Origin of the sequence: Rhodanobacter sp. FW021-MT20, assembly GCF_041107475.1 — a bacterium.
In the GTDB taxonomy this organism is placed as follows: Bacteria; Pseudomonadota; Gammaproteobacteria; order Xanthomonadales; family Rhodanobacteraceae; genus Rhodanobacter_A; species Rhodanobacter_A glycinis.
In genome coordinates this window covers 364,845-452,942 of the sequence record NZ_JBGBPX010000002.1, presented here as the reverse complement: position 1 = coordinate 452,942, position 88,098 = coordinate 364,845, and the positions used below count along the sequence as shown (strand labels likewise).

Annotated in this window: 78 protein-coding genes and 1 pseudogene (1 of these 79 cut by a window edge); 45 read left to right on the top strand and 34 right to left on the bottom strand. The window is 64.6% G+C overall.

The genetic code is table 11. The features are described from left to right. Positions 1 to 370: 370 nt before the first annotated feature. Together AB7849_RS04880 and AB7849_RS04875 are read right to left on the bottom strand one after the other, a co-directional pair. Positions 371 to 664, bottom strand: a complete 294-nt coding sequence (locus AB7849_RS04880) for a helix-turn-helix domain-containing protein (protein ID WP_237711940.1) — start codon at positions 662 to 664, stop codon at positions 371 to 373. Positions 665 to 956: 292 nt separating this feature from the next. Then, positions 957 to 1,256, bottom strand: a complete 300-nt coding sequence (locus AB7849_RS04875; RefSeq protein WP_008216307.1) for a helix-turn-helix domain-containing protein — start codon at positions 1,254 to 1,256, stop codon at positions 957 to 959. 416 nt (positions 1,257 to 1,672) lie between these two features. Here AB7849_RS04875 and AB7849_RS04870 point away from each other — a divergent pair, with 416 nt between their 5' ends. Together AB7849_RS04870 and AB7849_RS04865 are read left to right on the top strand one after the other, a co-directional pair. Continuing rightward, positions 1,673 to 4,324, top strand: a complete 2,652-nt coding sequence (locus AB7849_RS04870; protein ID WP_008216306.1) for a TonB-dependent receptor — start codon at positions 1,673 to 1,675, stop codon at positions 4,322 to 4,324. Between the two features lie 11 nt (positions 4,325 to 4,335). Next, the gene (locus tag AB7849_RS04865; RefSeq protein ID WP_037102302.1) at positions 4,336 to 6,558 is read left to right on the top strand and encodes an Atxe2 family lasso peptide isopeptidase; all 2,223 of its coding nucleotides are present in this window, start codon (positions 4,336 to 4,338) and stop codon (positions 6,556 to 6,558) included. Here the strand turns inward: AB7849_RS04865 and AB7849_RS04860 are convergent. The 5 genes and pseudogenes from AB7849_RS04860 to AB7849_RS04840 all read right to left on the bottom strand — a co-directional run. Further along, positions 6,543 to 8,288 (bottom strand): asparagine synthase-related protein, encoded by a 1,746-nt coding sequence (locus tag AB7849_RS04860; RefSeq protein ID WP_037102299.1) that lies wholly within the window; start codon positions 8,286 to 8,288, stop codon positions 6,543 to 6,545. The two genes, AB7849_RS04865 and AB7849_RS04860, sit on opposite strands and share 16 nt — an antisense overlap. Beyond that, positions 8,288 to 8,974 (bottom strand): lasso peptide biosynthesis B2 protein, encoded by a 687-nt coding sequence (locus AB7849_RS04855; protein ID WP_008216298.1) that lies wholly within the window; start codon positions 8,972 to 8,974, stop codon positions 8,288 to 8,290. The genes AB7849_RS04860 and AB7849_RS04855 overlap by 1 nt, the downstream gene beginning before the upstream one ends. Before the next feature lie 50 nt (positions 8,975 to 9,024). Next, positions 9,025 to 9,171, bottom strand: a complete 147-nt coding sequence (locus AB7849_RS04850) for a benenodin family lasso peptide (protein ID WP_157618215.1) — start codon at positions 9,169 to 9,171, stop codon at positions 9,025 to 9,027. A gap of 169 nt (positions 9,172 to 9,340) precedes the next feature. After that, a complete protein-coding gene (locus AB7849_RS04845) occupies positions 9,341 to 9,967 on the bottom strand; it encodes a GntR family transcriptional regulator (protein ID WP_369500662.1) in 627 nt (208 codons plus the stop codon). 174 nt (positions 9,968 to 10,141) lie between these two features. Then, positions 10,142 to 10,426, bottom strand: a pseudogene (locus AB7849_RS04840) (DEAD/DEAH box helicase); the annotation flags it as partial. 254 nt (positions 10,427 to 10,680) lie between these two features. Between AB7849_RS04840 and AB7849_RS04835 the strand changes: the two are divergent. The 3 genes from AB7849_RS04835 to bla all read left to right on the top strand — a co-directional run bounded on the left by AB7849_RS04835 (position 10,681) and on the right by bla (position 15,299). Further along, complete coding sequence (locus tag AB7849_RS04835) at positions 10,681 to 12,912, top strand: NADP-dependent isocitrate dehydrogenase (protein WP_008216292.1); 2,232 nt, start codon at positions 10,681 to 10,683, stop codon at positions 12,910 to 12,912. A 311-nt stretch (positions 12,913 to 13,223) separates the two neighbouring features. Further along, positions 13,224 to 14,318: a TraB/GumN family protein gene (locus tag AB7849_RS04830; protein ID WP_157618214.1), complete on the top strand. Its 1,095-nt coding sequence runs from the start codon at positions 13,224 to 13,226 to the stop codon at positions 14,316 to 14,318. 114 nt (positions 14,319 to 14,432) lie between these two features. Continuing rightward, positions 14,433 to 15,299 carry a class A beta-lactamase gene (bla, locus tag AB7849_RS04825; protein WP_008216290.1) on the top strand — a complete coding sequence of 289 codons (867 nt, stop codon included), beginning with the start codon at positions 14,433 to 14,435 and terminating at the stop codon, positions 15,297 to 15,299. 447 nt (positions 15,300 to 15,746) lie between these two features. Here bla and AB7849_RS04820 read toward each other — a convergent pair whose 3' ends face one another. Both AB7849_RS04820 and AB7849_RS04815 read right to left on the bottom strand, forming a co-directional pair. Continuing rightward, a complete protein-coding gene (locus AB7849_RS04820; protein WP_008208329.1) occupies positions 15,747 to 16,697 on the bottom strand; it encodes an aldo/keto reductase in 951 nt (316 codons plus the stop codon). 133 nt (positions 16,698 to 16,830) lie between these two features. Continuing rightward, positions 16,831 to 17,010: a hypothetical protein gene (locus AB7849_RS04815; RefSeq protein WP_037098260.1), complete on the bottom strand. Its 180-nt coding sequence runs from the start codon at positions 17,008 to 17,010 to the stop codon at positions 16,831 to 16,833. Positions 17,011 to 17,117: 107 nt separating this feature from the next. On the opposite strand from AB7849_RS04815, the gene AB7849_RS04810 reads away from it, so the two are divergent. The 5 genes from AB7849_RS04810 (at position 17,118) to AB7849_RS04790 (ending at position 21,929) form a co-directional block, all read left to right on the top strand. Further along, complete coding sequence (locus tag AB7849_RS04810; RefSeq protein WP_008208327.1) at positions 17,118 to 18,038, top strand: LysR substrate-binding domain-containing protein; 921 nt, start codon at positions 17,118 to 17,120, stop codon at positions 18,036 to 18,038. Positions 18,039 to 18,424: 386 nt separating this feature from the next. Beyond that, positions 18,425 to 19,537: an S-(hydroxymethyl)glutathione dehydrogenase/class III alcohol dehydrogenase gene (locus tag AB7849_RS04805; protein ID WP_008208325.1), complete on the top strand. Its 1,113-nt coding sequence runs from the start codon at positions 18,425 to 18,427 to the stop codon at positions 19,535 to 19,537. A gap of 182 nt (positions 19,538 to 19,719) precedes the next feature. Then, positions 19,720 to 20,382: an NYN domain-containing protein gene (locus AB7849_RS04800; protein ID WP_037098266.1), complete on the top strand. Its 663-nt coding sequence runs from the start codon at positions 19,720 to 19,722 to the stop codon at positions 20,380 to 20,382. Between the two features lie 91 nt (positions 20,383 to 20,473). Next, on the top strand, positions 20,474 to 21,373 hold the full coding sequence (locus AB7849_RS04795) for a class I SAM-dependent methyltransferase (protein ID WP_008208321.1): 900 nt from the start codon (positions 20,474 to 20,476) through the stop codon (positions 21,371 to 21,373). A 19-nt stretch (positions 21,374 to 21,392) separates the two neighbouring features. Further along, a complete protein-coding gene (locus tag AB7849_RS04790; RefSeq protein WP_037098263.1) occupies positions 21,393 to 21,929 on the top strand; it encodes a pseudouridine synthase in 537 nt (178 codons plus the stop codon). Positions 21,930 to 22,162: 233 nt separating this feature from the next. On the opposite strand, the gene AB7849_RS04785 is transcribed toward AB7849_RS04790, so the two are convergent. Then, positions 22,163 to 22,951 carry a TatD family hydrolase gene (locus tag AB7849_RS04785; RefSeq protein WP_008212962.1) on the bottom strand — a complete coding sequence of 263 codons (789 nt, stop codon included), beginning with the start codon at positions 22,949 to 22,951 and terminating at the stop codon, positions 22,163 to 22,165. Between the two features lie 232 nt (positions 22,952 to 23,183). Between AB7849_RS04785 and gspE the strand changes: the two genes are divergently transcribed. The 12 genes from gspE to hrpB all read left to right on the top strand — a co-directional run bounded on the left by gspE (position 23,184) and on the right by hrpB (position 37,142). Next, complete coding sequence (gspE, locus tag AB7849_RS04780) at positions 23,184 to 24,917, top strand: type II secretion system ATPase GspE (protein ID WP_008212960.1); 1,734 nt, start codon at positions 23,184 to 23,186, stop codon at positions 24,915 to 24,917. A 156-nt stretch (positions 24,918 to 25,073) separates the two neighbouring features. Beyond that, positions 25,074 to 26,291 (top strand): type II secretion system inner membrane protein GspF, encoded by a 1,218-nt coding sequence (gene gspF, locus AB7849_RS04775; RefSeq protein WP_008212958.1) that lies wholly within the window; start codon positions 25,074 to 25,076, stop codon positions 26,289 to 26,291. 65 nt (positions 26,292 to 26,356) lie between these two features. Next, on the top strand, positions 26,357 to 26,788 hold the full coding sequence (gspG, locus tag AB7849_RS04770; protein ID WP_092701410.1) for a type II secretion system major pseudopilin GspG: 432 nt from the start codon (positions 26,357 to 26,359) through the stop codon (positions 26,786 to 26,788). A gap of 254 nt (positions 26,789 to 27,042) precedes the next feature. Next, positions 27,043 to 27,540: a type II secretion system protein gene (locus tag AB7849_RS04765; protein ID WP_439822706.1), complete on the top strand. Its 498-nt coding sequence runs from the start codon at positions 27,043 to 27,045 to the stop codon at positions 27,538 to 27,540. Beyond that, positions 27,537 to 28,004 (top strand): type IV pilus modification PilV family protein, encoded by a 468-nt coding sequence (locus AB7849_RS04760; RefSeq protein WP_369500658.1) that lies wholly within the window; start codon positions 27,537 to 27,539, stop codon positions 28,002 to 28,004. The genes AB7849_RS04765 and AB7849_RS04760 overlap by 4 nt, the downstream gene beginning before the upstream one ends. Beyond that, complete coding sequence (locus AB7849_RS04755; RefSeq protein ID WP_008212948.1) at positions 28,001 to 28,669, top strand: prepilin-type N-terminal cleavage/methylation domain-containing protein; 669 nt, start codon at positions 28,001 to 28,003, stop codon at positions 28,667 to 28,669. The genes AB7849_RS04760 and AB7849_RS04755 overlap by 4 nt, the downstream gene beginning before the upstream one ends. Further along, positions 28,666 to 29,535 (top strand): general secretion pathway protein GspK, encoded by an 870-nt coding sequence (locus AB7849_RS04750; RefSeq protein ID WP_369500656.1) that lies wholly within the window; start codon positions 28,666 to 28,668, stop codon positions 29,533 to 29,535. The genes AB7849_RS04755 and AB7849_RS04750 overlap by 4 nt, the downstream gene beginning before the upstream one ends. After that, positions 29,532 to 30,698 carry a PilN domain-containing protein gene (locus AB7849_RS04745; protein WP_008213039.1) on the top strand — a complete coding sequence of 389 codons (1,167 nt, stop codon included), beginning with the start codon at positions 29,532 to 29,534 and terminating at the stop codon, positions 30,696 to 30,698. Before AB7849_RS04750 ends, AB7849_RS04745 begins: the two co-directional genes overlap by 4 nt. Further along, positions 30,695 to 31,345, top strand: a complete 651-nt coding sequence (gspM, locus tag AB7849_RS04740; RefSeq protein WP_008213041.1) for a type II secretion system protein GspM — start codon at positions 30,695 to 30,697, stop codon at positions 31,343 to 31,345. The genes AB7849_RS04745 and gspM overlap by 4 nt, the downstream gene beginning before the upstream one ends. After that, positions 31,342 to 32,076, top strand: coding sequence for a hypothetical protein (locus AB7849_RS04735; RefSeq protein ID WP_369500654.1), 735 nt, complete (start codon positions 31,342 to 31,344; stop codon positions 32,074 to 32,076). Before gspM ends, AB7849_RS04735 begins: the two co-directional genes overlap by 4 nt. Before the next feature lie 3 nt (positions 32,077 to 32,079). Next, complete coding sequence (gspD, locus tag AB7849_RS04730) at positions 32,080 to 34,413, top strand: type II secretion system secretin GspD (protein ID WP_369500652.1); 2,334 nt, start codon at positions 32,080 to 32,082, stop codon at positions 34,411 to 34,413. Between the two features lie 116 nt (positions 34,414 to 34,529). Further along, the gene (gene hrpB / locus AB7849_RS04725) at positions 34,530 to 37,142 is read left to right on the top strand and encodes an ATP-dependent helicase HrpB (RefSeq protein ID WP_008214098.1); all 2,613 of its coding nucleotides are present in this window, start codon (positions 34,530 to 34,532) and stop codon (positions 37,140 to 37,142) included. A gap of 13 nt (positions 37,143 to 37,155) precedes the next feature. Here hrpB and AB7849_RS04720 read toward each other — a convergent pair whose 3' ends face one another. Continuing rightward, positions 37,156 to 37,794: a flavin reductase family protein gene (locus tag AB7849_RS04720; protein WP_008214097.1), complete on the bottom strand. Its 639-nt coding sequence runs from the start codon at positions 37,792 to 37,794 to the stop codon at positions 37,156 to 37,158. An 84-nt stretch (positions 37,795 to 37,878) separates the two neighbouring features. Between AB7849_RS04720 and AB7849_RS04715 the strand changes: the two genes are divergently transcribed. The 3 genes from AB7849_RS04715 to AB7849_RS04705 all read left to right on the top strand — a co-directional run bounded on the left by AB7849_RS04715 (position 37,879) and on the right by AB7849_RS04705 (position 43,496). Beyond that, positions 37,879 to 38,571 (top strand): ArsR/SmtB family transcription factor, encoded by a 693-nt coding sequence (locus AB7849_RS04715; protein WP_008214094.1) that lies wholly within the window; start codon positions 37,879 to 37,881, stop codon positions 38,569 to 38,571. A gap of 1,170 nt (positions 38,572 to 39,741) precedes the next feature. Beyond that, a complete protein-coding gene (locus AB7849_RS04710; RefSeq protein ID WP_008209720.1) occupies positions 39,742 to 42,012 on the top strand; it encodes a protease pro-enzyme activation domain-containing protein in 2,271 nt (756 codons plus the stop codon). A 245-nt stretch (positions 42,013 to 42,257) separates the two neighbouring features. Then, positions 42,258 to 43,496, top strand: a complete 1,239-nt coding sequence (locus AB7849_RS04705; RefSeq protein ID WP_369500651.1) for a TIGR03862 family flavoprotein — start codon at positions 42,258 to 42,260, stop codon at positions 43,494 to 43,496. 242 nt (positions 43,497 to 43,738) lie between these two features. Here the strand turns inward: AB7849_RS04705 and dbpA are convergent, their stop codons facing one another. The 3 genes from dbpA to AB7849_RS04690 form a co-directional block, all read right to left on the bottom strand. Beyond that, positions 43,739 to 45,118 carry an ATP-dependent RNA helicase DbpA gene (dbpA, locus tag AB7849_RS04700; protein ID WP_008216152.1) on the bottom strand — a complete coding sequence of 460 codons (1,380 nt, stop codon included), beginning with the start codon at positions 45,116 to 45,118 and terminating at the stop codon, positions 43,739 to 43,741. A gap of 148 nt (positions 45,119 to 45,266) precedes the next feature. After that, positions 45,267 to 46,043, bottom strand: coding sequence for an ABC transporter permease (locus AB7849_RS04695; RefSeq protein WP_008216154.1), 777 nt, complete (start codon positions 46,041 to 46,043; stop codon positions 45,267 to 45,269). After that, positions 46,040 to 47,002: an ABC transporter ATP-binding protein gene (locus AB7849_RS04690; protein ID WP_037102251.1), complete on the bottom strand. Its 963-nt coding sequence runs from the start codon at positions 47,000 to 47,002 to the stop codon at positions 46,040 to 46,042. Before AB7849_RS04690 ends, AB7849_RS04695 begins: the two co-directional genes overlap by 4 nt. A 108-nt stretch (positions 47,003 to 47,110) precedes the next feature. Between AB7849_RS04690 and AB7849_RS04685 the strand changes: the two genes are divergently transcribed. Continuing rightward, a complete protein-coding gene (locus AB7849_RS04685; RefSeq protein WP_008216158.1) occupies positions 47,111 to 47,857 on the top strand; it encodes a ferredoxin--NADP reductase in 747 nt (248 codons plus the stop codon). A 588-nt stretch (positions 47,858 to 48,445) separates the two neighbouring features. Further along, positions 48,446 to 48,811, top strand: coding sequence for a hypothetical protein (locus AB7849_RS04680; protein ID WP_157618212.1), 366 nt, complete (start codon positions 48,446 to 48,448; stop codon positions 48,809 to 48,811). A gap of 102 nt (positions 48,812 to 48,913) precedes the next feature. Here AB7849_RS04680 and AB7849_RS04675 read toward each other — a convergent pair whose 3' ends face one another. From AB7849_RS04675 to AB7849_RS04660, 4 genes are all read right to left on the bottom strand, one after another. Continuing rightward, a complete protein-coding gene (locus AB7849_RS04675; protein WP_369500650.1) occupies positions 48,914 to 49,996 on the bottom strand; it encodes a fimbrial protein in 1,083 nt (360 codons plus the stop codon). Further along, positions 49,993 to 52,785 (bottom strand): fimbria/pilus outer membrane usher protein, encoded by a 2,793-nt coding sequence (locus AB7849_RS04670; protein ID WP_369500648.1) that lies wholly within the window; start codon positions 52,783 to 52,785, stop codon positions 49,993 to 49,995. The genes AB7849_RS04675 and AB7849_RS04670 overlap by 4 nt, the downstream gene beginning before the upstream one ends. Then, positions 52,782 to 53,537 (bottom strand): fimbrial biogenesis chaperone, encoded by a 756-nt coding sequence (locus tag AB7849_RS04665; RefSeq protein WP_008215863.1) that lies wholly within the window; start codon positions 53,535 to 53,537, stop codon positions 52,782 to 52,784. The genes AB7849_RS04670 and AB7849_RS04665 overlap by 4 nt, the downstream gene beginning before the upstream one ends. 85 nt (positions 53,538 to 53,622) lie before the next feature. Next, positions 53,623 to 54,177 (bottom strand): fimbrial protein, encoded by a 555-nt coding sequence (locus tag AB7849_RS04660; RefSeq protein WP_008215864.1) that lies wholly within the window; start codon positions 54,175 to 54,177, stop codon positions 53,623 to 53,625. A gap of 629 nt (positions 54,178 to 54,806) precedes the next feature. On the opposite strand from AB7849_RS04660, the gene AB7849_RS04655 reads away from it, so the two are divergent. The 8 genes from AB7849_RS04655 to AB7849_RS04620 all read left to right on the top strand — a co-directional run bounded on the left by AB7849_RS04655 (position 54,807) and on the right by AB7849_RS04620 (position 60,814). Continuing rightward, positions 54,807 to 55,745 (top strand): alpha/beta fold hydrolase, encoded by a 939-nt coding sequence (locus AB7849_RS04655; RefSeq protein WP_369500647.1) that lies wholly within the window; start codon positions 54,807 to 54,809, stop codon positions 55,743 to 55,745. A 10-nt stretch (positions 55,746 to 55,755) separates the two neighbouring features. Beyond that, positions 55,756 to 56,358, top strand: coding sequence for a hypothetical protein (locus AB7849_RS04650; protein WP_008215868.1), 603 nt, complete (start codon positions 55,756 to 55,758; stop codon positions 56,356 to 56,358). A 72-nt stretch (positions 56,359 to 56,430) separates the two neighbouring features. Next, complete coding sequence (locus AB7849_RS04645) at positions 56,431 to 56,625, top strand: helix-turn-helix transcriptional regulator (RefSeq protein WP_008215869.1); 195 nt, start codon at positions 56,431 to 56,433, stop codon at positions 56,623 to 56,625. Positions 56,626 to 56,639: 14 nt separating this feature from the next. Then, complete coding sequence (locus AB7849_RS04640; RefSeq protein WP_008215871.1) at positions 56,640 to 57,035, top strand: hypothetical protein; 396 nt, start codon at positions 56,640 to 56,642, stop codon at positions 57,033 to 57,035. Positions 57,036 to 57,053: 18 nt separating this feature from the next. After that, complete coding sequence (locus tag AB7849_RS04635) at positions 57,054 to 57,317, top strand: hypothetical protein (RefSeq protein ID WP_139201670.1); 264 nt, start codon at positions 57,054 to 57,056, stop codon at positions 57,315 to 57,317. Between the two features lie 7 nt (positions 57,318 to 57,324). Further along, the gene (locus tag AB7849_RS04630) at positions 57,325 to 58,914 is read left to right on the top strand and encodes an alpha/beta fold hydrolase (RefSeq protein ID WP_369500646.1); all 1,590 of its coding nucleotides are present in this window, start codon (positions 57,325 to 57,327) and stop codon (positions 58,912 to 58,914) included. Beyond that, complete coding sequence (locus AB7849_RS04625) at positions 58,911 to 59,645, top strand: ABC transporter ATP-binding protein (RefSeq protein ID WP_008215873.1); 735 nt, start codon at positions 58,911 to 58,913, stop codon at positions 59,643 to 59,645. The genes AB7849_RS04630 and AB7849_RS04625 overlap by 4 nt, the downstream gene beginning before the upstream one ends. Continuing rightward, positions 59,642 to 60,814, top strand: coding sequence for an ABC transporter permease (locus AB7849_RS04620; protein WP_369500645.1), 1,173 nt, complete (start codon positions 59,642 to 59,644; stop codon positions 60,812 to 60,814). Before AB7849_RS04625 ends, AB7849_RS04620 begins: the two co-directional genes overlap by 4 nt. A 37-nt stretch (positions 60,815 to 60,851) precedes the next feature. Here the strand turns inward: AB7849_RS04620 and AB7849_RS04615 are convergent, their stop codons facing one another. Next, a complete protein-coding gene (locus AB7849_RS04615; protein WP_008215879.1) occupies positions 60,852 to 61,721 on the bottom strand; it encodes an alpha/beta fold hydrolase in 870 nt (289 codons plus the stop codon). Further along, the gene (gene hemH, locus AB7849_RS04610) at positions 61,718 to 62,851 is read right to left on the bottom strand and encodes a ferrochelatase (RefSeq protein WP_037102123.1); all 1,134 of its coding nucleotides are present in this window, start codon (positions 62,849 to 62,851) and stop codon (positions 61,718 to 61,720) included. The genes AB7849_RS04615 and hemH overlap by 4 nt, the downstream gene beginning before the upstream one ends. 135 nt (positions 62,852 to 62,986) lie before the next feature. On the opposite strand from hemH, the gene AB7849_RS04605 reads away from it, so the two are divergent. The 4 genes from AB7849_RS04605 (at position 62,987) to tatC (ending at position 65,283) form a co-directional block, all read left to right on the top strand. Next, entirely contained in the window at positions 62,987 to 63,676 is a 690-nt protein-coding gene (locus AB7849_RS04605; RefSeq protein ID WP_037102126.1) for a lipid-binding SYLF domain-containing protein, read from the top strand. 70 nt (positions 63,677 to 63,746) lie between these two features. Further along, the gene (gene tatA / locus AB7849_RS04600) at positions 63,747 to 64,004 is read left to right on the top strand and encodes a Sec-independent protein translocase subunit TatA (protein WP_008215886.1); all 258 of its coding nucleotides are present in this window, start codon (positions 63,747 to 63,749) and stop codon (positions 64,002 to 64,004) included. 48 nt (positions 64,005 to 64,052) lie between these two features. Then, entirely contained in the window at positions 64,053 to 64,526 is a 474-nt protein-coding gene (tatB, locus tag AB7849_RS04595; protein WP_008215888.1) for a Sec-independent protein translocase protein TatB, read from the top strand. Continuing rightward, positions 64,513 to 65,283: a twin-arginine translocase subunit TatC gene (gene tatC / locus AB7849_RS04590; protein ID WP_008215890.1), complete on the top strand. Its 771-nt coding sequence runs from the start codon at positions 64,513 to 64,515 to the stop codon at positions 65,281 to 65,283. The genes tatB and tatC overlap by 14 nt, the downstream gene beginning before the upstream one ends. A 472-nt stretch (positions 65,284 to 65,755) precedes the next feature. On the opposite strand, the gene AB7849_RS04585 is transcribed toward tatC, so the two are convergent. Together AB7849_RS04585 and AB7849_RS04580 are read right to left on the bottom strand one after the other, a co-directional pair. Beyond that, positions 65,756 to 67,093 carry a S41 family peptidase gene (locus tag AB7849_RS04585; protein ID WP_008215892.1) on the bottom strand — a complete coding sequence of 446 codons (1,338 nt, stop codon included), beginning with the start codon at positions 67,091 to 67,093 and terminating at the stop codon, positions 65,756 to 65,758. A gap of 128 nt (positions 67,094 to 67,221) precedes the next feature. Next, a complete protein-coding gene (locus AB7849_RS04580) occupies positions 67,222 to 68,415 on the bottom strand; it encodes a murein hydrolase activator EnvC family protein (RefSeq protein ID WP_008215893.1) in 1,194 nt (397 codons plus the stop codon). 542 nt (positions 68,416 to 68,957) lie between these two features. Here AB7849_RS04580 and AB7849_RS04575 point away from each other — a divergent pair. The 4 genes from AB7849_RS04575 (at position 68,958) to ligB (ending at position 75,779) form a co-directional block, all read left to right on the top strand. Then, positions 68,958 to 71,726, top strand: coding sequence for a TonB-dependent receptor (locus AB7849_RS04575; protein ID WP_369500644.1), 2,769 nt, complete (start codon positions 68,958 to 68,960; stop codon positions 71,724 to 71,726). Positions 71,727 to 71,938: 212 nt separating this feature from the next. Then, a complete protein-coding gene (locus tag AB7849_RS04570) occupies positions 71,939 to 72,811 on the top strand; it encodes a methylglyoxal synthase (protein ID WP_008215895.1) in 873 nt (290 codons plus the stop codon). Between the two features lie 136 nt (positions 72,812 to 72,947). Beyond that, the gene (locus AB7849_RS04565; protein WP_008215897.1) at positions 72,948 to 73,706 is read left to right on the top strand and encodes an NRDE family protein; all 759 of its coding nucleotides are present in this window, start codon (positions 72,948 to 72,950) and stop codon (positions 73,704 to 73,706) included. Between the two features lie 384 nt (positions 73,707 to 74,090). Continuing rightward, positions 74,091 to 75,779 carry an NAD-dependent DNA ligase LigB gene (gene ligB / locus AB7849_RS04560; RefSeq protein ID WP_037102469.1) on the top strand — a complete coding sequence of 563 codons (1,689 nt, stop codon included), beginning with the start codon at positions 74,091 to 74,093 and terminating at the stop codon, positions 75,777 to 75,779. A 42-nt stretch (positions 75,780 to 75,821) separates the two neighbouring features. On the opposite strand, the gene AB7849_RS04555 is transcribed toward ligB, so the two are convergent. Then, the gene (locus tag AB7849_RS04555) at positions 75,822 to 76,223 is read right to left on the bottom strand and encodes a YchJ family protein (protein ID WP_008216523.1); all 402 of its coding nucleotides are present in this window, start codon (positions 76,221 to 76,223) and stop codon (positions 75,822 to 75,824) included. Between the two features lie 67 nt (positions 76,224 to 76,290). After that, positions 76,291 to 76,488: a hypothetical protein gene (locus tag AB7849_RS04550; protein WP_008216524.1), complete on the bottom strand. Its 198-nt coding sequence runs from the start codon at positions 76,486 to 76,488 to the stop codon at positions 76,291 to 76,293. A gap of 209 nt (positions 76,489 to 76,697) precedes the next feature. Here AB7849_RS04550 and AB7849_RS04545 point away from each other — a divergent pair, with 209 nt between their 5' ends. Further along, positions 76,698 to 76,925, top strand: a complete 228-nt coding sequence (locus AB7849_RS04545) for an SHOCT domain-containing protein (RefSeq protein ID WP_037102472.1) — start codon at positions 76,698 to 76,700, stop codon at positions 76,923 to 76,925. A 20-nt stretch (positions 76,926 to 76,945) separates the two neighbouring features. Here AB7849_RS04545 and AB7849_RS04540 read toward each other — a convergent pair whose 3' ends face one another. The 10 genes from AB7849_RS04540 to AB7849_RS04495 all read right to left on the bottom strand — a co-directional run bounded on the left by AB7849_RS04540 (position 76,946) and on the right by AB7849_RS04495 (position 87,185). Next, positions 76,946 to 77,524, bottom strand: a complete 579-nt coding sequence (locus AB7849_RS04540) for an NnrU family protein (protein WP_092701319.1) — start codon at positions 77,522 to 77,524, stop codon at positions 76,946 to 76,948. 212 nt (positions 77,525 to 77,736) lie between these two features. Continuing rightward, positions 77,737 to 78,294: a HutD/Ves family protein gene (locus tag AB7849_RS04535; protein WP_008216529.1), complete on the bottom strand. Its 558-nt coding sequence runs from the start codon at positions 78,292 to 78,294 to the stop codon at positions 77,737 to 77,739. Between the two features lie 78 nt (positions 78,295 to 78,372). After that, on the bottom strand, positions 78,373 to 80,478 hold the full coding sequence (gene dinG / locus AB7849_RS04530) for an ATP-dependent DNA helicase DinG (protein WP_008216531.1): 2,106 nt from the start codon (positions 80,476 to 80,478) through the stop codon (positions 78,373 to 78,375). A 35-nt stretch (positions 80,479 to 80,513) separates the two neighbouring features. Next, positions 80,514 to 81,176 (bottom strand): DsbA family oxidoreductase, encoded by a 663-nt coding sequence (locus tag AB7849_RS04525; protein ID WP_008216533.1) that lies wholly within the window; start codon positions 81,174 to 81,176, stop codon positions 80,514 to 80,516. 129 nt (positions 81,177 to 81,305) lie between these two features. Beyond that, on the bottom strand, positions 81,306 to 82,613 hold the full coding sequence (locus tag AB7849_RS04520; RefSeq protein WP_008216534.1) for a type II toxin-antitoxin system HipA family toxin: 1,308 nt from the start codon (positions 82,611 to 82,613) through the stop codon (positions 81,306 to 81,308). Next, positions 82,610 to 82,861, bottom strand: a complete 252-nt coding sequence (locus tag AB7849_RS04515; RefSeq protein WP_237711950.1) for a helix-turn-helix transcriptional regulator — start codon at positions 82,859 to 82,861, stop codon at positions 82,610 to 82,612. The genes AB7849_RS04520 and AB7849_RS04515 overlap by 4 nt, the downstream gene beginning before the upstream one ends. 147 nt (positions 82,862 to 83,008) lie before the next feature. Beyond that, positions 83,009 to 84,673 (bottom strand): NAD(P)/FAD-dependent oxidoreductase, encoded by a 1,665-nt coding sequence (locus AB7849_RS04510; protein ID WP_008216536.1) that lies wholly within the window; start codon positions 84,671 to 84,673, stop codon positions 83,009 to 83,011. Positions 84,674 to 84,874: 201 nt separating this feature from the next. Next, positions 84,875 to 85,381, bottom strand: a complete 507-nt coding sequence (locus AB7849_RS04505) for a DUF1993 domain-containing protein (RefSeq protein ID WP_008216539.1) — start codon at positions 85,379 to 85,381, stop codon at positions 84,875 to 84,877. Next, entirely contained in the window at positions 85,378 to 86,724 is a 1,347-nt protein-coding gene (locus tag AB7849_RS04500; protein ID WP_092701298.1) for a TCR/Tet family MFS transporter, read from the bottom strand. The genes AB7849_RS04505 and AB7849_RS04500 overlap by 4 nt, the downstream gene beginning before the upstream one ends. A 104-nt stretch (positions 86,725 to 86,828) precedes the next feature. Continuing rightward, the gene (locus AB7849_RS04495; protein ID WP_008216543.1) at positions 86,829 to 87,185 is read right to left on the bottom strand and encodes an EF-hand domain-containing protein; all 357 of its coding nucleotides are present in this window, start codon (positions 87,183 to 87,185) and stop codon (positions 86,829 to 86,831) included. Between the two features lie 150 nt (positions 87,186 to 87,335). Here AB7849_RS04495 and cysK point away from each other — a divergent pair, with 150 nt between their 5' ends. Continuing rightward, positions 87,336 to 88,098: the 5' portion of a cysteine synthase A gene (gene cysK / locus AB7849_RS04490; protein WP_037102489.1), read on the top strand. Its footprint extends 194 nt past the window's final position; 763 of the gene's 957 nt are visible here — the first part of the coding sequence; its start codon is at positions 87,336 to 87,338; its stop codon lies off the right edge, out of view.

The following is an 88,098-nucleotide window of genomic DNA, read 5'->3' as shown; positions in this document are numbered from 1 at the left end:
TCCGCCAAGCGTGCACTCAGCACCGCATCCGAGGCAAGATCGCCGTCGTGTCAACCACACCAGACGCGAGAGAGCCCTCTTTTCCAGCTGACTGACATAGTTTCCTATCAAGTTCTTGCAGTAGATCCGCAATCATAGAGATTTCAGAGTCAGAGGAGCTCCATCATTGGTCATTAGGAGGCCACCTTCTGGCGAGTGACCGCTTCGGATCGACAAGCGGCCTTCGGTCGGACGGTCAACTGACTGACGATGGTAGTGCTGTATAGGGAGCTTGGTCAGGTGAGTTGGTGGAGATTGGTCAACAGGCTGGCAATCCGCGATAGGTGCCATGGCTGACGTTCTCAGCCAAAAATATGTACGTGCAGATAGCTCAGCGTTTTGTCTTGGCCTTCAACTCAGCAGCCATCCGCCGTTGCTCTGTTGGTGACATATCTGCTACCGCAAGAATGATGTCCGCGAGAGTGTCGTTATCGGCCAATAGGTAGGCCAGCGGGACGCCAAGCTCCTTGGCTAGCAGGCTTGCCGTCAGGAAGTCCGGCTCAGAAGTCCCGCGTTCGTACCTTGTAACTCTGCTGGACACGACGTCCTCCGAGAGTCCGATTCTTCTGCCAAGCTCGCGCTGGGAGATGTTCAAAGCCAAGCGACCCTTCTTCAGGCGCTTCATGAACATGCTGCGGGGATTGGGAGTTGGCATGAACCGAATAAAGCCGTTCCTGTACTTCCTTACAGAATGGCTCACTTGGTTCAAACCGTATGCTACATAAAATGTAGCTTCGTTTATGGAGATTTTTGCTGATCATGCTGACGTGCCTTCACAGGAGCGAGCGCTGGCGACGAAGCCATCGAGAGCCACCCAAGACCCAAGCTGCCGCGAGGGGCTGCGATCTTCCACATCACACGTAGTGGGATGCCGTAGACCGGCGGCTGTTCTTTCCCGGCCGGTGTGTGCAGGCAGCTCAGCGCTTTGTCTTCGCCTTCAGCTCAGCGGCCATCCGCCGCTGCTCTTCAGGCGACATGCTTGCTACTGCAAGAATGATGTCCGCCAGCGCGTCGTTATCTGCCAGTAAGTAGGCCAACGGGACGCCAAGCTCTTTGGCCAGCTTGCTTGCAGTTGCGAAGTCTGGCTCGGAAGTCCCGAGTTCGTACCTTGTAACCCTGCTGGACACGACGTCCTCCGAGAGTCCGATTCTCCTGCCAAGCTCACGCTGGGAGATGTTCAAAGCCAGGCGAGCCTTCTTCAGGCGCGTGGTGAACATGCTGCCGGGATTGGGAGGTGACATGAGCGGAAGAAAGCCATTCCTGTACTTGCCAACAGGATGGCTTGCTTAGCTCGAATCGTATGCTACATAATATGTAGCATATCCGTCTAACGGTCTTGGAGAAGGCAATGCTGAGGCGCTTCGTCCAGAACCGAAAGGCGTCACTTTGCCCGGAAAGCTACATTAAATGTAGCTTTGGATATTTCCCGCATCCCTACTCGGTGGAGATGGGGTGGTGGAGCGGGATAGCGGGGAAGGGACAACACAGACGGTGCGGAGGCGCGTGTACCACCGGTGGTGCGCCGGGACCTGCGCAAGCCGCACGCAAAACGATTTTGCCCAACGGCCTTGCCAGCTTCCGGATATGGCCGGGGCGGTAGGCGGAGAGGACTAACCAAGGGGAGGGACGCAGCATGAAGACAAGCACGCTACGCAACGCCATTTCCATCGCTTTGCTCGTCGTTGCCGCAGGCACGAGCGGGCTGGCACTGGCCGAGGAGGCCGCGACGGACACGACCGCGCCGGTCCGGACCTCGACGACCGGTCCGCAAGTAAAAACCGACTTCGATCTTCCCGCAGGCAAGCTTGCCACGGCTCTCGATGCGCTCGGTACGCAAAGCGGCCTGCAGGTGAACTATCCGCCCGCACTGGTCGCGGGCCGGCAGGGGAGGGCGGTCCACGGTCGCATGAGCTGGCGCGATGCGTTGACCCAGTTGCTCAACGGGTCGGGTCTGGACTACGCGGTGGTCGATAGCCGGACCGTGGCCATCCGGCGCGAAGCAGGGCAGGCGAGGGCGGCTGACTCCACGGCCGCTTCCCCCGCATCGGGTACGACGCACCCGACACCCCCAGTCACGAATCTGGAAAGCGTGCAGGTCACCGGCACGCGCATCCGCGGCGGCACCACGCCGTCGCCAGTCATCACCATCGGCAGTGAACAGATCCAGCAGGAAGGTTTCACGGATCTCGGCCAGGTGATTCGCAGCGTGCCGCAGAATTTCGGCGGAGGGCAGAACCCGGGAGTGATCGGTGCCGCCAGTGGCGTCGGCAACCAGAATCTTAGCGGTGGCTCCGCGTTGAACCTGCGTGGCTTGGGCGCTGACGCATCGTTGACGCTGCTTAATGGGCACCGTCTGGCCTATGACGGATTTTCCCAAGCCGTGGATATCAGTGCCATTCCGGTGGAGGCGATCGAACGCCTGGAAATCGTCCCGGATGGTGCATCGGCCATCTACGGCTCGGATGCGGTGGGCGGCGTGGCCAACGTGATCCTGAAGCCCGACTTCGACGGGGTGACCCTGGGGGCACGTTATGGCGGCGCGACTGAAGGCGGGCTGGCGACGCGGGAGTATACCGCGACCGCCGGCACCACCTGGGCGAGCGGAGGGCTGATCGCGACCCTGAAGGATACCGACGCCGATCCCATCTATGCACGTCAGCGAAATTACACCCGATACTTGTTTGAGCCGTACACGATCTACAGCGGCAGCGATTCGCGTAGCGGTCTTGTGAGTTTCCATCAGTCGATGGGCGATGTGGTTGAACTGAAGCTCGATGCGCTTAAGACCAGGCGTGATGTAACGAGCTATGCCGCCGTTCAGGCAGGGTCCTACTATCCTTCCGGATCGGAGGGTTCGATCACGCTGGTGTCGCCTAGTATCGCGTTCAGCCTTCACCATGATTGGACCCTCACTTTGAGTGGGGCATACGGCAAGGACGACGATATCTATGCGAGTCGTTTCGTGTCGTCGGCGGGGAACAATCTCCTGAGCCGGACTTGCTACTGCAACAAAAGCCGCTCCTGGGAGATTGGTGCCGAAGGCCCGCTGTTTTCGGTGGGAGGAGGGGATGCGCGCTTAGCCATTGGGGCTGGCACACGAAAGAATGAATTCCTGGCCGTGTCGTACATTTCCGGCAGCCGCTACGGTGGCGATGAGCGGGCGCGGTTTGCCTATGCCGAACTGAATGTTCCATTCGTTTCGCCTGCCTCGGGAATTCCAGGCGTCCATCGTCTGGAATTCAGCGCCGCGATGCGTGGCGAGGACTACGACAGCTTCGGTCGGGTGACCACGCCGAAATTAGGGGTGATCTACGATCCGTCCGCCGACTTCACGCTCAAGGCTTCTTGGGGGAAATCGTTTAAGGCACCGACGCTGCTGCAGCGCTACGAGAGCAAGACCGCCTACCTGTGGAGTGCACCGGCGGCGGGCGCGAATGGCGCGCCCCCCGATGCCACTGCATTGGAGTCTTATGGAGGTAACACCGACCTGCATCCAGAGCGGGCGCGTACTTGGTCGGCTTCGCTGGCCCTTCATCCGAAAACCCTACCGGGGCTGGACGCCGAGCTTACCTGGTTCAACATCGATTACTCAGACCGAGTGGTCCAACCGGTCGTTTACCAGCAGGCGTTAAGTAATCCGGCTTATGCGGACTTCGTAGATTGGTCGCCGACGCTCGAGAAGATTCAGGATCTTCTTGCTGTCTACAACAGCGTCTTCTACAACCAGTCCGGCGTTGCCTATGACCCAAGCAAGGTGGTGGCGCTCATCAGCAACCAGTATGTGAATGCGGAACGGCAACGGATCAAAGGCCTCGATCTGTCGGGTTCGTACCGCCTCGATCTTGGTGGCAATCAATTGATGGTGCGCGGATCGGCCAGCTGGCTCGACAGCGTGCAGACGACCAGTTCCGGGCAACCCGAACAGACACTCGCCGGTACCGTTTTCAATCCGGCGAGGCTCAAGGGCCGTGTCGGTGCAGTGTGGACATCGGGAGGCTTGAGCGCGTCGGGTTTCGTCAACTATATCGGCGGCGTATTAAACCGCTTCGCGCCGGTGACAGAGAAGACCGCATCGTTTACCACGCTGGATACCGCGATCAGCTACAACACCGGTGAGCATGCTGGCGTTTTCGCGGGGCTGACGATCGGATTGTCGGTGCAGAACCTGCTGAATCGCGCACCTCCACTCTATACCGCGGCAGTAGCCACCTACGTGCCATACGACGCCACCAATTACTCCGCGATCGGACGCTTCGTCAGTGTTTCGGTTTCCAAGCACTGGTAGGGGAGAGCAACATGAAACTTTTTCATCAATCGGCCCCGTGCGTGGCCGCGGTGGTACGCATGCGGCCATATGCCTCAACCAGAAAGCGCACCGCTTATTGGGTTTTGCTACTCGCACTTGTTGTGCAGGGGATGATTGCCGTTGGACCGCTACACGCGCAAACGATTTCGCCGCGGCGCTTGCTGGAGGTGACCGATCTGGGCAATCCGGTGATCTCGCCCGATGGGCGGTACGTGGCGTTTCGATCCGAGCGCGCATCGGTCGAACGCAACACGTACGACACCACGTGGTATGTACAAGCCCTGGATGGAAAATCTCTGCCGCTTCGTGTGGCGGACGGAGGTGTGCCGCTGCGCCAATATGTCAATGGACTCGTGTTGCCATCACCAGCCGTCTGGTCGCCGGATGGAAAGTGGATTTACTATCGCGCGCTCCTTAATGGCCGCGTCTCCGTCTGGCGCGCTGCGGCGGATGGTTCCGGGGCTCACGAGGTGACATCTGATCCGGCGGACGTACGGAATTTCGTGCTGAGCGACGATGGCCGAACGCTGAAGTACAGCGTCGGTGCGACACGGGAAGAGGTCAGCAACACGGAAGAAGCTGAGTACGATCACGGTATTCGTATCGACAATACAGTGGATATTGCTGCCGGGTTGTTCCGGTCGAGCAAGCTCAATGGGCGACCGACCACACAGCGGTTTCTGGGAGATTGGTTCACGACCGGCCCATTACTGGCGAAGATGCCGGACCGTTGGAAGGCCGTTGACCTGACGACGATGACGGCCAGGGACCTGCCGGTATCAGAGTCGCCGGCGCCCCCACTGACGCCGGCCGACCTTTCGCCTGATCTGCCGGCGTCACCGGTCAAGATCCTGGATGGCCTGCTGCCGCAGCGCTACCAGATAACCCGGAATCCAGGCGATGGACGTGTCGCGGTACTGCTACCTGGGCCCAAGGACAAAAAGCTGGCGGTGAGTCGATATGTCGAGCTGGCCATGCTGCCAAACAGGCATGCATCGCATCCGATCTACTGTATGGATGAGCTGTGTCGCTACAAACACATCACGGATATCCAGTGGCGACCCGGGAGCGATGAGGTCCTGTTCACGATCGACGATTATGACGAGGGGCATGCGCAGTCCATTTACGGATGGAATGTCGTAACGGGCAAGGTGCGGCCGATTGTGCTTTCCCACGGACTTGTCAGCGGAAGTCAACGCTATTGGGACATTCCCTGCGCCTTGTCGTCTGTCACACTGGTGTGCGTCGCAGCCGAGGCCGATCATCCACCGCGTCTTGAGGCGATCGATATAAAGACCAGCCATCGGCAAATCCTGTTTGCCCCGAACAAGGGGTTGGATGCAGATATTGCGGCTACGGTGCCGGCAAAACTGATCCGCTGGAAGGACGCGCAGGGGAGGGAATTCACCGGCCAGTTCTTCGAAGCGCGAGGCGCGCGTGTCGGCCATCCGCCGCCGTTGTTCGTGAATTTCTATAACTGTTATGGCTTTCTGCGCGGAGGGTTAGGCAACGAGTGGCCGTTTGCCACACTGGCCGAGGATGGCATCTCGGCGTTGTGCATCAACGCGATTCCGGAATATCGCCTTGATCCCACGGCGCGTTACGACCAAGGACGAGCGGCTGTCGACAGCGTCGTGAAGTTTCTGTCTGCCGAGGGACGCATCGATCGGACTCTTGTCGGTATGGGTGGGCTCAGCTATGGCAGCGAAGTGACATTGTGGACTCTGGCACATTCGAAGGTGGTGAGTGCTGCGTCCGTAAGTAGCCCTTCGGTGACACCAATCTATTACCTTTTCAATAGCTTGCGCGGCGCTTTCCGCTCCAGCTTTCGCAAGTCTTGGCAGCTTGGCGCACCAGACGAAACACCTAAACGTTGGAAGAAAGTGTCGCCTGCGTATCAGCTCGACAGGATCAAGGCGCCGATCCTATTCCAGATGAATGAGCAGGAATATCGGATGGCATTGGACTATGCGCTACCGCTGGAGCGCAGGCACCAGGCGGATATCTATGTGTTCCCGGATGAACCCCATATCAAGTTTCAGCCGCGACACAAGCTGGCTGTGTACGAACGCAACGTCGACTGGTTCCGCTTCTGGCTGCAGGGCTATGAAGACCCGAGTCCGGGCAAGGCCGATCAGTACCGCATATGGCGAAAAATGAGGGCGGAGACTACAAAGTCCCATTCTGGTGCTGTTGTTCATGGTGGATCATGACTTTGCTGGCGCACCCAGTTCTCGACTGCGCATAGGTCGAAAATGCGTAGAAACGAGATGTCGCGCGGCGCCAGTTTCCTTGCGAAGAAATCCGTTAGCGCGGATCGATCAATCAGGTCGTGGGCGCACAGCTGCCCATTCTCGAGGAACTGGCGCATCGCGAGCTTGTTGCGTGCGTAGACGGCGGCCAGGTAGCCAGTGTATGAACCCTTGCTGCGTCGATCGAGGATGCCGCGTGGCAGGAGGCTGGCAAAGGCATCGCGAGCGATGGCGCGATTCTGGCCGTTGTGTATCCACATCCAAGTGGGAACTTTCAGGCATGCTTCCATGACGGGTTGAGACAGCAGCGGAAAGTACATGAAACGATTTGTACGGTGAGCGCCTGCATCTCTGAATAGCTGGGTCCCGATAAGGTCGCGGATCTTTTCATGATCGCCAGGTAATGCATTAGTCGGGGCATCCAACCAGGGATGGTGTTCAGGCGTTGCTCTCAGACAGTCGGGATTGAGAAGGGTGGTGTTGGCCTTCCAGCTTATGGGTGATCTGTGTCGAAGTTTCCGGAAGACTAGTCTTCCCGCCTTCCATACTGTGCATCGATGAAGGGACGAAAGGTCTTGGATAGCGGCAATGCCGGTTTGCACACCACGTTCGATGAATGCATCCGCAGCAGGTGCTGCGGTCTTCAGGTAGCAGAAGATGCTGTCGCCGCCAGCTCCCGAAAAGAAGCTATTCACGCCATATCGATTGCTTACGTCTTCCCATGCCTCATTGATGACGTGTTGCAGAATTCCGGTCGCGGGTAAGACAGAGGAGGGCGGCACGGGAAATTCGAAACGAACATTTTCGAATCCGACTTCTACCGGGGAAAGTTTCTGATCTAGTTCGTCCGTCACCAGTTGCGCATATGGACGCTCATCCGTTCCGGGCACAGGCATGACCAGTGTGCAAAAAATGGCTCGTGATGACGTTCCGCGAAGGCACGCGGCGACGACAGATGAATCAAGTCCGCCGGATAACTCAACTACAAGTCCATCAGCCATAGCGGATAAGGCTTTGACCACGCCGGACACGGCAGCTTGGACATCTTGCGCGGCCGCATGAGGGTCTTGGTGCCGGACGCCTGATTCTACGAAGCGCCATGGCGACCATGCGGAACCGACGGAAACCTCTCTTGCTCGGCAGGCCAGCATGCTGCCAGGAAGTAATTCGTTGACATGCTTCAGTGCAGTGCGCGTCGTCTTTAGATATGGAAAATTGAGACCGTGTGCGATGAACGGCCAATTGATCTCCTTGCGATAGAGCCCAAGATCGACTGCAAGGCTGATGTCCGAAGTGATAAACCCTTCGCCATCGGCTAGCGAATAGACACATGGTACGGTGCCTGATGGGTCACGAAGCAATGTGATGGCATGGTTGTCGCCATTGGCAAGAACGGCAAGATAGTTGCCCCAGGTGTTTTGCAGCAGATGGTTGATGAGTTCGTGCGTCGGGCCATCGACATCCAGACGTTGTGGAATGGGCTGGCCGTCCTTGGTGAAAACTCGACCGATGAGCATGCCGTGCCGGGGTATGGCGAGAATAGGGACATCAGTGGAAACAAAGACCCTGAACGTGGCCGATTCAAGCTTGCAGACCATTCTCGCGACGCGTAGTAGCCTGTCCAGTCGGGGTTTGTAATCGGCATTCCGGTTCAATTTCTCGCCTAGCAAAATGATATAGCGGTGATTCATCAGACTATCCTGATGGGGACGTATGCATTCGCGTCGGTGAGTGTTTCATTCAAGGTCATCTCTCCGGCTTGTACCCAACAGTGCGCCGCGAATGGTTCCGGGGCTACACCGAAGACGATATTTGCCGGCAGTCCCCGCCGTGAAAGGAAGCGGAGCAGGGACAGGGAATCCAGAAGGCAGATCGGTTCGATGGGTACATAGCGGCGCGCACGAGCGAATTGTTCGTTTGCCCGCAGCAGATTGTCTTCAGGATCGGTAGATGCAGCGATCTCGTGTGTACCTGTTTTTCTGTCGCGGTAAGCGCCGGCTGTTTCGAGAATCGTTTTGAGTGCGCGAGTCTTCAGTTGATGGCGGACCCACCAGACGGTCGCCATGACTTCAACGACAATGGCCGCACTGAGCCGGCGATTCGAAGTTGCGGCGGGTTGCTCGATCGCGCTGCAGGTCGGGAGCTGGATGTTCGCTGTTGTGGCATGTGCTGCTGGGTCCGATGTTTCGACCAATATTTGCGCAGTTGCCAGGCTCCCCATTAGCGCAGGGGCGACATTTTCGTGTACCAGGAAGCGCCGCATGGCCTTCTCAAGCGCGCCGGTCAGTTTGAAGTACCGGTCTTGCGCGATGTCGAGAAAAATCAGGTGTCCGTCGACGTCACAGCATGAGATGTTCTCTCTGAGCCGATAGTGCATCGTCCGTTCCTCGGAATAGGGCGCGCACTGTGGTGCGCGCCCTAGAGTGATTACTCCTCGGAAATCCCGGGAATCACCGGGCCGCCGAAACCGACCGCTTCGTTGCTGCCAGGGCCGCCCTGGGTTTCGACGCTGGCGACGCCAAGCACGATGACGTCTTCCGAAGCGTTGTTGCGGATGTTCTCGTTCGTGTTCATCACAATCTCCTGCGTTTGCGTCATGGCTGTCCCATGACGCAGCCACCGTAGGAGTCGCAATTTTTGATCTTCAAATGATTATTGCGTTGTCACCCGGTGATTATTTCGGGAGTGTGATGGCTGTCACGTTGTGCCGGACTTTGCTGTAACGCTTTTTTGCCGGCGCGCGCTAGTGAAGGTGATCGCTGCGCTCGTTCAGCAGCGCCACGATGCACGGGACAAGTTGTTTGCGGCGTTCGTGGTAGTCGTGCAGTGCGGCTTTCAAGGCTGGCATGTCGCGCGCCTGCCAATGCCGGTTCAACTGCGCCAGCTCTTTGCCGCGGTGCTCGATCAATCCCAGTTTGGACCGGCGTATCGGCGCTAGCCGGTCGTTGGCCTGCTTCACGGCTTGCTGCAGGGACCGGTGGGCTGTGGCGCGGGCGATGGCGTCGAATAGTTGCCACGTCTGCTTGGGCAGGTCGTCGTCGGATGCAGGCTCCAGCGGCTCTGCCTTGCGGGCCGCTGGTGTTGCGCCGATGTCGCATGCCATCAGCAACAGGCGCTCCATCCAGTCGTAGAGGTCGCGCATGGCCACTTCAGTGAGCAGTGGGACGTGCAGTCCGCCGCGGGCTTGGTCGACGACCAGGGCTTCGCCGACCAAGCGGTAAAGGGCGAATCGAACCGGCGTGGGACTGGTGTTGAACTCGGCGGCGAGTGTGGCCGGATCGATTCGCTGCCCGGGTGCGTAATGTCCTGATCGCAGTGCGCGCCGGACCTGTCGATACACGAATGCACTCTTGGAGTGGGTCGCATCCATAGCTGATCCCCCTGTTTTGGATGGTGCCTCCTGAGCCGGATGGTACAAGCATGAGGTAGCTGGATCGGGCGCAATCTCTCAAAACAGAAAATATTTTGTCAGCTTTTTGTATTGCATCTCGAGTGCTGGAACGTAACGCGTCGACTGTTGGCCCGGTGCCTGACACGTTGCAGCCTATAGCGGTGTGAACAGTTCGCGCAGATCGCTCTCGTCGAGCCGCAGCCGTGTGCTTGCGCCACCGTTGTCGAGCACGGCCTGGGCCAGGTTGGCTTTGCGCGCTTGCAGGGCTTGGATCTTTTCTTCGACGGAGCCGGCGCAGATTAGGTGGTAGACGAAGACGAATTTGTCCTGGCCGCTGCGGTGGGCGCGGTCTGTGGCTAGGGTCACGACGGCTGGATTCCATCGTCGGTCGTAGTGGGTCACGGTGTCGGCGGCAGTGAGGTTCAGGCCTACGCTGCCGACTCAGGGAAGATCGGGGATGGTGGTATGTCGTCGCATCTGGATGCGCTTGACCCATGCGTTACCTCTGGTCGCAGAGTGGGTGGTTGCTTGTGAGCCTTGGTGCTTTGCTCCGGGCCACGAAACCGCGACAATGAATGGGATACGTGCGAACCGGTCACATGAGGCGGTCCACATATTTCTTGCGTCGCGTGGCCTTGTTTCCCGCCAGCGCAGCACCACTTCTCCCCGAATCTCCAAAGGGTCAACGCACCATGTCCAACACCCCCAAGATCATCTACACGTTGACTGACGAAGCGCCGTTCCTTGCCACGCAGTCGCTGTTGCCGGTTGTCGAGGCGTTCGTGCGCACCGCCGGCATCGCGATGGAGACGCGCGACATTTCCCTGTCCGGGCGCATCCTGTCGCAGTTCCCCGACTGCCTGAAGGACGGGCAGAAGGTGGCCGATGACCTGGCCGAGCTGGGCCAGTTGGCCACCACGCCGGAGGCCAACATCATCAAGCTGCCGAACATCAGCGCCTCGTTGCCGCAGATGAAGGCGGCGATCAAGGAACTGCAGGGCAAGGGCTTCGCGCTGCCGGAGTATCCGGACGAGCCGAAGGACGACAAGGAAAAGGACGTCAAGGCACGCTATGACCGCGTCAAGGGCAGCGCGGTGAATCCGGTGCTGCGCGAAGGCAATTCCGATCGTCGCGCGCCGCTGTCGGTGAAGCATTACGCGCGCAAGCATCCGCACAAGATGGGCGCGTGGAGCGCGGATTCGAAGACCCACGTGGCGCACATGGACGCCGGCGATTTCTACGGCACCGAGAAGTCGGCGCTGGTCGACAAGGCCGGCAACGTGCGCATCGAGTGGTTCGGCAAGGACGGCAGCCATGCCGTACTGAAGGAAAAGACCGCAGTCAGCGACGGCGAGATCATCGACGCGGCGGTGATGAGCCGCAAGGCGCTGGCCGCTTTCGTCGACGCGCAGATCGCCGACGCGAAGCAGCAGGGCGTGCTGTTCTCGCTGCACCTGAAGGCGACCATGATGAAGGTCTCCGACCCGATCATGTTCGGCGTCGCGGTGGGCGAGTTCTACAAGGATGCGCTGGGCAAGCACGCTGCTGCGCTGAAGCAGGCCGGCTTCAACCCGAACAATGGCATCGGCGACCTGTACGCGCGTATCGCCACGTTGCCGGAAGCGGAGCAGGCGGCGATCGAGGCCGACATCGCGGCGGAATATGCGAAGCGCCCGGCGCTGGCAATGGTGAATTCCGACAAGGGCATCACCAACCTGCACGTGCCGAGCGACGTCATCATCGACGCCTCGATGCCGGCGATGATCCGCGACTCCGGCAAGATGTGGAACGCCGAAGGCAAGCTGCAGGACGTCAAGGCGCTGATCCCGGATCGCAGCTATGCCGGCGTCTACCAGGCGGTGATCGAGGACTGCAAGGCGCACGGCGCGTTCGATCCGGCGACCATGGGCAGCGTGCCGAATGTCGGCCTGATGGCGCAGAAGGCCGAGGAATACGGCAGCCATGACAAGACCTTCCAGATCGCCGCCGACGGCGTGGTCAAGGTCACCGACGAGGCCGGCAAGGTGCTGTTGCAGCACGATGTGGAAGCCGGCGACATCTGGCGCATGTGCGAAACCAAGGATGCGCCAATCCAGGATTGGGTGAAGCTGGCGGTGAGCCGCGCGCGTCACACCCCGGCGGTGTTCTGGCTCGATCCGCAGCGTGCGCACGACGCCCAGATCATCAAGAAGGTCGAGCGCTATTTGAAGGATCACGACACCAGCGGCCTGGACATCCGCATCATGGATCCGGTGGCGGCCACCACGTTCTCGCTGGAGCGCATCCGCCAGGGCCTGGACACCATCTCGGTCACCGGCAACGTGCTGCGCGATTACCTCACCGACCTGTTCCCGATCATGGAGCTGGGCACCAGCGCGAAGATGCTTTCCATTGTGCCGTTGATGGCCGGTGGTGGCCTGTTCGAGACCGGTGCCGGCGGCAGCGCGCCCAAGCACGTGCAGCAGTTCCTGGAAGAGAACCACCTGCGCTGGGATTCGCTGGGCGAATTCCTGGCGCTGGCCGCCTCGTTGGAACACCTCGCCAGCCGCTACGACCACGCCGGTGCCAGCGTGCTGGCCAAAACCCTGGACCAGGCCAACGGCAAGTTCCTGGACAGCAACAAGTCGCCCTCGCGCAAGGCCGGTGAGCTGGACAACCGCGGCAGCCACTTCTACCTCACCCTGTACTGGGCGCAGGCGCTGGCCTCGCAGGACAGCCACGCCGAGATGAAGGCGACGTTCGCGCCGCTGGCCAAGGCGCTGACCGAGAACGAGGCAACCATCGTCGACGAACTCAACAAGGTGCAGGGCAAACCGGTGGATATCGACGGCTACTATCGCCCGGACATCGCCAAGGTGAGCGCGGCGATGCGCCCGAGCAAGATGTTCAACGATGCGCTGGCGGCGTTGAAAACGGGCGCCTGATCGGCGTATCGGGGCAAGCGACACAGGGCGTTGCGGCGCCCCGTGTCGCCTGTGGTGACCGGCGAGCGAAGTCCTGAGCAGCGACAAGGTTCGGCCGATACCTCACCGTTCGCCCTGGGCGCAGGTCCATAGGGCCGGAGTCGAAGGGTGATCGTCTGTGGACACTGCGCAAGCTACGCTCAGTGCGAACGGTCTTTTTTGCTGAGCTTCGTCGCTGATCGGGGGCGAGGTTCCGCGATGGCAGGCAGGCTGGCCATATCCGAGTCATCTGCCCGGCGGGAAAATGAGCCACTTCCCGAAGGAGTGCAATGATGCGCCTGCAAGCCGGAATCCTGCTGTTCGCACTGGGCGTGCTGTCGCCGGCGTTTGCCCAGTCGACGGCCGGCTCCGTACCACCACTGCCGCCACCACCAGCGAACGTGCCGCTGCTGGCACCGGTGGTGGTCAGTGGCGTGGTGCCGGGGCCGGGCTTGTGGAGGGTGAGCAAGGATGGCCACGTGCTGTGGGTACTGGGCACGCTGTCGCCGCTGCCGCGCGACATGCAGTGGGAATCGCACGATCTTGACCGGGTGATCGGCCAGTCGCAGCAGGTGCTGCTGCAGCCGAAGATCAAGCTGAAGGCGGACATCGGTTTTTTCGGAAAACTTTTCCTGCTGCCCTCGGCCTACGGCGCGCGCAAGAATCCCGACGGCAAGAAGCTGGACCAGGTGATGGACGCGTCGACCTACGCGCGCTGGCAGGTGCTCAAGCAGAAGTACATCGGCCGGGATCGCGGCATCGAGCGCTGGCGTCCGTTGTTCGCGGCGCAGGAGTTGTACAAGAAGGCGCTGAAGGCGAACGGCCTGAATACCAGCGGCGGCGTGCCGGGCACGGTGGAGGCGCTGGCAAAGCGCTACGGTGTGCAGGAAACCCCGGTCGACTATCACGTGGAGATCAAGCACCCGCGCGATGCGATCAAGGCATTCAAGGCCGCGGCACCCAGCGACCTGAAGTGCTTCAGCCGCACGCTGGACAGCGTCGAGCACGACCTGCCGGAAATGACCGAACGCGCCAATGCCTGGGCCATCGGTGACCTGGCCACATTGCGTGCGCTGCCCGACAGTCACCGCCGCGATGCCTGCGTCAGTGCAATCACGAATGCCGGCTTCGCCCATCAGCTCGGCCTCGATGACGTGTCCGAACAACTGGAGGCCAAGTGGCTGGCGACGGCGCGCGCTGCGCTGGCGAACGACCGCACCAGCTTCGCGATGCTGCCGATGGGCGAATTGCTGTCGCCCACGGGCTATCTCGCCAAACTGCAGGCGCAGGGCTACACCGTGGAATCGCCCGAGCAGCAAGACGCGGCGCCGGCCACCGCAGGCAGTGTGCCGACGCCGGCCGTGGCAGGCAGTACGGCGGCGCAGTGATCGGCTTGCGCCTGCTTGCCGCTGCCATGACTTTGCCCTTGTCGCGGCCGCAAAAGCCCAGCGTCATGTTGCAGGCTGCACTGATTCGAATCCTTTGCTCATGGAGTCCTGTGCATGCATCGTCGTGACTTGATCAAGGCCAGCCTGCTGGGTGCCGCGGCACTCGTTGTCCGCCCCCGCTTTGCGATGGCTGGCGAAACGGAAGCCATCGCCGGCGAGCTGGCCACGCTGGAACGCCAGCATGGCGGTCGGCTGGGCGTGGCCATGCTGGACATCGGCAGTGGTCGGCACGCGGGTCATCGCGCGGGCGAGCGCTTCCTGTTGTGCAGCACCGGCAAATTGCTGGTGGTGGGCGCGGTGCTGGCGCGGGTGGATCGTGGCGAGGAGCAACTGTCCCGCCGCATCGTGTTCGGCCCCGACGTCATCCTCGAATGGGCTCCGGTCACCCGCAAACACGTGGGCGCGCCGGGCATGACCGTGGCCGAGCTTTGCCACGCCGCGTTGACCATCAGTGACAACACCGCGATGAACCTGTTGCTGAAGGGCATGGGCGGCCCCGTAGCGGCGACGCGCTTCGTGCGCAGTCTGGGCGACGACATCACCCGGCTGGATCGCCACGAATCCGAACTCAACGTGCCTGACAAGGATCTCGACACCACCACGCCGGAGGCGATGCTGGCGAGCATGCGCAAGCTGTTGCTTGGGAATGTGCTGTCCGCGTCGTCGCGCGCGCAATTGATCGACTGGCTGCGCCACAACACCACCGGCGAAACACAACTGCGCGCCGGCATGCCGGCAAACTGGCAGGTGGGCGACAAGACCGGTAGCGGCCACACCCAGACCAACGACGTGGCGATCGCCTGGCCGCCGGGGCGGCAACCATTGCTGGTCACGGCGTATTACGAAGGCCCGGCGGACCAGGGCGACATGCGCAAAGCGGTACTGGCGCACGTCGGCAAGCTGGCAGCACGGATGGAATAAAAGCCTGCTCGAAATCGCGCTGTCGAACAGGAGCCTCGCATGCGTTCCCGCTCGTCATTCCTGCTTTCGCACACTGCTGTCCGGAATAATCCTGGGATGTCGTTCGAGAGTGAATACCCGCGCCGTTTGCGCGAGATGCAACAAGGGGGCGACTCCATTTCTGGCAGCGACCACCTCTCCGGCTCGTCATCCCGGCGCAGGCCGGGATCCAGTAGCGATCACGCCTGTCCAAGCCATACGGCTACTGGATTCCGGCCTGCGCCGGAATGACGAGCGAGGGTGCGGTATCGATACAAGTCATGTGGAACCACAGGGCTCAAAATTATTCCGGACAACAGTGTGCTTTCGCAGGAATGACGCTTCAGTAGGGAAGCTTGGAGGTTTTGAGCAGGCTCCAAGGCTCGGCCATCCTGCAGGCAGAAGCCTGGTGGCTCTCGTCGGCCGGGCTCACGCCGCGCTGGCACGATCCAGCGTGGCGATCTCCTCGGTACCGAGCTTGAGCTCGGCCGCGGCCAGCAGTTCGCGCAATTGCTCCACGCTGGTGGCGCTGGCAATCGGTGCGGTGAGACCTGGGCGCGCCATCATCCACGCCAGCGCCACCTGCGCCGGTGTGGCGTGGTGCGCGGTGGCGATCTGGTCCAGTGCGGCGAGCACGCCGAGACCCTTGGGGTTGAGGAATTTTTTGACCGCGCCACCACGGGCGGAGCTCTTGGCCAGATCGGCCTCGCTGCGGTACTTGCCGGTGAGGAAGCCGCTGGCCAGCGCGTAGTAAGGAATCACGCCGAGGTTCTCGCGACGTGCCAGCGGTTCCAACTCGGCTTCATAGCCGGCGCGGCTGACCAGGTTGTATTCCGGCTGCACGGTTTCGTAGCGCGGCAGGTGGTGCTGCTTCGACACGGCAAGCGCGTCGGCGAGCCGGTCGGCGCTGTAGTTGGACGCACCGATGACGCGCACCTTGCCTTCCTCGATCAACCGTCCGAACGCGCCCAGCGTGTCGGCCAGCGGCACGCTGGCGTCGTCTTCGTGCGCCTGGTAGAGGTCGATGTGGTCGGTCTGCAGGCGCTTCAGCGAACCTTCCACCGCCTGGCGGATGTTCATCGGCGACAGCCCGGGATGCTCGGCCCATTTGGCCACCTTGGTGGCGATCACCACCTTGTCGCGGCGACCGTCGCCCTGCGCCAGCCACTTGCCGATGATGGTTTCCGACTCGCCGCCGCGATTGCCCGGCACCCAGGCCGAATAGACGTCTGCGGTGTCGACCAGGTTGAAGCCGGCATCGACGAAAGTGTCGAGCAATTCGAACGAGCGCTTTTCGTCGGCGCTCCAGCCGAACACGTTGCCGCCGAAGGCAAGCGGGGCGACGGAAAGTGGCGAGTTGCCAAGGGGGCGAATGTGCACGGGATACCTCGGATGACGGGAGACGGGAGACGGGAGACGGGAAGTCTGCACGCGTCTGGGCAAACGGCACGTGACGTATCCGAAGTGGCTGCGTGTCGGCGGGATTCAAGCCCGCCAGGTTTCCATGCGGCGCTCAGCGCGGCCCCATGATGCGTGGCCACACGGTCGCGCAGCAGGCCGCTGCGGCCCGCCTGGCCTTGCGGCCGTGCTTGTCCGGTTGCTGTGCCGATGGCGCATCCGGGCGCCAATCCAGGTTTTCCTTGCGCAACATGTGACCGTGCAGGAACAGCAGATCTTTCCAGAGCGAGAACATGGGGGCCTCCTGAAGGAGTGCATGGACTTGGGGTGTGCTCAAGGTACGCGCGTCGGAAGCCGCCAAAAAGCGATATATTCGCAAGCCAGACTTGAGGGATATTCAAGATGGGCAAATTGCCGTTGGGGCTGTTGCAGCAGTTCGTGCTGGTGGCGCGCACGGGCAATCTGTCGCGTGCGGCGGAGCAGGCCAATCTCACCGTCAGTGCGTTGAGTCACCAGATCCGCCAACTTGAAGAACGGCTGGAGCGACGCCTGTTCGAGCGCGGTCCGCGCGGGGTGACGCTGACGGTGGAAGGCTGCAGCCTGCTCGATGCGGTCGGCGAACATTTCGACGGCATCGAGCATGCGTTGTCGCGCTACCGCAAGCGACGCCACGGCGCGCTCACGCTCAGCGCCAGCCCGGGCATCATGTCGAGCTGGCTGATGCCGCGCCTGCCGCGACTGGTGGCGGCGCATCCGGAGCTGGAGTTGAGTTTCCAGTCCACCTCCGCGCTGGTGCAGTTCGATCGCGAGCCGGTGGATTGCGCGTTGCGCTACGGCCGCGGTCAGTGGGAAGGATTGGCGTGCGAGCGCCTGTTCGGCGAATGGCTCGCACCGGTGGCCGCACCGGAGTTGGTGGCGCGGATGAGTGGCGCCAGCCAGGACGATCTCACCGGCTGGCCGTTGCTGGGTGATCCGAACCCGGCCAATCGCTGGCTGGACTGGTTCAAGCGTTTCGGCGGCACCCCACCCAAGCGTTATGTGGCCAGTTTCGACAGCGTGGATGCGGCCCGCCATGCCGCGATCGAGGGTCTTGGCGTGGGGCTGGGACGGATGGTGACTTCGAAGTCGCTGCTCGACGCCGGTCGCCTGCGCGTGTTGGGACGGCACTACATTCGCGTGCCCGAGGCGTACTGGCTGGTCTATCCGCCGCGCTCGCAGGATCACCCCGGCCTGCAACTGTTTCGCGCGTGGCTGCATGCCGAGGCGAACGATTATTGTCGCCAGTTGCCGGTGCTGCAGGAGGATGCGGCGTTGGAAGGTTGAGGCTCTTGGCGCGCTGGGTGCAATGCTCCGAACTCTGCAGAATCGTCATCCCAGCGAAAGCTGGGATCCAGTGATTCCAGCTCTGAAACGCACAAAGGCGCTGGATTCCAGCTTTCGCTGGAATGACGAGCTCTCGGGGTGTTGCCAAAGTTTGGAGCATTGCTGCGCGCAGGAGGAGGTTGGGAGGGGGTAGGCGGGCTTGCCGCGAGGTTGGCTGACCCCTCCCCAACCCTCCCCTGCGAACAGGGAAGGGAGAAAAGCCGGGTGTCCGATGCGGGGTGCTTTACCGGCCAGCGGCGCCGGGACTCCATGCTGTCAACGGTTTCGCAAATGACGACGACGCGCCATCATCACGGGCATTCATTCGTCGATGCGAGGAAACCACCATGAAATCACGTGCCGCCGTTGCCTGGGGAGCGGGCCAGCCGCTGTCGATCGAGGAGGTGGATGTCGAGGGGCCGAGGGCGGGCGAGGTGCTGGTTCGCATCGTCGCCACCGGCGTCTGCCACACCGATGCGTTCACGCTCTCGGGTGACGATCCGGAAGGCGCCTTCCCGGTGATTCTCGGCCACGAAGGCGGTGGCATCGTCGAGGAAGTGGGCGCTGGCGTCACCACGCTGAAGCCGGGTGACCACGTGATTCCGCTGTACACGCCCGAGTGCGGCCAGTGCGAATACTGCCGCTCCGGCAAGACCAACCTGTGCCAGGCGATCCGCAGCACCCAAGGCAAGGGCCTGATGCCGGATGGCACCTCGCGCTTTTCGTGTCGCGGCAAGCCGATCCTGCATTACATGGGCACCAGCACCTTCAGCGAATACACGGTGCTGCCGGAGATCGCGCTGGCGAAGATCAATCCCGCCGCGCCGCTGGAGAAGGTGTGCCTGCTCGGCTGCGGCATCACCACCGGCATTGGCGCGGTGCTGAACACGGCCAAGGTCGAGCCGGGCGCCAGCGTGGCGGTGTTCGGGTTGGGCGGCATCGGGCTGTCGGTGGTGCAGGGCGCGGTGATGGCCAAGGCCGGCCGCATCATCGTGATCGATACCAACCCGTCCAAGTTCGAGATGGCCAAGGCGCTGGGCGCCACCGATTGCGTCAACCCGAAGGATCATCCGGACACGCCGATCCAGGACGTGATCGTGGAGCTGACCGGCGGTGGCGTCGACTATTCGTTCGAATGCATCGGCAACGTCAACGTGATGCGCTCGGCACTGGAGTGCTGCCACAAGGGCTGGGGCGAGTCGGTCATCATCGGCGTGGCCGGCGCCGGGCAGGAAATCCACACGCGGCCGTTCCAACTGGTCACCGGACGGGTCTGGCGTGGTTCGGCCTTCGGCGGGGTGAAGGGGCGTTCGCAGTTGCCCGGTTACGTCGACCGCTACATGGCCGGTGACATCCACATCGACGAAATGATCAGCAAGGTGCTGCCGCTGGAACGCATCAACGAGGCGTTCGAGCTGATGCACGATGGCAAGGCGATCCGCTCGGTGATCCACTACTGATTCGCGGGCCGGGCCTCGGCGCATGCCCGGGGCCCGCTGGGAAATATCCCAAAAAGGGTTCCGGCGTGCCCCTCGCCGCCGCGCGACGGGCGTGCAATGGCGTAAAATGAACGAGGCCAGCCATGATGGCGCTGGCCATCCATACGTTCATTTATTCATTGCTGCACCATGCGGGACATCCTATGAGCAACACCGCCATCCTCGTCGACGGCGCGTTTTTCCTCGCGCGTTACCGCAAGGTATGGAGCGAGCGCGACGCCAATGACGCCCGCACCGTGGCCAAGACCGTGTTCGGCATGGCACTGGAGCATCTCAAGGCGCTCGACCGTCCGCGCGAATCCTTGTACCGCATTTTTTTCTACGATTGCCCGCCGCTGGAAAAGCGCTTCGTGCGACCGATCAGTGGCGAGAGCATCGATTTCGGCCGCACCCCCGCCGCGGACTTTCGCCGTGACCTGCACGACCAGCTGCGCCGCCAGCGCAAGATGGCGCTGCGCCTGGGCCGGCTGGCCGAGCGCGGCGAGTGGAAACTGAAATACCACGCCCTGCAGCAGTTGCGCGACGGCACGCTGGATTCGGACCAGCTCGGCGACGAGCATTTCGAACCGGACATGCGCCAGACCCAGGTCGACATGAAGATCGGCGTCGACATTGCCGCGCTGTCCTACAAGAAGCTGGTGGACCAGATCATCCTGGTCGCCGGCGATGCCGATTTCATTCCGGCGGCGATGCTGGCCCGCGACGAAGGTATCGATTTCATTCTCGATCCGATGTGGCAGGGTATCGCGCCGGATCTGCACGAACACATCGACGGCCTGCAATCGGTGTGTCCGCGGCCGTTCTGAAGCGCGCTTGCGGGTTTGCCGAAACGCTTGTCCACCATTTCTGCACGTTGGGGTCGCCACCTTAAGTGGCATCAGGTTCCAGGAGTCGTCCATGAAAAGCTTGTGGGTTGCCGCGGGATGTGCGGTGTGGCTGGCCGGCGCGCCGGCCTTGGTGCAAGCGCAGCAGGATCAGCCGGATGGCGAGCTGGTGCCGCCGACCAGTGCCAGCGATTTCACCGCCAGCCAGCTCGACACGGTGCTGGCCGGCACCTGGCGGCCAGCGGCCGATCGGGCGCGTGACGCCTATCGCCATCCCAAGGCCACGCTGCAGTTCTTCGGCATCCAGCCCGACCAGACCGTGGTGGAGATCAATCCTGCCGGCGGCTGGTACAGCGAGATCCTGGCGCCGTTGCTGCGCGACAACGGCGACTACGTGGCCGCCGAGCCCGCGCCATCCGGCGGCGCCGAGGCGAAGCGCAGCGACAGCACGCTGCGCGCGAAATTCGCGGCCAATCCGGCGGTGTACGGCAAGGCGCACATCGTCGAATACGATCCGAAGGCGCCGGTGTTCGGCCCGCCCGGTTCGGCCGATGCGGTGCTGACCTTCCGCAACGTGCACAACTGGGTGCAGGCCGGCACCGCGCCGGCGATGTTCAAGGCGTTCTTCGCCGTGCTGCAACCCGGCGGCGTGCTGGGCGTGGTCGACCACCGCGCGCCTGCCGGCGCCACGCTGGCCGCGGTCAAGGGCAGCGGCTACCTGCCCACCGCCTACGTGGTGAAGCTGGCCACGGCGGCCGGCTTCAAGCTGGATGCACGCAGCGAGATCAACGCCAATCCGAAGGACACCAAGGATTACCCCAAGGGCGTGTGGACCTTGCCGCCGACGCTGGCGCTGGGCAGCAAGGATCGGGCGAAGTACCTCGCCATCGGCGAATCCGATCGCATGACGCTGCGCTTCGTGAAGCCGGGGGCGCCGGCTGCGGCCGCTTCCACTGCCGTTTCCCCGCTCTGAGCATTCGCTCGGCATGCGCATGCTGATCGCGCTGAACAAGCCGTACGGCGTGTTGTGCCAGTTCACCAGCGACGAGGGTCGTCCGACTCTCGCCGACCATGTGCGGCAGAAAGGCGTTTACGCCGCTGGCCGACTCGACCACGACAGCGAAGGCCTGTTGCTGCTTACCGACGATGGCCGCCTCGCGCATCGTCTGACCGACCCGCGCCACAAGCAGCCCAAGACCTACCTAGTGCAGGTGGATGGTGCGGTCACCGATGAAGCCGTGGCGGCGTTGCGTCGCGGCGTGTTGCTGAAGGATGGCCCCACGCTTCCCGCCGGCGCCGAACACGCGGCCGAGCCGGACTGGTTGTGGCCGCGCGATCCGCCGGTGCGCTATCGCAAGAGCATTCCCACCAGCTGGCTGTCGATCACCCTGCGCGAAGGCCGCAACCGCCAGGTGCGGCGGATGACCGCTGCCGTGGGGTTTCCCACCTTGCGGCTGATCCGGGTGCGAATCGGGGCGTATGCGCTGGATGGCTTGGCGCCGGGGGAGACGCGGGTGCTGGCCGGGTGAGGGTTTGCCCGTGAAGCAGGTGTCTCACTGGATTCCGGCCTGCGCCGGGATGACGAGTCGGAGAGGTGGTCGCTGCCAGAAATGGAGTCGCCCCCTTGTTGCACCTCGCGCAAGCGGCGCGGGCATTCACTCTCGAAGGACATCCCAGGATTATTCCGGACAGCAGTGAGCCTGCGCCGGAATGACGGTGGAGAGAGGGCGTTGCGTAGCATCGAGGATCGCCGCAACCGCCGTCACGCCAGTCCGAAGAACGCCTCTGCCGTGACCGTGCTGTTCGCCGCGGTGACCTCGACAGCCTCACCCCGATCGCGGGCGATTTCCTCGCAGATGTGCTTCAGGTACATGGGTTCGTTGCGGCGGTGGCTGGGCTGCGGGCGTACTGTGCGCGGCAACAAATAAGGGGAGTCGGTCTCGATCATCAGCCGGTCGGCAGGAATCTCGCGCACGAATTCGCGCAGATGGGAGCCGCGGCGTTCGTCGCAGATCCAGCCGGTGATGCCGATGTGGCAGTCCAGCGCGAGGTAGTCGTGCAGGGCTTCGCGGGTGTCGGTGAAGCAATGCACCACCATCGCCGGCACGCGGTCGCGCCAGCGGCGCAGCAGGGCCAGGAAGTCCTCGTGGGCATCGCGCTGGTGCAGGAACAGCGGCTTGCCCAGTTCTGCGGCGATCGCGAGCTGCCGTTCGAACGCCGCCAGCTGCGCCTCGCGCGGCGAGAGATGGCGGAAATAATCCAGCCCGGCTTCGCCCACCGCGCGCACTTCCGGCTCGTGCGCCAGCTCGCGCAGGCGTGCGTCGACGGCGTCGTCGTACTCCGCCGCATGGTGCGGATGCACGCCGGCGGTGGCGTACAGCAGGCCGGGATGCGCGCGCGCCAGCAGCAGCGCTTCCTCGCTGCCTTCGCGCGAGGCGCCGGTGACGACCATGCGCGCCACCCCATGGTTCCGCGCACGCGCCAGCACATCGTCGAAATCGTGACGGAAGGATTCGTGCGTGAGATTGGCGCCGATGTCGATGAGCTGCATGGGGAACCCAATGAAAACAGGTATTGTCCCAGACCCATGGCTGTCGGCAAGCCTGGCGTCCAGGCTGAACGCCAGGCGGGTTGGGGGCAATTGCGTGTCACGGTTGCGATGTCGTGCTCGCCTGCCGCTTGGCCAATGTGTTACCTATGATGGTTCGCCGTGGCACGTCGGGGGGCGGGCACGGTCGGGGAAGTGTTTTACTGGCAGTCGCGATTCACAAGCGGGGTGGCATATGTCGGCAGTCGTGCAGCCGGCGCAGGATGGGGGACGGGCGGTCGTGGATGACCGCGAAACGGCAGTGTGCGCGCTGCTGGTTGCCCGTGGGCGCCTGAAGGACAACGATCTGGCGCGTGCGCGTCGATTGCACGAGGAATCGCCCGACGGCACGCTGACCGCGCTGCTGGCGCGCCTGGGGCTGGTCTCCGAGCGCGACCTGGCCGAGGCCTGGTCGGAATTGCTCGACGCACCGCTGCTGGTCGCCAAGGAAGCACCGGAGTTGCCGCCGGCCGAACTGGACCTTTCCGTGCGTTTCCTCAAGCAGCAGCACGTGGTGCCGCTGCGCGACGGCGACGACGGGCTGGCGCTGGCGGTGGCCGATCCGGCCGATCCGTATCCGCTGCAGGCGGTGTGCCTGGCCGCCGGCAAGCCGGTGGCGCTGCGCGTGGGCCTGCGTTCGGAGATCGATGACCTGATCGAGCGCTATTACGGCTCCGGCCGCTCGGCGATGGGCACCATCGTGGAGAACCTCGACGGCAGCGCCAGCGTGGAAGACGACGTCGAGCATCTGCGCGACCTCGCCTCCGAGGCGCCGGTGATCCGGCTGGTCAACCTGATCCTGCAGCGCGCGGTCGAACAGCGCGCGTCCGACGTGCACATCGAGCCGTTCGAGAACCGGCTGAAGGTGCGCTACCGCATCGACGGCGTGCTGCATGAGGTGGAAGCGCCGCCGTCCAGTTCCACCGCGGCGGTGATCTCGCGCGTGAAGATCATGGCCAAGCTCAACATCGCCGAGCGCCGCCTGCCGCAGGACGGGCGCATCCAGTTGCGCGTGCAGGGCAAGGAACTGGACCTGCGCGTGTCCACCGTGCCGACCAGCTTCGGCGAGTCGGTGGTGATGCGTATCCTCGATCGCGAATCGGTGGTGTTCGATTTCGCTTCGCTCGGCTTCACCGACAATTTCCAGCAGCGCTTCGTCGACGTGCTGGATCGGCCGCACGGCATCCTGCTGGTCACCGGCCCCACCGGCTCGGGCAAGACCACCACGCTGTACACCGCGCTGTCGCAGATCAATACGCCCGACGTGAAGATCATCACCGTCGAAGACCCGGTCGAATACCAGATCGAGGGCATCAACCAGATCCAGGTGAAGCCGCAGATCGGGCTGGATTTCGCCGGTGCGCTGCGCTCGATCGTGCGCCAGGATCCGGACGTGATCATGATCGGCGAAATGCGCGACCTGGAAACCTGTCGCATCGCGATCCAGTCCGCGCTGACCGGCCATCTGGTGTTGTCCACGCTGCACACCAACAGCGCGGCCGGCGGCATCACCCGCATGCTCGACATGGGCGTGGAGGATTACCTGCTCGGCTCCACTGTCAACGGCATCCTGGCGCAGCGACTGGTGCGCCGGCTCGATCCGGAAACGGCGATTCCGTACGAACCGTCGCCGGAAGTCATCAAGCAGTTCGAGCTGGAGAAATACACCGACGAACGCCCGATCCGCCTGTGGAAGCCCGGCAGCAGCGCGGCCAACCCCACCGGCTACCGTGGCCGCCGTGCGATCATGGAATTCCTGGTCATGAGCGATCCGCTGCGCCGGCTGGTGATGCAGAAGGCCGACGCCGGCGAGATCGAGAAGCAGTCGCGCGCCGAAGGCATGCGCACCATGTACGAAGACGGCATCGCCAAGGCCGTGGCCGGCGTCACCACCCTCGAGGAGGTGCTGCGTGTCACGCAGGAAGGCTGACGTGTTTTCTCCCTCTCCCCGCCGGGGAGAGGGCCGGGGTGAGGGGCGGGTGCTCGCGAGAGTGTCTGTTCGTGCGGCATCGCTCTTGGCGAGTTCATCGCGAGCACCCGCCCCTCACCTCAATCCTCTCCCCAAAGGGGAGAGGAGGTTAAAGGCGTGAGCCAGTTCCGCTACAAGGCCGTCAGTGCCGCCGGTGAAACACTGCAAGGCCAGATGGAAGCGGCCAGCGTCGAGGAAGTGATCGGCCACCTGCAGGACCAGGGCCACACCCCGCTGGAAGCACAGCCGGCGGATACGGCGGGTGGCGGTTCCGGCTTTGCCGCGCTGTTTGCGCGTGGCCCGTTCACGGGCGACCAGCTCGCCCAGTTCACCCACCAGTTGGCGACCCTGCTTGGCGCCGGCCAGCCGCTGGATCGCGCACTCGGCATCCTGCTCGACCTGCCCGAGGGCGAGCGCGCGAAGAAGCTGATCGAACGCGTGCGCGATCGCGTGCGCGGTGGCACGCCGTTGTCGCAGGCGCTGGAAGAGGAGCACGGCGTGTTCCCCAAGTTGTACATCTCGCTGGTGCGCGCGGGCGAGGCGGGTGGCTCGCTGGAAGAAACCCTGCGCCGGCTCGCCGATTACCTGGAACGTTCGCAGCAATTACGCGGCACCATCATCAATGCGCTGATCTATCCGGCCTTCCTGATGGTGGGCGTGCTCGGTTCGCTGGTGTTGCTGCTGGCTTACGTGGTGCCGCAGTTCGTGCCGATCTTCCAGGACATGCAGGTGCCGATCCCGTGGATCACTCGCGCCGTGCTGGCGTTGGGCAACTCGCTGCAGGCGTGGTGGTGGCTGATCCTGATCGTGCTGGTCGGTGGCGTGTTCGTGTGGCGTGCGCGCATGCGCGATCCGGCCTTGCGGCTGGCGTGGCATGCCCGCCTGTTGACCATGAAAGTGGTCGGTCCGCTGTTGCTGAAGGTGGAAACCGCGCGCATCGCGCGCACCCTGGGCACGCTGCTGAAGAACGGCGTGCCGTTGCTGTCGGCGTTGGGCATCGCCCGGCAGGTCACCTCCAATCGCGCACTGGACCAGGCGCTGGTGCAGGCCGCCGAGCAGGTGAAGGACGGCGGCGGCCTGAGCCTGGCGCTGGCGCAGGCGAAACACTTTCCGCGGCTGGCGATCCAGATGGTGCAGGTGGGCGAGGAAGCCGGCCAGCTCGACACCATGCTGCTGAAGGTGGCCGACACCTTCGAACTGGAATCACGCCGCAGCATCGATCGCCTGCTGGCCGCGCTGGTGCCGGCGCTGACCATCGTGATGACCGTGCTGGTGGCGATCATCATGGCGGCGATCCTGATGCCGCTGCTCAACCTCACCAACAATATCCAGTGAGCCCGACCACGGGACACACCACCCTTGCGCACCGAAAGGATGCGCACCGAACGGAGAAGCGATCCATGCAGTACCGACAACCGGGTTTCGGAAACAGGCGTCGCAGCCGCGGCTTCACCCTGCTGGAGATGCTGGCGGTGATCGTGCTGATCGGCATCATCGGCACCATCGTGGTGCGCCAGGTCGGCCACAGCGTGGACAAGGGCAAGTACGGCGCGGGCAAGGCCCAGCTCACCACGCTGGGCCAGGACATCGACAGCTATTCGCTGGACAACGGCAGCCCGCCGCAGAGCCTGGACGCACTGGTGACCAAGCCGGCCAATGCGCCGAACTGGCAGGGCCCGTATGCCAAGGAATCGCAGTTGAAGGATCCGTGGGGCCACGCATTCGGTTACCAGTATCCCGGCCAGCATGGCAATTACGACCTGATCTTCTACGGCCAGGACGGTCGCCCGGGTGGCACCGGTTACAACGCCGACGTGGGCAACTGGCAGTAAGCATGGCGTCGATGCCGCCCCGCGTATCCTTGTTTCTCCCTCTATCTACACGGGGGGATCGGGCGCGGTTGTGGCTTTGCGGCAAGACGGCCCCCCTCTCCAGTCCGATGTTCCGTCATCCCGGCGAACGCCGGGATCCAGCGACTTCAGGCTCTGAAGTGCGCAAGGCGCTGGATTCCAGCGTTCGCTGGAATGACGGGCTATTCGCCATGTCGCCAAAGTTCAGGGCATGGCTCTCCAGCCCTTCTTCCGGATTGAGTCCGAAGCAGGCTCGGCGAGCAGAGAAGGGAGCGAAAACGCGGCATTTCCAGCACGGCTTCACCCTGCTCGAAATGCTGGCGGTGATCCTGTTGATCGGCATCGCCGCTTCGGCCGTGGCAATTTCGGTCACGCACGGACTGGCCAGCGCGCGCATCAACGCCGCCAGTGGTGAATTGGCCGCCGCATTGCGCGCCACGCGTGCGCAGGCGATCGTGCACGGTGCACAGCGCAACTTCGTGCTGGACACGCGCGATGCGCGTTATCACGGGGCGAGTGGGCGCGAAGTGCAATTGCCGCACGGCATGCGCGTGGGCATCACCAGCGCCAGCATGGACCAGGGGCGTGATGGCACCGCGCGCATTCGCTTTTTCCCCGACGGCAGCTCCACCGGCGGGCGCATCACCTTGCAGAGCGGGCAGCGGCAATGGCACGTCAACGTGTCGTGGCTGACCGGCGCGGTGAACGTGGTCGATGTGGTGAAACAGCCATGACGGCCATGCTGCAGACCACGGGCTGGCGACATGATGATTCGCCATGGGCGGGAAGGCGGCTTCGCGCCCGCCGCCAGGGCGGTTTCAGCCTGCTGGAGGTGATCGCCGCGATCCTGCTGCTGGCGATCACCTTCGCCGCGCTGATGCAGGTGGCCGGTGGTGCGATCGGGCTGACCCGCCGCGCTGCGGCGCATGACGAAGCGGCGATGTGGGCACGCAGCAAGCTGGACAGTGCCTTCGTGCTGGACGGCCCGAAGCCGGGCGTCACCGCCGGCCGTTTCGACAAGGATTATCGCTGGCGCCTGCAGGTGACGCCGTGGACCGCGGCAGGGGTATCGCAAGGCGGCATGATGCGGCTGTACCGGCTCGACCTGGAAGTGATGTGGGGCACGGCATCGCATCCGAATCGCGCGCGCTTCACCACCTTGCGCGCGGCGGTCGTCACGCCGGGAACGTCGTCATGAAGCGCATGGCCGGCTTCACCCTGCTCGAAGTGCTGGCCGCGCTGATGCTGCTGGCGTTCCTGCTGGTGGGCGTGTATTCGGGCATCCACACGGCCACGCGCACCGTGCATGCGGGACAGGCGCGGATCGAGCAGTTCGACCAGATCCGGGCGGCGCAGCACTTCGTGCGCAGCGAGCTGGCACAAGCCCTGACGCAACCGATTGCGCACGACGAGCATGGCTTGCCGCTGTACTTTTCCGGCGATGCGCACGAGATGAAGTTCGTGGCGCCGCTGCCCGGTTATCTGGGCCGGCTCGGCCCGCAGTTGCAGCAGTTGAAGCTGGTGCCGGGCGACAACGGCAGCCTGCAACTGGAGGCGAGTTTCGCGATCCTGCCGCCGGATGGCAGCGAGCCGGAGCCGTTGGGCGACGCGCAGGTATTGCTGTCCGGCATCACCAGTGGCGGTTTCGATTATCGCGGACGTGATCGCCAGGGCCACCCCGGCGATTGGCAGGGCGACTGGAAGGACGGTCATCGCCTGCCTTCCCTGGTGAGCATCCACCTGGAACTGGATGGTGGCCGCGACTGGCCGACGCTGCAGACGCCGTTGCGGGTGAACGCCAGCGCCACGCGTGGCGCCAACGATCCGTTGCGTGGCTTGCGTGCGCAGGGGGTGGTGCGATGAAGCGCCATGTGCCGGCACGTTCCCAGCGTGGCGTTGCGCTGCTGGTGGTGCTGTGGGCGTGCACGCTGCTGGCGATCCTGCTGGGCGGTTACGCCGCGATGGCGCGCACCGAAGGTCTGCAGGCGCGTTACCAGTTCGAGCAGACCCGCGCGCATTACGCGGCCGAGGCCGGTTTGATGCGCGCGGTTTATGCGCTGCAGGCGCCGGACATGGCCAACCGGTGGACCGCCGACGGACGCAGTTACCCGTTCCGTTTCGATGGGGCTTCGGTGAGCGTGTCGGCCACCGACGAAGGCGGCAAGGTGGATCTGAACACGGCCAAGCCCGAGGTGCTGGTCGGCCTGTTCCGCGCCGCCGGCGAAAACGACAGCCAGGCTGCCGCGCTGGCCAAGGCGGTGGTGGAGTGGCGCAGCTTCGCGATCAGCAACGAACAGAAGGCGCAGCGCAAGGCCGCCTATGTCGCAGCGGGGCGCAGCTATGGCCCGCGCAACGGTGCGTTCGCCAGCGTGCAGGAAGTGCAAATGGTGCTGGGCATGACGCCGGCGCTGTATGCCAGGGTGTCCCCGGTGCTGACGATCTGGTCCGGACGACCCAGTCCCGATCCGGCCACCGCGCCACCGCTGGCGCTGGCTGCGCTGGGCATGACGCCGGACGCCGTGCGCGCGGCGCTGGCCAAGCGCGCCGCCGCCGATGCGCACGCGTCGGGCTTGGCTGGCGGTGGTGGGGTAACGCATAGTATTCGTTCGGTCGCGGTGCTGGCCGATGGAACACGCGCCGTATTGCGCGCCACGGTGCGGTCGCAGGTGGCCCAGCCCGGTTCGTCGGGCTTTGCCGTGTTGCGCTGGCAGGAGGGGAATGGAGAATGAATGCCGCATCGCAATCGCTGCGTCCGCAGCTCGATCGCTTGCGCCGGGCCTGGCGCGGCTCGCCGCTGCCGGGCTTTTTCGCCTGGTGGGGCGGCGAGCTGCGCAACCTGTTGCCGGTGCGCTGGCGCATGCTGTTCGGCGGCGGCGCGGTTTGGCATCTGCTGCAACACGACGACGGGCAGTGGGTTCTGCGTCGTGCCGGTGATCCCGCGCCCTTGGCGCGCTGGGATGACAGCCTGGATGCCCCGGCCCAGCAGGCGGCATTGAGCGGTGCCACCGTCGGCACCGCGCCGCAGGATCTGCGCCTGGCGTTGTGCCTGAGCCCTGACGCGGCGCTGCGTCGGCGCCTGCCGTTGCCGCTGGCGGCGCGCGACAACCTGCGCCAGATCGGTGCCTTCGAGATGGACCGGCAGACCCCGTTCCGCGTGGAGCAGGTGCATTACGACATTCGCGAATGTGTCGGTGCCGCACCGACGGGGCGCTTCAACGCCGAGCTGGTGGCGGTGCCGCGCGGCTTGCTCGATGCGCAGTTGCAGCGCCTGCGCGAGGCCGGTATCGCGGTCGATGCGGTGGATCTGTCCGAGGGCGCGAGCCGGCTTGGCGTGAACCTGCTGCCGCGCGAAAACGCGCGCGTGCGGCACGATCCGCGACGTCGACTGAATCTGGCGCTGGCCGCTGGCATCGTGCTGTTGCTGCTGCTGTGCCTGGGCCAGTGGTTGCACAACCGCGAGGATGCGCTGGCCAGCATGCAGGCGCAGGTCGACAGCATGCGCGGCCAGGCACAACGGGTCGCCTTGTTGCGCCGGCAATTGCAGGACAACGCGGGCGCCGCCGGTTTCCTGGTCCAGCGCAAGGCGCAGACCATCACCGTGCTGGATGTGCTGCAGGAGCTAACTGCGCGCCTGCCCGACGACACCTGGCTGGAACGCTTCACCCTCGACAGCAGCGGACACATCGGCTTCCAGGGCCAGAGTGCAAAAGCGGCGAGCCTGGTCGATGCCCTGCAAAACAGTCGCCTGATCGCCAATCCCGGTTTCCAGGGCGTGATCCAGCGCGATCCGTCCACCGGCAAGGAACGCTTCTACATGGTCGCGCAAGTGCAGGCGCCCGCCGCCACGAAACCCGCCGGGGCGACATCGACCGCGCCGAAGGCTTCGCCATGAAGCTCAAGCCGCTCAAGCCCGTCGAAAGTCGCATCGCGGCGATCCTGCTGTTGCTGGTCGCGCTGGCGCTGGCTTATCTGGTGTTGTTGCACTGGTGGTTCGTGGCGCCGCTGCAAAGCGTGAGTGGGGCGATGGACGACCTGCGCCTGACCCAGGCGCGCTACGCCGCCACGATCGCCGAGCAGCCGCAGTTGGAACAACGACTGGCCTCGCTCGGCCAGGGCCAGGCGGACAGCCACGCCTTCCTGCCCGAGCGCGATCCCAGCGCGGCGGCGGCCGGGCTGATGCAGCGCGTGGTCGACGATGCCGCGGCGCATGCGCAGGACGGCAGTTGCGAGGTCACCCAGAAGATGCCGGTGCCGGATTCGCCGAACCAGAACGATGGACCGTATCGCCGCGTGTCGGTGAGCATCAGCCTGCGTTGCGGCATGCGTCCGCTGGTCGACCTGCTGTACACGCTGGAACACGGCACGCCGTACCTGTTCGTGAGCGATTTCAGCCTTTACCGCAACCCGGTGGCGGCCCAGGACAAGGCCGCTGGCGGCATGCTGGAAGTGCAGTTCACGCTGTACGGCTACGTGCGTGGCGCGGCGCCTGCGGGAACACCCGCGACCCGCAGCGAACCGGACGGGGAGGACGCGTCATGAACGCTGCCACCCAACGTCGACTGACGCCGTGGCTGATCGGTGGCGTGGTGATCCTGGGCGCGGTTTTGCTGGCGTTGCTGTCCGGTGTCGGGCGCGACGTGCGCTGGAGCCCGCCGCACCGCGCCGCGCCGCTGCCGCCCGCGCGCAAGGTGGCGCTGCCGGCACCGCCGTTGCTCGACAGCTATGCCGCGGTGTGGCAACACCCGTTGTTCAACAGCGACCGCAAGCCGATCATGGATGATGCCGGTGGCGCGCACGTCAGCCTGGGCGACCTCGAACTCACCGGCATCATTCTCACGCCCGAGCTGCGCATGGCGTTGCTGCGCGACAAGAGTGCAGGCGACAAGGCCGATGCGACGGAAGTGCGCGTGCGCCAGGGCGATTCATTGCCCGATGGCAGCTGGAAACTGATCGGGCTCAAGCCGCGCTCGGCCGTGTTCGCCTCGGCCACCGGGCGTACCGTGCTGGACTTGCCGGCGGGTGCGCCGATCGACGCACCGGCTGCCGGTGCCTCGGCCGCGCCAGCGTCACCGGGTCGCCAGCCGCAGGCGCACGCAGCCGAGCACATGCATCAGGTCAACGCGCCGATGTCGATGCGTGGCCCGCATGCCGCTCCACCCGCCATTCCACCCCCGCCGCAGGGCGCGCAACTGCAGCGCATGCTCAAGCTCAAGGCCGCCATTCTCAAACAGCGGGCCCGGGAACACCGGGCCGACGACGGAGTACATTGATTCATGCCTCGCACGCCCATGCATCCGCTTCTTCGTGTCGGCGCCGTCGCGCTGGCTGTCCTGCTTGCCGGCTGCGCCAGCATGCCCCGGCCTCATGACGACGGTGCGCTGCAGCGCGAGGCCATGGCCGGCACCGAGCTGCCGCCGCCGGCACCGTTGCCGCTGGACCACAATCCGCCAACCTCGGGGGCGGCGCCCGCGCCGCAGATCAGCCGCGGCAGCGGCCGGTTCATCCGTCCCACCGCGCTGGCGCATCCGCGCAAGGCGGCCAGTGGCAGCGGTGCGGTTACTTTCAACTTCGAGAACCAGCCGGTGCAGGCGGTGGTGAAGGCGATCCTCGGCGATCTGCTCAAGCAGAACTACACCATCGTGCCGGGCGTGCAGGGCAACATCTCGTTCTCCACCTCCGAACCGGTGGAGTCCAGCCAGGCACTGCCGATTCTGGAGACGCTGCTGTCGTGGACCAACAACGCGCTGGTGCGCCGCGACGGCGGCTACGTGGTGATGCCGGAGAAGGACGCCACCGCCGGCAACCTGGTGCCCAGCCTGGGTGCGCCTGCGCCGATGGCCGGCCTGCAGGCGCGGCTGTTTCCGCTGCACTACATCTCGGCGACCGAGATGCAGAAACTGCTGAAGCCGTTTGCGCGACCCAGCTCGATCCTGCTGGCCGATACGGCGCGCAACCTGATCGTGTTGTCCGGTACGCCCGATGAGCTGGACAACTATGCGCGCACCATCCGCACCTTCGACGTGGACTGGCTGCGCGGCATGTCGGTGGGCGTGTTCAACCTGCAGCATGCCGGCGTGGACGAGGTGATGCCGCAGCTGGACAAGATGTTCGGTCCGAAGGGTGACACGCCGCTGGCCGGCATGCTGCGCTTCATCCCGATCAAGCGCACCAATGCGCTGGTGGTGATCAGCACGCAGCCGAACTACGTCAACGAGGTCGGCCAGTGGATCACCAAGATCGACCAGGGCGGCGGCAACCAGCCGCAGCTGTATGTGTATGACGTGCGCAACATCAAAGCCTCGGACCTGGCCAAGTACCTGGCGCAGATCTACACCAACAGCGGCGGTGGTGGTGGCGACAACGGTGGCAAGGTGGGCCCCGGGTTGGCGTCCGGTTCGCTTGGCCTGGGCAACAATGCGAATGGCTCGGCCAGCGGCATGGGCAGCAGCGCGGGCAGCTTCGGCAGCTCCACCACGTCAGGCGGTTTTGGCGGTTCGTCGGCGGAGGGCGGCAGTGGCCTGGGTGGCCGCACCGGCGGTTCGGGTAGCAGTTTCGGGGGCGGTGCCGGCGGTGGCATGAGTGGCGGCATGCCCGCGATGGGCAATGGTGGCAGCGGCAGCAGTGACCAGCAGTACGCCTCGTCCGACGGCAGCATCAAGATCAGCTCGGTGGACAGCAACAACCAATTGCTGGTGCGCGCGCGGCCCTCGCAATGGGCCGAGATCGAGGAGGCGATCAAGAAGCTCGACAACGTGCCGCTGCAAGTGCAGATCGAGACGCGCATCCTGGAAGTGACGCTGCAAGGACAATTCCAGTTCGGCGTGCAGTGGTATCTGGAAGGATTGACCGGCAGCACGGGTACGCCAGGCAGTTCCAATTTCACGCCCGGACAGCCTTATCGACACCGCCAGATCGCCTTGGGTGCCGGCGGCAATGCGTTCACTGGCCAGCCGTTCTTCTATTCGTTCCTCAACAGCAAGATGCAGGTGGCGGTCAATGCGATGGAAAGCAACGACAACACCAAGACCTTGTCTGCGCCCTCGCTGGTGGTGCTGAACAATCAGGTAGCGCACATCCAGGTGGGCGACCAGATTCCGATCAACGAAACCTCGTTGGTTGGATTGGGCGGCGATGCCACCACGACCGCGAGCCAGGTGCAGTACATGGATACGGGCGTGATCCTGAACGTGCAGCCGCGGGTGAATCCGGGTGGCTTGGTGTACTTGAACGTGCAGCAGCAGGTGAGCACGCCGGGTGCCCAGAATGCGCAGGGCAACTACACCATTTCGCAGCGCGCGATCGGTACCCAGGTGGCGGTGCAGAGTGGCCAGACGGTGTTGCTGGGTGGTTTGATCGAACAGAACAATGACACCAACGACACCGGCATTCCCGGGCTGAACCGCATCCCGGTGCTGGGGCGGCTGTTCGGCTCCACCAACCGGACCCGCAAGCGCACCGAGCTGATCGTGCTGATCACGCCGCGGGTGATCCGCAACAGCAGCGAGGCACGCGAGATCACCGACGATTACCAGCGCGAGTTCGAGTCGTTGGCACCGTTGCGTGCGGCCAGGGCGAAGGACGCGGCGCAGACCATGCCGGTGCATTGAGCCAGCCGCTTTGCCTATAGGAGCGCACCCTGTGCGCGATGCTTTCAAGAGCCATCGCGCACAGGGTGCGCTCCTACCTCTGACCCCTCTCGCAGGTGCCGCTATCATGCGAGCACATGACACGCTCCACCCCCATTTTTCCGATTACCCCACTGCTGCCGGAAATCCGCGCCTCACTTGCGGCCAATCCGCGGCTGGTGCTGGAAGCGCCACCCGGCGCCGGCAAGACCACCCAGGTGCCGCTGGCCTTGCTCGATGCCGAGTGGCTGGCGGGGCGCAAGATCGTGGTGCTGGAGCCACGGCGCATCGCCGCCCGTGCCGCGGCGCAGTTCATGGCGCGCCAGTTGGGCGAAGAGGCGGGACAGACCGTTGGTTATCGCATCCGCTTCGAATCGAAAGTGAGTGCGGCGACTCGCATCGAGGTGGTCACCGAAGGCATCCTCACCCGGCTGATCCAGGATGATCCCGAGCTGACCGGCATCGGCGCGATCCTGTTCGACGAATTCCACGAGCGTCACCTGGCCGGTGATCTTGGCGCCGCGTTGGCGCTGGACGTGCAGGCCACGTTGCGCCCGGATCTGCGCCTGCTGGTGATGTCCGCCACGCTGGACGGCGAGCGCATCGCGCAGTGGCTGGATGCGCCACGTATCACCAGCCCGGGGCGCAGCTTCCCGGTCCGCATCGAGCATCCGCCGGCACGCACGCAGGAAAGCCTGGAACACCAGGTCGCCCGCGTGGTGAAGCAGGCCCTGGCCGAGAACGATGGCGATGTGCTGGTGTTCCTGCCGGGGCGCCGCGAGATTGCGCGTGCGCAGGCGGTGCTTGAAGAAACCCTCTCCCTCCGGGAGAGGGTGGCCGGAGGCCGGGAGAGGGTACGGGCGGAGCGTGACGTCGAAGCTTCGCCGAACCCTCACCCTCGATCCCTCTCCCGAGGGGAGAGGGAAGAACATCTCGACATCGTGCCGTTGCACGGCGAACTCTCGCTGGCTGATCAGCAACTCGCACTGTCACCCGCCGATCCGGGTACGCGGCGCATCGTGCTGGCCACCAACGTGGCCGAATCCAGCGTCACCTTGCCGGGTATCCGCGCCGTCATCGACAGCAGCCTGGCACGCGAGCCGCGCTTTGATCCGAATTCCGGCTTCACCCGGCTGGAGACGGTGCACATCTCGCAGGCTTCGGCCGACCAGCGCGCCGGTCGCGCCGGTCGCGTGGCGGAAGGCACGGCGTACCGACTGTGGCCGCAGAGTCGGCGACTGGATGCTTCGCGCACGGCGGAAATCATGCAGGCGGAACTGTCCGGCCTGGCGCTGGAACTGGCGGCCTGGGGAAGTGCCGAATTGCCATGGCTCGATCCACCGCCTGGCGGCGCAATGGCGCAAGCGCGCGAGCTGCTTCGTGCACTCGGCGCGCTGGATGCGGACCAGCGCATCAGTACACTGGGTCGGGGCATGCTCGCGTTGGGCACCGCCCCGCGGCTCGCGGCCGCTGCGTTGCGTGCGCCACTCGAACATCGCGCGCTGATTGCCGACCTGCTGGCACTGATGGACGCGCGCTCGCCGTTGCGTGGCGAGCAGGCGCGCAGCGACGATTTCCGGGTTCGCGTCGCCGCCTTGCATGCCTGGCGTGATCGTTGCGCTGCCGGTGCCCGCGGCCATGCGGCCGACAGCGGCGCGCTGGCTGCGATCGAGCAGGCGGCGAAAGGCTGGCGTCGACGCCTGGACGTGCGCAGCGCCGCCAGTGGCGTGCCGGACAGCCATGCCGTCGGTGACCTGCTGTCGCACGCGTTTCCCGATCGCATCGCGCATCGCGACGAAGCCAATCCGTTGCGCTACACGCTGGCCAACGGCCGCGGCGCGCGCCTGCACGAACAAACCGCCTTGCTCGGCGAGCCGTGGCTGGTGGCGCTGGACCTGCGCTTCGAAGCGCGTGACAGCCTGATCTTGGCCGCTGCGCCGCTCGACTCGCGCGCGCTGGAACGCGACTTTCCGCAACGCTTCGTCACAGCACGCACGCTGCGCTGGAACGACGCGCGCGATGCGGTGGAAGCGTTCGAGGAACGCCGTTTCGGCGCGATCATGCTGGCGCGCCACAGCGTCCCGGTGCGGCCGGAAGATGCCTTGCCCGCGATGCTGTCGGCGATCCGCAGCAAGGGACTCGATGTGTTGCCGTGGAGCGAGCACGCGCGGCGTTTGCGCCTGCGCATGCAGGCCTTGCGTACATGGATGCCCGAGACGGATCTGCCCGATGTCTCCGACGCCGCGCTGCTGGCCACGCTCGATCACTGGCTGGCGCCCTACCTGCACGGCAAGCGTCGGCTGGATGCGCTGGACGGGGAGGAACTGACGCAGGCGCTGGCCAGCCTGTTCGATCACGAGCAGCGTCGCCTGCTGGATGCGCAAGCGCCGGACAGCCTGCGTGTCCCCAGCGGGCAGACACGTTCGCTGGACTACGTGCCGGGCGAGCCACCGGTGCTGGCGGTGAAGTTGCAGGAACTGTTCGGCCTGGCCGATACGCCGCGTGTCGGCGGCGGTCGCATTCCGGTGACCTTGCACCTGCTGTCGCCGGCGCGGCGGCCGATCCAGGTCACGCAGGACCTCAAGGGCTTCTGGGAGCGCACCTATCCGGAAGTGAAGAAGGAGCTGAAGGGGCGCTACCCGAAGCATCCCTGGCCGGATGATCCGTGGACGGCCGTGCCCACCCATCGCGCCAAGCCGCGTGGTACCTGATCACGCGCCGGCTTCAGGCTTCGGCCTTGAACGTGCGACCGAGCTCGGCACCGCGACCGAAGTAGTGACGAAACACGTAGAACAGTGGCTGGTAACGGCGGGTGTCGATATGCGAGGTACCGGGAATCACGATGTTGGCGTGGGCATGCACGCGGCGGATTTCCAGCTTCAGCGTGACATAGCCGCCGGCATTGTCGTGCCATGCAGGAATCGACTGTGGCGTGGCGCGATGCAGGCGCGCCTCGAGTTGTAGCGGCGCCTCGGCAATACGCGGCGGCGCCACGTCCAGCGACGGCACCGCATGCCAACCCGCCAACGCGAACTTGTCCGCTGCGTGGCGATAGCCGGTGGCCTTCTTCCATGCCGGCACGGGGTTGCGGCCACTGGTGGGTGCCAACCGCTCGACCGCAGCATGCATGTCTTTCCCGGCCACGTTCAATACGCACTCGCGCTCGCGCAGCAGGTTGGCGAGTCCTTGTCCGCCGTCGGCCAGACCAATCACCACGTGGTCTGCCAGTGCCCAGGCTGAGGACATCGGCGTGATGTTGGTCGAGCCATCCGGATTGCGCGTGGTGATCAGCAGTATCGGCGTGCCGAAGTAGAGGATCGACGGCTGGATTACGAGAGTGTCGGGGATGTGGCGGATGTCCATGCATCCAGTGTCGCGATCGGCTGCATTTGATGTTTCGCTGCATAACGAAACGGCACGCGCACGCGCGGGGCTAGACTGTTGCGCATGACGGAAGCTGCCTCGCTCAATCGTTACCAGTTGGCCGAACTCGGCGCGTTGCTGGCCGAGCCGGCGCGTGCGGCCATGCTGCTGGCGCTGATGGATGGGCGTGCGCGTCCGGCCGGCGAGCTGGCGCGTGCCGCCAGTGTGGGCGCGGCCACCGCCAGTGCCCATCTCAAGCGCCTGCTCGATGGCGGTCTGCTCGGCGTGCATGCGCAGGGGAGGCACCGGTATTACCGCCTGGCCGGCGATGAAGTAGCCGCGTGGCTGGAAGCGATGGCGCTGCCGCAGATTGCGCGTCCCCTGCGTCCAGCCTCCGCCGATGCCGCGATGTGCCGCGCGCGGACCTGCTATCGCCATCTCGCCGGTGCACTCGGCGTGGCGTTGTGCGACGCATGGCTTGGCCGCGGCTGGCTGCACTCCAGCGCCGATGGCTTGCAGCTGTCGCAGCCCGCAGTCGAGGCGTTGTGCCAGGCCGGTTGGCCCGAGCCAGTCGCCCGCCGCCTGCCGCAACTGCGCGGCCGCAGCTGCCTGGACTGGACCGAACGCCGCCTGCACGTCGGTGGCCCACTCGGCGTGGCACTTACCGCATCCATGCTTGATCTGGGCTGGCTGCGGCGCGCCGAACGTGGTCGTGCCCTGTTGCCCAGTGCCGACGGATTGCGGCGACTGGCCACACTGGGTGTGCGGCTGGACTGAGGACGCGTTCCAAGCCATCGCATGCCCATGCCGTTTTGCCGGGGCCATCAGCGCATGGCAAGTGGTGTGCGCCAGCCTGCCGCTTCTGGCATCTCGAAACCTGATTGGCGACGAAGCTCGGCTAAAAAAGACCGTTCGCGCTGAGCGTAGCTTGCGTTGACAAGCGTACGCGGAGAGTAGCCATGGATGGCTACGGCTTTGAGGAGCGAGGAAGTCGAAGCGCCTGCAGGCGATCACCCGTCGACTCCGGCCCTACGGGCCTACGCTCAGGGTGAACGGTGAGGTATCGGCTGGACCTCGTTGCCTATCAGGTTTGGGGGAGCTCTGAACAAACGGCTTTATGTTCGTCATTCCTGCGCAAGCGGGAGGCGCTTTTCGACAGATGTTCGTCTGTTGAAACCCCTGCTTGACCAGCCCTCCGGTGGTTGAAAAGCGTCCCGCGGGAATGACCGGAAAATGGCGTTATTCGAGATTCCATTATGTGTTTGAAAGTCGGATGTTTTTAATCCGAGGCTTGCACGAGGCTTTCGAGATGATTGTGTCTTGTTTCGTGTACTTCGTAGTTTTGGCGGTTGTCAGCACAGGTATCGATTTATATTGCGATTCATTTGGCAAGCCAGGCGAAAGAAAGCATTCACAAAGCGGCGTTTTGACCGTCCGCCAAGGCACCTTTTGCGTGCGCATGTATTTACTATAACTGCAGTAAAAACAACTTATTGCACGATGCTATCGGAGCGTGATTACCGCCTGTTCGACAAGGTCGGCAGAATGACATGAGAATCGAAATATATTACGAAAATGGACAATTTGGATCGATTCTTGTGCCTCCGTTCATTTGAATGAAAAAAATCGGTTTGTGATCGCTGTCACTCTAATTCAAAGACGTAATTGACGATGTCTTTTTGCAGATCTATTTTCAAATGATCCACTGAGGGGATCGACCGGTGGATGATTCCGCAGCGGCGCATTGATCGGGGGGTCAACGCTGCTTGGGCCAGGCCTACGTACTGTCCATTCCAAGGTGGTCGGGGGGAATGGTGGTTTCGGGCGTCCAGGGAATCTGCTTGGCACTTGCTACATGGAGCCGTGCATGAGCACGGCATGTTATTGCCACGGGGTCTTTGCGGCCGCGTAAGGTCCGCTCGCCCCGAATTTGTTGGGGAGTTACAAATGTCGAATCATTTTCGTATCAAGACGCTGGCTGCGGCCATCGGCATGGCGGCTGCCGCCACCCTTTGCGCGGCACCTGCCGGCAGCGTCGCGACGAACAACGTGTCGTTGCACATCGTTCGCCAGGCCACCAAGCTGCACACGGGTGACAAGGTGCTTGGCCTGCTCGACCAGAGCAAGCCGATGAACGTGGCCGTCTCGCTGAAGCTGCGCAACAAGGCCCAGCTCGACGCGTTCGTCGCCAACCCGCACCACCCGAACCTGACCCCCGCCCAGTTCCGCGCAGAGTACGCGCCGACCCAGGCGCAGGCGCAGGCCGTGGCCAGCTTCCTGAAGCAGCAAGGCTTCAGCAACGTGCAGATCGCACCAAACCGCCAGTTGGTGACCGCCAGCGGTCATGCGGCCACGGCCGCGCATGCGTTCCACACGTCGTTCGTGCATGTGCATACGCATGACGGGCGCGATGCCTTCGCCACCTCCAGCGCGGTGAAGATTCCCGCTTCGTTACAGAGCACCGTGCTCGAAGTCATCGGCCTGCAGAACGTGCACACCTTCCACGTGCTGAAGCCGGTGCATGTCGAGGCCAGCGGTTCGGCCACCGGTCACGCGATGACCGACTTCGCCAAGATCTACAACGCCGGCAGCACGGCGACCGCCTCGACGATCAACGTCGGCGTGATCACCGAAGGCAGCATGAGCAACGTGCAAAGCGATTTCAGCTCGTTCCTCAGCCAGAACCCGAGCCTGGGCAACATCCCGTTGAACGTGGTGAAGGTGGATGGCGGCAGCAGCGACACCAGCGGCGACGGCGAGTGGGACATGGACACCCAGTCCATCGCCGGCATCTCCGGCGGCGTGAAGGGCCTGTACCTGTACGCCACGTCCAGCATGAACACCCAGCCGCTGGTCGATGCCTTCAACAAGGCCGTGACCGACGACGTGGTGCGCGTCATCAATGTGTCCATCGGCGGTTGCGAGACCGGCTCGGAAACCAATGGTGCCGCCACCGGCGACAACATCTTCGAGCAGGCCGCCTCGCAGGGCCAGACCTTCTCGATCTCCTCCGGCGACAGCGGTGCGGACGAATGCGGCGACGGCGGCGTGACCCCGAGCTGGCCGTCCGACTCGCAGTACGTGATCTCCGCGGGCGGCACCGAGCTGTACACCTCGGGTACCACCTGGACCAACGAGACGGTGTGGAACAACCTGAGCTCGAACGAAGGCGCCACCGGCGGCAGCCCCAGCACCTTCGAGGCGCAGCCCAGCTGGCAGAAGAACGTGGGCCAGAACGCGGGCAGCAACTACCGCGGCCTGCCTGACATCGCCTTCGACGCCAGCCCCGAATCCGGTTCGCTGGTAATCGTGGACGGCCAGCAGGAGCAGATCGGCGGCACCAGCCTGGCCTCGCCGCTGTTCGTCGGCGTGTGGGCACGTACCCTGGCGGCCGATCCCTCTCTGGGTTTTGCCGCGCCGCTGATCTACGCGGACGCCAAGACCAACTACGCGTCGGATTTCCACGACGTCACCTCGGGCAACAACAGTGGCGAAACCGCGGCGACCGGCTGGGATTACTGCACCGGCTTCGGTTCGATCAACATCGCCAACTTCATCAGCCATGTCGCCGGTGGTGGCAGCACCCCGCCGCCGCCGAGCGGCAGCACGCCGACCGCCAACTTCACCTACACGGCGAACGGCCTCAGCGTGAGCTTCACCGATGCCTCCTCGGACACGGGCAGCACGATCAGCTCGTACTCGTGGAACTTCGGCGACGGCGGCAGCTCCACCTCGGCCAGCCCGAGTCACACCTACGCTGCGTCCGGCACCTACAACGTGGTCGAGACGGTGACCGACGGCAATGGCAACACCGACAGCAAGAGCGAATCGGTGACCGTGTCCAGCGGTAGCACCCCGCCCCCGACGGGCGGCGTATTCAGCAACAATACCGCCAAGACGATTGCCGACAACGCCACCATCACCAGCAGCATCAAGGTGACCGGCGAGCCGGGTGCGGCACCGTCCACGCTGAAGGTGCACGTCAGCATCACCCACAACTGGTCGGGCGACCTGGAGATCGTGTTGTATGCCCCGAACGGCGCCAGTGCGGTGCTGCAGCAGCCCGACTACAACGACGACGGCAATATCAACGCCACCTGGACGGTGAATGCGTCGTCGGTGCAGGGCAACGGCACCTGGAAGCTGAAAGTGATCGACAACGATCCCTGGTACTACGGCGATTACGGCAAGCTCAACAACTGGAGCCTGACGTTCTGATGACATGGGCGCGCAGGGACGCGCGCCAGTCGTTATCCCGCAGTGGGCCCGGCCAGTATGGCCGGGCCTTTTGGCGGCCTGATTCCAGGAAGATCCGGATTTTCCTCGTCACTCCTGTGAAGGCAGGAAACGCTGTTCAACAGCCGAATCCACAGGGCGGGCACTACCCGCTGGCTCTCACCCCATAGATGTGAAACAGCGCATCCCCGCGCGCCGGAACTTGCCCGGCATGCGACCATGCGCGGATGATCGACACATCTTCGAAACGGCTGGCGGTTGTCGGTGGCGGCCCGGCTGGGTTGATGGCGGCCGAAATGGCATGCGCTGCCGGGCTCGCGGTCGACCTCTACGATGGCATGGGTTCGCCGGGGCGGAAATTCCTGCTCGCCGGCAAGGGTGGCCTCAACCTCACCCATGGCGAACCCCTCGGGCACTTCGTCGAGCGTTATGGCGCGCGGCGCCGCGACGTTGCGCGCTGGCTGCAGGCCTTCGGCGCCGACGAACTGCGTGCCTGGGCGCGCGAGCTGGGCGTGGAAACCTTCACCGGCAGTTCCGGTCGCGTGTTCCCGCATGACCTGAAGGCCGCCCCGCTGCTGCGTGGCTGGGTACGACGACTGCATGCGCAGGGCGTGGTTTTTCACATGCACCATTGCTGGCTGGGCTGGCGTGACGACGGCGCGCTGCGTTTCGCCACGCCCGCCGGTGAGCGCATAGCGCACGCCGATGCCCTGGTGCTGGCACTGGGCGGTGCGAGCTGGCCGCAGCTGGGTTCGGACGGTGGCTGGTTCGCCGTGCTGCAGGCGGCCGGCGTGGACCTGGCGCCGCTGCAGCCGGCCAACTGCGGTTTCGAGATCGACTGGAGCGAGCACTTGCGCACCCGCTTCGCCGGCTCGCCATTGAAAGCCGTGGTGGCGCACTGGATCGACCGCGATGGCACGCCCCGTTCGCGCCAGGGCGAATGCGTGCTCAGCGAATACGGTATCGAAGGCAGCCTGATCTATGCCATCGGCGCGGCGCTGCGCGAGCAGGTCATGGCGCAAGGCGAAGCCCGACTGCAGCTGGATCTCGCTCCCGGGCGCAGCGAGCCGGAACTGGCCGCGCGACTGGCCGCGCCGCGCGGACGGCACAGCTTGGGCGATTGGCTGCGGCGCCGTGCGGGGCTGGACGCCGTGAAATGCGCGCTGGTGTTCGAGGCGGTGGACAAGGCGGTGCTGGCCGACCCGACGGCGCTCGCCGCGCGGATCAAGGCGTTGCCCTTGCGCCTGCGTGCGCCGCGCCCGCTGGCCGAGGCGATCAGCACCGCCGGCGGCGTGCGGCTGGAAGCGCTGGATGGACACCTGATGCTGCGTGATCGCCCGGGTGTGTTTTGCGCTGGCGAAATGCTCGATTGGGAAGCCCCCACCGGCGGCTACCTGCTCACCGCCTGTTTTGCCAGCGGGCGGTTGGCCGGCGAGGGTGTCGCTCGCTGGCTTGGCCAACGGTAGGAGGCCGCTCGCGGGCGATGCTTTTGTTTTCTTTTCCCGGGGAAGGTCTGATCAATCGGCTTCTTGCTCGTCATTCCTGCGGAAGCAGGAATCCAGTGCCTTTGCATTCAACGGCCTACAGGCACTGGATCCCAGCTTTCGCTGGGATGACGAGCAAAATCAGATCTTGCCCAGGTGCGCCACAGCAGAAGTATCGCCCGCGAGCGAGTTCCTACACGTCGCCGGCAGGCTGTTGGAGGGCCTCAGCCCAGCGAGCGCACGCGGAAGTTGCGGCCCTTGATCTTGCCGGCGCGAAGGCGTTCCAGTGCCTTGTTCGCCAGCGCGCGGGTGATCGCCACATAGGCGCGGGTGGCGAACACGTCGATCTTGCCGATGTCCTTCGCGTCCAGGCCGGCGTCGCCGGTGAGGGCACCGAGGATGTCGCCGGGGCGCAGCTTGTCCTGCCGTCCGGCATCGATCACCACGGTTTTCATCGGCGCCAGGTTCAGCGTCTTGCCGCGTGGCGGCGCCAGCTTCAGCGGGCGCCACGGCAACGGGGCGCCTTGCATCTCCTCGATGTTGGCGGCCTTGGGGCGCTCGCGCGGCGTGCACAGGGTGATCGCCATGCCCGCCTGTCCGGCACGGCCGGTGCGGCCGATGCGGTGCGTGTGGGTGTCCGGGTCATGCGCGATGTCGTAGCTCAGCACCAGCGGCAGCGCGGCGATGTCCAGCCCGCGCGCGGCCACGTCGGTGGCCACCAGGATGGCGCAACTGTGGTTGGCGAAGCGCACCAGCACTTCGTCGCGGTCGCGCTGTTCCATGTCGCCATGCAGCGGCAGGGCAGAGAAGCCGCGGCGATCCAGTTCCTGCGCTACCGCATCCACGTCGCGGCGCATGTTGCAGAACACCAGCGTCTGCTGGCCGCGTTCGCCAGCAAGCAGTTGCGCCAGTGCGTCCAGTTTGTGCGCCGGTTCCACTTCGATGAAGCGCTGTTCGATCGCGGCTTCCGCAGTGGCAGGTGCTTCCACGGTGACTTCCACCGGATCGCTCTGCAGGCGCTTGCTGGCCGCGCGGATCGCTTCGGGATAGGTGGCCGAGAACAGCAGCGTCTGATGATGCTTGGCGATGCGGCTCACGATGTCGTCGATGGCGTCGGAAAAGCCCATGTCGAGCATGCGGTCGGCTTCGTCCAGCACCAGCACCTTGATGCCGCCGCCGTGCAGGCTGCCGCGCTTCAGATGTTCCTGCACGCGACCGGGCGTGCCGACCACGATGTGCGGGTCATGCGTCAGCGAGGCCAACTGCGGACCCAGCGGCATGCCGCCGCACAGGGTCAGCAACTTCACGTTGGGAATGTTCGCGGCCAGCTTGCGGATCGCCTTGCTGACCTGGTCGGCCAGCTCGCGGGTGGGGCACAGCACCAGCGCCTGCAGGCGGATCGTGTCGGCGTCCAGCGCTTGCAGCAGGCCCAGACCGAACGCGGCGGTCTTGCCGCTGCCGGTCTGCGCCTGCGCGATCACGTCGCGGCCGGCCAGCAGCGGCGGCAGGCTGTGCGCCTGCACCGGCGTCATCTCGGCATAGCCAAGGGTTTCCACGCTGGCGAGCAGCGCGGGTTTGAGCGGAAGCGTCTGGAAAGCGGTCATGCGACATGATCGCATGTCCGGCTGCTGGCGGTTTCGATAACGCAGTGAAGCCTCGGTATGGCACGTGTAGGAGCGCACCCTGTGCGCGAGTGCTTTGGCCTTGATCAACGCCAGAGCATACGCGCACAGGGTGCGCTCCTACAGGTGGCTAGGAACGCAGGCCCACGCCACGCTTCAGCAGGTGCACGGCCAGCACGCCCAGCGCGATCACGAAGCCCACCATCACCAGCAGGGCCGGGCCGACGGACACGTCGCTGATGCCGAGCACGCCGTAGCGGAAGGTGTTGACCATGTACAGGATCGGGTTGGCGCGTGAAATCGTCTGCCACGGCTCGCTCATCATCTTGATCGAATAGAACACGCCGCCGAGGTAGGTGAGCGGGGTGATGATGAAGGTGGGGACTAGGGCGATGTCGTCGAATTTCTTCGCGTACATCGCGTTGATGAAGCCGGCCAGCGCGAAGATGATGGCGCCCAGCGTGACCGAGACCAGCGCGATCAGCGGGTGCACCAGGTGCAGGTTGGTGAAGAACAGCGCCACCACCAGCACCAGTACGCCCACCGCCAGCGCGCGCGCGACTGCACCGGTGACATAGCCGGCCAGGATCACCCAGTTCGACATCGGCGCCACCAGCATCTCTTCCACCGAGCGCTGGAATTTGGCGCCGAAGAACGAGCTGGAGATGTTCATGTAGCTGTTGTTGATCACGCTCATCATGACCATGCCGGGCACGATGAACTGCATGTAGGTGAAGCCTTCGATGGTGCCGATGCGGCCACCGATCAGCTTGCCGAAGATCACGAAGTACAGCGTGATGGTGATCACCGGCGGGATCAGCGTTTGCGTCCAGATGCGCAGGATGCGCACGATCTCGCGGCGGGCGATGGTGCGATAGGCGACGAGGTTGGCGGACAGGTTGCTCATGCGGCCTGCTCCTTCGCGCCATTGCGGCCACCTTCGACCAGTCGCACGAACAGTTCTTCCAGACGGTTGGTCTTGTTGCGCATCGAGGTCACCGTGATGCCGTGCGCGGACAGCGCCGCGAACAGCGAGTTGAGGTCATGCGTGCGCGCTATCTCCGCTTCCAGCGTGCGCTCGTCCACGCGGCGCAGGGTGATGCCGTCCAGCACGGGCGGGGTGGAAACGGGCTCGGCGGTATCCAGCACGAAGGTTTCCACGTCCAGCTTGGCCAGCAGGCGCTTCATCGTGGTGTCTTCCACGATGGTGCCGTGGTCGATGATGGCGATGTTGCGACACAGCTGCTCGGCTTCCTCCAGGTAATGCGTGGTGAGGATGACCGTGGTGCCGGCGGCGTTGATGCCGCTGACGAAATGCCACATCGAACGGCGGATCTCGATGTCGACGCCCGCAGTGGGCTCGTCCAGGATCAACAGGCGCGGCTCGTTCATCATCGCGCGGGCGATCATCAGGCGCCGTTTCATGCCGCCGGAGAGCTCGCGCGCCTGGTGATACGCCTTGTCCCACAGGCGCAATTCCTTCAGGTACTTCTCCGCGCGCACGGCGGCGATCTTGCGTGGGATGCCGTAGAAACCGGCTTCGTTCACGCAGATGTCGAACGGCTTCTCGAACTGGTTGAAGTTGATCTCCTGCGGCACCAGGCCGATCAGCTTCATGGCCTCGTTGCGTTGCTGGTTGACCGAGATGCCGAAGATGCGCGCATCGCCACCGGTGGAGCTGACCAGCGAGGAGAGAATGCCGATCAGGGTGGACTTGCCGGCGCCGTTGGGGCCGAGCAGGGCGAAGAAGTCGCCTTGCTGCACGGTAAGGCTGATGCCCTTGAGCGCTTCCACGCCGTTGCCGTAGGTCTTGCGCAGATTGTCGACCACCAGGGCGGGGGCTGTTTCGGGGTGTTGCGGGGACATGGGCTGCACCAAGCGGGGCGAGCCTCTTATTATAGCGAGCTAGCCTCCATCGTCTGGCCCTGCCAGAAGTACACACTGTTTCAGTACGCATCGTTAATCAGGACCCCCATGGCCGACCATTTCCAGCTCCGTCTCGTCGAAAGCCACATGCTGGCGCCCACTGTGCGCCATCTTTCGTTCGAACGCGCCGATGGGCAGCCGCTGGCCTTCGTGCCCGGGCAGTTCCTGCAGGTCCACTTCCACTACGACGACGGCACCGCCACCAAGCGCAGCTATTCGGTGGGCACCGTGGGTGACGGCGCTTCACCGGTGCAGCGCGTCGAGATCGCGGTGAGCTACGTCGAAGGGGGCGCGGCCACCAAATTGCTGGGCGAACTGCCGATCGGCGGCATCATCGACGCCAGTGGCCCGTACGGCCGCTTCTGCCTGCAGGACGCCGACACCCACCCACGCTACCTGCTGATGGCCACCGGTACCGGCGTCACGCCATATCGCGCCATGCTACCGCGCTTCGAGAAACTGCTCGCCGCCGGCGGTCGCGAAGTGGTGCTGCTGTACGGCGCCCGCAACGAAACCGAGCTGCTTTACGGCGAGGAATTCGAAGCCTTCGCGCAAAGCCACCCCGGCTTCACCTTCCACGGCTGCCTCAGCCGCCAGCCGCGCACCGTGCCGCGCCCGCACGATCGCAATGGCCACGTGCAAAACGTCCTTGCCGAATTGCAACCGCATGCCGACCGCGACATCGCCTACCTGTGCGGCAACCCGAACATGGTCGACGCGGCCTTCACCGCGCTGCAGGAGTTCGGTTTGCCGGTGAAGCAGATACGGCGCGAGAAGTACGTCTCGTCGCGCTGAGGCGGGTTCACAGAGAGTATTTTCGCGGGCCTTGGCGGCCTTCACGCAGGCCCCGTGTCCGGCCAAATCGAGCCCGAATGCGGGGCTCGGATGCGAAATCAGCCGGCTGGAGCTGCTGGCCACGCCCTGCCATGCAAAGCGGAAAGCCGGAACCTTGAAGAGGGCAGGCTGACTTCGGCTCCCTTGCCGCGCGCGCCTTGGGCGTGGCCGGCCATGCCCGTGCCTTAGCAAGTCGGCAGAGCGGTCACGTACTTGAAGTGGTGCTGATTCCGCGCGGAGTCGGGTTATTGCCGGCAAAAATGTGATTTACATCACATTTTTGCACTCTTCGAGCCGCAACACCCCGCCCCGTGATGCCGACCTCACATTGTCGTGACATGCCCCCCGGTATTTCGGAGTCGGCGCATGACAGCGCTGTCCGGGTGTTCCTTCGCATGATGCGGGTGGAACGTCCTGACGGGGGCAAGGGATCTTGCGTGGTCAAGACGTATTTCCTGGGAACTCGACGTTTCCAGCCACGGAAGTTTCAACGCCACTGCCGTTACCACGTTTGACGCCGTCGCGGGCAATGCCGCGACGGGAGGCAGCATGAATGGCTGGATTCAGCGGATGGTCGTGGCAAGTCTGCTCTGCGGTCTGACCGGGGTCGGGTCAGCACAGGCCGAGGGTGGGCGGATTATCTTCAGCGGGGCTGTCGTGGTGCCGACTTGCGCAGCGAGCAATGATCGCGCGGATCTGATGGCAGCGAATTCCGAGTCCGCTACACGGCAACTCAGCTGTGACGGCAAGCGACAGGTGGTGCGCGGCGATACCGACGTCGCTAGCTATGGGCTGTCCGTGGTGCCATTGAGTGGTGCCCAGACAAACGGTAACCCTTTGTTGGAATATTTCACGGGTTATCTCTCCCCTGCTCACGCCGTCGCAGCGAAGATGATTACGCGCACTTATGAATGAGTGCGTGATTCGTCGGTTTCGTATGGAGCAGCTAAGCAACCAAATGTCGGATCAGCGACAGGCGCCCTGATCAGGCCCGCGCTTGTGCGTCATGGACGTCTGCTATTGATAGTTCAGCGTGTAAGTGGCTACCGCCTTGACTGTGCCGCCGGAGATGGGGGTGCCGGTCTGGTAATAGCGGGCGTTGAGATTGATATCGTAGGTGCTGCCCGAGATGGTGCCAGTCTGGAAGGTAGTGCCGAAGGTGACGGGCGTGCTGCCCTGAAGGATTTGTACCCCGACTCCGCTGGCGTAGCCAGCCCCGGAAGGTGCAATCACGCCGTTGACGCCCGGCTGCGCACTACTGCTGTCCAAGGTGATGAAAACGCCCCGGTTGCTGGGGCAGTTGATCAGGTGCAGGTTGAATGGGGTGTTGCCCGCGGTTGAGCCTTGCCCGGTGAACTGGGATGTCGTTACGTTCGGCAAGGTTACCGTCTTGCTGACTGAGCCCGGGTCAACGTTGCAGGTGGGAACCTGGATCAGGATGGTGGCCTGGATGTTGAAGATTTCCACAGGCTGAGGTGAGACAGGAGCCGGCTGAAAAAAGCCTGTGTAGCATTGGCCACCTATCACATAGCCACTACAGACATCGATCTTCCACTGCGACAGTTGCCCGGTCAGCGTGCTGTTGTTGGGTGGCAGGAATGGTCCTGTATAGACCAACTGCAGGTTGGTCGTGATGCTGTACGTGGAATTTCCGCTTCCCACGGTATTGTTGGGATAGGCCGCCAACAATTTGCTGGCATCGGGGTGCAGCAGGCGGTAGGAAATCCCCGGAATACCAGTTGGGAAAAGAGTGTTGTCACCGCCTGTCGGTGACCCGGCGATGGTGTTGACGATGCCGCCGCTGGTGTTGCCGTCGCAGTTTAACTGTGGCGGATTGGCAGGGGTGGCCGCGTTCGAGGTCCATAGGACGGAATTGAGCTGGGTGCTGGGTGTGAGCGTGATGGTGCCTGCGTTGAAGGTGACGGTGGTCGCCGATCCGCTGGTAAACCAGCACGTTGCCCAGACCGTAGATGGCATTACGCCCAAGCCGACCAGCAACAGACCGGCGAGCAGTAGATTGAGCAGGCCAGGTCGCTGACGCGATGCCGGGCCGCTCGGCGCTGTGCCATTCTGACGCTGGTTGCAGCATGGCGTGTTCATTGTCCACCTCGTTGTGGCGGTGTGACCGGGCCGCTGGTGTCGCATGTGGCGTCGATAAAGGGCTGACCATGTTCGGATGGGCTCGGCGCGGGAACAGTGTAGGCAAACGAGCACGAATGCGTGGCGCCGTGCGTCCCCTGCCACTGTGCCCCGAGTTGCCCCGACTTGCTGGCTACGCGAAGCAAGGCTAGGCCGCCTTGACCCACCGTGCCCACCGCTTGGCCATGGGCGTCGAGCACTTCGGTGCCAAAAGGCAGCAACGAGCCGTCTGCACGCTGGATATGGGCAATCAGCGAGCGACCGCTCTTGGTCTTGAAATCCACCATCACCACGGCGCCGGCATAGGGCGCTACCTGTGCGCTGGTCGCGTCCAACTGCACGCTCAGAGGCAGGCCCTGGGGATCGATCTGGATCGTATTGAGCTGGTACGGCGTCAGGTAGGGCACTAGTGCGTAGCCGGAACGGCCCACGCTTACGCCTGGCGCGCCGTTGATGCTTGCGCCCGCTGCGTCGGGGACGTGCACGATGGCGATGGTGTCGCCGATGGGCTGGCCGAAGGTGATGCCACCGGGGTGTGCGACGATGGCGCCGCTAATTCCAACCGACGACTGCGAATAACCCTGGCCCTTGCCGTAGCTGGCACTGTAGATGGCATAGGGGCTGCGGTAGCCAGCGTTAAGTGTGCCGGCGTTGCCGTTGCCATCGCTGCCATGTGTAGCTGTGGCGCCGTAGTTGAACTGGCTATTTGCGCCCAGGGTGCCGCTCACCATGGCCTGATCCTGCGAGCCGCCGCTGTCGCTGCGATTCACGTTGAGAGAGAAGGTCGGCGCGTGCGCGCTGTCGCCGAGCGGCAGGTTGAAGCTCAGCATGTACTCGTTGTCGTAGTGGCCGAACGGGTCACGGGTACGCGCGGCCGAGAGGTTGTAGCTCAGCCGATGAAATGAATTGTTGTAGCCGATCTGGAACTGGGTATCGGTGCCGTTGCGATTCCAGTAGTCGCTGATCGAGCCATTGGCGTACAGCGATCCCGCACTTTGGCCGAGGCGTTGGCTGAGCGTGAGTGTGAAATTGTTGCGACGGCGCTGCAGCCCCACGCCAGCAAGGATGGGATTGGTGGTGAAGGCGCTGCCCGACAATGCTGCCTGCTGTGCCGGCGTGAGCAGGCTCTTTACGGGAAGACCGTCGATCATCGGCACGGTGGTTGGCGGCACGTACTGGAGCGCATCGAGCCCGCGACGCGCGTACTCGCGTGCGATGGCGGCGTCGCCCAGGCTCAGGTAGCCGCTGGTGGAGTAGCGGTAGGCGGCCACCGACAACGAGGTCTGCGTGGAAGGGATGATCTTGCTGTAGGTCAGTCGAATGCTCTGGCCGTCTTGCGCCTTGTAGCCCGGGATGCGGGTGCCCGCTTGGGTCACATCCAGCGCCAGCGCGCCATAGCGTGTGTTGATGGCGCCGCCAAGCAATGCGGCGGCGTAACCTTGTGAACCGACAAGCCCGGCATAACCGGTGAAGAAGTTGTTGAAGCCGTGTTGCACGGTGGCCTGCACCACATTCGGCTTGTGCTGCAGCGACACGTTGCGCAGCTGGCCGATGGCGATGTCGTAGCGGGTGATGCCCGGGCGCAGCAGTTGCGCCACAGACGCGTAAGGCACGGAGAAAGTGCGCACATGGCCATCGGCCTCGGTCACGGTCACGTCGAGATTGCCGCCGTAGCCGGTCGGGTAAAGATCCTTGATCGTGAAGGGGCCGGGCGCCACCGTGGTCTGGTAGATCTGCACACCGTTCTGGCGCACGGTGACCTTGGCGTTGGTATTGGCCACGCCGCGGATGATCGGCGCATAACCACGCAGCGAGTTCGGCAACATGCGGTCGTCGGTGGCCAGTTGCACACCGCGCAAGCCATAGCTGTCAAACACCGAGCCGTCGGTGTAGCTGTCGCCGATGGTCAGCAGCGAGCGCAGCGATGGCAGGTCGCGCTGCACGTAGGCGTCGATATTGTGCCACTCGCGTCGTGCCGGAGCATGCGCCGTGCCAGATTGCCAGTTCACCGTGGAGTCCTGGCGAACATGCCACAGGCCGATGTTGAGGCCGGCATTGAGGCCGAGATAGGTGCTGGTCTGGCTCAGTCCGTGACTGCTGTTGTGGTAGCTGTTCAAGTTGTAGTTGAGCAGCGCGGCTGGCACACCCTTGTCCCAGTATTCCGGGCTGACATAGTCACGAGGTGTCTGGCCGAGATAAGCCTGCGGCACGCTGGTGTCCAGACGAAGGGTGGACATGTCGAGCGTCATGGTGGAACCCGAAATCACCTCGCCGATGTTGACGCAGGCAGCCGGGTCCTGCAGTCGGGACTGAAGGGTTTCGGCAAGCTTGGCCGGGCGCAGGCCAAGCTGATCCAGCAATTTGCGCGTCACGCAAGCCGTGGCGCTGGCTTTGGGCGACGCGGCGGCAAAGCGTACGTCGGTACGTCCCACCCAGGTGTTGTTGAGATAGACGTCTAGGTTGTAGATGCCCGGCAGCACCGGGTTGCCGTGCTCGAAGCGTGACAGGTCGGTGGTGTTGCTGCCCGCGCCAGCGAGCAGGCTACGGTCGAAATCGGCGAAATTGGCATTCGCGTCGGCTTCGGCGCCACTGGCTGCCGCCGGGCCGGCGGCGCTGGCAGCGGCGCCATGCGCGGTAACCGAGCCCGCCCAGCCGCAAAGCGCAGCGGCAATGCCCGCGCACAGCAAGGCGCGCCGGCACGCCACGTGCCAGCGTGTTTCGCGCTGGTGCATGGCGTGCAGGGAATTCACGGCGAGACGGCGCTCTTCGACGCAACGTTCGCGCCGTAATCATTGATGGTGTTGAACTGGATCGCGCTACCTGCGGAAGGCGCTTGCTGCAGCTTGGGTATGTCCAGACGCAGGTCGGACATCGGCGCCACCATGCCGGTCTTGCCCTCATACGCCTTGCCGCCGACATTCACCGAAAGCTGGACGATGGTGATGTAGTACGGCGTGGGGTTGTGGATCTGCAGGGCATGCCCGGTGCCATCCATCGTGGCCTTGAAGCTGAGCTGGGCGGGCGCTTTCATGGGATCGCCAGCCAGGCCGGCCGGGCGATAGAACAGCTTCAGCCGCGAACGAATCGCCAACTGCAGATAATTCTTGTCAACAGCCTGCGGGCCATTGGGCTTGGGTGGAATTTCCAGCACATTGAGCCAGAACACCGACTCGCGATCGGTCGGCAGCGGCTTCGGGCTGTGGGTGAACAGGATGCGCAGGCTCTGGTCCTTGTGGGCATCCATGCGGAACAGGGGCGGCGTGATCAGGAACGGGGTTTCAACCTTGTCCGGCGTGGAGCGTGGATCGCCATTGTCGATCCATGCCTCGACCAGCGCAGGCTTGGCGTTGTCGTTGGTCAGCCGCACCGTGACTTCGCCGTCTTTCGCCGGAAAAATCACACGGGTGCCGGCGATGATGACATTGGCCCGGGTTGGGGCAATGGACAACGCGCAGCCAAGGGCTACCAGCGCCGAGACCAGCACGCGGATGGGTTTGTTCATGGGATATCTCGACTGCCGGGTGACTCGCCTGGGGCACCGCGACCGAAACCCGGTCGCGGTGCCCCAGGGAAATTGACGCGATTGCTTACGGGTACACGACCGAGTACGTCACGGTGGAGGTGACTGTGCCGGCAGTGACGGTAGCGGCGCTGGCGTAGTACTGCGCGTAGTAGTTCAGCGTCGCCGACGTGTCGCCCGTGGCCACGGTAGCGGTGCTGCCGTTCTGCGAGCCGGGTGCACTGTTCAGGGTCATGACGCCCTGCGTGCCGTTCAGCAACTGGATTTCGACACCGTTGCTGGCGGCGGTGTTCTTCAGGTTGCCATCGGCCAAGGTGTTCGGGCCCGGTTCGAAATACAAGCCGACAGTGCCGGCGGGAGCGAAAGTGCAGGCGGTGAGTTTGACCGAGAATGGCGTGGCCGCAGCGACCTTGCCAATAGAGCCGGACAGTGCGCTGGTGGCCACCGTCGGCAGCGTCACGCCGTTGCTGGCGCCGCCACCATTGACACCGATGGTGCAGGTGGAAGCCGTGACCTTGCCGTTGAAGGTGATGGTGCCGTCGGACGCGCGGGCGACCTGCGGGGCGAGCGCGGCGGCACCGAAGGTGGCGACGAGCGCGGAGGTGAGAAGCAGCTTGTTCATGGTGTTTCCTCAGGTTTCCACAGTGGTTGGTAGGTACAGCGTTGGTGGTGCAGGTACTTGCGACGGGCCAGCCGGTCCCGCTTCCCAGCGGACGATCAGGCCGCGCCGTCGGAGAAGGAGGGAGCAATCATCGTGCCAATACGTGATCTACATCACATTTAAGGCGCGCGCGCGGCCGTCATCTGGCCGCAGGTCCAATGGACGTGAGCCGTTTTGATGTGCTTGGGGCGTCGCATACGCGTGCGTATTGTCTGGAAATGACACGCAGCGTCGAATGTCTTATTTATCATTGGACGCGCGCCCCCCTTTTTTCCTTCTCCCTGTGCAGCCGGGGTGGGCATCTGTCGCCACGCCGCCGGATGTGAAGTGTGCAAGGTGACAGTTGACCAACAGGCCAACTGTAGGTCCGGATTCTCCGATCCGTGTCAGTCCAGTGCGCGAGCAAGACTGGACGCGCGCCATGATAGAGCGCCGTTTTGGCGCCGGTATTAGGACGATTCCCAAAAATGCGCATGACAGCGCTGGCAACCGGGATTACTCGTTCACCGCCCATGCGATGTAAAGCTTGCTTTACATAAAAAGACGTGTAAAGCTTGCTTTACATCGCACTGAATGCACGGGAGGGTGTCATGGGGAAGCATCGCGGTTGGGGGTATGTCTTGATGGTGGCGCTGGTCGGTTTTGCCGGGGCGGCGATGGCGACGGAAAGTGCGCCGGTGGAACGTGTCGGCACGTTGCAGGTGCAGCGCCATGGTGACCATGGTCGGCCGGTGATCCTGATTCCCGGCCTGGAATGCGGGCCGTGGGTATGGCAGCGGACCATTGCCGATCTGGAAAAGAACCACGTGGTGTACGCGGTGACCCTGGCCGGCTTCGACGGCGTGCCGCCGCCGGCACCGGACGCGAAGGCCGGCACGCTGCTGGATCGCGCCGACGCCTCGTTGCTGCAGCTGATCGAGACGAAGCACATCGACAAACCGGTACTGGTGGGTCACAGCATCGGTGGCACGTTGTCGCTGCGCTTTGCCGGCGAACACGCGAAGCTGCTCTCGGGCGTGGTGGCGGTGGATGGCTTGCCGGTGTTTCCGAACATGGACCGGATGAGTGCAGCGCAGCGACAGGCCGCTGCGGCGCAGGTGCAGGCGCACGTGGGTGCGATGACGCCGGCGCAATTCAAGGCGGCAGCGCTTCCCTACATGCAGCACATTGGCGTGATTGACCCGAACGAGGCCGCCCGCGTGGCGCCATTGGTTGGTCGCAGCGATGCCAAGGCCACCGCGGAGTACATGGCGGCCGACATGGCGGCCGATTACCGCCCGGGCCTGAAGCAGGCGAACGTGCCGATCATGGAAGTCGTGCCGTACTACGCGTCGGATGCCCGCCAGTACGCGGCCATGCGCAAGCAGCCGGTGCCGGACGCGGCGCAGAAGGCGGCCTATTACCAGAGCCTGCTGGCCAACGCGCCGAATGCGAAGGTGGTGTCGGTTTCGCCATCGCGGCATTTCGTGATGCTCGACCAGCCGGTGAAATTCCAGCAGACGCTGGATGGCTTCCTGAAGGCGTTGTGAGGTCGTTGCAATGGCACGTCTGACCCAGAAGCACTACGAACAGCGGCTGATGCTGGTGATGCTGGTGTACATGGCCGTGCTGTTCGCGGATGGCCCGTTGTTGCGCGCTGCCACCAACCTGCCGTTGAAGGCCTTGCTGGCCGTGGCACCGGTATTGCCGATGCTCTACGTGATCGCGCTGATGTGGTGGCGCGTCCGCGACAGTGATGAACTGGAACAGCGCACCCATCTGGTGGCGCTGGGCATGGCGACGGCGTTGGTGTCCGCGCTCAGTATGGTGGTGGGGTTCCTGGTGGCTGGTGGCGTGTTGCACTGGGGCGGCGGTGTGCTGATCTGGGTGTTTCCGATGCTGATGGCGGGCTATGGGATTGCCTACAGGCAAGTGGCCCGCCGCTACGGCATGGGCAATTTGTGCACGGGCGAAGGCAGTGCGTGGATGCCGTGGTACTTCGTGCTGCTCGCCCTGGTGATGGCGGGGTTCGGATTCAACGCATGGTGGCATCACCTTCGCGGCGACGCCCTGGTCTTCATGGCCACGGCCGTGTTCTTCGTGGTGGTGGCGATCCGGGCCCGCGTGCGGCAAGTGCGTGCACGGCAGGAACGGGAGGACTGACATGCAGGTACCTTGCGCATGGCTGGACCACTTTTCCATGCGGGTGCAGCGTGGAGCGGGGCGGCGCTGCGCATGAACAATCGGGTACGCGAATTGCGTAGCGAACGGGAGTGGTCGCAGGCCGACCTGGCCGAACGGCTGGAGGTGTCGCGGCAAACCGTCAATGCCATCGAGACGGGCAAGTACGACCCCAGCCTGCCACTGGCCTTCAAGATTGCAAAACTGTTCGAGTTGGCGATCGAGTCGATTTTCGAACCGGGCGAATGAAACGGGAGAACGCAATGAGGAACAAGCCGGTACGGCGCTATCTGCGTGATGCATCGGTGCCATTGGTGCTGACCCTGGTGGTGGCGGCATTGATGATGCATTTCGGACCGTCGCTGGGTGCGCCGGGAAAAATCGCTTTCCTGGTGGTGCTGATGTCCTGCTATGGCTGGTGCGGCTGGGTCGAGTTCCGTCATTTGAGGATGTGCGACGAGTTGCGTCGGCGCTTGGCACTGGAGGCGCTGATGCAGGCCTTTATCGCCGCCTTCGGCATCTTTCTTGTCCTGCTTTTCGCCCATGCCTTGAAGCTGCTGACCGTTTCGATCGACGTGGCGCCTCTGGTGATGATCGGTTGTTACGTGGTGTGCGAGATCGGCGCGCGCCTGCGCTATCGCTACTGGGCGCTGCTGTAATGACATGGAGTGACTACGATGAAACACGAAAGGCAAAAAAGGGGAGTACTGGCCGCATGCGTCGTGACACTGGCGTTGCTGGCATTGATCCGCGTTCCCGTGGTCGTATCGGCGCACGGCAGCGCAGGCACGTCACGAAATACGGCCATGGCCGTGCCGTCATGGCATCTTGCCGGCATGGGTCTGCATCTGAACGTCGAGTGCGATGCTCCATCCAGTTGCGCGGTGGCGCGCGTACTGTGGCAGACGCTCGCGCCATTCATAGCGGGAAACGGGGGGTAACCGGAACATGAGCATGTCAGGACGCAATGTGTTGCGCATCGTGGTGGTCGTGGCGGCGCTCGGCTGGTTCGGGTGGCGTTATATCCACTCGCACGAAAAGCCGCCGGCACAGGCAGACACGGCATCGGCTCCGGCAGCCGCCGCCAGCGCACCGGCGAAGCCGTTGCCGCCGGCGAAGCCGAAAACCTGGAAGGTCGGTTCGCTGACGTTGCACGATTGCGAACTGGGCCGACCAGGCAGCGGCATCACCAAAGAGGCGTGGTGCACCACGTTCAAGGTGCCGGAAAACCGTGCCGATCCGCACAGCCGCATCATCGGTCTGAAGCTGGCATTGGTACGCAGCGATGCCGCCGTGGCCGACAAGGACATGGTGGTGTTGCTGGCCGGCGGTCCCGGCGAAGCAGCCACGGAGTCGTGGCAGATGGTGGCGCCGGCGTTCGACGGCGTGCTCAAGCACCACGATGTGGTGCTGCTCGACCAGCGCGGCACCGGCGGCTCGAATCCGCTCAGCTGCACCTCCACCGACAACGATGGCGACGACACCCGTGTCGCCGGCCCGGATCTGGACCAGTTGCGCAAGGAAGTGCAGTCCTGCCTGGCCGAGGTGAGCAAGCGTGCCGACCCGCGTTACTACACCACCACCGTGGCGGTGCAGGATCTGGAAGACGTGCGCAAGGCACTGGGCGCGCCTACGTTCGACCTGGTGGGCGTGTCCTACGGCACGCGCATGGCGCAGCAATACCTGATGCATCACCCCGATGCGGTGCGCAGCGTGGTGCTCGATTCGCCGGTGCCAAACCAGACCGTGTTGGGCGAGGATTTTGCGGCGAATCTGGAGCACGCGTTGAAGCTGGACTTCGCGCAGTGCACGGCCAATCCGGCATGCAAGAAACGCTTCGGCGATCCGATGCAGACGCTGTACCAGTTGCGCGACGCACTGCGGGCCAATCCGCACACGGTCAGCTTCCGCGACCCGCAGACCTGGGCCACGGTGACGCGGCCACTCAATGAGTATGCGCTGGCCGGCGTGGTGCGCATGTTCGCCTACACGGCGGAAACGGCGGCGCTGCTGCCGTTGTCGATCGACGCGGCCGCGCACGGCGACGTCGCGCCGCTGCTGGGCCAGGCCAAGCTGCTCAGCGGTGACTTGAGTGGCGACATGAACAACGGCATGTCGATGAGCGTGATCTGCAGCGAGGACGCCGACTTGCTCAAGCCGCGTCCGGAAGATGCCAACACCATCCTCGGCAACCATCTGATCGACGCGATCAAGACCGAATGCTCGGTGTGGCCGCACGGCACGCGCCCGGCGAATTTCCATGCGCCGTTGAAGAGCGACAAGCCGATCCTGATCCTCGACGGCGAGCGCGACCCGGTGACCCCGCCGGCCTACGGCAAGACCATTCTTGCCGGCCTGGGCCATGCACGGCAGTTGCTGTTCAAGGGCCAGGGTCATAGTGAGTTGAGCCGCGGCTGCATGCCCAAGTTGCTCACCCAATTCATCGACAAGGCCGACCCGAAGGGACTGGACGCCAGCTGCCTGGATCGGCTCGGTCCCACCCCGACCTTCATCGACTTCAGCGGAGCCACGCCATGATCGAGGTAAGCGACCTGCGCAAGACGTTCGGCACGGTGAAGGCCGTGGACGGCGTCAGTTTCATCGCTCGCGATGGCGAGATCACCGGACTGCTCGGCCCCAACGGCGCCGGCAAGACCACCACGCTGCGCATGCTCTATACGCTGATGAAGCCGGACAGCGGCCAGGTCAAGGTGGATGGCATCGATGCGGCGGTCGACCCGCTCGGCGTGCGCCGGCTGCTTGGCGTATTGCCGGACGCGCGCGGGCTGTACAAGCGCCTCACTGCGCGCGAGAACATCGAGTATTTCGCGCGCCTGCACGATATCGAGCCGGCGCGGATGCGTGCGCGTAGCGATGTGCTGGTCGATGCGCTGGAGATGCGCGACATCCTCGACCGTCGCACCGAGGGCTTCTCGCAGGGCCAGCGCGTGAAGACCGCGATTGCCCGCGCGCTGATCCACGATCCGAGCAACGTGATCCTCGACGAACCCACCAACGGCCTCGACGTGATGGCCACGCGCGGCCTGCGCCAGTTCATGCAGGCGCTGAAGGCGGAGGGCCGCTGCGTGCTGTTCTCCAGCCACATCATGCAGGAGGTGGCGGCGCTGTGCGACCGCATCGTGGTGATCGCGCACGGTCGCGTGGTGGCCGATGAAACCCCCGACGCGCTGCGTGCGCAAACCGGCGAGACCAACCTGGAGGATGCCTTCGTGAAGATCATCGGCAGCGAGGAGGGCCTGGCCGCATGAAAACGCTCACCGTCTTCCTCAAGGAAGTGAAGGAAAGCCTGCGCGACAAGCGCACCGTGCTCAGCGCCCTGCTGTACGGTCCGCTGATCGGCCCGATCGTCATGGTGATGCTCATCAGTACCACCATCAACCACCAGATGGACAGGGCCGACCAGCCGCTGAAGGTGCCGGTGATCGGCGCGCAGTACGCGCCGCACCTGATCGATGCATTGAAGCAGCAAGGGCTGGTGCTGCAGCCGCCGATGGCCGATCCGGCAGCCGCCGTGCGCGACCAGGATGCCGATGTGGTGTTGCGCATCCCGTCGAATTACGGTCAGGCGTGGACCAAGGGCGAAGTGGCGCAGGTGGACCTGATCTACGATTCCTCGCGACGTGATGCCAGCGCTGCCGAAGAGCGCCTGGCCGGCATGCTCAAGTCGTACGCGGGCACCCAGGGTGCCATGCGGCTGGTGGCGCGCGGTCTGTCGCCGGAGATGATGATGCCGTTGCGGGTGGACGCGCGCGACCAGTCCACGCCGCAGTCGCGGGCCGGGATGATGTTCGGCATCCTGCCGTACTTCTTCGTCATCACCGTGCTGGTCGGCGGCATGTACCTGGCGATCGACTTCACCGCTGGCGAGCGCGAGCGGCAATCGCTGGAGGCGCTGTTCGCCAATCCGCTGCCGCGCTGGCAGATCCTGCTGGGCAAACTGGGGGCGATCTGCGTGTTCTCGCTGGCCAGTCTGTTGATCTGCGTGGTCGCGTTTGCCGTGGCGGGGCGTTTCCTGCCTACCGACAAGATGGGCATGACCTTGAATCTCGGCATCGGGTTTGCCGGCCAGGTCTTCCTGCTGATGCTGCCGCTGGTGCTGCTGTTTTCGGCGTTGCAGACGCTGGTGGCGGGCTTTGCCAAGACCTATCGCGAGGCACAGACCTATCTGTCGCTGCTGATGGTGGTGCCGATGCTGCCGTCGATGCTGCTTACCTTCATGCCGGTGAAAACCGTCGGCTGGATGTATGCGGTGCCGCTGCTCGGCCAGCAGGTGGGCATTACCCAGTTGTTGCGCGGCGGTGCGGTGGGCATGCCCCACGTCATGATGTGCCTGGTCAGCGGCTTCGTGGTGGCGTTGCTGGTTACGCTGGCGACAGTGTGGGTCTACCGCTCCGAGCGACTGGCGATCTCGGCGTGATGCGGATGCAGCCCCTTGTACGCAAGGGGCTGCATCTTCAGGCAAGCGTGGATGCTTGCGGAGCGATGTGTTGCAGCATCCACGCCGCCACCGCCTGCGGATGTTCCAGGTGCAGGTGGTGGCCGCCGTCCATCGATGCGATATTGATATGCGGCACGCAGGCGGCGCGCCCACGCATCATGGCGTCGGGCAGGTACGGCGTGGACGGTCGCGCCAGCAGCAGCGACGTGGGCGCCGTGATGCCGGCGAGCAGGGCATGAATTTGCGTTTCCGCCAGGCGGATGGCGGTGGGGCGGGTCAGGCGCGGGTCGCTGCGCCAATGCCAGCCATCGTCGGTCTGGCGCAGGCCGCGTTCGACGATGGGACGGGCCAGTTCGGCGCGCAGGCCGCTGGCGATGGCGCGTGCGCTGACGGCCTGGTCGATGTCGCGGAAGCGGCGCAGCGACTTGTCGCTGGCGGCCGGCGCGGCGAGTGCCTTGCGGAAGCGTGCGAGGGTTTGCGTACCGTCGTCGCCGAGCGGGCCCAGGCCTTCGATCAGGTACAACTGTTCGATTCGCGCGGGCGCAGCGGCCGCGGTCAGCGAGGCAACGCCGGCGCCCAGTGAGTGGCCGAGCAGGGCGAAACGCTGCAGCTTCAGCGCGTCAGCCACCGCCAGCACGACACGCACGTAGTCGGGAAAGTGGTAATGCGTGCCGGTGGGCAAGTGGTCAGCGTGGCCATGGCCGGGAAGATCCAGCGCGATCACGTGGAAATACGTGGCCAGCAACGGTGCGAGCTTGGCGAAGCTGGCGGCGTTGTCCAGCCAGCCATGCACGGCCAGCAGCGGCGAGGCGGCCGGGTCGCCCCAGCTTTGCGCGGCGAGGGTGAGCGGGCCCAGCGCGATGCGTTGCTCCGTCGGTTCGATCATGCGGGGGCGTCGCTGCGCAGGGTCTTGGCACGCTGCTGTGCGGCGGCCTGTTGCGCTTGCGTGGTGGCTGCGTCGTAGTCGATGGCGAATTCCGGCCAGCCCTGGGTGTGGCGCAGGATCAGCGCGGCGAGGCTGGCGACCTGTTCGGTGCTGTCGTTGAGCGCCGGGATGTAGCGCAATTCGCGGCCACCGGCGGCGGTAAAGAAATCGCGGTTCTGCATCGCGATTTCCTCCAGCGTTTCCAGGCAATCGACCGCGAAGCCGGGGCAGGCCACGTCGAGCCGCTTCACACCTTCGGACGCCAGGCGCCGCACGGTTTCGTCGGTATACGGGTGCAGCCAGCGCTCGCGACCCACGCGCGACTGGAAGCTGAGCACGACCTCGGATTCGTCCAGCCCCAGGCGCTCGCGCAAGAGTCGCGCGGTGGCGTGGCACTGGCAGAAATACGGATCGCCGGCATCGCGGTAACGTTCGGGGATGCCGTGGAACGACAGCAGCAGTTTGTCGCCGCGGCCGTGCGTTTCCCACCAGTGCCGGATGCTGTTCGCCAGTGCGTCGATATGCCTAGGGTCGTCGTGGTAATCGTTGACGATGCGCAATTCCGGCGGCCAGCGCAGCGTCTTGATCGCATCGGCCACGGCATCGAGTACCGAACCGGTGGAGGTGGCCGAGTATTGCGGGTACAGCGGCAAGACCAGCAGTCGACGCACGCCGGCGCGCTGCAATTGCGCGATCTGTTGCGCGACGGACGGTGCGCCGTAACGCATCGCCAGTGCCAGCTTGATCGGTCCCGGTCGCTGACGTCCCAGTTCGGCTTGCAATGCATCGGTCAGCGCCTCGCTGCCGAAGCGCAGCGGCGAGCCGCGTTCTTCCCAGATGCGCGCATAGGCATGCGCCGAACGCGCCGGGCGTGTGCGCAGGATGATCCCGTGCAGCACCAGCCACCACAGCCAGCGCGGGAGTTCGATCACGCGCGGATCGGAGAGGAATTCGGCCAGATACGGGCGTACCGCCTTCGCCGTGGGCGCCTCCGGGGTGCCCAGGTTGACCAGCAGTACGCCTGCCTGAACGGCGGGCGCATGCGCGTCATGAGGCAAATCGGCAAGGCCGGTATAGTGGCTGCGTGACATGGAGGTGCCGGCGGCTGGAACGATCCGCAAGTCTGCCATAACCTGCCGTGGATGCCGCGGGATGAACTTGCGACCGCTGGTCGCATCCAAGCCATGCCGGCCTTCCGTTTGCCCATCATTTGCCTGGAGACATCCATGATCAAAGCCTCCCTGCGTCGACTTTTGCCCGTTGCCATGCTCCTGCTGTTGCCCGCGATGGCCGCGCATGCCGAAGATCCGCCGCTGGTGCGCGCGCAGAACGCGGTGCGCGTGCTTAACGACATCGAGCAGGCGCCGGACAAATCCATTCCCACCGACCTGCTGAAGCAGGCCCATGCGATCGCGGTGATTCCCGACCTGGTCAAGGCCGGTTTCGTCTTCGGTGGCCGGCGTGGCGAAGGTCTGATCTCGGTGAAGCGGCCGGATGGCACCTGGTCCAACCCCAGCTTCATCAGCCTGACCGGAGCCAGCGTGGGCTTCCAGATTGGCGTGTCCTCCACCGACGTGGTGCTGGTGTTCACCACCCAGCGTGGCGTGGATTCCATCGTCAACGGCAAGTTCACCATTGGCGCCGATGCCAGTGCCGCGGCCGGCCCGGTGGGACGCAATGCCAGTGCCTCGACCGATGGCAAGCTGCATGCGGAGATCTATTCCTACTCGCGTTCGCGTGGCCTGTTCGCCGGCGTGGCGCTGGATGGCGGCGTGATGCGCATCGATTACGACGCCAATGCGGCGGTGTATGGTGCGGGCATTACCCCGAGGCGCATCTTCGAGGGCGGCGTAAGCAACGTGCCGGCGCCGGTGGTGAGCTTCCGCGATGCGCTGGAAGAGTACACTTCCAAGTGATCGCTATGTGCGAGTATTGGCGTTCCCGCGGGCGGAGCCGTTTCCGCCCGCGCATGCCTCGAGGGTAATCATGGGTTTTGACAGCATCTGGCATTGGCTCATCCTTCTGGTGGTGGTGCTGCTGATCTTCGGTACCAAGAAGATCACCAACCTGGGACCGGATATCGGCAATGCCGTGCGTGGCTTCAAGAAGGCCATGCACGGTGATGACGAGGAAGAGGCCAAGGCGAAGGCGAAGGCGGCGGCCGAGAAGCTGCAGGCCGATCCGCCGCCGGCTTCGACCCAGTCCACCACGCAGGAACAGCGCGACTCCACCGAGTCGAAGTAAGAGTCTGCGCATGGTCTCCACGCATCCCGCAGAGGGGTGGAGCAGGCGATGATCGAGATCAGCTTCGGCAAACTGGTGTTGCTGGCGTTGATCGCGTTGATCGTGCTCGGCCCCGAGAAACTGCCCGGCGCGGCGCGTACCGCCGGCGCCTTGCTGCGTCGCGTGCGCAATGGCTGGGACAGCGTGCGCGCCGAAGTGGAGCGTGAGCTGGAAGTGGAAGAAATTCGCCGCACCGCGCGTGAGGCTGCGGCGCAGGCCGAGGCCGTGCAGAAGGAAGTCGAGGCCGGCGTGAAGCAGGTGCGCGAGCCGCTGGATGAAGCCGTGGCCACGATGAAGTCTGCTGGCGCGCCCGCGGTGGATGCGGCTTCTGGCGGGACGCCGGAGTCGCCTGCGGCGCTGGTCGCGGACGGCGTCGCCGGCACCGACGAGGCGCAAGCCCAGTTGCCTTTGGGCGAGCCCGCCGCCGAGCCCGTCCCTCAGCCCGCCGCGCGGGAGCCGGAGTCATCGCATGGCCGAGCCTGAATCGAACCTGGGCGACGACCTGCAGCAAGGCCTGTTTTCGCACCTGCTGGAACTGCGTTCGCGCTTGATGAAATGCGTGGCCACCGTGCTGATCGTGCTGGTGGCGCTGGTGCCGTTCGCCAACCGTCTCTACAGCGAGCTGGCCGCGCCGTTGGTGGCGCGCCTGCCGCACGGTGCGCACCTGATCGCAACGCAGGTCACCAGCCCGTTCCTCACCCCGCTGAAGCTGGCGTTCTACGCCGCGTTGTTCATCGGCATGCCGGTGATCCTGTACCAGCTGTGGGCCTTCGTCAGCCCCGGTCTGTACAAGCATGAAAAACGATTGGCGCGGCCGCTGCTGGTGGCCGCGATGGCACTGTTCTATCTCGGCTGCGCCTTCGCGTATTTCCTGGTGTTGCCGGCGGCGTTCCGCTTCCTCACGGCGGTGACGCCGCAGGGCGTGGAGATGATGACCGACATCACGCATTACCTCGATTTCGTGATGCTGATGTTCTTCGCCTTCGGCCTGTGTTTCGAGGTGCCGGTGGCCGTGGTGATCCTGGCCGCAGTGGGTGTGGTCGACCTGCCGAAACTGCGCAACGCGCGGCGCTACGCCATCGTCGGCGCATTCGCCATCTCTGCCCTGATCACCCCGCCGGACATCACCTCGATGATCATGCTGGCCATCCCGATGTGCCTGCTCTACGAGCTGGGCCTGCTGGCCGTGCGCTGGCTGGTGCCGGCTCGGGTGGTGGGGGCATCGGACGAGATGGAGTGAGTCTGCGCCGGGTTTGATCGGATGGGCCCCGTGTACCGTTCATGCTGAGCGTAGCGCCGCAGGCGCGAAGTCGAAGCACTGAGGCAATACCCTTCGACTCCGCGCCTGCGGCGCTACGCTCAGGGCGAACGGGAATCGAGGACTCCGGTCGAGCGGATGGTGATGGCTTTCCCTTCTCCCTGTGGGAGAAGGTGGCGCGCAGCGACGGATGCGGGTACGGGCGGGGCGAGTCCTTGCAGGCTTGGCGGACGCCTCATTGCCGCGCTCTGGCCGAGCCCTCACCCCAACCCCTTTCACCGCCAAGAGGGTTTCCTGAGAGGCACCGTGGGAGGACTGTTCGTGACGGGGCCACGCGTTACCGCGAGCACCCGCCCCTCACCTCAATCCTCTCCTCGCTCCTCAAAGCCGACGCCATCCATGGCGTCTCCCCGCGTACCCCATTGGGGAGAGGAGGCGAATGCGGGAAGCGCTTTTACTTGGTTGAAGCAGCGTGATTCAGCGCCAGCCCCTTGAGGATGTTCAACGCTTGCGACAGCGCGTAGTCCTGCGTGGCCAGCTTGGTGCTCTGCGCGCTGCCGTCGTTGTCGATATTGCCGTTGCCATCGGCGTTCTGGTTGGCCAGGTGGTGCGGCAGGTCAGCTTCGGAATTGATCGGCATGGCGGGGGTGTCGGCCACGCTGGCGGTGAGGTCGCCCAGGGCGATGTCGGGCTTGATGCCTTCGGCCTGGATCGAGGTGCCGTTGGGCGTGTAGTAACGCGCAGTGGTGATCTTCACCGCGTGGTCGGCGTCCAGCGGCAGCACGGTCTGCACCACGCCTTTGCCGAAGGTGCGCTGGCCCACGATCAAGGCGCGGTGGTTGTCCTTCAGGGCGCCGGAGACGATCTCGGCCGCCGAGGCGGTGCCGTTGTTGACCAGGTCCACCATCGGTGCGCCGTTCAGCAGGTCGCCCGGATGGGCCGAGAAGCTGAGGTTGGCGTCGCGCAAGCGGCCGCGCATGGTCACGATGGTGCCGGAATTCAGGAAGTCGTCGCTGACCGCCACGGCGGCGGTCACCAGGCCGCCGGGGTTGTTGCGCAGATCGAGGATGGCGCCTTTCTGCGGGCCGTTCTTGGCGATCAGCTCACCCAGCTTTTTCTCCAGGTCGGTAGCCGTGTCGTCCTGGAACTGGCTGATGCGGATATAGGCGTAACCCGGTTCCAGCTCGCGCACCTTTACGCTGCTGACGGTGATCAGCTGGCGGGTAAGCGTCATGTCCACCGGCTTGTCGCTCTTGGCATGCAGGATCGACAGCGCGATCTTGCTGCCGGGCTTGCCGCGCAGTTCCTGGAACAGGTCGTCGATATTGTCGGCGTCGACCAGTTTGCCGTTGACCTTGAGGATGATGTCGCCCGGCTTGATGCCGGCGCGGGCGGCGGGCGTGTCGTCGATTGGCGTGACGATGCGCAGCACGCCGTTGTCCTCCAGCACCTCGATGCCCAGGCCGCTGTACTGGCCGCTGGTGTCCTCGTCCAGATCCTGCAGGCCCTGCTTGTCGAGATAGGCGCTGTGCGGGTCGAGGTTGGCCAGCATGCCCTTGATCGCGTCGTTCATCAGCGCCTTGTTGCCCACGGGTTCGACGTAGGCCTGGCGGATGATTTCGTAGACGCGGGCGAAGCGGCGGATGTCGTCCGTGTCGACCTGGTTGCCTGTCGCGCTGGAGCTGGCGGATGCCGGGGCATTGCTGCTGGCGGCGGGCGCCGGGCCGGTCTGTGCAAACGTGAGCGGCGAGGCCAGCAGCAGGGCGATTAGGCTGAAGGGGGAAAACCGCATGGAACGACTCCGCGAACTGAAGGGGGCAGCATCCGGCTTGGACCACCGGCAAGCGCTGAAATTCAACGGGCCGAAGGATGGGGAGCCGAAACTACGCCATCCTAGCCGGTGATGGTGCTGGCGTGGCGTCAACGTTGTTGTCGCAGCCACGAACGCGGGTTGACCGGCTTGCGGTTGTGACGCAGTTCGAAATACACGCCGGTGCTGCTGCTGGTGCTGGGCAGGGCGGTGCCCAGCACGGTGCCGGCCTTCACCGCGTCGCCCACGTTGTGCAGCAGGGTTTCGTTGTTGCCGTACATGCTCATCCAGCCATTGCCGTGGTTGACGATGATGAGCAGGCCGTAGCCGCGCAGGAAGTGCGCGTAGACGACGCGGCCGGCGGCCACCGCGTGCACTTCGCTGCCGGCCGGCGCCGCGATCAGCACGCCGTTGCCGTAGTCGTGCACCGGGCCGGATGCCGGCCATGGCAAATTGCCGCGGGTGTTGGCGATCTTGCCCGCCGGCACGCCGGTTTCGTGGCGGCCTGCCTTGGCGGCTTCCGCGGCGGCGCGGGCGGCCTCGTCGATGGCCTTCTGCAGTTTGTCGAGCAACTGGTTCAGCGATTGCTCGTTCTGCTTCATCGCCGCCAGTTTCTGGCCCTGGCTCTTGTATTGCGCGTTGACCTCGCTGGCCAGCTTCTGCTGCGCGGCGCGTTGCTGGCGCAAGGTCCTGGCCTGTGCCTCGCGCTGGGCGCGGACGGCTTGCAGCGCCTGCTGCTCGGCGGTGATGGAGGCCTCCAGCGCCTGCAGTTTGGCCAGGTCATCCATCAGCTGGTTGACCTTCTTCACGCGATCCTGCTGGAAGTACTTCGAATACGTCAGCGCGCGCGCGATGCGGGCAACGTCCTCGCCACCCAGCAGCACCCGCATGTCGGTGCCGTGGCCGAGGGCGTAGGTGGCGCGCAGCAGGTCGGCGATCGCCGCACGCTGGTCGTGCAATTTCTGCTGCAGATCGTTGCGCTGCTGCTGCAACTGGTCGAGCTGCTGCTGCTTGGCGGCGATCTGGGCGTCGGTTTCGCGGACCGCCTTGGCGGCGGCGGCCAGGGCATTGGCCTGCTTGGCCAGGGCGGCGTCAAGCGTGTCCCGTTTCGCGGCGGTTTGCGCCTGCTCCTGCGCCAGCGCCTTCATCTTGTCGCGAATCTCGGCCAGCTTCTTCTGCGCCTGGGCCTGCTCGGCCTGGGGCTTGTCGGTCTGGCGTGCGGCAACGGGCCGCGCGAAGGCGGTGCAGGCGAGCAGGGCCGCGAAGGCGAGGGAGGTGGAGCGGAGCATCGTGGGCTTGGGCATGCGGGGATTATCACCGAGCCGCGGCGCGGCCGCGAGCCGGGCGCGACGGTACGCCGAATCACGGGTCTGCTGCCCTGTTTGGCCGTGAGCGGCGTTTGCACCGGATCGGGCTGTTGCATGCGGTGAATCCACCCGGATGGCTGTGCCTTCACGCAGAAGATTCATCGAGGGCCGGCATTGCCTCGATCGGGAAAGCGGATCAGTGGTGGTCGCGAGGGAAAGTGGACGCCCCCTGTGCTTTCGATGAGTCGTGGCAATTAGAAGGCTATACGTCCAAATAAAGATTTTTTGCGGCCTGTTTTTTCGTCAGCTTCGCGAAGGTTTTCGTAAAGAAAATGTATGCCATTCGTAATGGACTTGTGAAGACATGGTCGAGATGTTACGAATGTCGCCGCAGGAAGCTGCTATCCCCGCTCAAGCGGCTGCCTGTACCCACCGAAGGGATCCCCCGTTCCCCTTCAAAGCCGGTCCCCTCCGGTGCATCCACGCAAAACAATTCGAGCGAATCGTAGTGTCTCCCTTTTGGGGTGGAGGTTATTTCGATGAATCGCAACAAGCTTTCGCTTGCCCTGGCCGCGTTGCTGCTGACGCCCGCCATTGGCGCTGTCCATGCACAAAGCACGTCGTCATCCAGTTCCGGCACACAAGACCAGAACGGCACGTCGGTGCAGAACGCCAAGCAGATGCAAACCATCACCGTCACCGGTTCGGCGCTGCCGCGCATCGACGTGGAGACGCCCTCGCCGGTGACCGTGATCACCGCGAAGCAGATCGCTCGCAGCGGCCTGACCACGCTGTCCGACGTGGTACGCGCGGTATCGGCCGACAACAGCGGCTCGGTCCCGAATGCCTTCAGCAACGGCTTCGCCGCCGGCTCGTCCGGCGTGGCGCTGCGCGGCCTTACCGTGAATTCCACGCTGGTGCTGATCGACGGCCATCGCAACGCCAATTACCCGGTGTCCGACGACGGCCAACGTTCGTTCGTGGACCTGAACACCATTCCGCTGGCGGCGGTCGAGCGCATCGAAGTGCTGAAGGACGGCGCCTCGTCGCTGTACGGCGCCGATGCGATCGCCGGCGTGGTCAACATCATCCTGCGCCGCAGTTTCCAGGGCGTGGAAGCCACGGCTGACGTGGGCACCTCGCAACATGGCGGCGGCTTCACTCGCAAGGCCACTTTCCTGGCCGGTGGCGGCGATCTGGAAAAGGATCACTACAACGCCTACCTGAGCGTGCAATACCAGAAAGACAACCCGATCATGGCCAGCCAGCGTAGCTTCCCGTACAACACGGGCGACCTCAGCTCGCTGGGCGGGCCAGGCCTGGGCGGTGCGCCCGGGCATGCGGCCGGTACCGACGGAGCGATCCGCCCGAATACCGCCGGCAGCCTGTGGCAGCCCTTGCACGGTTGCACCACCGGGCCACTGGTCACCGATCCCACCAAGGGCAGCTGGTGCCGTTACGATGCGAAAAACCGTTACGCGCAGGTGCAGCCGGCGATGGAGCAGGGCGGCATCTACAGCCGCTTCACGGTCAAGTTGAACGACACCACCACCGCGTATCTGTCGGCCAGCTACAACGAGGCCAAGACCACCACCCGGGGCGCACCTCGTTCGATCCAGAGCAGCACGCCGAACAACACCAACAACATCGCGTTGCCGGTGGGCAATCCGTCCAACCCGTTCGCGGTGCCGGCGCTGATCAGTTACAACTTCGGCGATATCCCGGTCGGCTTCAATTACGACAACCACAATGCGCGCATCGTGGGTGACGTGTCTGGCCAGGTGGGCGAATGGAACTACGACGCCGCGCTGGTGCTCAACCACGAGTGGCTGGATTCGACCCAGCAGGGTTACATCAGCTATGCGGCACTGATGGATGCCGTCGCCAAGGGCACCTACAACTTTGCCAATCCGTCGGCCAACTCGGCGGCGATTCGCTCGGCATTGGCGCCGGGCTACAACAAGACCTCGACCAGCGACCTGGATACGCTGGACCTCAGCGCCAACCGCGAGCTGTGGGACCTGCCGGGTGGCCCGATGGGCCTGGGCATCGGTGCGCAGATCCGGCATGAAGCGCAGAACGATCCCACCCTCAACCCGAACTTCGAGTTCCAGGGCCTGGGTAACGCGCAGACCAAGGGCAGCCGCGAAGTCAGCGGCATCTACGCCGAAGTGGACATGCCGCTGCTCGACTCGCTGGAGGTGGATGCTTCCGGTCGTTTCGACCATTACACCGACGCGGGCAACAACTTCTCGCCCAAGATCGGCTTCAAGTACAAGGCCACCGACTGGCTGGCCTTCCGCGGTACCTACTCGAAGGGCTTCCGGGCGCCGTCGTTCGCCGAGAACGGCTCCAGCTCGACCCAGGGCTTCGTCACGCACACGCCGCCGCCGGCCTTCCAGACGGCGCACGGCAATGATGCCTACGTGCTGCCGTACAGCCTTTCCGAATACACGCTGGCGAACAAGAACATCAAGCCGGAGAAGGCGCGCAGCTTCACCTTCGGCGTGGTGCTGCAGCCGACCAGCTGGCTGAATGCCTCGGTCGACTACTACAACATCAAGAAGACGAACAACATCGTGGCGGCCGATACGTCTTCGGCGCTGGCCAACTACTACGCGGGCCTGCCGCAGGCACCCGGCGTGACGGTGATCCCCGATCTGCCCGATCCGGATCATCCGGGTGCGCTGGCGCGGCCGTCCGAAATCATCGGCTCGTACCTCAACGCCAACTCGCTGAAGACCACCGGTATCGACGTGGACCTGCAGGCCCATTTCGAGTTTGCCAACAACTGGCAGTACATCAGCGAGCTGACCGGGACGCAGATCTTCCAGTGGAAGGAAACCCTGGCCGATGGTTCCACGCAGTCCTACGTGGGTACCCAGGGGCCGTACAACCTGTCGTCCGGTGCGGGTACGCCGCGCAGCCGCGCCTCGTGGTCGAACACGCTGGTAGCCGGTCCGCTGACCGTCACGGGCACGCTGTATTACACCAGCGGCTACAAGGAGATTGCCGCGGACGTGGGCACGCTCGGCTTGTATAACGGGGATTGCCTGTCCACCACGCCCGGCGGCTTGAACTTCCCGTCGAGCTGCAGCGTCGGCGCGTTCTACGACTTCGATCTCACCGGCAGCTATGCGTTCAACGATCACTTCAGCCTGACGGCGTCGGTGATGAACGCGTTCGACCGCAAGCCGCCATTCGATCCGGCGAACTACGCGGGTGGTGGCCTCAACTACAACCCGACCTGGTCGCAGGCGGGTCTGGTCGGCCGCTTCTACAACCTGGGCGTGAAGGTGAAGTTCTAGCCAAACAGGCGGTTTTTACCGCGTCTGACACGGCGCGCCGGCTTGCCGGCGCGCCGTGTGCTTTATGCCGTATGCGACTAGCGCAACGCTGGCCGTGACGCGCAATGTCGCCGAGAATGCAGACTCCTGGCCCGCACGACATGCACGTAACCCGATTCGCGACGTGTGCCGAGATGCAGGCGTTTCGAACACGGATCGAGGAGACAGATGCGATGCGCATGGGCCTGGCCGCCAATCAACTGCACCACAGTCACGACGATGGCGCGCTGTTCCGCTGGCTGCGCGCCTGCGAGGCAGGCATCCGCGAATTGAAACTCGGCCTGCACGCCGTGGGGCGCACGCATGACGCGATCGTGCGCGCGAACATGCTGGTGGGCTACGCGCCGCTGCGCCGCTATCCGTATGGCCGCGAAGGCGGCCTGATGAAACTGGTGGCCGAAGTGGTGGGGCTGGACGAGACGGAACGCACGCTGGACGGGGCGATCTACCTGATCGATCCGGTCGATCCGTCCTCGGTGTTTCCCGAGGCGGTGGCACTGAAGCGACAATGCGTGATCCACGCCAAACCGTTCATTTCCACCGTGGCCTCGGCCCGCGACTGGGTGGAGATGGAACGCATCCATGCGGGGCTGGCGCCCGATCCCGGCGCCGACGATTTGTATGCAACGCAGACACGCACGCTGGCGCTGATTGCCCACGATGCGATGAAACCGCAGATGCTGGCCTACGCCGCGGAGCACTTCGACCTGCTGTCGCGTTTCGCCCGTCGCGTGGCCACCGGCACCACCGGCCAGCGCCTCAACGAGCTGGCCTGGAGTCGCGGCTGGCCGGAAGGCCAACAGTGGGTGGACCGCTACCAGAGCGGCCCGATGGGCGGTGACGCGCAGATTGCCGACCTGGTGCTGGAGCGCCGCTGCCAGCGTGCGATCTTCTTCGAGGATCCGCACGTGGCACGTCAGCACGAGGCCGATATCCAGTTGCTCGAACGCGCGGTGACCACGCGCACCGATGAAACCGTGTGCATGACCTCGCCGCGCGTGGCGGCGCGCTGGGCCGAAGCGGCGCGGGTCAGAAGCGAGAAGTGAGTGGAGAGGAGTGAGAAGTGAGAGAGAGCAAGATCGTGCAAGGTGACGTTTCCGTGCGGGAATCCGAGATGAGTCGCGCTGGCATGCCGCGCGCGGCACTCTCACTCCTCACTCCTCTCCACTCACGCCTGCCCTCATGTGCCTGATCGCCTTCGCCTGGCAAGCACATCCGCGCTGGCGTCTGCTGCTGGCGGGCAATCGCGACGAATTCCACGCGCGGCCCAGTGCACCGCTGGCGCGTTGGGACGACTTGCCGATCATCGCCGGCCGCGACCTGCAGGCCGGCGGTACCTGGCTGGGTGTGACCGGGGATGGACGTTGCGGCGTGGTGACCAATGTGCGCGATCCGCGTGACCCGCAGCGGGGTCAGTCGCGGGGACTGCTGCTGACCGATTATCTGGGTGGAAGTGCCGACGCTGCCACGCATGCCGAAGCGTTGCGCGCCTGCGCAGCCGACTATCGCCCGTTCAACCTGCTTACCTTCGATGCGCACGACGCGTTTTATCTCGGCAATCGTCCCGAGGCGCGTGCGCAGGCAGTAACCCCGGGTGTGCACGGCCTATCCAATGCGGACTTCAATACCCCGTGGCCGAAGACGCGGGCCTTGATGCAACGGCTGCAGCGATGGACGACATCCGCCGATGCCGACGATTTTGCGCCGCTGTTCGCCGCGCTGGCCGATGAACATCAGGCCCCGGACGACGAATTGCCGGACACCGGCGTGGGGCTGGAACGCGAGCGAATGCTGTCACCGGCCTTCATTCGCGGCGAACACTACGGCACCCGCGCCAGCACGGTCGTGGCGATCGGCCATGATGACCGCGGTGTGATCGTGGAACGACGCTTCGGGCCGCATGGACGCTTCGATGGCGAAACCCGTCTCGTGTTGCCGTAGGAGCACCCTGCTCGCAAGGGACTTCCTAGGAGCGTGGGCGGCAGAAATCTTCCGGGCTGCAAAAGTGGCTGCGTGGTCCATATTTCCATCACTTCTTGGCCCATAGAACCACTATGGGCCGGCGAATCGTCGAAAATCTGTCCTCACGCAGCCATTTTTTCGCCTCGAAAGTTTCTACCGCCCACGCTCCTAGGGTCGCGCGCGAAAGGCTTTCGCGGTATCGAGCCAAAAGCATTCGCGCACAGGGTGCGCTCCTACACGTATCGGCTGACATGCCGGGCGGTCGGTGCGGCACAGGCCTACGCCGTTGGTCGCCCGTCCCGCCTGTCGCCCGTCCCGGGCATCGCATAGCGTGAGGTTTCATGGACGCAGCGGGAGCGCGAGATGCGCAGGGAACGGCAGGGATGGGTGTTTTGTGTATTGATGGCGGTGGCGCAGGTCGCCTTGGCAGGCAGCTGTCCGGCCTGGTCGCCCACGCAGGCAAAGCAGGAGCTGGCCGCGCTGCACGACCGGCTCGATCGCTGGAATCATGACTACCGCGTCAATGGCCAGTCGGCGGTGGACGACGCGGTCTACGACCAGTCGCTGGCGCGGCTCGCGCAATGGTCGCGCTGCTTTCCCGAACAGGCACCGCCGATGCCCAGACATCTGGCCGATGCCAGCGGCACCGTTCGCGCGCCGGTGGCGCAGACCGGGTTGGCCAAATTGCCGGATGCAAAAGCGCTGGCGGCCTGGATGCGCGCTCGTGGCAACCGCGACTTGTGGGTACAGCCGAAAGCCGATGGCGTGGCGGTGACCCTGGTCTATGCGGATGGCCGCTTGCAGCAGGCGATCAGTCGCGGCGATGGCGTGCACGGTTCGGACTGGACCGCCAAGGCCATGCGCATCGCGGCGATCCCGAAGCAACTGCTGCACGCGCCGGCGCGCGTCATCCTGCAGGGCGAGATCTACTGGCGGCTGGCCGATCACGTGCAATCGCGCGATGGTGGCGTCAACGCGCGTTCGGCGGTGGCCGGGGCGCTGGCGCGCGCGGTGTTGGACGATGTGACCGCCGCGCATATCGGCCTGTTCGTGTGGGACTGGCCCAATGGTCCGGCGGACATGCCGGCGCGCTTGGCCGGCATGCGGGCGATGGGACTGGGCGACAGCGCGGACTACACGCATCCGGTGACTTCCATCGATGAGGTCGAGCGCTGGCGCACGCAGTGGTATCGCCACCCGATGCCGTTCGCCGCCGATGGCACGGTCGTGCGCCAGGGTCATCGCCCACCCGGCCCGCAATGGGAGCCCGCGCCACCGGCGTGGGCGGTAGCGTGGAAGTATCCCGCCGCGCAGGCCTTGGCCGAGGTGCGCGCCGTCGACTTCACCCTCGGACGCACGGGGCGCATCACGCCGGTGCTCGAACTGGTCCCGGTGCAACTGGGCGACCATCGCGTGCAGCGGGTCGGCGTGGGTTCGCTGCGGCGCTGGCGTGAGCTGGATATCCGCCCGGGGGACCAGGTGGAGATTGCGCTGGCCGGTCTCACCATTCCACGGCTGCAGGCGGTGGTGTGGCGAACGGCACAACGCGCCCCGGTCGAGGTGCCCGATCCGCATGCGCATGATGCTGCCACCTGCTGGCAGGTCGCGCCGGACTGCCGGCGCCAATTCCTCGCGCGGCTGGAATGGTTGGGAAGTCGGCAAGGCCTGCAATTCAGTGGCGTGGGCACGGCCACGTGGCAGGCGCTGATCGACGCCGGGAAGGTGCGCCACCTGCTCGACTGGCTGGCGCTGACGCCGGAACAATTGGCCAGCGTGCCGGGCATCGGTGCCGGTCGCGCAGAGGCCATTGCGCACACCTTTGCCAGTGCGCGCCAGCACTCGTTTGCACGATGGCTGCATGCGCTGGGCCTGCCCGGCCGCATACCGCCTGAAGCAGACAACTGGAAAGTGCTGCAATCGCGAAGGCTTGCCGATTGGCGGGCGACAGGCATGAGCGCGAGTCGCGCACGACGACTACTGGCGTTCGTCCACCAGCCGGCCATGCAGGCGTTGGCGGTGCAATTGCATGGTGCTGGCGTGCAGGGATTCTGAGCGTGGGTGCGATGGCGCGCCGGGCTGCATCGCGCGTTGACGTCAGTTCTTCAGCTCGCCATCCACATAGTACCAGCGGCCATCCTCGCGCACGAAATGGCTGAGCTCGTGCTGGCGTTGTGCGCGGCCGCCACCGAGCCGGTAGCGGGCGATGAATTCGACCGTGGCGTGGTCGTCGTCAATCAGCCGACCGTCGCGGATTTCCAGTCCCAGCCAGGTGGGCTGCGGGTGTTGCGAAGCCAGTCGCAGCGAGGCGGGGCGCGTTTCGGCGTGCCAGGTGGCCAGCAGGTAGTCCTCGCGTTGCAGCACGTAGGCGCTGTAGCGCGAGCGCATCAGTTGCTCGGCACTCGTGGCCGCGGCGCCGTCGTGCAGCGGGCCACAGCAGGTGGTGTAACCGGAAGGGTTTCCGCACGGGCACGGTGTCAGGGTATCGATCGATCGCATGCCGTCTTTTTACCGCGAAGTCGGCATGCCGTGTTGCACGGCGATCATCGCGAGGCCCGAAAGCCTCTCAGGCCGGTCGCCCACGCAACACGCGTGCGGGCAACATCAACACCGCGCCAAGAAAGGCGAACACCGCACCCACGGTGATCCCGACCAGCCGAAGGGGCAGGCACAGCAGCCACACGATCGGGTACATCACCAAGGCCAGCAACGCGAGTGGCCAGCAGAATACCAGCAACAACATCCAGAGCAGGAAAGCAGCCATGTGGCGACCTCGTGGAAGGAGTGCTGCGGACTCTAGCGCAGTGATGTCGCTGCGTACATGAGCGCCCAGGTAGGCCCGCGCCGACAGACGCACCGCCGTGTCCACATTTACACTTTGCAGGGAATGGCATCTGGAGTCCGGCGTCAGGTCGAACAGCGCTCCACGCAAGACCCGGTGCTCGACATTTGGCAACGTGAGAATCATTGAACATGGGATTTGACAGCATCTGGCACTTGTTGATTCTGGTTATCGTGCTGGCCGTGCCGGTGGCGATCATCGTGCTGATCGTGCGATTGGTGCGGGGCCTGTCGCGACGAGCCGGCCCGGGCCCATCCACCGAAGCGCGGCTGCGGGAGCTGGCATCCTTGAAAGCGCGCGGTCTGGTGACCGAAGCAGAATACGAGCGGCAACGCCGTGCCATTATTGGCGATGTCTAGGAGCGTGGGCGGCCGAAATCTCAGGCCATCGGGTTCACGCCGATCAGCGCCTGGTGCAACCAGAATGCGAATATCGCCCAGACCACCACGCCGATCAGCACGGTCGTCACATCCCCGCGCAGGGTGCCGGCGGGATAGGTCGTGCCGGTGAGGCGATCGCGTCGGCGCAATACGGCGAACAGCGCGATGGCCCATGCCAGCAGCGCGCCGAACAGCACCACGTCGCGCAGCATGCCGGTGGCCAGCAGGTGGCCGAGAGCCCACACCTTGACCGCCAGCAGCATCGGGTGACCCAGTCTGGCCTTGATCCGGTTGCGTGGCACATAGGCCGCGGCAAGCAGTACGAAGGCGACGAGGGTGAACAGCGCATTGAGATGGCGCAGCCACATCGGCGGTATGTACAGCAGTGCGGGGTGCTGCCGCGCCAGTCCGAAGCCCCAGATCAGCACCACGAAACCGATGATCGAGACGGTGGCATACAGGCCCTTCCAGGGCAGCACGCCCAGGCGGGCAACCTGTTTTTCGCGCCAGTCGGGGACGAAGATGCGCACCGAATGCATGCCCAGGAAAATCACCAGGCCGAGAATCAGCATGGACATCGCGGAGCTCCGATAGCGGCAATGAAGGCCGAGTATAGGCGGCTTGCGTACGCGGCGTTCGCGACCTGTTGCAGGAAGGCGGAAAGCGCCGTTCTGTGGTCTTTCAAGCCGGCAAGCTCGTTCTGACTGGGGTGCCTGCGAGGATCGCGTGCGTTGGTCGGGTTGGGCGACCGGTGCCCCTCTCCAGGATGCCTCGATGTTTCCTGGGCTAGTCAGGTGGCGACTTCAACCCGAACAACCAGCGCCACCGCGTCAGGGTGCACAAACAGTGGGGCAGCGTGGGGCGACGGTCGCCACGCGTCGCCCGCACGCAGCGTGCCCTCGGCGCTGGCTATCATGCCGCGTGCGCAATACACCAGCACCACGGCATCATCGAGCGCGAGGATGCCGGCATCCCGACAGGCGCGGACGTCACCACGGGCTCGCGAACGCCGCACCATCAGGTTGAAGTCGCGGGTGGGGCCGCCAGCCAGGGTCACCGCGACCTGCGCCTCGCCGGCAAAGGCAAACGATGCGCATGGTGTGGTGAGTGCATGCGTGCGCTCACCATCCAGCGTCATGCCGAAGCCGTCGCCGTCGAGCAGGGTGATGACACGGTCGATGCCGGGAAAGATCGAGAACGGCGCGGCGCTGTCCACCTCGGCCACGCTGATGCGCCACAGAAAATCGTCCATGCCTGCGTTGGACGGATGGACGGCTATTTCGTGGGTACGGCCGAGGCCATTTTTCCATGGCTGGGCGAGGCAATCATCGAGGCGAATGATGGGCATGGAGGGTCAGCTCACGGTGCGGAAGGCGTTGCTTTTCTTCTCCCCCTGCGTGCAGGGGGCGATGGTTCGAGACGGTGATCATGTCACCCGCTCGATGACCCGTTCGAACGGCGGCAGCGCGCGCAGCATGCCCGCGCCATAGCGCTTGGTGACCACGCGGCGGTCCAGCAGCACGATGCGTCCGGTGTCGGTTTCGTTGCGGATCAGGCGGCCGCAATACTGGGTCAGCAGGCGCGTGGCTTCGGGCACGCTGACCTCGATGAACGGGTTGCGTCCGCGCGATTCCAGCCACTCGGCGTAGGTGGCGCCGACCGGGTCGGTGGGCACCGCGAACGGCAGCTGGGTGATGACCACGGTCTCGCACAGCTTGCCGGGGAGGTCGACGCCTTCGCCGAACGAGGCCAGTCCGAATAGCGTGCTGCCCTTGCCGGATTCGATGTCGGCGCTGTGTTCGGCCAGCAATTGCGCCTTGGCCAGCGAGCCCTGCGCGCGCACCTTGCGCACCTTGTCGATCGGCAGACGCTGCAGCACGCGGTCGAGCTTGGCGCGCGAGGTGAACAACACCAGGTTGCCGGCATCCCAGTCGAGATATTCGGCCAGCCAGTCGCTGATTTCCTGCGCGTGCTCTTCGCGTGCGTCGGGCATCGAGCGCATCAGCGGCACTTCCAGCCGTGCCTGGGCGGAGAGATCAAACGGCGAGGGCAGGCTCAGCGTCACCGCATCATCGGGCAGACCCACCGCATCGGCGAAACCGCGGAAATTGCCGCCGGCGCTGAGCGTGGCCGAGGTCAGTACCACGCCGCTGGCGTTGCCCCACAGTACGGTGCGCAGCAGGCCGCCGGCGGAAACCGCCGAGGCGTGGCAGACCAGTTGCTGGTCGCCGCCCAGCGTGACCCAGCGCGCCAGCGGCGGGGCGTTGTCGGGATCGTCGCTGGCCCAGGCGCGCCAGCAGGCGGCTTGTTTGCCAATGCGTTCCAGGGCCATGCCCAGCTCGCGCGACAAGGCTTCCTGGGTCGGGCCGCCGTCGGTCATCTCGACGATCGCGCGGCGCACGGCGGTCAGCCAGCGCTGCACTTCGCCGGTGAGCAGGCTGAGCATGCGTGCGTGTTCTACCCATGCCTCCGGAAGCTGGCCGAGCGAGCCGCGATACATCGGCTCGTTTTCGCCCGGATCGGGCAGCCAGCCGAGGCGGATGGTTTTTTCCAGCTCTTCCAGCGCGTCGCTGAGCTCTTGCAGCTTGGCGTCGCCGACATCCAGCGTGAGCTTGCCCAGCACTTCCTTGTCGGTCAGCGAATACGCCGCATGCACCTGCCGGCCGAGCCGGCTCAGCTGGCGCACGGTGGCGTTCATGTAGACCTCGGAGGTGCCGCGATCGATCGCCTTGCCGGGCACGTGATGGCCTTCGTCGAAGATGTACAGCGTCTCGTCCGGACGCGGCAGGATCACGCCGCCCCAGCCTTCGTCCTCACCGGGCATGGTGAGGTCGGCCAGCACCAGGTCCTGGTTGGCCACGATGATTTCGGCATCTTCCACCGCACGGCGTGCACTGAAGAACGGGCAGGTCATGAAGAAGCCGCACTTGCGGTTGGTGCAGCCACCGGCGCTGGTGGTGAGCATGGGGCGAAGCAGGTCGCTGACCGGTTCCGGCGCACTATCCATGTCGCCGTTCCACTCGCCGCTGTCGAAGCTGGCACCAAGCTGGGCCAGCGCCTGCTTGTCGCGTGGTTGCGGCGGCTTGGCCCACAGCGCCAGGTCGGCGTCGAAGCCGGCCAGTCCCATCTGGCCCGAGTCGTTCATGCTGTTGCGGGCCATGGCCAGGTTGCGCGGGCACAGATAGCGGCCGCGCCCCTTGGCCAGCGCCACTTTCGCCTCGATACCGTTGAGCTTGAGGTAGAGCGGAATGTCGCGCTGGACCAGCTGTTCCTGCAGCGCCACGGTGGCGGTGGCGATCAGCAGCTTCTTTTTCTGGAAGCGCGCGACTTCCACGCCGGCGATCAGGTAAGCCATCGACTTGCCGGTGCCGGTCGGCGCCTCGATCGCCGCCGCGCCGCCACTGCGGCTGAGCGCCTTGGCCACCTCGGCAATCATCTTGCCTTGCGAGCCGCGTGCGCGAAAACCCGGCAAACCGTCTTTCAGGCGGGCATAGGCGGCGCGGATGGCGTCCTTGGTTGTGTCGGTAAGCATCCGGCCATTGTCCCACGGCCGGAGCGGTGGATGGCTCAGCCTGCGGCGGCGATCTGCCGCAAGGCCTGCTCGAACGCCTCCGGTGGCTGTCCGCCGGAAATCAGGTGCTGGCCGTTGACGATGGTGGCCGGCACCGAGTGAATGCCGCGCGAGGTGAAGAATTCCTCCTGCGTGCGCACTTCGTCGGCGAATTCGCTGCCGGCAAGAATCTGTCGTGCCCGGTCGGCATTCAGCCCGGCGTCGGAGGCGATCCGCACCAGCGTGTCGTGCGCGCTGACGTCTTCGCCCTCGGTGAAATACGCGCGCAGCAGCGCCTGTTTCAGTGCGAGCTGATGGCCTTCCAGCTCGGCCCAATGCAGCAGCCGGTGTGCATCGAAGGTGTTGTAGACGCGGCTGCGCCGGTCCATGTTGAAGGTGAAACCGACCGCGGCCCCGCGCGCGCGAATCGCCTCGCGGTTGGCGTCGATCTGCTCGGCGGAACTGCCGTACTTGCGCACCAGGTGCTCGGTAGCGTCCTCGCCTTCGGCCGGCATCTGCGGATTCAGTTCAAACGGCTGGAAGTGGATGTCCGCCGTGACCTCGCCGTCGAGATGCTTCAATGCCTGCTGCAGCGAAGCGAGTCCCACCGCACACCACGGGCAGGAGACGTCGGAGACGAAGTCGATGCGGATGGGGGTGGATTCGCGTGAGGTAGTCATGGGCGCGTACGTTAGGTTGCGGCAATTGCCGTGGACCCCATCTCACATGCGGGCATGCAGAGGAGTAATCAATCGCGCTTGCTTGAGGCAGAGTCGCTATGGACTCGTACTGGTTGATCGCGTTGGCGTTCAAGCATCGTCGTGGCTGTTGTCGGTCCGGGACAGCCATGCCAGTTTGTCGTGTGCGCTCATGGCAAGCAGCGACGGCAGGCGTTCAAGCATGGGATGGCCGACACCTTCGCTGCGCATGAAGCGCGACAGGTCGCTGGCGTGGTCGGGCAACGCGGTGGCCATGGCGGTGATGCGTGTCAGTGCGGCATCGACATCGACATGGGCGCCGCGCAGCAGCTTTTCCCAATGATGCCGGCGGATGTCGCGCAAGCGGTAGGTGTTGCCGATCTTCATCGCCAGGATCAGCTTGTCCTGGCGTAGTGATGGATAGGGTAGCGCGCTGCCCAGGTCGTACAGCGGCGCAAGGCGGATGCGACCGCCGCCGCCGAACAGCAGCGCGTAGTTTTTCGCGTGGGCGTCGGTACCGGCAATCAGCCAGTTGAATGCCAGCGCATCGATGAAGGTGTCGACGTCGCGCGCCGGGGAGCTGGAATGAGTGCGCAGTGCATCGACGATGGCCTCGGGGCTTGGGCCACCTTCGTTCTGGTATTTGCGCGTGGGCGAGATGGCCAGGGCCTGGCAGAAATCCTCTTGATGGACGCGCAGCAGTTGGCCGTCGTACTCGATGCGATCGAAGCGGCTGACGACGATGGCGGCCTCACCATCGAACCGCCGTACTTCGGAATGCGCGGCCGGCAGCCCGAGGCGACGGGCCAGGGTCAGGCAGAAGTGTTCGTTCTCGGCGTGGCCATCAAACGCGTCGCTGGGCGGTTTCAGAATATGCGTGGTCGGCGTGCGCCCGGCGGGGACGCCCCATCGGCCATCGCGCAGCAACAGGGCGGTCTTGGGTTGCGCTCCGGCGAGGCTGAACTGGCCGTGGTCACCGGCGCGGCGGGTAGCGGAAGGATCGTTTCGCAAGGCACGCAGTCGCTCGCCAATATCCGCTTCGCTCAGCCAGACAATGTCTTCTTCAGCGGTCACTTGTACTGCATCGAGCCGTTCCGGCGGCACGAACTGGACGGCGCCTGCGCAATCTTCCCCGATATGGCTGAGCAAGCCGAAGGCGTTGCGGGCGGAGACGTGGAAACGGTTGGCCCAGCGCGCCAGGGTCTGCTCGTTATCCGGCAGCAATCCCCACATGAAAGCGTCGATGGCGGCGTGCGGATGCTCGGCACGCACCAATGGCATGGACAGCGACAACGGGATCGCATCGTGCTGCTGTCGCCAGGCGTTGGCGTAGACGAAACGCGAACGGCCGCTGCGATCACGGATGACCTCACCGATCATCGTGCCGTTCATCAGGACGACGAGACTTTGCGCGCTCATCGTGGTTTGCGTGCAGCATCGACGATGGCATCGATATCGATGCCCGGAGTGTCGGCTACGCCCGTGGCATAGCGAGGTGTGCCAACTTCCAGTGGGATATCCAGCACGTTGAGCGCACGCAATACCAGGCCGATCTCGGCTCGTGGCTTGCCACGCTCCACCTCGACCAGCCATTGCCGACTAACGCCGACGCGCCGGGCTAGCTCGGCCTGATCGAGGCCGGCTTTCTGGCGTCGCTCGCGGAGCAAGGCGCCAATATCCTGCGGAGTCCTGACCAGCATCATAACCTCGATGTCGCCATACGGCGACATGATGAATTGTCTACGTACGGCGACATTATAGGCATGTCGTCGTACGTAGACAATATCTCGCAAGCCCAAGCTTTGCCTGGGTTATCAGCTTTCCGCCATGCTCAACGCCAGTGCCTCGGCCACCTTGATGCCGTCCACAGCGGCGGAAAGGATGCCTCCCGCATAGCCGGCGCCTTCGCCGGCGGGATATAGACCGCGGGTGTTGAGGCTTTGCAGGCTGTCGTTGTCGCGCTTGATGCGCACTGGCGATGACGTACGGGTTTCCACGCCGGTGAGGATGGCGTCGGACATGGCGTAGCCGCGAATCTGTCGCTCGAATGCGGGCAGCGCCTCGCGGATGGCGGCGATGGCGTAGTCGGGCAGGGCGCTGTCGAGGCTGCCCAGGGTGACGCCGGGCTGGTAGGACGGTTGTACGTCGCCGAATTCACGCGAGGGGCGGCCGGCGAGGAAATCGCCGACGAGTTGTGCGGGGGCGCTGTAGCTTTCGCCGCCGAGGACGTAGGCGTGGCTTTCCAGGGCGCGTTGCAACGCGATGCCGGCGAGCGGACTGGGCTGGCCGTTTTCGAGCCGGCCGTCGAACGGCACAAAATCGGGTGGCTCGATGCCGACCACCACCGCCGCGTTCGCGTTGCGTTCGTTGCGCGAGTACTGGCTCATGCCGTTGGTGACCACGCGACCGGGCTCGCTGGTGGCCGCCACCACGGTGCCGCCGGGGCACATGCAGAAACTGTAGACCGAGCGGCCGTTGCCGGCGTGATTGCCCTTGCAGTGATGCACCAGCTTGTAATCGGCCGCGCCAAGGATCGGGTGGCCGGCTTGCGGACCGAAACGCGCACGGTCGATCACCGATTGCGGATGCTCGATGCGAAAGCCGATCGAGAACGGCTTGGCTTCCAGATAGACGCCGCGTGCGTGCAGCATCTCGAAGGTGTCGCGCGCGCTGTGGCCCAGCGCCAGCACCACGTGATCGGCGCGGAGCTGCTCGCCACTGGCCAGGGTCACGCCGCGCACATGGCGTTCGCCGCCGGCATCGGTGTCGATCAGCAAGTCGTCGACGCGCTGGCTGAAACGGATTTCGCCGCCCAGCGATTCGATCGTGGCGCGCATGTTCTCCACCATCGTCACCAGCCGGAAGGTACCGATATGCGGCTTGCTGACGTAGAGGATTTCCTCTGGCGCGCCGGCCTTCACGAATTCGGTGAGCACCTTGCGGCCGTGGTGCAGCGGATCGCGGATCTGGCTGTGCAGCTTGCCGTCGGAGAAGGTGCCGGCGCCGCCCTCGCCGAACTGCACGTTCGACTCCGGATGCAGGTTGCGCTTGCGCCACAGGTCCCAGGTGTCCTTGGTGCGCTCGCGCACGTCCTTGCCGCGGTCGAGGATGATCGGGCGAAAGCCCATCTGCGCCAGGATCAGTCCGGCGAACAGGCCGCACGGGCCGAAACCGATCACCACCGGACGGTGCGCGATCTTCGCCGGGGCCTTGGCCACGAAGTGGTAAGTGGTATCCGGCGTGGGCTGCACGTGCGGGTCGCCGGCGTGGCGTGCGAGCAGGGTGGCCTCGTCGATCACGTCCACATCCAGCGTGTAGATCAGCACGATCGCGCCACGCTTGCGCGCGTCGTAGCCGCGGCGGAACACGGTGTAATCGCGCCATGCGTCGCGCTGTACGCCCAGCTTCGCGCAGATGGCCTGGACCAGCGCCTCGTCGGCGTGGTCGAGCGGGAGCTTGATGTCGGTCAGTCGCAGCATGCGTGGAAGGCGTGGAGAGGTGGAAAGCGATTTTCGCATGCCGGGCAGGGAAGGCGGCGCGAATGGCTGCCTTCCCGCCCTCTCGTTCACCCTGAGCGCAGGCCCGAAGGGCTGGCGTCGAAGGACACCAGGCGTTTCGACTCTGCTCGCCAACGCGAGCGACGCTCAGCGCGAACAGGTGAAGGTGGTGCTACGGCGGGCTTACGGACTGCCGATGAAGTCGCTCTTGCCGATCTCCACGCCCATGCCGCGGAACAGGTTGTAGGCGGTGGTGCAGTGGAAGAACAGGTTGGGGAGGGTGAAGCCGAGCAGGTAATCCTGGCCGCTGAGAGTCACCTCGCCGTTGCGCGTCTTCATGTGGACTTCGCGGGCTTCGCTGCCGTCGATCTGCTCGGGCTTGAAGCTCTTGACGTACTCGATGGCGGCGTCGATGCGTGCATACACCTGCGCCAGCGTGGTCTCGTTGTCCTCGAAGCTCTTCGGCTCCGCGCCGGCCAGTCGGGCGGCACCGCGCGCGGCCATGTCGCAGGCGATCTGCACCTGCTTCACCAGCGGTAGCATGTCGGGAATCAGCCGCGTCTGCAGCAGCACCTCGTCGGTCACATTTTTCGATTTCGCATGCGCCTCGCCCTTCTGGAACACGTGGCGCAGGTTGCCCAGCGCGCGCACGAAGACGGGGACGGATGCCTGATACATGGAAAGGCTCATGGGGATGACTCCGGTGGTTCGTTGGGAAGCATGTCGGCGACGGGAGCGGCCAGGGGCGACGTCTCGCCGGGGAAGGCGATGGGTGCTTCGTCGTTCGGGGCCGACACGGTGGTTTGCGAGGGACGGGTGGCGCGCACGGCCACCAGGGTGGCGGCGGCCAGCAACAGCGCAGCCAGCACGAACGCGGCGCCGGGCAGATGGTGTACCGGCGCGTGGTTGCTGATGAATAGCGCGAAAAGATTGGCGAACAAGGCCGGGCCGAAGATGCCGGCGAGACTGGCCAGGCTGCTCAGCGCACCTTGCAGGCGACCCTGTTCGTGGGCGTCGACTTGATGCGTCACCAGCGCTTGCGCCGGCGGGCCGGCCAGCCCGCCGAGCGACAGCAGCGGGATGCCGAGCAGGAACAGCCAGGCGGTCGGCGCCAGGCCGAACAGCACGTAGCCGCCAATGCACAGCACCAGTCCCAGCAGGATCATCCGTCGCTCGCCCAGTGACGGCATCAACCGGCGCACCAGCACGGCCTGCACCAGCCCGCTGCACAGGCCGACCAGGCCCAGCGTGTAACCCACCACCTGCGGTCCCCAACCGAAGCGGTAGTCGGTGTACAGCACGTAGGTGGAGTTCAGCGAGAACTGCGCCAGGTTGATCAGGAAGAACACCGCCGCCAGCCCGAACACCTGCGGATAGCGGCGCAACAGCATGACGGCGCCCAGCGGGTTGGCGTGGCGCCATTCGAAGCGCTTGCTGCGGCGCTCCGGCGGCAGCGACTCGGGCAGCACGAACCAGCCATAGCAGAAATTCACCAGCGACAATCCGGCCGCCACCCAGAACGGCAGGCGGATCGACAGATGGCCGAGAAAGCCACCCAGCGCCGGGCCCACGATGAAACCGATGCCGAACGCCGCACCCAGCGTGCCAAACGCTGCCGCGCGCTTTTCCTTCGGCACAATGTCGGCGATATAGGCGTTCGCGGTGGTGAAGCTGGCCGCGCACATGCCCGATATCGCACGGCCCACGAACAGCAGCCACAACACCGGCGCCAACGCCATCACGATGAAATCCATGCCCAGTCCGAAGCTGGAAATCAGGATCACCGTGCGGCGACCGTAACGGTCCGACAACGCGCCCTGTACCGGCGAGAACACGAATTGCATCAGCATGAACAGTGCGCCGAACGCGCCCACCCACACCGCGGCCTGCGCAATGCTGCCGCCGATCAGTTCGACAATCAGGTGCGGCAACACCGGGATGATGATGCCGAACGCCAGCATGTCCACCGTCACCGTGACAAAGATGAAGGCGAGCGCGGCGTGGCGCGAGGGTGACGGCTTGGATGCGTCCATGGAAGCGAGGGCAGGTGGGGTGGGCACGATAGCGCATCTGCCGAGGGCCGGCGCGGGAAACAAGTCACCCGGCTCGCGTCCGTGGCGTTCGGCTTCGGCGGGGTTCAGCGCGGCGGTGCGGCCAGTTCGCGTGCGTCGAGATAGCCGTCGTGATTCCGGTCCAGGCGATGGAATTGCCGACGCAGGTTGGCCTGCCAGGATGTCAGCGTCACCGGGCGGCCGTGTCCACCGGGAAGCTCGCTGGCTTCCAGGATGCCGTCGCCGTTGCTGTCCATCCGATGGAAACCCTGGCTCATGTAGGCGACGTATTCGGCCATGCTGATCCGGCCATCGCCATTGCTGTCCATCTGGCGCAGATAGTCGGATGGCGTTCGCGGGTAACCCTGGGCGGCCAGCGTGGCGCAGGCGAGCATCAGCGGCAGGGCGAATCCGGAGCGGCGCAAGGGCATGAACGATGGCATGGGCCGTAGTGTGCGGCATGTCGATGAGGCGCGGCGAGACCGACCGCACGCCCGGTGCCACGCGGCCCGGATCGGTGGCGAAAAAGCGATGGCTTTTGCCGGTGAACAGGTTTAGCGTAACCGGCCCGGATGTCCATTTTCGAGGTCGCCATGATCTACGAAAGCATTCTCGACACCATCGGTGGTACGCCGGTTGTCCGGCTGCACCGGCTGGCACCCGCGCACGTCACGCTGTACGCCAAGGTGGAGGCGTTCAACCCCGGTGGTTCGGTGAAGGATCGCCTCGCCATCGCGGTGATCCTGGACGCCGAGCGCAAAGGCCTGCTCAAGCCCGGCGATACCGTGATCGAAGCCACCTCGGGCAATACCGGCGTGGCGTTGGCCATGGTTTGCGCGGCACGCGGTTACGGGTTCGTTGCCGTCATGGCCGAGACCTTCTCGGTGGAGCGCCGCAAGCTGATGCGCGCCTACGGCGCGAAGGTGATCCTCACGGCGGCGGCCGAACGCGGCACCGGCATGGTGCGCATCGCCGAAGAACTGGCGCAGAAGCATGGCTGGTTCCTGCCGCGCCAGTTCGACAATCCGGCCAACCCGGCTTACCACCGCAGCACGACGGCCGCAGAAATCCTCAGTGATTTTGCCGGTCGCCGGCTGGACGCCTTCGTCTCCGGCTGGGGTACCGGCGGCACGCTGACCGGCGTGGGCGAGATGCTCAAGCTGGCGCGGCCGGAGGTGAAGATCGTGGTCGCCGAACCCGCGGTGGCGTCGATGCTGGCGGGCAAGGAGTGGCAGCCGCACAAGATCCAGGGCTGGACGCCGGACTTCGTGCCCGGCGTGCTCAATCGCAAGGTGTTCGACGTGGACTTGCCGGTGGACGACATCGCCGCGCGTGATACCGCACGCCGGCTGGCCA

Bases quoted from the DNA above. Each gene is read 5' to 3' on its own strand.
- AB7849_RS04880 (WP_237711940.1), bottom strand. From the start codon at position 664: ATGAAGCGCCTGAAGAAGGGTCGCTTGGCTTTGAACATCTCCCAGCGC.
- AB7849_RS04875 (WP_008216307.1), bottom strand. From the start codon at position 1,256: ATGTTCACCACGCGCCTGAAGAAGGCTCGCCTGGCTTTGAACATCTCC.
- AB7849_RS04870 (WP_008216306.1), top strand. From the start codon at position 1,673: ATGAAGACAAGCACGCTACGCAACGCCATTTCCATCGCTTTGCTCGTC.
- AB7849_RS04865 (WP_037102302.1), top strand. From the start codon at position 4,336: ATGAAACTTTTTCATCAATCGGCCCCGTGCGTGGCCGCGGTGGTACGC.
- AB7849_RS04860 (WP_037102299.1), bottom strand. From the start codon at position 8,288: ATGAATCACCGCTATATCATTTTGCTAGGCGAGAAATTGAACCGGAAT.
- AB7849_RS04855 (WP_008216298.1), bottom strand. From the start codon at position 8,974: ATGCACTATCGGCTCAGAGAGAACATCTCATGCTGTGACGTCGACGGA.
- AB7849_RS04850 (WP_157618215.1), bottom strand. From the start codon at position 9,171: ATGAACACGAACGAGAACATCCGCAACAACGCTTCGGAAGACGTCATC.
- AB7849_RS04845 (WP_369500662.1), bottom strand. From the start codon at position 9,967: ATGGATGCGACCCACTCCAAGAGTGCATTCGTGTATCGACAGGTCCGG.
- AB7849_RS04835 (WP_008216292.1), top strand. From the start codon at position 10,681: ATGTCCAACACCCCCAAGATCATCTACACGTTGACTGACGAAGCGCCG.
- AB7849_RS04830 (WP_157618214.1), top strand. From the start codon at position 13,224: ATGCGCCTGCAAGCCGGAATCCTGCTGTTCGCACTGGGCGTGCTGTCG.
- bla (WP_008216290.1), top strand. From the start codon at position 14,433: ATGCATCGTCGTGACTTGATCAAGGCCAGCCTGCTGGGTGCCGCGGCA.
- AB7849_RS04815 (WP_037098260.1), bottom strand. From the start codon at position 17,010: ATGTTCTCGCTCTGGAAAGATCTGCTGTTCCTGCACGGTCACATGTTG.
- AB7849_RS04810 (WP_008208327.1), top strand. From the start codon at position 17,118: ATGGGCAAATTGCCGTTGGGGCTGTTGCAGCAGTTCGTGCTGGTGGCG.
- AB7849_RS04805 (WP_008208325.1), top strand. From the start codon at position 18,425: ATGAAATCACGTGCCGCCGTTGCCTGGGGAGCGGGCCAGCCGCTGTCG.
- AB7849_RS04800 (WP_037098266.1), top strand. From the start codon at position 19,720: ATGAGCAACACCGCCATCCTCGTCGACGGCGCGTTTTTCCTCGCGCGT.
- AB7849_RS04795 (WP_008208321.1), top strand. From the start codon at position 20,474: ATGAAAAGCTTGTGGGTTGCCGCGGGATGTGCGGTGTGGCTGGCCGGC.
- AB7849_RS04790 (WP_037098263.1), top strand. From the start codon at position 21,393: ATGCTGATCGCGCTGAACAAGCCGTACGGCGTGTTGTGCCAGTTCACC.
- AB7849_RS04785 (WP_008212962.1), bottom strand. From the start codon at position 22,951: ATGCAGCTCATCGACATCGGCGCCAATCTCACGCACGAATCCTTCCGT.
- gspE (WP_008212960.1), top strand. From the start codon at position 23,184: ATGTCGGCAGTCGTGCAGCCGGCGCAGGATGGGGGACGGGCGGTCGTG.
- gspG (WP_092701410.1), top strand. From the start codon at position 26,357: ATGCAGTACCGACAACCGGGTTTCGGAAACAGGCGTCGCAGCCGCGGC.
- AB7849_RS04760 (WP_369500658.1), top strand. From the start codon at position 27,537: ATGACGGCCATGCTGCAGACCACGGGCTGGCGACATGATGATTCGCCA.
- AB7849_RS04755 (WP_008212948.1), top strand. From the start codon at position 28,001: ATGAAGCGCATGGCCGGCTTCACCCTGCTCGAAGTGCTGGCCGCGCTG.
- AB7849_RS04750 (WP_369500656.1), top strand. From the start codon at position 28,666: ATGAAGCGCCATGTGCCGGCACGTTCCCAGCGTGGCGTTGCGCTGCTG.
- AB7849_RS04745 (WP_008213039.1), top strand. From the start codon at position 29,532: ATGAATGCCGCATCGCAATCGCTGCGTCCGCAGCTCGATCGCTTGCGC.
- gspM (WP_008213041.1), top strand. From the start codon at position 30,695: ATGAAGCTCAAGCCGCTCAAGCCCGTCGAAAGTCGCATCGCGGCGATC.
- AB7849_RS04735 (WP_369500654.1), top strand. From the start codon at position 31,342: ATGAACGCTGCCACCCAACGTCGACTGACGCCGTGGCTGATCGGTGGC.
- gspD (WP_369500652.1), top strand. From the start codon at position 32,080: ATGCCTCGCACGCCCATGCATCCGCTTCTTCGTGTCGGCGCCGTCGCG.
- hrpB (WP_008214098.1), top strand. From the start codon at position 34,530: ATGACACGCTCCACCCCCATTTTTCCGATTACCCCACTGCTGCCGGAA.
- AB7849_RS04720 (WP_008214097.1), bottom strand. From the start codon at position 37,794: ATGGACATCCGCCACATCCCCGACACTCTCGTAATCCAGCCGTCGATC.
- AB7849_RS04715 (WP_008214094.1), top strand. From the start codon at position 37,879: ATGACGGAAGCTGCCTCGCTCAATCGTTACCAGTTGGCCGAACTCGGC.
- AB7849_RS04710 (WP_008209720.1), top strand. From the start codon at position 39,742: ATGTCGAATCATTTTCGTATCAAGACGCTGGCTGCGGCCATCGGCATG.
- AB7849_RS04705 (WP_369500651.1), top strand. From the start codon at position 42,258: ATGATCGACACATCTTCGAAACGGCTGGCGGTTGTCGGTGGCGGCCCG.
- dbpA (WP_008216152.1), bottom strand. From the start codon at position 45,118: ATGACCGCTTTCCAGACGCTTCCGCTCAAACCCGCGCTGCTCGCCAGC.
- AB7849_RS04695 (WP_008216154.1), bottom strand. From the start codon at position 46,043: ATGAGCAACCTGTCCGCCAACCTCGTCGCCTATCGCACCATCGCCCGC.
- AB7849_RS04690 (WP_037102251.1), bottom strand. From the start codon at position 47,002: ATGTCCCCGCAACACCCCGAAACAGCCCCCGCCCTGGTGGTCGACAAT.
- AB7849_RS04685 (WP_008216158.1), top strand. From the start codon at position 47,111: ATGGCCGACCATTTCCAGCTCCGTCTCGTCGAAAGCCACATGCTGGCG.
- AB7849_RS04680 (WP_157618212.1), top strand. From the start codon at position 48,446: ATGAATGGCTGGATTCAGCGGATGGTCGTGGCAAGTCTGCTCTGCGGT.
- AB7849_RS04675 (WP_369500650.1), bottom strand. From the start codon at position 49,996: ATGAACACGCCATGCTGCAACCAGCGTCAGAATGGCACAGCGCCGAGC.
- AB7849_RS04665 (WP_008215863.1), bottom strand. From the start codon at position 53,537: ATGAACAAACCCATCCGCGTGCTGGTCTCGGCGCTGGTAGCCCTTGGC.
- AB7849_RS04660 (WP_008215864.1), bottom strand. From the start codon at position 54,177: ATGAACAAGCTGCTTCTCACCTCCGCGCTCGTCGCCACCTTCGGTGCC.
- AB7849_RS04655 (WP_369500647.1), top strand. From the start codon at position 54,807: ATGGGGAAGCATCGCGGTTGGGGGTATGTCTTGATGGTGGCGCTGGTC.
- AB7849_RS04650 (WP_008215868.1), top strand. From the start codon at position 55,756: ATGGCACGTCTGACCCAGAAGCACTACGAACAGCGGCTGATGCTGGTG.
- AB7849_RS04645 (WP_008215869.1), top strand. From the start codon at position 56,431: ATGAACAATCGGGTACGCGAATTGCGTAGCGAACGGGAGTGGTCGCAG.
- AB7849_RS04640 (WP_008215871.1), top strand. From the start codon at position 56,640: ATGAGGAACAAGCCGGTACGGCGCTATCTGCGTGATGCATCGGTGCCA.
- AB7849_RS04635 (WP_139201670.1), top strand. From the start codon at position 57,054: ATGAAACACGAAAGGCAAAAAAGGGGAGTACTGGCCGCATGCGTCGTG.
- AB7849_RS04630 (WP_369500646.1), top strand. From the start codon at position 57,325: ATGAGCATGTCAGGACGCAATGTGTTGCGCATCGTGGTGGTCGTGGCG.
- AB7849_RS04625 (WP_008215873.1), top strand. From the start codon at position 58,911: ATGATCGAGGTAAGCGACCTGCGCAAGACGTTCGGCACGGTGAAGGCC.
- AB7849_RS04620 (WP_369500645.1), top strand. From the start codon at position 59,642: ATGAAAACGCTCACCGTCTTCCTCAAGGAAGTGAAGGAAAGCCTGCGC.
- AB7849_RS04615 (WP_008215879.1), bottom strand. From the start codon at position 61,721: ATGATCGAACCGACGGAGCAACGCATCGCGCTGGGCCCGCTCACCCTC.
- hemH (WP_037102123.1), bottom strand. From the start codon at position 62,851: ATGTCACGCAGCCACTATACCGGCCTTGCCGATTTGCCTCATGACGCG.
- AB7849_RS04605 (WP_037102126.1), top strand. From the start codon at position 62,987: ATGATCAAAGCCTCCCTGCGTCGACTTTTGCCCGTTGCCATGCTCCTG.
- tatA (WP_008215886.1), top strand. From the start codon at position 63,747: ATGGGTTTTGACAGCATCTGGCATTGGCTCATCCTTCTGGTGGTGGTG.
- tatB (WP_008215888.1), top strand. From the start codon at position 64,053: ATGATCGAGATCAGCTTCGGCAAACTGGTGTTGCTGGCGTTGATCGCG.
- tatC (WP_008215890.1), top strand. From the start codon at position 64,513: ATGGCCGAGCCTGAATCGAACCTGGGCGACGACCTGCAGCAAGGCCTG.
- AB7849_RS04585 (WP_008215892.1), bottom strand. From the start codon at position 67,093: ATGCGGTTTTCCCCCTTCAGCCTAATCGCCCTGCTGCTGGCCTCGCCG.
- AB7849_RS04580 (WP_008215893.1), bottom strand. From the start codon at position 68,415: ATGCCCAAGCCCACGATGCTCCGCTCCACCTCCCTCGCCTTCGCGGCC.
- AB7849_RS04575 (WP_369500644.1), top strand. From the start codon at position 68,958: ATGAATCGCAACAAGCTTTCGCTTGCCCTGGCCGCGTTGCTGCTGACG.
- AB7849_RS04570 (WP_008215895.1), top strand. From the start codon at position 71,939: ATGCGCATGGGCCTGGCCGCCAATCAACTGCACCACAGTCACGACGAT.
- AB7849_RS04565 (WP_008215897.1), top strand. From the start codon at position 72,948: ATGTGCCTGATCGCCTTCGCCTGGCAAGCACATCCGCGCTGGCGTCTG.
- ligB (WP_037102469.1), top strand. From the start codon at position 74,091: ATGCGCAGGGAACGGCAGGGATGGGTGTTTTGTGTATTGATGGCGGTG.
- AB7849_RS04555 (WP_008216523.1), bottom strand. From the start codon at position 76,223: ATGCGATCGATCGATACCCTGACACCGTGCCCGTGCGGAAACCCTTCC.
- AB7849_RS04550 (WP_008216524.1), bottom strand. From the start codon at position 76,488: ATGGCTGCTTTCCTGCTCTGGATGTTGTTGCTGGTATTCTGCTGGCCA.
- AB7849_RS04545 (WP_037102472.1), top strand. From the start codon at position 76,698: ATGGGATTTGACAGCATCTGGCACTTGTTGATTCTGGTTATCGTGCTG.
- AB7849_RS04540 (WP_092701319.1), bottom strand. From the start codon at position 77,524: ATGTCCATGCTGATTCTCGGCCTGGTGATTTTCCTGGGCATGCATTCG.
- AB7849_RS04535 (WP_008216529.1), bottom strand. From the start codon at position 78,294: ATGCCCATCATTCGCCTCGATGATTGCCTCGCCCAGCCATGGAAAAAT.
- dinG (WP_008216531.1), bottom strand. From the start codon at position 80,478: ATGCTTACCGACACAACCAAGGACGCCATCCGCGCCGCCTATGCCCGC.
- AB7849_RS04525 (WP_008216533.1), bottom strand. From the start codon at position 81,176: ATGACTACCTCACGCGAATCCACCCCCATCCGCATCGACTTCGTCTCC.
- AB7849_RS04520 (WP_008216534.1), bottom strand. From the start codon at position 82,613: ATGAGCGCGCAAAGTCTCGTCGTCCTGATGAACGGCACGATGATCGGT.
- AB7849_RS04510 (WP_008216536.1), bottom strand. From the start codon at position 84,673: ATGCTGCGACTGACCGACATCAAGCTCCCGCTCGACCACGCCGACGAG.
- AB7849_RS04505 (WP_008216539.1), bottom strand. From the start codon at position 85,381: ATGAGCCTTTCCATGTATCAGGCATCCGTCCCCGTCTTCGTGCGCGCG.
- AB7849_RS04500 (WP_092701298.1), bottom strand. From the start codon at position 86,724: ATGGACGCATCCAAGCCGTCACCCTCGCGCCACGCCGCGCTCGCCTTC.
- AB7849_RS04495 (WP_008216543.1), bottom strand. From the start codon at position 87,185: ATGCCATCGTTCATGCCCTTGCGCCGCTCCGGATTCGCCCTGCCGCTG.